The sequence below is a fragment of the Rossellomorea orangium genome (assembly GCF_019334305.1).
Classification (GTDB): domain Bacteria; phylum Bacillota; class Bacilli; order Bacillales; family Bacillaceae_B; genus Rossellomorea.
The window spans coordinates 230687-341110 of sequence record NZ_JAHWGH010000014.1; the positions used below are offsets into that span (position 1 = coordinate 230687).

Here is a 110424-nt window from a genome sequence, read left to right on the forward strand (position 1 = left end):
GTGCATCCTGGAATCGTTTTTAAGATGCCAGATTAAAACTAGCAATTACATATCACACAATTTTTCTTCTCCAGTCATCATATCCCTCACTTTATACTTTTTCTTCCTTACCTCTTCTTCCCCAATAACAATCACATTCCTGACACCTTCTCTATTCGCTTTTTCCAGAAGCTTACCTAATTTCCTTCTGCTCATTTCAAGTTCCACCGTCTTACCACTTCTTCTTAAATCAGCCGCAATCCGCAAAGCCTCCTTTTCGGTACCAAGGGGGATGATGTAATAGTCAATGCCTGAAGTATGATTCGCGTTTTGCCGGGAAGAGGTGATCGCTGCATATATGACATCCAGACCAAAGGAGATACCGACTGTCGAAATTGCTTCATCTGTACCAAGAAGCCCGCCGATAGCATTATCATACCGTCCGCCGCTCCCGATGCTTGAGGTGATGGATCGGTCTGTTAAAAATATTTCGTAGATGGTTCCTGTGTAAATTTCCAGTCCTCTTGCTAAAAAGGGATTGAACACACATTTGTCTGTCATGTCCAGGAAGTCAAGATAGGAGGAGAGTTCCTTTACCTCCTCTAATCCTTCCCTGACATCTGCATTCTCTTTGGAATACGATTCGAAATAATCAAAACTGGCATTGTTTTCATCTGTTAAAAATTGTTCGATGGCGCTTTTGGTTAATTTCGTTATCTGCATTTCTTCAAGCTCTGTCACAACCGATTTGACACCGACCTTTTCAAGTTTATCCAGAATGAGGACTGCCCGATTGATTTTATCCGCCTCCACACCGAACACCTCAAGCATCCCGGTCAGAAGTTTTCGGTTATTGTATTGGATGGTTACATCCATATCGAGCTTTCCGAAGGCATCCAACGCCATCATCATCAGCTCCGCTTCCGCCACCTGTGAATCGACGCCTACAATATCTACATCGCACTGGGTGAACTCCCGGAACCGCCCGGCCTTGATAGGTCCGTCCCTGAACACTTTTCCGATTTCATAGCGCTTGAACGGCATGGGGATGGCCGGGTTCATGGCTGCCACCTTGGCAAAGGGAATCGTCAGGTCATAGCGCAGGGCAAGGTTTCTTTTTCCCCTGTCCGTTAAGGTGTACATCTCCTCCAGGATCTCAGCTCCACCCGCATATTTTGAGGCGAGCAGCTCTGTATAATTCAGGATGGGGGTCTCCAGGGGCTTGCATCCGTATTGGATGAACACATCCTCCAATGTTCTCCTGACTTCCCTTCTAATCACTTCCGCCTCAGGTAAATAATCTTGAGTCCCTTTGACATTTTGATAATCCATCTTTTTCATTTTCATCTTTCTTCTCCTCCTTTTTTGTATAAAAAAAGAACCGCACCTGATATAAGCGAATAACTTAATCAAATGCGATTCTATGAGAAATAACCTTCCTATGTGCGATTGTTTAAAATCGGATAGCAAGGTTACTTGATATGGTGATGGAATTGTGTAAACGAGATCTGTTTGTTGATGAGTGTCATTTTTATCCACCTCTTATTTTTATATACATTATCACAGGAAAAAGATGATTTCAATCATCTACATTTGATAGTATCCATGATGAGAGAAGGGAAAGCTAAACGTTCCCCGTGATTTCTTGGATCAAATTTCTTGGAACGAACCCATTCAAATGCAAGGAAAATTCACCGTTTTTTACGATAGGGTTTCTTAAATTGAAGTGGATATATATTCGTCTTTCATACATAACTTGGCGATATACAGAATTTGTCCCAAATGTTCGGAGAAGTGTGCTGCACATTGATGCAAAATATCTAGATTTGTACGTTCTCTGCCTCTGACTAATTGAGTTTTTAGAAACGAGGCTTCCGACATTTGAGTGATTGTATCGATGACAAATTGGAATTGATTCCGAACCGTCTGTATTAAATCTTCCTTAGAACGATACATAGGCTTGAATTCATCTTCACGATTCCTAACAAATGTTCCATTACAAATTCCCTTGTGGATTCTTTCTTTAATATTGCCATCGATGTGACGAATAAGCGTAGAGACACTATGACCGGTATCTCCGGGCATCCAATTTACTTGTTCATCCGTCAATTGTGAGAGTGCCTTTAAAATTCTGTTTTTTATTTCAGAAAACTTAGTGAGTAACCAGTCTTTTTGAATGAGAATCTCCCCCTTCTCAAAACAACCAAAAATTAGACGTAAATAAAATAGCAAATAGTAAAAGATTGATGCCTGTTTCCATTAATGTATAAATAGACTCTCTGTTGTCACTGAACGCTTTCCTTTCCACAAAGGATTTCCATAAATGTCTCACGATGAAAAAGAAGGCTACGATAAAATAGGGCTGAAGGAACCAGTATTCGCTGTCGAAGTCATTCAGAACATGAAGGACAAACCCGGCTATTAATATCACCAGCGTCAAATACTTTAAAAGCTTATCACCTCTTTCATGTTCCTCATTGACGGTATCGAAAGAAAAGAACTTCCTCCTTTTCACCCCGAGCCGTTTGCTGGCCACACGATGAAACATGATAATGGAAATGGCATACATCGCTATGATGAATAGGACTTTTAGAAAAAGTGTCGTCATAAATCCCAAGTTCCTCACCCCTTTCTTTAACTATGGTCCTTACCTTGTTAAGGGATGGTACTCCCGATCCAATATACTCATAAACAAATCGGTCTCAAACTTTCCTTCTATTAATGTGCCTTCCCGTTCTATGCCTTCTTTCACAAACCCGCACTTTTCATAGCAGGCAATGGCCCTGTGATTGTATTCCAACACCCTTAAATCAACACGGTGCAACTGGAGTTCTTCAAACGCGAATGACAGCAGAAGCTGAGTGACTTCTGTCCCGAGTCCTTTTCCTAAAACGGAAGAATCGAATATCCCAATGGCGTACCGGGCGCGTTGATTTTCCTCATTGACGGTCAGTCTTGCCTGGCCGATGCAGTGACCGAGGTATTCTATACACCAGTTGTATTTGGTGGTTAAAATCTTTTCCACAAATGCTCGGGCTTCTTCCATTGTAAAGGGTTGCAGATTTCTGGTATCACCACCGTACATGCGGACAATTTCCTTATGACGTCCGCAACTAAACCGGTCCAAGATGTCACTTTCTTTCGGCTGTCTCAGAAGAACCTGTCTCCCTCTAATAAAAGGGGATTGATTCACACCACCGCCGTTCAATACTTCGAATCCCTCAAAGTAAAACCTTGCTTTATGGATGGCCACTCTTCATCAATGATCGAGTAAACGACGGCATTTCTGACATAGCCCCCTGCCAGGATTCTTTCTTTTCTCAGGACCCCCTCTTTCACAGCACCCATTCTTTCAATGGCTTTCTGGGACCGGAGATTTCGTTCATCTGTTTTAAGCTGAACCCGCATCATCCCAAGTACTTCAAAACAGTATTGGAGAATCAGATACTTACAGTTGGAATTCACGAAGGACCTCTGATGATCTTTGTTGTACCAGGTAGATCCGAGTTCACATGACTTTTGTCTAAGGTTGATTTCGAACAATCTGGTCGACCCGATGATTTTGTTTTGTTCCTTCAACACCACGGCAAAAGGCAAGGCAGTCTGTTGGTCACGCAACTTGACGGCGGCGGTCACCCATTGTTCCATTTCTTCGAGGGTTGTGATTTCCAGCAGCATATAACGCCAGATCTCCGGGTCATTCGCTTCCAGCAGAGCCTTGGAGTGCTTGACCTCCAGGGGAATCAATTTTATTTTCTCGTTTTCTACTATCGGCGGGGAATGAAATAGATTGTTTTTCATATGTCCTCCTACTTTCCCTGATTCATTTTACGAGGTCCGTCCCTCTCTCTAACTGAAATTCGTCGATTATTTTCTCAGCAACCTCTTCCGGACTCATGTTTGTATTATTAATCTTCATATAATTCTGTCTTTCTATTTCCCCTTCAACCGAATTGAGGCGGAGTTTCTCAAGGGAAGCGAGCAATCGTTTTTCGGAGTCTTCGATGTTTCGTTTTGAAGGTTTATGCTGCAGGCGGTTCGGGGTCGTGTTTCTTTGCAGCCTTACTTCTAAGTCGGACTCCAGTTCAACGAAATAGACTTCTCCTCCGTTGGATTCAAAAATGGTTGTGACCTTATCAACCCATTTCCAGTCCTCTTCTTCGTTGAATGCCCACATGAAGGTGAAGATCATTCCGTACTGATCTGTTTTAGCAAATGACTGGAAAATCTCTTCTCTCATCATGCCGCATATTCTCCACATTTCTTCTGAGAATCCAAAGAAAGGCTGAAGCAATTCGATGGTCATATGGTTATGAAATAGCTTTAGTTCTGTTCTCTTTTCTAACTCCTGCCCCACCGTCATTTTCCCGACGGCCTGGGGTCCGAATAGTAAAACGAGTTTCATTGAAATCCCCCCTCTTTTGCTGCTTTCTTTCTATAAATTCTTCTTCGCCATCTCGATGTTCTCAGAATGTATATTCTTCATTCCTTCAAAAAAAGCATACCGCTCCCGGCAAAAGGCTTCGACGTGTTCACTACCCTGTAGAAGGTTGTCTACATAATACGTCGATTCCTCCATTCTTCGTTCCACTTCTGCAGGGTCCTCCGTCACGGAACCGTGACCTGGTACATGAACGTGGACCGTATGATTTCGGAGGATGGATTCAGCCTTCTTCAATGTTTTCTTATAATCTATGTAACTGCTGAATATAAACGGGAACTCGACATCAGATAAATAGTCTCCTGATAAAAAGATTCCCATGGGCTCTACAACCGTGAAGAGACCATCGTGAGTGTGGCCTGGTGCTTTGTAAAACGTGAGTGAAAGATCACCCAGCTCGAGCTTTTCACCATCGCGGGCTATTGGGTAATCCACATGAGGATAATGGGGCTCGTAGTCTCTTTTCATGTAATATCGCTGATCGAACTGATGAATCTTTTGAACGATTTCGTTTTTATGTTCATGATTTTTGAGTTCTTCCGTTGCGATTACCTTCGCTTCCGGGAAAGCACCGGATCCGATGATGTGATCAAAATCGCTGTGCGTGTAGATGATATAAAGTTGCCTGTTCCCTAACTCCCTATCCACATACTCCCGGATTGCCTGCACTTCATGCGGCAGCCAATTAGGGTCGGTCAGAATCATCACGGCGTCGTTCTCAACAATGACCGATGTGGTTTGATATAAGGAACTCTGAAAAACGGTCAAATGGTCGTTTTTGTAATGAATCATGGGTAGCCTCCTAGTTGTTCTTCAATCTTTTGGTTATCATCCTGATCTGTCCACGATGATTTAATTCATCTTTAAACACGTGGGACCATTTGGAGACCAGTTTTCCGATTTCTGATGTGAATCCCTCTTTCTCGTTAATAAAAAATAAATCCTGTGTTTTCATGACTTCCTCCTTGTATTGCTTATTATTCCATCTCACTTCCATACTTCTCTGGCAGCAGTTGCATCACATTACACTTCACTAACTCACCCCTATAGGAAAGGATGACATCGGTTTGTGTCCCGTAATCACTGATTAACTCCCTGCACATACCACATGGGGCGACCACCCAGCATTTCTCGATATCTTCGTGTGGATGGGGGTGGGCGACGGCAACAATGGTTTCAAATTCGTGGTCCCCTTCAGAGATGGATTTCCCGATGGCCATCGCTTCCCCGCAGACGGTGATTCTGCCGACGTTCGCTTCTACATGAACGGCAGCGTAAACCTCTCCGGTTGTGGCTCTGACCGCGGAACCAATATGATGCCGACCGTACCGATAATTCTTTTCGATCACTCTTTCTGCTTCTTTGATCAGTTCATAGTCCCGTTCTTCTAATGGTCTTACTTCTAACATTCTGCTCTCTCCTTTGGTTTTTGAGGTCCACAAAGATCTTCTCCACTACTTCGTCCTGCGACAGCTCGTCTGTCAAAACCACTTCCCCGTCCACACCTAAGTAGTCGTTTGGGTTCCACCAGGAACGGAGAGATTCTTCCCCGAATTCTGTTTTTTTCGCACGTCCATTATGGCGACGGACGGTCTCTTGAAACGATAAATCATAGTAATATGTTTGGGCATTTCCGTGATAAAAGCTGATCAGCTGCTTCAGCATGTCACCGTAACGCTGTTGAGAAAAGATCCCCTCTACAATGACCACTTCGCATTTCCCTTTACCGTATTCAGCAATCTGCCTGATCAATTCCAATGACAGATTACCGTCACGATCCTGTACCTTCAGCATGTCGCGTCTGACGACATCTTGTGATACCAGCAGGGTGCCCCGGCCAAAATGTTGTTGAAGACGTTTGGCCGTCGTGGTTTTTCCACTGCCCGAGTTTCCACGGATGATGATTAGCGTAGATTCCATAGTTCCTCCCTGGCGTTTATAGCTTTATATTATGTATGTCCAATAGATCCTTTAATGCCGGCCTTTCATTCCCATCCCTGCCCATTACATGCCCCGCTGTAATCAATGAATTCAAGACCGCTTCTTCCGTCGCTTCGCCGATCGCCCGGAAGGCAAGGTCGATCTCTTCTTCATGAATCATAGGGACGGACATGCATTGGGACGTCTGATCATGAGGGATCTTCGTTGCGGTCGAAAAGCCGATGACCACTTCACCGCTTCCGGTTGTGATGATGGATCCAGTCCGGGATAGTCCGGTGATCGACCTCTTGATGATCCGGTTGAGCTGTCTTTCTGATACTGGGAGGTCCGTCCCTGCAATGATGATGACGGAACCTTTGTCACGTTCCTCACGTGATTCCAGAATAGCTTCTTTCAGTTCTTCCCCGACTGCTCTGCCGTTTATGGTCAGGTCGCTCAGAATCCCGAAGTTCGTTAAGACGAGCACTCCCATTGTGTAGGTACCGTGATTCATCTTCATGATCCTTGAAGCCGTTCCGATCCCGCCTTTCAAGGAATAACAGAGCATGCCGGTACCGGCTCCGACTGCTCCCTCTTCCACTTTGACAGAAGTGTGTTCAAGTGCTTGGCGGACATGATCCTTCGTCACGAACCGGGCTCTAATATCGTTTAAAAACATATCATTGCATTCACACACCACGGGATTGACGGTTCCCGTCGTCCTCCCGATCTCCGGATTCTGTTCAAGCATGTAATCGATGAGAGCATCGGCAGCTGTTCCGATACTTAATGTGTTCGTTAATAGAATGGGAGATTCCAAGGTTCCGAGTTCAGTGATCTGGATCGTACCCATCGTTTTGCCGAATCCATTAATGACATGACTAGAAGCAATCAGTTTTTCTTTAAATATATTGCCTTGATGAGGCTGGATGCTCGTGACGCCAGTCTGCATGTCACCCTTGCTGAGTGTGGCATGACCGACCGTGACGCCTTCTACATCTGTGATTGAGTTGAGCTGGCCCGTTTCCATTTTGCCGATTCTTACTCCGTAGTCCCGGATCCTCTTTTGTCGAGAAGTATGCATGACGCCCTCCTTTACGCGAATATTCCGAAAAATTCAGTTGTATAAAACAGGACCAATGTGACTGTCAGAAAGGTCAATTGTGAAAGGGTGAATTTATAATCATTTGGATTCTCTGCATGTCTTTTTTCAAAGACAGCCCTTACTGTCTCGGAAACCAGGACAAAACCGAATAGTAACATGTACGATTCCAAGTACCATACTTTATTCTCTGGCCCCAGATTGAAAGTATTATAGAAACCGCAAACGACGATAAGGATCACAAATGTAATCCGAATCACCCAATCCATTTTTTTATGACGGTCATTCAAATGGTTATACGAGAACCTCTTCTTCCTCTTGACGTTCAGTATCCTTCTCATTCCTATGTTAAATAGGAAGATGAGCAGAGCATAGATTGATAGGAATAGGAAACTCTTTAGTAAAAAATGGTCCATTCTACAGTTTCCTCCCTTGTACGAATTTAGAAGATTGAGCGGTTCACTACCAATTATTCCAAAATATTCTTATAAACTCAATCCTTTCGGTATAAATCGTTGGGTGACATTGCTCGCAGCCCAAGCAGGCTACCAATTTCCACGCGTACCCTACACTCTTAATCCATAAAAAAAGAAAACGGCGCTGACCGTTTTCTCTTACGTTTCCAATAAAGGAATGAGCTTTATTTCCTTAGTTGAAAACTCAAAGGAAATAAAATGAAAAACAGGATCATGACCCCACCCAAAGGAATAAAAAAACAGATAATGCTTACTATCCGTAATGCGATATAATGACCGGCTTTCATGAAGCTGAATCTGCGATTGAGCAGATGAAAACCTGCGTGGATGATAAAACATATAAGCAAAAAGAAGAGGAACATCCCGATCGACTCCATCAAGAAGACCGGCAGAGTACTGTCCCCGCTATCGATATACATGCCGGTGACGGTCACAAAAGCGAGTGCAATCAGGAAGAATGGGACGGTGAATAGGATAAGCATCTTCATTGTGTAAAGTGTTTCTTGCATGGCGACTCCCCTTATCATTCTCTAAAAATATAATCCGCCCTGCCGATTGGATGATCATGAAGAAGGTAATAATCTTCAGCCTTCCAATATCTTCGTTCGTACTTTGCGATTCTCTCCTGCACATCCCCTAGATAGACATCCCGTCCTATGACTCTCTTTACCCGTGTTTCTGGGGGACAGTCAATGAATATCACATAGTCAAAGAAATCACGCCACTCTTTCCGCTGCAGGAAGACGCCTTCGATCAGAATGATGGTGTCTTTCGTATAGTGAAATTTCTTCTGTACAATCGTGTCCGTGGAAGAATCATAGAAAGGTAATAGGATGTCAACGTTATGATGCAGCTTTTGAAACAAGTCAGATGTAAGGGATGCGATGTCCCATTGAAGGGCGTAATATTCATACCATTCTTCGTTCCCCGTCCCGTACCGGTGGCTCTTTCCCACAATGTGGTCGTCCAGATGGAGAATGGATGTGCCGTACTTGATTTCTCTTTTTAACGCTTCCGCGAAGGTTGATTTACCAGCCCCTCCCAGTCCGTCAATTCCCACGATGAATGGCCTGTGTTGTGAACATCTTTCATGGTATCGGGTCAGAAGTGTCTCCATCATTACACCAAACACCTCAATCATTCGATTCCAACACTTGCCCGCTATATGTCCCATGCTTCTCTATCAGTCCTTTTTCGAACTCCTCACACCACTGCTTGATTTCTTCAATATCATCCGTCTCAAATACCTTTTGATCCCAAGACATATTTGTATGCCGATCCTTGTCTGCCCGGTATTCATCGAATAAAATATAATAAGGTTCTTTCCCTTTCGTGAAGTTAGAGTATTTTCTGATTTCATCCCATTCTTCATCAAACACTTCTTTGTATCGGTTGACCCTGCACAGGATCTGTCCGGGATGTAGGAAAGGATAACGCTCTGAAATCCCCCACAAAGGTTGATCTGCTTTCATGAATTCTTCTTCATTTTCTTCTTCCATTACGACGTAGGTGTATATGTCATACCTGTTTTCCTCCAATGGTTCCGGCTTATATGCTCTGATCATCAAGAAAACTACCAGTATAAGTATGACACCAATGATTAAATAAACCATGTCATCCTCCCTTTTTATATGTATTTCGCAAATGCACCACATGATTGGGATTCGACTCCCACTGTTCCATAAGCTCTAGCTGCTTCATCTTTAGATCGCCATACGGTTCTTCCCTTACATCGACCTCCCGGAGTTTCCGTTCAAAGATGCCTGCTGCGTTGATTTTTTTATAACCTCCAAATCCTTCACCATCATTCAGTAACCACACCACTCGTTTAATATTGGCAAAGAGAATACCGCCTGTGCACATTAGGCACGGCTCCAGCGTTGTGTAGATCGTGAATGTCTCTCGCTGAACCTTTGCCTTAAATATGGATGAGCCGGCATTTCGAATGGCATCCATCTCCGCATGAGCCGTTGCATCCTGTTGAGAATGGACACGATTTCTCCCTGTTGAGATGATATTCTGATGTTCATCGACAAGGACTGCTCCGACCGGATAGGTCTGTTCGTTTAATGCTATTTTGGCCTCTTCAAGGGCCATCTCAAGAAAATATCGATCGTTGGTCATTTCATCCCCTCCACCTGCCAATTATTTCAAAATACATAAAGAAACACAATCTTGAAATCTATTCTTCTTGCATAAAAAAAGCCAGCCCCTACACATTAATGTGTAGAGACTGACCTCTTTGTCCTCTATCTTATTCTTCAGAATCGTGATCTTCCCGGTCTTCATCTTGCTTCTCATCATGGTCCTTATGATGACCATCTTTCATGTCCACACCAGGAATGCCGGAGATATAGCCGACTCCGCCTGTTTCCATGATGCCAAGCGTATCTTTCATAGCTTTCTCTAATTCTGTTTTATCAACGGCTGTGATTTCTTTCTCATCAAGATCTGCGCCTGGATGTTGATAATTGCTTAGGACATAATTTGAGTCCTTCATTGAATCTACAGCTCTTAATCCCGTTGCTTCTGCTCCTACTGGAACAGAAAGTATCCTGGAAAGCTTTTTCGTTTGTACATCGTACGCCCACACGAAGTTGTTCGTGTGCATGTCGCTGTCTTCTCCGATGAAGAGGGTATTCAGGTCTTCTGAGAAGCTCAGGTTGTCAGGGTTTGCTACTAAATCCGGGTTGGCCGTGTTCCCAAGTGCATCCGGAGAAGCAAGGTCCTCTCCTAATACAAATCCGTTCATGCTGGCAGGAACATAGTCACTGTCTATCTTCTCATCGTCACGATCTGTTTGACCTTCTTGAAGATTCAGTTCATACGTGACACCTGATTCAATCTTAGGAAGTTGAATGTCGTCCTGAACGGCTCCAGCCTGCTTTTCCATGCTTCCTTCTTGATAAGAGATGGCCATGTACGCTTTATGAGCTTCAGCGTTGACGGCAAGTCCCTCCATTTTGTTAAATTCTGAAGTCGCACCAAGGATGGCTCCGTAACGGCGTGGTTCTAAGAATGCTGCCGCTTTTTCCATGCCTGGTTTCACTTTCAGATATTCAACAGAATCATGTGAGTTCGTCTTAACAGCCGTAAACCCTTCAGTTGGTTCTTCCGTTGTTTCGAATAGATCGCTGAATGTCACTCCACCGTCGATCATGTCTTTAATTTCTTTATCGGTTCCGTGCCCAAGCTTGATCCAGTTTAAGTCACCAGATCCGCCTTTCTCAGTACCGGTTTGATTGAACTTAGCCGCATATAGAGTTCCTGCTGAGAAATCTTTTTCTTTATCGGCTACATACATGAACATCATCGTATTGCCGCCGTCGTCACCGAAAATGGCCGTCTTGTTATCCGGAAGGACTTGCATCATTTCGTGCGAGAAACGACCGGTGCTGTAATGTTTGACGACGGATGGTTTTCCATCATGTGAGACGGAGATTTCCGGGATCCAGCCGTAATTGTAAGGATTTGCTTTAGATTCATCATGGAAGTAATAATTCGCAAAGTTGCTGACTTCTTTATAGGCATCAGAATCTTTGTTTTCAAACTCTCTTGCGTCCGGCTCATATTCCTCTGAACCGAGGTGCGTGCCCCAATCGGTTGTGGATCCGTTACATGGGTTCCATAGTCCGTCTACGCTCGAGAAATCAATCTTATGGGCTTCTTTCACAGAAAGCTTGCCCGTTTTTTTATCATGGTCAAGCTCTGACAATGTCATCGATGCAGGAAGACCAGAAATCTTCTCACCTGCGTTATTTTGTGAATCATATTCAAAGTGGGAAACCATGAATGACTTATTCCCTTTCTTCAGAAAGCTGTTGGAATCCGGCGCATCTGAAATGAAATAAGATGGACTGGATGGAACGCTTTTGTCCATGATCGGATCACCGTTCACGTCGATCGGTGTACCGGCTGGAATCATTTCTCCCTTATTGTCGACGATTTTATCTTTTGATAGGTAGAGTTGATCATAGTTAAGCGGCAGTTCTTTCACTGTCCCGTCTTTATATGTCACTTTGACTGTTGCTGTTGTATAGGTTTTTACCATATTTTTAATATTGTCAGGAGCTTTCATGGAAGAGAATTCAACACTCTCGATTTTCTTGTGTGAATCTTTCTTTTCACCGTTGTGCCCGTTCTCTTGAGCCATGGCTGTTAAGGATGAAGATGCTAGTAACGCCATCGATAGTCCGATTGATAGTCTTTTTTTCATCTTAAAAAAACCTCCTACTGTATTTGCTACAACTCTAGTTAAACATTGAATGTTTAAGTCAGTATGAATACAAGTGGGATAAGTTTAAATCTATGTAAATATTCATTTACGTTACGATATCAATTCTATGTGGTTATGTTAAGGAAGCAAACTCCAATGCATTTCCATCAAGATCAATCACATGAAATACTGATCTGCTTATGTCTCTTTTTACATGAAACTGCCGCACCTCAAGCATCCGGTAATAAAGAAAGATACGGGAAGCGTCACCCTGTTTGATTGCCGCTGACAACTTCTGAACAATCTCGCGGTTGGAGAATGCGGGAACCGGGGTATCCTCCGTTACGGATGTCAGCTTTTTTCTGGAACGATGAAGAGCGGTTTTGATCGATTCATCGCTGACTCTCAGCATGGCGGCGATTTCCTTTGTCTTATATTGAAATACATCTTTCAGGGTTATGAGCATCGCCTGTTGCAGGGGAAGTGCAGAAAGCAGAATCTCAATCAAAGCGTCAAATTCGGTAGGGTCGCTCACTTCCCGAATATCTTCATGATGAGAAAGAAATTCCTTCTTCTTTCTTTTCTCATCGATAAAAAGGTTTTTGGCCACTTTGTATAGAAAAGAGAAAGTGAACTCCCGATCAGGATCGGCCTTTTTCAAATGGTAGATTTTCAGCAACGTTTCCTGTAAAAGATCTTCTGCCTGCCAATGTGAGCCTGATAGTTTCAAGCAATAACGATACAGTTTATTCACCGTTTGTTCCAACTCTTCAAAAATAATGTGAATCACCCCACCATTTTTTGTAACTTTTTCTTCATTATATTCGTTATACATAGGAATTTCATTTATAAGGAGAGGATACGATGTTTAAAATTGGAAGTGTTTTTGTCCCTGTGACGAATCTTGAGAAATCATCCGCCTGGTATGAGGAGCATCTAGGCGTGAAGAAAATTGGTTCATGGGACGGGGGTGCAGGTTATTACCTCCCCAACGGTTCTACCCAATTCGGGTTGATTCAAGTTGAAACCCCTCAGCCGACGGAGTTTGTCATTAAAGGGAAGCAGAAGAACAGCTATTTCAATTTTGTTGTAGAGGATGTGGTTGCCGTTCATGAAGAATTGAACGGCAAAGGTTTGGTGACGACGGATATTGACGACTTCGGGGGGATGCGTTTCTTCGACTTCTTTGATCCTGACGGGAATCCGTTCAGTGTGGTGAGCGAGGTGGAAGGTTCTCCTTTTCACTCGGATAACGTGAAAAAGCTTCAGGAAATGAATCGCTGAAGAAAAAAGGTGACCGGGATCCCGGTCACCTTTTCATGATTCAACGGCCATTTCAAGGGCGTCGAATGGCTCTTTTTCTTTGGATGTGATCGTATAGACGGTCTTTCCTTCCTGCCATTTCACGACCGTTTCGGGATGTTCCTTGAATCCGTTGATCGTGATCAGGCCTTTGTCGTCAGGCGCGGGTAAGTAATTTTTCTCTAAATAGTCCACTACTTTCCTCGCCATGTCTTCTGCCCCGTCATATCCATCAATGCGATAGTGCGGATCTGTCGGGAAGTTGACTTTAATCAGCCAGCGGCCTTCATTCCAGTAAAGATACTCGTGGCCGGCTGCCCCTTCCTGGAGTCCTTTGATACCGTGACCAAGATCGATGTTCGTCTGATCGACCTTCTCGTATCCTTCGATTTGAGCAGCCGCTTCTCCAAGTGAATCATATTGCTGCTCTTGAATATCCTCATTTTCACTGTTCGTATCACTTTCCGCTTTTCCACTGCTGTCTCCGCCATCTTCCTTGCTGCCATCATCGGCGTTCATATCCTCACCGGTATTGTCCACTGAATTGTTTTCATCCTTCGTATCCGTTTGGTTTTCGTCCATGGACTGATTGGTTTCGTTCTGATCTGATGCAGTCCCGTCCCCGCTGCAGGCCGTAAAGAGTAAAACATTGCCCAGAAGGAGAGCTGCCGTAGTTGATTTGAAAGACATGTCTGCACCACCTTTTAACGTATGTATACCACATGAAAAAGAATTTATTCAATAAATCTTGGAAAAAGTGTTATCACTTGGTGAAAGAAGGGTATGGACCTATGAATATAAAATGAGGTGTGTTTTCATGAAGATGTCAAAGCTTGATTTAATGACCTGTTTACTATCAAGGGACCAGCATTCTTTCAAGAAATTTTATCAGGATTATGAAAGGTTTATGTTCCGGACAGGCTATCGGGTGACAGGATGCAGCACGACTACGGAACAATTGATCTTGATGGTCGTAAGGAATATATGGGATCAACCCTCTGTCATTTCCAAATCCTCTGACCGATACTTATCGGTTATTTTGCAGAAGTTGATAGTAAATCACGACTGACCCTGTCCTTTTAGTGGGAATCATTCAGCATTCACATGGGTAATTTTCTTTATTTCATGTAATTCTTCTTCTTTGACTTCACTCATTAAAAGAGCTTTAAAATCTTTAAACAACGTATGTAACTCTGTCTCTTCATCCAATAGCTCCATGCTATTCCGATACACATCTTCATCCTTATACCGAGATATTTCCAGCCATTTGGTTTCATCCTTCGTATCGTTTAGAAAGATCGTTTCAAATTCCACATACCGACCGTACAATTCCCCTGCCCTTTCCTGGATCTTCATGAATTCCTCTGTTTTGTCTTTTGGGATATGATAATGATAGATTTTGACGAACATGGGGTCCCTCCATAATGATCGTTTCAGGTGTTAGTTGTAGAAGAATGCTCCTTTGCCATCTTATATTCCTGCACTGACCGGGCGAGCATAATTCCCATCCCTCCTATTAAGTAAAGGGGCTGCCAGTCAAATGAATCTTCAATGACAACATTCTTGATCAGGATAAAACAGCCATACATAATCCAAAAGCCTGTAAAGCAGGTGGCAAACAACCAGAATTTCGGATACACTTTTTCTTTTGTCATTTTTTCGCCTCCTTTCATTCCATTTTATCAATATGTATATCTTCATCCCTCAAAGCACCCTGACTCACATATCGGATCAATTTAGCGGATTCATTCCTGACACGTTTGATCCCTATCTCACTTTGAAACCAGTTATCGACATTGGTATTGTCATCTTCTGCCGGACACAAAGTGAACGATATCCATTCAGGCATATACGTTTGAAGCGTCAGGTGAAGCCTTCTCATATGGTATGAAGTCGTCACGACAAGGAGCCTCTGTATATTGTGCAAATGAAATTCCCTGTCAAGGACAAGAAGGGATGCAAGTACGTTCTCAAGGGTATGCACCGAAAGACTTTCTGTTAAAATGTCCTGTTCCGGAACCCCTAATGAGACCGCTTCTGCCTTTAATTCCTCAGCTTCGGTAAACTCACTTCCGTTCCACTTCACACCTCCGGAAAACAGGATCTTACCCGCCCTTCCCTGTTTGTAAAGCTCCACCGCTTTCGGCAATCGGTACTGTAATGCCTTGCTGCTGCCCACCACGAAGATACAATCCCCACTCTTGTGATCGTCTTCAATATTAGAGAATAATAGATGTCCCATCTGTTCATGTGTAAGTCTTTCCATGCTCATTGTCGAAATGTACATACTCAAATACTCACCATGACGGAATAAAAGAACAATAAAACCGATATTATTCCAATTGCATACAGGGACAACTTCTTCAGACGATCGCTTTCAAACGTCTTATTTAACAAGTAGAAAAAGCCGACCACCCAAATCCCATCCAGAAAAAAAGTCGAAATGATGTTCCTGAACACATTAAACATAAAAAACAAGTCCATTGACTACGCCCCTTTTCTCTCTTTCTTCCTTGTGTTAAGCGTAAGAATCAGCCCCGTAAATCCTGCTGTAAAAGAAGGTGGCAGACTCCATACTAAATATCCCCATTGTCCCGTATACATGGATACGATAAGAAACAGAATGGGAAAACCGACTAGAACGATGAGTGATACAATTAGAGCAAACCGATTTCCATTTTTCATCGTGAACCTCCCTTTATATCTACTTTCCTCCCTTAACTTTAACATAATTTTCCTACAGATAGACACCGAAGTGTTTCCATAAAAAAGAGGTCCTTTTCTTTATGAAAGAAAAGCACCCGCTTCTTTACCTTTTAAATAAAAGGAATAAAATAAGAAAAATGATCAGGAAGAGAAACAGGAGATACCCCATCCCCATGCTGTATACGAAGTACACCCTCACATGGAGGATGATTCGGAAGATGTGAAAGATCAGGATGCAAAAGAGCAACAGGATGACGATATTGACCTGCCTGTCTCGATTTCGATACATAGCCATCAGCTCCCATCAAAGAGCCCCTGGTACAAGTAAGAACTCGTACCATATGTCTTTCTATATACCTATTTACCTTTAAACCTCATTATTCATGAAACAAATGATTAGGATGGATCGATGGCGTCCAGTTCCTTATTCAGGTGAGAAAGCTCCTGTTCCAGTTCATCTAATTTCTTTTGTTGTATGTCCGTGTTTCTTCCGAAGGTTTCAAGCTTCTCAAGGTCCCCCTGGATGCGGATATAATCGAGTTTCACTTCGTTTATTTTGTACTCAAGCTCTGTTTTGGTCATGGTGATTCCTCTCTTTCAATATATCGTGGTATCTCTATTATTTTCTACACAATCAGATCATTAAGTCAAAGGAATATCCAATCACAATAAACGTCATAAAGGTAGTCAGCTCCAATAGTGTCATCATGTATTCTTTCTCATCCGCCCTCCACTGCATATAGGCATCAAATGAAAAGATGACCATGATGATGAGAGCATTTTCAATAGGAGAAGCGAAGAACACAACGCTGACAAAGAAAATGGCCCAGAGAATTTTCTTTCCCCACTTATGGAAATCATTCACTTCCTGTGCCTCGGACCGTTTTTCAATCTGCAATCGTTTCCTGGTGCTTTTTTCGATAATATAATAAATCAATAGGAATGTAGCAAAATACAAGATGAATTGGAAAATGTCATTATGAATGATGTTCATGTTCTAACGCCACTCTCTCTTTGAGGGTCTTTGGATGCTGAAGGTTATAGCTCAATCTCAAACCAATAATAGCTTAATAACATAACACTTACGACCATTATAAGGGTAAAGTGCCCTGGTTTCCCCTTCTTTGTGCCTCCAAAATAAAAATAAAGTGCTCCCAGCAAGAAGACGATATATAACATTACTTTTATTAAGAAATCCACCTTCCACCACTGGTCCTTTCCTGCAAAACTAATAAGAATTTATCGCTATGATTCCCAACAACACAACTAACCCTATTCGGTAAAATGCTTTTTCTTTCTTCGTCGCACCCATTTTGTCATCTGCAAATTTGAAATACGATATAAGTAAAAGAGATCCGAACATCATAAACCCGTATCCAACATGATCCTTTGCAAAGGAAAGGTTCCTAAAGATCGCCAATCCGATGAGCAGGAGCCCTGAATAACCCAGTATGAGATGAATATGCTTTCTGGCTTCTTCTTCCTTCATGTTAAAGTCCCCTTTTCAATACCTATTGCCTATTGGGCTCTTCTTTATTGCCCACGATCCAGGACAGTGCTAACACGGCCCCTGTTACGACGATCGGTGTGAGTAGATTCATAAAGTCCCCTCCTATCCTTTCTTTATTGAGTATGATTCACAGAATGCCTCTTCTCGAAAGGTTGAATCCAAGATATCCTCCAACTTCTCCGTTGTCTCATCCACAAACCGGGTCACTTCATCCGGGGTTAAATAGTCGAATGGATAATCCGGTTCCAAGGCGAAGGCATAGGAATCACTATAATAAAACTCCGAGATCCGCTTGATTTGTCTGGTAATCTGATTTTCCGGAAAGATGTCCAGGTAATCTGGGAAACTCCCGATATGCTGAAAAACCCGATGAAAAATCGTATCCGTGTTTTCCTGTAAATACACAAAGTCCGCACCATACCAGTTCCCTTTTACCTTTTTCGTGTATTCCGGCGTTCCAAGTATCGTTTGATATACCGGTTCTTTCTTCTTTTCCCGATGCATCCTGCTCCACTCTACATCGGTCACGAGATGAAGGTAGTAACCTAAATAAAAGGAGGCTCGGGGATCGGTGAAATCATCTTCCTCATGTATGTATTTATTCAAAAACAGATCCGGGTTTATACTCCCATCATCCTTAAAATGAGTGGCGATTTTATCAGGATAGAAGATTCCTGTATCTGGATCAGGCAGCCCGCAATCCGGTCCGATATTCCCCACGACAAACTCTTTCTCTGCTACCTGTAATCCTTTATTCAGCAGATTCTCTGCGATTCTAAAATGTACCATCCATGTGGCCATTACGCTCAGCTCCTTATTTTTCTGATAATCAAATACACGATAAATCCAACCAAATATAAACCGCTCAGCAGCCAAATATAGGTGAACGGGTTGGTCTTAAGAGCGATGAGCAACACATCCACCGGGTAAATATCACTGCAGTATTGAACATCCTGAGGGGTGAAAATGAACATCGGTTTACACTCAGACTGCGACAAATAAGCAATCTTGCTCGTGATGAAGATAGAATAAACGTATGAAATAAGAAAAATTGGAATTGACAGCACCCAGAGAATCCACCATTTTTTCATCGTACCCCTCCTTACTCTTTACTCCCGAACATATACACATTGGTTGTGGCCGATACGTTATTGATAATACTCAAAGCGAAGATCGTACCGAGTACAGAACTCCCCCCATAACTGAGCATCGGAAGCGGTATCCCGGTGATTGGGACCAGTCCGATGACCATCCCCACATTTTCAAATATATGAAAGGTCAGCATGGAAATGACGCCGGCACCGATGAGGATTTCATATTGACCTTTATTCCGTAATACGATGGTAATGATTTTATAGATCAACACGAAATACAGGCACAGGACGATGGACGATCCGATAAACCCGAATTCCTCCCCTATCACCGTGAAGATGAAATCGGAGTGGGCTTCAGGGACGGCCACCTGTCCATCATTGAAACCTTTTCCCGTCATCTTGCCTGATCCTGATGCAAGGATGGATAATCTTAATTGATAGCCTATCCCCTGGCCGTTTCCGAATGGATCCAACCACGAGTAGATTCGATCCAGCTGATACTGACCCATGAACGATAACAATACTCCCGGGCGGTACATGAACAGCCACACCAGTGAAGCGATGCTTGATACCCCTAAGAATGATAAGAGCAAGAGGATATATTTATTGATTCCTGATATAAAAATCATTCCGATCATGATACACATGATGACCATCCCTGTTCCTGCATCGGGCTGCTTCAGGATGAACGCCAAAGGGATGAAGGTGACGGTCACGACTTTAATCAATAAGAAAGAATCAGAAGACAGCGACCTCTCTTCAACCTTTTCATTGTGGCGGGAAATGACATGGGCCAAGAAGAGAATGAGAAAGACCTTCATGAATTCCGAAGGCTGCAAGGAACCGAAGCCGGGGATCGAAAACCATGCCTTCGTTCCTTTAATGATTGGCGCAATGCTCGATGGGGCTACCATCAGGAAGGCCAGCAGCAAAACGCCAAATCCGTATAAATAGGGTGACAGTCTCCTCAATTGCTCAAAATCAAAGTAATACACGATGGAGGTCAACAGTGCTCCGCCAATGAACCAGATACTTTGCTTCATGGCGAAATTGTCTTCGTAAGGTAAATATTTTTGCGCGCTGTAGATCGACACGCAGCTGATGATCATGAACACAAACACAAGAAACATTAAATCCAGATCGAACTTCTTCCATTTACTCGTTTCCATAGCCCCGCCTTTCTAAAGAACATTCTTCTATAATAGACGATTATAGCCGGAGAGAAGTTTCACAAATATCCCCCCCTTTTCCATTTTCATGAAAATACTGAAAGAATTGTTGAAATATCACGAATAATTTGAAATAATTGGAATTGCTCCATTCCAGAAGGATGACTTTTTCACCAGAAAAGAGGATACGTGATGTTAAAGAAGATTCCCTTTCGGAGGATACGCTGGCCCGGTTGGGTAGTGTTGGCAGCCATCGGTTTATCGTTCCTGTATGGCATGACGCAGCTGGTCGAGGCCATTCGGTTCGAGCCTGAATCCAACAGACCGTCTCCTCTGACCATCGACTTTAAGACCGATAATGAGAATACGGATACATACACTATGTCCATCAAGATTCCGGTTATGGAAGATCAACACATAAAGAAACCCATCCAAGGTTGGATCAATGATGAGAAGAGAGCCTTTTTGCAAGAAGTAAAGGAGAATAAGAGTCAGTTTGGTAGCGGCTCCAGAGCCCATCTTGTCATTCAGGCAGACAGCAGAAAATCTGCAGGTGATACCATTCACATCCTCCTACACTCCTATCAGCTGGTTGATGACGTCCGGGGAGAGGAGCATGTAAAGACGTTCACGATTAATACTGCTGAAAAAAAGATCGTCACTCTACCTGACATCATGGATACAAGTGAAGAGGCCGTCAATATGATACAAAAACGTCTCAAAGGACATCCGGGAGATAAAGTACAGAAGGCATTTCAGAACCCGGCATCATGGAACTGGACCCTCAACAATGAGGCACTCACCCTGTACTTTAATGGTATCGATGAAGCGGGTCCAACCGAAGTGCAAATTCCGATTCATGTGATCCTTCCTTATCTGAAAGAAAAGACAGCAGGTGCTTTGAAAGTGGCCGGGACATCGGTTGAACCCGGAGAAAAATATGTCGCCCTCACCTTTGATGACGGGCCGGACCCGGACGTCACACCACGGATTCTTAAGGTATTGAAAGACCATGACGTCCATGCCACGTTTTTCATGCTAGGCAGTCAGGCTGAGAAGTACCCGGATATCGCGAAGGAAGTGGCAAAAGCCGGACATGAAATCGGTAATCACTCTGATCATCATAAAGACTTGACCAAAATCAGGAAAGAGGAAATGACGCAGGAGGTTCTTGCCTCAAGCAGGAAAATCATGAACGCGACGGGCCAGCTTCCCACCGTTCTTCGTCCGCCTTATGGGGCGATCAATAATGAAGTAGAGACGCTTGCCCACGATAACGGTTCGTCCCTCGTCCTCTGGTCCGTCGATTCACTTGATTGGAAAAACAAGAATGTAAATGCCATTCATTCCACGGTGCAGAAAGAAATGGCTCCTGGGGCCATCATTCTCCTGCATGATGTTCATTCCACCACGGCCGATGCACTCCCAGGATTATTGACCATGCTTGAAAAGGAAGGGTATGAATTCCTCACTGTCTCACAGCTCCAGTCGAAGCTGGCTGTGGAAACCGCTAGCCCTTTTTATGGGAATATGAAAAAGGGATGAAGCCCACTAGAGCTTCATCCCCATCCCTTATTCGTCATTCATTCCCTTACCGTCCAGAATATGCTGCACATACTTCTCAACCCTCGACTCCCGGGTCTTCGACTGTTTCGCTTTGGAGATATAAAGGATATAGGCACGCTGACGTCCCGGAGTCAGTGCTTCAAAAGCTATTTTCAACTCGGGCATTTCCTCGAATTTTTGCTGAAGTTCAAGTGGTGTCACGTATTCTTCCGTCTTTTTCAGTTCCACTTGAAGCCCTGCTTTTTCCACCTCGATCGCTTCCTGTATATACGCTTCCAGGATCGGTTTCATTTCAATGATCTCTTCCGCACTCGTGAAGCGTATTTGCCGGGCTGACTGTACATTCTCCGTCTGTTGAATGAGAATACGTTGAGGATCCTTGAGCAGTGCACCTTTGTGAAACAGCAAAGCACAGTAGTCTTTAAATCCATGCATCAACACGATGTTTTTCCCATCTAACGTGTAACAAGGATGCATCCATTTGATTTCTTCTTCCAGCTCTTCAAAGGAAAGAAGGATGCTTCTCAGCCTTTCATATTCTTCCTGCCACTGCTTCGCTTTTTTTATAAATCCATCCACTTTGCGATTTGGCTTGATCAACATACAACACCCCTTTCTTCTATTTTCGCCAAAAGCCCGTGAATTCAGCTTTTTCCTGAATATTATAGGTGATCATATCTTCAAGCAGCTTATAATCGACGGAATCTTTCCATGGAATGCGGAATAATCCTTTCGTGGCACTGTATCCGGCTTCTTTGATCCGATTGGCAAAGTGCACCATTGTGACTTCTTCTGGTGCAACGCTCGCATGATGCTTCGCAGTGGAAATTCCGATGATAAAGGTGCCGTGATCCGTGAACATCGGGGTGTTCCACTTGATTGCGGGTTCCAATTGGGGGAATGTCTCCTGCACCCACGTCAGAATTTCCTCCATCCGATGGCGGTGATCAGGTTGATCAATCCCTTCTAAATAGCTCGAAAAGACGTCCATATGATATCCTCCTTATTTATGCTTTTCTTCGTAAAATGGTGATAAAGCCGTCCAGTATATCATGTGAAATCGTGAATCCTTTTCTCTGATAGAATGCCAGGGCATCATCATTCCCATTCGAGGTGAATACAAAATAATCCTCGACATTTTTAAACCCTGCCAACCACTCCATCGACATAGTGTACAGTTTCGATCCGATCCCAAATTGTCGATACCCTTCTTTTATGTAGAACTGCGAGAGACACCCTACGTTCTCTTTTTTGACAGTCGTAAGATCGAAAAACGTGGCAAAGTCATTCGAATAGGCTTCCTTTGGTGAGATGTTCGTATACACATAGGCGATGATCTCGTTCTTTTTTTCGGTATCTTTGACGACCACCAGATAATTATGTACGGCATTATTTATAGACGGCAGCATGCGCGTGTCAAAATTCATGCTGTCAAACCGTTCCGGTGCAATGGTTGCTTTCGACTTTTGGAAAGCCATCAGTTCATTGCACAGTTCCCGGCAGGATTCAGCCTGTTCTTCAGGGATGACTTCGTATATGAGTTCCACCTCTGCATTCCCTCCTTTTACACGATCCATTTACTATATTATTTTCTCTTCCCCCTTCCTGTTTCCCTTTAAAAAGGGGTGTCAAATTTCAAGTAACGATCCTTACTGTTTATACTTATCCAACTTTAAAACATTCTTCACATAAAAACGTACCTTCATTATTCAAATAAGCTTTTATTTCTGTCATACCTTTTCTTTCGGGGTATCGCATCTTTATGTAGACAACGTCATTTCCTTTTATTTCTCGTTCACATGTTGCACATTTTGGTTTATTTCCGAACATTTTCATCCTCCTTTATCTAATGGTGAAGCTTCAATACCTTATCGACTATTTTGTGAGTTACAACATAACTACCTGTTTACCCTTAATATAGTAGATTATTTCAAACCCCTATCGTTTACTCAAGCTTTATCTATACTAATAAGTTCCACGATGGGCCTTGGTTTACTTTCATTCCATAAAAAAATCGATAAGGAAACAGATTCCTTATCGATTTTTTTATTATGGCTGACGTGGGTAAGCCCTTGCCAATCTTTTGTTATTCCCCTGTTTCTGCAAAACGGTGGATTCTCTCGCCTACCTCATCACGAACGCGTTGGAAGAATGCCCATTTCTCTTCATCTGTTCCTTCCGCCTTCGCAGGGTCATCGAATCCCCAATGTACACGTTTCACTTGAGGAGGTGTCACCGGGCACTTATCCGCTGCGTCACCGCACAGTGTCACGACTAAGTCAGCGTTATTCAGAATTTCCGGGTCGATGATATCAGATGTTTGGTTCGTGATATCGATATCGACTTCTTTCATTGCTTTCACCGCATTTGGGTTCAAGCCGTGTGCTTCAATCCCTGCACTGTAGACATTCCACTCGTCACCCAGGTGTTTTTTCGCCCAGCCTTCTGCCATTTGGCTTCGGCATGAATTACCTGTACATAGGAAATAGATAGTTTTCTTTGACATGTTGAATCTCTCCTTTAGTGTTTGTTAGATGATTAATAACCAGAAATAAAGTCCGACCAGTGTGATGAATAGGGTTGGGATGGTCAGGATGATCCCTGTTTTAAAGTACGTCCCCCAGGAGATTTTCACTCCTTTTAAAGAAAGGACGTGTAGCCATAATAATGTTGCCAATGATCCTATTGGGGTGATCTTCGGTCCAAGATCCGAGCCGATGACGTTAGCATAGATCAACGCTTCACGCGTGACACCCGTCGTATCCGTACCGGCAATCGCCAGTGCATCGATCATCACCGTCGGCATATTGTTCATGACGGACGATAGGATCGCCGCGATGAAGCCCATTCCGACTGTGGCAGCGAATAACCCTTGATCAGCCGTCATTTGGATGACATCCGCTAACACATTAGTCAGCCCTACATTCCGCAGGCCATATACCACAACGTACATGCCGATCGAGAAGAACACGATCGCCCACGGAGCCCCTTTGATAACGGTTTTCGTATTGACCGCTGCACTTCTTCTGGCCATGGCCAAGAAGAAGATGGCCACGATCCCTGCAATGATGGAAACCGGCAGACCGATGAATTCACTAGCGAAATAGCCGACAAGTAGGACTGAGAGCACCAACCAGGAAAGGCGGAACATCTTGATGTCCTGTATGGCATCCACAGGTTTCTTCAATTGAGAGACATCATAATTCTTTGGAATGCTCTTTCTGAAAAAGAGATACAGAACCAAGATGCTTGCTCCTAATGAAAACAGATTCGGCACGATCATCCGCGAAGCAAACTCCACAAACCCGATTCCGAAGAAGTCAGCGGAAACGATGTTCACCAAGTTACTGACCACCAAAGGCAGGGACGTGGTGTCGGCAATGAATCCACTCGCTATGATAAATGGAAACACGAGCTTCTCACTGAAATTCAGGTTCCGTACCATCGCAAGGACGATTGGTGTCAGGATCAGCGCCGCTCCATCGTTGGCGAAAAGAGCCGCCACTACTGCACCAAGGAGTGACACATAAACGAACATCCTCACGCCGTTACCTTTTGCCGCCCTTGCCATGTGCAAGGCAGCCCATTCGAAAAATCCGATCTCATCCAGGATGAGAGAAATAATAATAATCGCAATAAATGCTAATGTCGCATTCCAGACGATGCCTGTCACATCCACAACATCATTGAAATCGACAACCCCCGCGATCAGCGCAAGCATGGCCCCGCCGATTGCGGACCATCCGATAGAAAGACCTTTGGGCTGCCAAATGACAAGCACGAGGGTGATGAGAAAAATCACAGATGCTAATATAGTCATAATTCCTTTTTAACCTCCTATTATTCACAAGAAATGCGTAAGCCCTGCTCCTCCAATTTCTTCAATTTGAAGTCCTGATTCGGCAGGTGGTCCAGGAGGCTTTGGATCATCGGGAAGTATTCACTCTCACGGTTAAGGGAGTAAATGATCCATTGACCACGGCGCTTCTCCCTTACAATCCCCACATCCTTTAATTTTCTGACATGTTGACTGATGGCAGGCTGACTTGCTTGAAAGATTTCTACGAATTCACATACACAACAGTCGTTTGTGTCTAATATTTTGATCATGGTTAACCGGGTTTTATCCCCTAATAACTTTAAAATCGTTGCGGCTTTGTCTATATCAGCCATCCACTCGCCTCCTTATATTAATGTATGCTTATATAATAGTTCACTTATATATAGATTACAAGACGTTTCTGTATTATTCTAAGGAAAAGGGGTGGCGAGATGAAAAAGGGATATATAGATAAGATGCGAAAGGAAGATTGGGGGCGTGTAGCCGACATTTATCGGGAGGGCATCGGAACGGGGAATGCAACCTTTCAAAAGGACGTCCCTTCCTGGGAAGAGTGGGATGCCAATCATTTACAAACAGGGCGGATCGTTGTGCGGTCAGAGGATTCAATATTAGGCTGGGCTGCCATGAGTCCTGTCTCTAGCCGAAGTGTATACAGAGGGGTGGCTGAGGTGAGCGTGTATGTTTCGACTTTGCATATGGGAAAAGGCTTCGGGAGCCTCCTCCTCGGTGCTTTAATTGAAGCAAGTGAACAACACGGGTATTGGACCCTTCAATCGGGGATATTCCCGGAAAACCGTGCAAGTATAAAACTTCATGAAAAACATGGCTTTCGAATTATTGGTTATCGTGAGAAGATCGGGAAGATGGATGGCGTTTGGAGGAATACGGTTTTGTTAGAGAGAAGAAGTAAAATTGTCGGATTAGAATGAAAAACCCGGGGACTGAGCCACCGGGATAGGGTTTTGGAGTTGGCCATATTTTTCAATAATGACTCCATTACCCCATGACATCTTTCAATCTCTTATTATGCTTTTGTAGTATCCACCATAACATGAACAGAATAGCAAAGATGGTTAAAAATAGGATTGGCGGCCAGTATATGGTTAATAAGGTCGGCCCGTAATAGGTCAATTGATGGTATCTCTCAATCGTATCCTCATAGGATTCTTTATATTCATATTGAACCACCCAATCATCATCTGCCATGACGACATTCCCCAAATCATATTCGCTAGGAATGATCTCGGCTTTATTTGAAATGATCCCTTCACTGTCGATGACCACTTCTGCCTTTTGATATTCAATCGGGTAGATATTCGTTGGTTCCTTTTTCACCGCGGAGGATTCAGACAGCCACCCTCGCAAACTCTCTGCTTTAAATACCGCAAGATACTGAAGGTGGTCACCATACTTTTTGAAGACTTTTTGGAGTGGATCCACTGCTTCATTAGTTGAATGAAGAACATGGAATACCTCATCCATAATCATATCTTTCTCCATATCTACTTTCGAAAGATCGTTCAACACTTCATTGTTGTCGTTCATGACCATGATCGAGTTACCTAAAAGGAAAACGCCAATAATCAAGGATATAATAGCGGAAAAGAAAACAGTACGGGTCAGTTTCACTTGTGCACGAAAAAATTGAGATATCTTTAGAAACGGCTTCTTGGCATCTATTCTCTCCATGGCATCGTCTTCCTCTATGAACTCCCCACTTTTCATACTATTGTATACTCTCCTGCACCCGTCGCATGAAGTGAGATGTCCTTCAACGAATTCTCTGCTGTCTTCGCTGCATAAATCATCAATATATGAAGGTAATAAATCTTGTACGATATGGCAACGCTTATTCATTTACGTCACTGCTCCTTTCCTTAAGTTTCAACTTTGCACGGTAGAATGTCACCCGTGCCCAGTTCTCCGTTCTCCGTTGGATCTCACCTATTTCACGAAAACTCAGTCCAGCCAGCATCCTCAGCAATAGCACCTCTTTATATGGTTCATCAAGGGCGTGGATGCATCTATAGAGAGCAACTTTTTCTTCAGACTGCAGGACTTCTGTTTCGGGAGAATGATGCATGGGATCGTCATGACTATAAGCCTCCTGTTGCTTCTTCTTTTTATCAACATACTTATAATAGGAATGCTTGGCGATCTGACATAGCCAAACAGACATCTTGCACTCTCCATTGAACCTATCAATGGACCTTACCGCCTGGTAGAAAGTCTCTTGCGTCAACTCTTCCGCCACATCCGGATCGCGGCAGAGAACCATTACATATCGAAATATATCATCCGCGTACTTATAATAAATCTCTTCCAATTCCCCCAATGCTTTTCCCCCTTTCGCCTATATATCTGAAATTGAGCGTATTCGTTACATATCAGTTGAAATTTTATGAAAAGGTGTAAACAGGGGCATCAGCCATAAGAAAGGAGCCTGGGTTATCAGGCTCCTTTTCTTATAAAATAATCTGCCTCTACCTAATGAGGAACATTCAAGGCTCAATCAAATCCGTGTCCGGAGGGATGTACCCCAGCTTTCTGCCTATTTTTACAATTTGTCCTTTATGGTGAAATTCATGTGTGGCAGTATGTGTATATAGCCATAAGGCAGATATCTCGGCACTCTCTCCTTCCTCAAAGGATACGTGTATGGTATGATCCCATTTCCCTTTAAACGCCTGTAAAAATTCATGAACCAGGGAATCTGTCATCTTGAAAATTTCACGCATTTCTTGTACATTCCCAGCAGATTCTGAAGTGATTTTAGGAAGGGATTGACCAAGGCCCCGACTGCCCAGCCATACACGATAGCAATCAGCTACATGGGCATGCAGGCTGCGAATGGAATCCCCGCCAAACTCGTCTACTTTTTTCACATAATCCGATGGAGATAAGGTCTCGCAATAAAGAAATAGCGTCTCTCTCGTGCGACGAATCCACTCATATTGATTTACGAAAACATCCAATTTCTTAACCTCCATTTCGTCTTAATGAGTATTTACCTATGAAATTTTACGGATTTAACTTTGATTCCACTTTTTCTCAGCGATTTCATATGGAAAAGTTATCCGATATGGGAGATAATTAAGCCGCTTTCCATATTATCGTGCGGGAATAAGACTAATCGTGCCCCATTTGTCATCCCCCCACTATTAAATACCCGGGAGCTTCCTTCTTTACAAAATGCTTCTCAATTAACGATAATACCTCATCATTGCCTGGCAATGACACAGTATCAATGGCTTCTTGAAAAGACAACCATCGATAGTCACTGTGTTCCTCGTTTAAGTTCACTTCCTGATCAGATTCCACGAACCCCACAAAGACGGGTGCTATGTATATGTAATTTTCTTCGATGGAATAGATGCGATCAAACGTGTTGGCAGAGTATAAAGAAAGGTTTGTAATACCTGTCTCTTCTTCCACCTCTCTGTATGCTGCTTCCCAGGCTTTCTCTCCTTCATCGATGCCGCCACCGATATAGCACCAAACATCTTTCAACACAGACTCCGCCCTTTTCAGCAATAATACACTGTATTGATTTTCAACTTTTTTTAAAAGGACGACGGCTATTCCAGTGCATCGAATAGGAATTTCGCTCATGTCATCAGCCCCTTCCTTTCAGACCACAACCGCTGAACACCGACCAATTTCAAACCATTGAAATCCATCCTGTAAATATCCGGCTTGGAAGTACTATGTAAGAAATCCAAATCATATCGGCTGTCGTAAAAGCCCATCATTAATGTCATGATGGCTCCGTGCGTCCCAATCACGATTTTCTTTCCTTTGTATGTATTCAATAATGTGTTCAAGACGTTGATCCCTCTTTTTTGGCATTCGGCATTGGATTCTGCGCCTTTTAGTGCGTAATCCGGATCCTGGAATGATTTCTCAAGGAGCGGGCGAAGTTCCTGATCGGATATCCTGTTGTTCCCTGCTGAAAAAATCCGTTCCTTCAAGGTTTCCTCGATGACCACCGGCTTCCCGATATGCCGGCTTATCCCTTCAACCGTTTGAACGGAACGCAGGTAGGGACTTGACACTACCACGTCGATCTCTTCTGTTTTCAATAAGTCGATTATTCTCCGGGCAGCCCTCATTCCTTTTTCCGTTAGAGGACGCGTTCGTTCATCGCCTGTTTTCGGTGAATCACCGTGTCTTACCATGTAGATGTATGTATTCATGATGTTGTTTCCTCCAAATTCCAAAGCACCTTTCTTTTCAGTTCATCGTATTGATTGTAGTTGGTATCCTGAAAGGCCTCACTCCGATTGGAGGCGACGTCTTGATATTGAATGCTTTCTTTGAATTGGGATGAGGTAAAATCATATCGTTCACGATCAATCATATTGTAGAAATGCCAGCCTGCAGGTAATCGGGTTTTATAGATTTCCCCACCCAGGAGATCGTTAACGACAAGGGAAGTTACTCCGCACTGACCCTCCGCAGGATTATCACTGGTCCATTTAGAACTCGTTTTTAACGACCAGGATTTTTTCAACACTCTTGCTAATTGAGCACTTTCCATATTTCCCTCCCTATAAATCGACGGTCTGAACGACTTCATCCGTACTTTCATCAACCAGTAGGATCTGGTTATATGTGCTCTTCGGATCCTTCTCGAAATACCAAAGAGACACGTCTTCTAACTGATATTCATTTACCACTTTCGGGGATAATGCTTCAAGGTTCAAAATGGTTGCTTTATGATCATCCACTTTGACCTCCAGCTCTTCGGCATTGTTGATTAGGCCATAAATCAGGGTATCCCCATGGCCCTGATACCCTTCCAAACGATCAAAATCTCTATCAGGATCGATCGGTCCCCAGGTAAGCATTCCGCTCTTCCATCCGAAGAGTCCCTTGTGAGCATAAACCGTTCCTAGATTACTATTATTTTTGATAAAAAAGATAATGACTCGTCCCCGAGTTTATAGGCAGGGATCAGTAAAAGTTCGCTGTCCTCTGCAAGAACGGCTTCATGGGGCTCCGCATAAGAGTCCTGATATTCTGCATATGCCCAAAGGCTTGTGATTGCGATCACCACCATCAACCAAGAGACCGTGGCAATAATGATTTTATTTTTCATGTTCAATCCTTTCAAGAGAATCTATTAATCGTGCCTGATTTGAAGAATTCATGCGAGTTTCAAGTTTATCGTGCGGGAATAGAAATAATCATGCGGCTTTTCACATAATCATGCCGGATTGTCGAATTTTCTTTATTTCTTACTCTCCTAAACTCTCACCTGTCAAAATCTCAAACAAACGGGCAGACTCTTTCGTTGGAAGCTGTGCATAATCAAATTCTCCTTGAATGACTTCAAGACTATCCTTTTTCGGACTGATCCACATTTTATAAAGCTCTGGTTTTGCCTCTATATCAGGTTTTTTAAATTCGTAGATGAACTGATAATCCGGAGGCCGAATAAAGTCGACCTGTGCCTCAGTCCAATGAGTGTCAGCAAGAATGGCTCTTACCTCTTCCACCTGTTTCGTGTCTGTGACTTTGGTAAAGTCCTCATACTTATTTTCGTCGCCGATCCTCTTTTCCACTGCGATGTTTTGTTTATCACCTGAGCAGGCTGATAGTAAGAGAATGACTACAATAGTAAGAATAGCCTTGAATCCCCGCTTCAGCATATGGCAGTCTCCCTTCGTTCGACTTCACCTTTTTTATTCACCGTGTCCGTCCCCCATTCACAATTACTTTCGTTCTCCCATGCCACAATGTACTTATTCCATTCCTTCGTTACGGAAACAATCTCAACGGTGCCGCCATGGTGATCCATCACGATGGCTTTCGCCTGTTCTTCCGTCACCTGGGATTCGATATCATTGCAGCCGACCAATAACAGACCTCCAAACAGGATGGCGGCTCGTTTCATCCTTTTTCCTCCCGAGACAATATGGCATCGTATAATTCCACCCTGACATCGGACGGATTTTGATTTTGGTAGACTTCAAGATTCCAGCTGTGAGTGGAACGGGTAAAACCATGATCCCTGATCCATTGGTGCAGTTCTTCATAGCTACTTCTGATCTGGTCATTCGGACCTTGATGGAGGATGGTGGCATATCGGTGTGGGGGGATGGTCAAGGTCTGCATGTCAGCCGGAATATCGCTAAATTCGCTGACCTGCAGTCCGATCCAGTACCCGTCTTCTTCTGGTATTGACTCTTCGACGATAAATGCGCCAATCTGTTGACTGGGTTCCAGTGCGTTCCGGATTTCTCCTGCTCTCTCTTTTAAACGCTGTGCTGCTTTCGGAATTTCTTCCACATACTTTTCTCCTGGACAAAGAACCCTGAAACCAACCAGCTTCACTTCTCCTACCTCTTTCACGATACTGACCATTATTTCCCCTCCTATATCCACTCTTTCAGGTGATCCTGAATGAATGCGATATCCTTCTGATAATGTTTCACATGACCTTCTTCCACCATCTTCTGAAAAGCGTGGTCGCCTTCCTCGGCTTTTCGATGGATGGTCTTGCATATGGCTTCCAATCGAAGCAAGACCATCTGAAGATCGTCCATTCCAAAATCAAAACCGTATGCTGTAAAGAACCGGTTCACCCTCTGTTTGATTCGCCCGGCATCCCGTGAATAATCGTAGTGAATGGCCTCTCCCGCTTCGGAATATCGTACGCGACTCAAAGGAACACAGGTGTAAAGGGTATACGCAATGTCCCATCTTCTCGGACCGGGACCCGATACATCGAAGTCGATGATCCCGACCGGCTTATTCTTGTTAAAGATAATGTTATACACAGCAAAGTCATTATGGCATAAAACCTCGAAAGGCTGTGGTGTTAGATCGATCGGCTCCCAGTCTTCACTTATCGGAAAGTCACTTACCGCATCATGATACTTGAGGAGCATACCCGCTATTTCTTCAAGGGCAACATCTGACCACATGTATTCTTTTAACGGATAATTTCCCGCTTCTCCTTCTATGAACGATAAGATTTCCCTTCCTTTCTCATCAATACCGCGAAAAGTCGGAGCATGAGGGTATCCTTTCGCTTCTAAATGGTTCAGGAGCTTATGGATTTTCGGGCTCTCTGGCTTAAGCTCCCGACGGACGGTGTCTCCGGAACGGTATACGGTCGAGACGTTACCACCGGCTAATTTTTCTTCGTGTGTCATGTGGACTTCCACCTTTCATCTACCTCATTACTCTCTGTCCCTCTTCTACAGAAGAATATAATGATGATTAATAAGACGTTACGTTTGATAATTCCAATTATTTCAAAATACCAGTCAATTAACAATCCCCATCTAACAAAAAAACCCCCTAATCTAACCAGAGGGCCATTCTCATATTTAAGTGCAGCATTAGTATGATGATTACCTTTCCACGCTTTTCTTCTTAATAAACGGGCTTATAGCCGTTCCGATTGATATGCCAAGAAACGCAGCGATGGCATAAAATCCAATGGCCATACCATCCCAGCCACCGACCCTGAATATACTGAAGAGTATGGTTCCTAGACAAATCACACCCAATACGGCAGACAAACTGAATACGATGAGATTACGGGTATACCTGGCCAACAACACCATCAAGCAGGCTGCAAGAATGAAAAGCACGATAATCGGCAGCCACCCTTCTAACATGAGCATGTCTTCACCTCCTGTATGGAATGCTGATCATCTGGTAAACCACCACAAGAAAAATAGAATGACGGCGATTAAAAAACATAGTAGCGCAAACACATATTTTCTGTCCGTTTTTTTCTTTTCCGAATTTGCAGCGACGATCCCTCCGACCAATGGAATAGAAATGGCCATCCACATCCAGAAACTCATCTAACTCGCTTCCATGTATGAAAGAATCTTTTCTTTTAATCCACCATTACTTGTATAAAGAATATACGTTTTGGAACGGGTCTTGATCACGACTCTGTCAGTGTGCCCGTAAGGTAAACCAATTCTTACGGCCATTTTTTCCTCACCGCTGTATGTATCGTCCATTGAAACCTCTTTTATATTTGAGATAGGAATGTCAATCTGACTTAACTGCCACTTAATATGTAAGTTCCCGTCCTTCCTCGATACCTTCACTTCCATGGTGATCACTCCTTTCTTGATAGTAATAGATACGTTCGATGTCGCAATCGGTTTCAGTTTTTTCCATTTTCATTCTTTCTCTTTCAACCCAAACCTCGGTTTACTGAAATAAGCACCGATCAACAGAAACATCATCGCTATCAGGAATCCAACCGCTTCTTGATGGATTAAAATGGCTACGGGTAAGGATAAGGCTGACAGTATAAAAAAGAATTTCATCAACATCGAATCCCTCCTGGGTAGATAATTCCAATTATATTTGGCGAAATGGTAAATATATGTTATGATGAAGGTCATCTTGAGATTGACTACAATCAAAACCCACTTCATTCGAGGTGGGTTTTCTGTTTATTCCTTTTATTCTCCGGCTGCTTCAACCAGTAACGCACCCCTTTTCCAGCGAGAGGTTCATCCTTGTACCTTGGAATCACATGGAGATGGCAGTGAAAGATAAACTGATTGGACACCTCACCGACATTCCATCCAAGGGTATAGCCATCTGGGGAATATTCCTGATCCAGAAAGTCTTTCGCCTTCTGCAACAACTCATATATATCGTTCCACTCTTTTTCCGTTAACTCGAAAGCGTTTCTATGATGATTCTTCGGGACGATTACGCCGGATCCTTCCAGTACCTCCTGATGCTTGTTATGCTGCAGGAAATAGCAGGATTCGTTCTCAAATACGATGTTTTGATCTTTGTCCTTTTCTGGATGGCAGAATGGACAGCTTTCTTCATAGGTCATGTGTTTTCCCTTTCTTCTTTTACCGAAGTGCCTTGCCAGAGAGGATATGCCAGTGCAGATGCTTGGAGTCCTGATAGTCCCCCATATTCGTGATCACCTTACACGCCCCATGCTCATCTGTAACCATGCGCGCCACTTTTTTGATGACACCCATTAGCTCAACCAATAATTCATTATCCCCTTCTTCCAGTGTAAGCAGCGAGGGAATATGCCTCTTCGGGATTGCCACAATATGGACGGGATAAAACGGCCTCGTATGATGGTAGGCAAGGACATTGTCTGTTTCCATCACCTTTTTCACTTCTGTTTTTCCGCTTAATACCTCATCACAATAGAAATCATTCGTCATATAGCCACTTCCACCTTTCTCGTTTCTCTTTCCAATTATTTCAAACCTCTGCTTCTATGACAATCCTAACTTCCCATTCTGATGCACCCTTTACCCAACTGTTTATTTTTGCAAAAATAACTCATACGAACTCTACACAGTGAAACCCCTTTCATTCCTGGTTCACAGTCCCTATACTAGACTTATAAGATGATCATCTACTAAACAAGAATATAAATATGCAAAATTAACTAGAGGAGGATCCTCATGGTATTGGATAAAAGACGTGCACACTTATTATCCATCATTCAGCATTCACCAGATCCGGTTCCCACAAAGGAACTGGTTGCCAGAATGAACCTGTCCCAAAGGACCATATATTACGACCTTGATCAGATCAACAGCTGGCTAAGGACGGAAGGCTTGGAACCGATCGAAAGTCAGCATGGAAAGGGATTATTCTTGCCTCCTGACTCAAAATCGAAGCTGATGGTTTCGAAGGATCAGAGTTTTGAAGATTGGCAGTATCAATTATCGAAAGAAGAACGCGAAGTCCTGATTAAAGCCTCCATCCTCTTGGAGGAACAGGATGCGTCGATGCAGCGGTTCATGAATCTGACCAGCATGAGCCGGGGGACGATCGCGAAGGTGATTAAAGACATTAAGAAGGAATTTCGTGAAGCCGGTTTGGATCTTTATTACAAGAAGGGATCAGGTTACCGATTGAGTGGTCCCGAGGAGGCAAAGCGAACGATGCTTTCTACGATCCTTGCGACCATCTTCTCCCATCAGGATTGGCAGAATGTCCGGAACGAGGTTCATCGAATGATTCAGCCGGAAGCCGATACGTGGTCACAGGAAACGGAGCAAAGGCGTCTGGTGCGTGAAATCCTATATGAAGCCGAAAAGGAATTGGGATTGACGCTGACGGATGAAATGGTTGAAATCCTGTCGCTTCAGATCCTGATGATCATGAAGCGGATTGAACTGCACAAGTACATTTCGGTGCCTGACGCCGAAAAAGAAGTTTTGAAGCAGACAGAAGCCTACAGGGCCGCCCTTCATATCACCAATAAGCTTGACGTCACGTTTCCCGATGACGAGGTTTGTTTCATCACGATGAACCTGCTTGGATCCAAGGTCCAGCAGGATAACTTCAACCGCTATACGGAGCAGGAAATGTCGGGGCTGAAGGAAGTCGTTCAACGGATGATCCATGATTTCCAGCTTTACTCCTGTGTTGTATTCGATGACAAAAAGGGACTACAGGAAAACTTGATCTCTCATATTAAACCGACGTTTTACCGGCTAAAGTACGGGCTTTCGATCGCGAATGATCTGTCTGACAGCATTCAAACAACGTATCCGGACATCTTTCATCTGACGAAGCGGGTGATGAAACATTTGGAACTGTATGTTGGAAAAACCGTACCCGATGAAGAAGCGGCCTATATTACCCTTCACTTCGGAGGATGGTTGACGAAAGAGAAGAAAAAGGTAGAGACAAAATTCAAAGCCCTTATCGTCTGTGAAAATGGGATTGGGACATCCAATATGCTCAGGACTCAGCTCGAAAATCTGATTGCCGGGCTGAATGTCATCACGACGCTTTCCATGAGGGAATATCGAACCACCAAGTACGAGGCGGATATTATTTTTTCCACCAATTATATAAAAGAAAAAGACATCCCCGTCATCCACGTTCCTGCCATCCTGACGAATCTTGAAAAGGAACGGGTCATGCAGCGGATGAACGAGCTTTTCGACTCGAAACCGACCGAAAAGAACCGGACCGACCTTCTGATGGACGTGATCAAGCGTCACGCGACCGTCCTTGAAGAAACCGCACTGAAAAAAGAACTGGTCCAACTTTTAGAACAAACTACTCCCACGATAAAGGAGCTCAGAAAGCCTATGCTTAATGAATTACTGACCGAACAGACGATACAGCTGAAAGATCGTGTCACAAACTGGGAGGAAGCTATCCGGGTCGCGAGTCAGCCCCTCGTCGACCACCAAGCGATCCGTCCGGACTATGTGGACGCGATGATCACAAACGTGAAGGAACTGGGTCCTTACATTGTCATCGCACCGAATATCGCCATCCCCCATGCCCGTCCGGAGACAGGCGTCGAACAGCTGGGGATGAGCTTCCTGCGACTAGAAGAACCCGTTTATTTTTCCGAAAAAGAAAAACATCGCGCCCAGCTCATCATCGTGCTGGCGGCAATCGATAATCAAACGCACTTGAAAGCACTCGCACAGCTTACTGAATTATTATCGAATGAAGACAACGTGGAGCGGTTGATCGCAGCAAGTGATCTAGAAACCGTCATCGAATTAATCAATCAAACAGTAGAAGTATAAATTTGAGGAGGAAATGAAAATGAAAAAAGTATTAGTCGTATGTGGAAATGGATTAGGTAGCAGCATGATCGTGGAGATGAACGTAAAAGCAGCACTGAAGGATATGGGGAAAGAAGCGGAAGTGTCTCACACGGATCTGACTACAGCCAAAACGGAACAAGCGGACCTGTTCCTGGGTTCAGAAGATATCGTTGAAAGCCTGGAAGACGGCCGCAAAAATGTCGTGAAGTTAAGAAACTTGATGGATAAGAACGAATTGCGTGCAGCGTTGGAACAAAATATCTAGACCACTTTGAACTAGAAAGGAGCGATACACATGATTGATATCATTATGAAGGATATACTCGGTACACCAGCGATCCTTGTCGGTCTATTCGCCTTAATCGGGCTCCTGATTCAACGAAAGAATACAGGGGATGTCGTGTCCGGAACCCTTAAAACGGTCATGGGCTTCGTCATCCTCGGGGCGGGTGCGAATGTACTCGTCCAGTCCCTCGGGCAATTCAGCAGCATGTTCAATCACGCCTTCGAAGTCGACGGTGTCATCCCGAATAACGAAGCCGTCGTCGCCCTGGCACAGGAAAGCTTCGGGACGGAAACCGCGATGATCATGCTGTTCGGTATGGTGGTCAATATTGTGATCGCACGATTCAGTCCTTTTAAATACATCTTTTTAACCGGTCACCATACGATGTTCATGGCCTGCATGATCGCCGTCATCCTGACGACCGGAGGATTCACGGGAGTACCGTTGATCGTTCTAGGTTCGATTATCCTTGGTGCATTGATGGTCCTGTCACCTGCTATGCTTCAGCCATTTACACGGAAAGTCACGGGTTCAGATGATTTTGCCGTCGGTCACTTCGGCTCAATTGGGTACTTGGTGTCAGCGATGGTCGGTAAAGCCGTTGGAAAAGGAAGTAAATCCACAGAAGAAATCAAGGTTCCGAAGTCACTCGGTTTCCTGCGTGATACATCCGTTTCCGTTTCCCTGACGATGGTCATCCTGTTCTTCGTCGTAGCAGGCGCAGCAGGTCCAGCCTTCGTTGAAGGAGAATTAAGCGGTGGGCAGAACTTCCTGGTATTCGCCTTTATGCAGGGAATCACCTTCGCCGTTGGTGTGTACATCATTTTAGCCGGGGTACGCATGCTCCTTGGTGAAATCGTACCTGCCTTCAAAGGAATTGCGGACAAAGTTGTCCCGAATGCCAAACCGGCCCTTGATTGCCCGGCCATCTTCCCGTTTGCCGGGAACGCGGTCATCATCGGATTCCTATTCAGCTTCATCGCCGGTCTTGTCAGCATGTTATTCTTACCTTTACTCGGATTGAAGGTCATCGTTCCGGGACTCGTCCCCCACTTCTTTACAGGGGCAGCAGCCGGAGTGTTCGGTAATGCAACAGGCGGACGCCGGGGCGCGGTCATCGGTTCCATGGCGAACGGGGTCATGATCAGCTTCCTGCCGGCCCTCTTGTTACCGGTACTAAGTTCATTAGGATTCCAGGGAACTACCTTTGGAGATGCAGACTTCGGATTAGTTGGCATCGTGCTTGGAAATCTTGTTAATCTGATTGAATCTAATATGATGGTATTTGTATCGATCATCGTTCTTCTTGCCGTCCTATTCTTTATCAGCTTTAAGTCGAAAGGGACTGGGGAGAAGGAAGAAACGGAAGTAGCTTAAGATGGAAGTAGCCACCCTCCATGTTTGTGGAAGGTGGCTACTTTTTTGTTTAATCTTCCATTACAATACACTTAATACATATCCTTCTGAGTAAAATTCCAAAACGCAACGGCAAGGCAAGCGGCAGTCCATACTGCAAGGACTGTTAATGAAAACGGCAGTGACATCCCTTCAATCGGGGGAGCTTGACCTTCTAAGTAATTGATCAGATCAAAATTCAAGTTCACCAAATACTTTGAGCTCGTCCAGCTAGAACCGATAGAAGATAAGAGGGTGCCTGCAATCAACACAGCCATCATCGCCCCGATACCGGTTGCTGTATTTTTTACAAGTACTGAAATCATCAGGCTTATGGTGGCAACAGTCGCTGTCACGACCCATGCAAGCCCCGCTGACATCAGCAAGTATTCCCACATCGGAAGGGTATGAATGTATGTCGTCGAAAATTCACCTGAAGGAGAAGCTTGAAATCCCGTCAGAATGGGTGCCGTCCAGCCATCATATCCGAGGACAATCCCCGAAATCCCATAGCAGACAACCACCGTAGCTGCTATCAGCATCGATGTATACAGTAAAACCGTCAGCCATTTGGCCATCAGGATCTTCCATCGTTTGATCGGTCGGGATAATAATGTCTTGATGGTCCCATCATTGTATTCCCCACTCACAACATCAGCCATTATGATAATGATGAGTAAAGGCAGGACAAGTGTGAGTCCCTGTGAGAAAAAAATGCGGATGAATGTAGGTGCTCCAGGATAGTTCGGATTAATGTTGTTGTCCAAGTAGTATTGCTTTTGCTTCAAATCCAATTCAAGGAATTGCCTGGCCTCATCCTGGATCCCACTGGATGCCAGCCGGTTTTGCCGATCGACAATCTCCTGCTGCAGCTCCACTCGCCAGTCCAGCGTACCCTGCTTTTCAATCTTCTCTTGTATCTCCCGGTATTGTGCATATGTAAACATAGAGACGAGAATGATTAAAATCGCGATGACAACGGCAAAGCGTTTTTTGGAAGCAATTTTCATGACCTCATTTTGAATCAGACCGATCATATTCGGATTAGACAATATGATCGCCCCCTGTCAAACCAATAAATAAATCCTCCAATGTCTGGACCTTCCTTTCAATGGTCCATACCTCGATTCCAGCCTGTAGTAACGATTCATTCAGGATCGACGTTTTGCTTTCATCCATAAGCGTATGGATCGTATGATCATCGTACAGTTCTGCAGATTGGACATAGGGAGATGCTTTAATGATATCAAGTGCACGAATAGCATCATTGACTCTCCAGTCTACACCTGATGATAATGCATCCACTAAATCACTTACCTTGCCTACCTTCACGATTCTCCCACGACTCATAATCGCCACTCGATCGGCAAGCATTTCGATTTCACTTAAAATATGGCTGGATACAAGAACGGAAAGACCCGTTTCGTCGACCAGTTTCCTGATAAATGTACGAAGATCCTTTATTCCCATTGGATCCAATCCATTTGTAGGTTCATCCAATATAAGTACATCCGGCCTGCCCAACAATGCTTGTGCAATCCCGAGCCTCTGACGCATTCCCAGTGAATAGGTCTGTACCTGGTCATCAATTCGTGCAGTCAGATCAACCAGATCAATGACCTCTTGTATTCGTTCACTATCTACCTTAGGCAACATCCGTGCAAACAGTTGCAGATTTTCCCGACCGGTCAAATACTTATATAACTCTGGATTTTCAACAATTGAACCAAGGCGCTGCATCGCCTGTACAAATTGCTTTCTTACATCAAAATCACAGATTTTTATGACTCCCGATGTTGGCTTGATCAGACCAACGAGCATCCGAATCGTAGTCGTTTTCCCCGCACCATTGGGCCCAAGGAATCCAAATACTTCTCCTGGATATATGTCAAATGATATATTATCTATAATCGTCTTTTTCCCTATTACTTTCGTTACGTTCTTCAATTGAACGGTTGGCTTTATGCTCATATCATCACCCTGCATCTATTCTAACGAACTTTTTTCTCAATTGCTCTTATAAATACTCAGCATGAGTAATAGTTGGTACAATCATATATAGAAGGAGAGATTAAGAGATGAAAAAATGGATGTGGCAACTATTTATCACCCTTTCCCTTGCACTGACCGTCCTATTTGGATATGGATTTGCAAGAGCCTATTCAGATATCGCCAACCCTCCCCAAGAGAAGATCGTAGCAGAATCAGTAGAAGCTCCGGCTACACCTGGAGAAACGTATATTGCACTTGGCGACTCATTGACAAGGGGGGTAGGATCTTCAAAAGGAGAAGGTTTTGTCCCGCTGGTTGGAAATTCACTTAAAGAAACCAATACGGTGGAGCGGTACCAAAACTTAGGTATTCGGGGTGCCAGAATTGAAGATTTACTGGCTCAGCTAGAACAAAAGGATGTCAAGCGATCTCTTAAGGACGCCAAAATCATTTCCATCACAATTGGGGGGAACAATCTCTTTAATTCTGGTGAGATTTTAAACAATTATTCAGAAGCTACCGCCCTTGGCATTCTGGAAACCGAAATTCCTAACTTAGAAAAAACGTTTGAAACCATTCGTGACATAAATAAGGATGCCATCATCCTCTATATGGGGCTATATAATCCCTTTAAGGAATTATCGGACGGGGATTCCTTTGACTCGGTCATCCAAAAATGGAATGAATCCGCCCGCACATTAGGCTTGAAATACGACGTTCAAGTGGTGGATACCTTCAATTTGGTAACGGATGCCGAACGCGATCTTTCAAGTGACAACTTCCACCCAAATGATGCTACTTATCAGCAAATAGCTGATAGCCTCTCACTTGTCATTGAAAAAAACATTATACAATAATATCGAAAAAGCCATGGGGACAGGTACCATGGCTCTTTCCTGCCTCTAGGCTCTTTATCAAATCTGATGCACAATCTCCAATAATCGCTTCGGATCTTCGGAAGAGACCCTCTCTGACAATCTGGCCGCAGCAATGATGGGCGCCCATCGAAATATCTCTTCTTTAAACAAACCACTTTTCTCACAATACAACCGCATATACATATTCGCCAGTTCCTTTGATACCTGAGAATACAGAAGATAGGTGCGATACACGTCAGCCCGTCTATCCCCCGCACTGGAATCCACCCAGTCTATGATGGTTACGTTATTATCTGACAGAATTAAGTTATATAAATGAAAATCACCGTGACAGAGATTTTCTTCAAAGGTCATGGAATTGAGTTTTTTCAGTAAGATGGACTTCATCTGATGACTCAATACAGGTGCCGCTTCTATTTGGCGATGAAGCTTTTCGGACATGGGTTCAATGGAATGAGCTTTGATCTCATGAATGCCCATTTGAATGTCTACTGACATGCCCATATAGTATTCCGCTCTTTCCTTATTGTCAGTGAGGAAAAAGCCTATCGTTTTTCCTTTAATGTGTTCCATGATGATGACCTGTTTTCCGTCTATGTTTGTGACATCATAGATTTCCGGGACAGGCAGTCCACATGAATGGGCATACTGCTGCTTTTTTGCTTCTTTCATGGATTCACCGGCGGGTAAGGAGTCGTTAAAGACTTTGTAGATTTTATTTTCATAGAGATAGATGGTGGCTGTGTTGCCGGTTGCGGTGGGGGTGCCCAGGTTCATTTTGTTTCACCTCATATTTTATAAGCAGCTCCAAAGTATAAATGAAACTGGCTATTTATTGTTTACTTCTTCATGATATCGGCTATTATCTCTGCGAGAACCTCTATTGTCCGATATTCCTCCTCAAGTGTATTTTCTTCTCCTCCAACATTCATCAATACCGATTGTTCCAGTAAGTCTTGGTTGTAAGTGTTTTGTTCGTCAGGATTCTCCTTGGATTTCACTAAAACTCCAGTTGACAATCCAGGCATATTCTTTTCTATTTTTTTATGAAGCAGATTGGCAAATCTTAAATTCTCCTCGAAATTTTTGCTGGATTTAGAAACGATGAACATCATTCTTGCATACTCTTTATTTTCTACAGTAAGAGTTGTCTCAGGTTTCTTTCTTGAATCCCGATGAATGTCCAAAGCCATTTTGACCTTCGTATGATCTTTAAGAACCTCTTGGAATCGTTCTCTAGATACCACATAGGACTGATCAAATGACCATTGTCGTTTGTCTAATACGTCACCTACACTTATTTGTTCATGAATGGTATTGATGCCTCTTTCGTTTAATAATTGATGGAGTCGTTTCCCTACAAGTGTAATATTCGTAGAATCATCGAATGCTTCAGAAGATTGATTGGCAGAAATTTCGGGAATGAACGATTCTTTGTCGTGCGAATGATAGATGTAAATAGACGGCTCCTCTCGCTCCGCAGGTGGTGAAGGTTGATCTGTGACAAGCGCTGCCATATTCTGTTTGACCGTGGCAGTACCGTCAAAAAAGAATAACCAGGATGCAAGAATGGCACACAATGTTATTCCCAGGGATGTAAGAATCCTGTTTTTATACTGTAGCCTGCTGCGCCTTTGGTTTGCAGCCTTCTTCAACACTTGTCCAGTGGCAGAGACAAATTCTTTCCGGGGTTCTAAAGGATATGTTTCTTTGATTAGCTGAATGATTTCCTTTTCATCTCGCATGTCGTAATACCTCCTCCGCCTCAACATTCAACTTCTTTTTCAGCTCTTTTAAAGCCCTGTGGTAACTTACCTTCACCTTGGATTGACTGCACTGAAGAATGTCAGAGGTTTCTTTTACTGAGAATTCATTGATCCCCCTGAGGATGACGATGGATCTGTAGTCAGGTTTCAAGCTTGCAATGGCATCATGTACCGTTGCCTGCAATTCTTTTTCTTCCAATTCCTCACTTGGCTGTTTTCCACCTGAAACCAACCTTTTAAAGAATCCTTCCTTAAAGATGGATACAAATTTCTTCTTACGATAATGATCAATGGCGACGTGTTTGGCAATGGAGAGTATCCACGTTTTTATGGATGATTGATGATTATAACGGGATAAGTGATGGAGCACGCGAATAAAAACTTCCTGTGTTAAATCCTCTGCATCGTTCCTGTTTCCTGAGAAGCAGATCAGGAATTTGTATACGTCCAAATAATGTTCCTGGTAGAGCTTTGAGATGGTGACCTCAAGTTCCTCTGCATCAACCAATCTTCTCCCCCCTTTATGTGTTCATTGATTAATCGAATGAGTGCGTGAAAAGGTTACACTTTTTATATAAAAATAAAAGAACTTCTCTGTGTAAGAAGTTCCTCCCTTATTCTCAAGGCTTATTCCAAAAAAACGTCGTCACCACAAATGGAAGAAGCAAACCGAACACTAATAGGAGACCATTTCCAAACAGCCCAATTTTTCTGTGGATGGTTTTTTCTCCGAACAAAGCGGCCACGAAACCTACCACCGCCATCAAGACAGTAGGCAGTAAGAATGCGTCTTTCCCAAATAGGGATAAAGCATAGAATACTAGACCGATGATAAAGAGAATGAATGAAACCATACTCATTCGTTTTTTCACACGAACCCCTCCTCTTCGCTATTTACATATGTTAGCTTAGAAAAAATCATTCTTCACTCAGCTAACGCCTCTTTTTCTTCATCCTTACAAAATACAAACCGATAAAAAGAAACCCATACAATAGAATCCAACCATACTGCCAATAATAACGATACGGGATGACCGTAACCCCATCGCCTATACTCATCATCGTTAAGGACGTCCCAACAGGAGGATACAACAGGTTCAGCCATCCAACGTCAGGAAATGAGGTGGCTGCCAGCGACAAAATGAGGATACTGAGAACTCCCCACCATGTGTTAAGCGAATGTCCCACCAGCTCCCTTGTAAAAATGGCCGACAATCCAATTGAAAGAAAAGCCAAGCTAAAGTGAGACAGCAAGCCCAATATCACGTGAGAAGGATAAATTTCACTGCCGAAGGCTTGCCATACGATGGGATACAGCACAGAAACGAGACTAAACAAGAATGCCATGATCACACATACGATATACAAGGCCAGGTGGTATTTCCATGGCCTTCTAGCATGGAGCAAGGTAATCTCTTTCTGCGCCGCATCCTCACTGTGAAAAACCGTCACGGTAAACCAGCTCATCATAAAAAACAGGGCCAATGATGTAAATGAATAGCTGTCGTATATGGGATTAGGTGTATATGTATAATTGAGCATCAACGTAAAGATCAAGATCGTCAATGGAGGAATGTACGTAAAAGACCTTAGATAATGGGTAAAATGATAACGTATCAATGCGTTCAATTTCCTTCTCCTGTCCTAGAAGTATTCTTTCAAATGACGAACGGAGGAATGCACCTCCTTGATGGATGCCCCTCTTGTTAGGAGTTCACGCAACACATCATCGACATGAATGGTGTTCACCCTCGTTTCCACTCTCTTGATCCCATTCTCAAGTACACCCACTTTTTCAACCTCAAGGGGAACGGACACTCCTTCAAACTCTTCCTCCCCTATTTCAAAGATCAAAACGGCAGAAGGAATTCTCGTCGATTCACTCCGTTGGATGACCTTTTTATCCTTTATCACAAAAACCTCATCCACTAGATTTTCCAATAGCCGTGTTTCATGACAGCTTAGGATGATACTGATTCCATCATTCTTTACGTTTGCAAGAATATCTTCCATATCACTTTGGGCCACATCGTCCAGCCCAGATAATGGCTCATCGAGAATCAGGACATCCGTTTCTTCCAGCATGGCCTGCATAATGGCGACCTTTTGCTTCATTCCTTTGGAAAAAGTACCAATCCGTATGTTCCAGACATCCTTCATATGAAAGATCTTCATCAAATCATCCACTCTATTTTGTAGGTGCGACTTCTCCATTCCCCTGATGCGTCCCATGTGAATCAAGTATTCTTCCGGAGTAAAAGGGATTGTGGCAGGAGTTCGTTCTGGCACATATCCAATCTTTAGAGAAGGAGCCCCCTTGATCACCTCACCACTGTCAGGGTTCACTATTCCAGCCATCATTCTTAAAAGAGTACTTTTTCCAGATCCATTCTCCCCCACCAATGCAATGATTTGATGAGAAAAAATAGACAAGGATGATTCTTTTATGATGATGGATTTGTCATAGCGTTTAGTCACTGCTTTCAACTTTATAAGCGATTCCATCCCTTTCATCCATCCCCTGCCAACATATTTAAAAGGAATGAGAGAACCAGCCCCGACACCGCTGCCACCAGTCCGTTCAAACCAATTACCGTTAAGCTCATGCCACCCCATCCACCAACGGCCAGACTAAAGATCCAGCATAAAGCAGACAAGAGGACCAGCCCAAAGAATAGCTTCACATTGAAAAAGGAAGGGATTCTACCATACTTCTGCAAAGCCTGTAAGACACAGGCAGCCACAGTCCCGATGATGACCAACATCAACGCGTCTATTGACATTTTGAATGCCTCCCCGTCATTTTTCTGTTTTTATTCTTCCGTTCCAACCCTTACGATATAGGTAGATAAATAGATTCCCAACATAAAGAGGAATAACTCGGTAATGAATAATAACTTACCCGTTTTCTAGTTTGGTTTCTCCCATCGTTCTCGTTTGTAATTCCAATTATTTCAAAATAAGAAGGGATGCACAATCTTTTTTTATCTATTCAGGAAATATATTGTTGGCTCACATAATCCATAACAAGGAGATCTGCGCTACCCTCTAATTTTTAATTTCTCTGTATCGATTCCAGCTTCCTTCAACTTCAAATCCGCCTCATCCTCTATGAGATCCTTGAACACCTGCAATGCATCGTCAAACTCGACATGCTTATCCATCAGAAAGCTCATCCTATGTTCGATTTCAAGCCACGTAGAAATGTCCGCTTCATTATGCTGAATCTGGGCTTCGAGCTTATCCAGAGCGTTGGCCACTTTTGCTTCATACGTTTCTTTCTCTTCGTATTCATGCCATAGTTCGTATAGCTCCTCCCCTAATGCATTTCCCAACATATCTTTTATTCTCTCAATGGATTTCCTCTCATTGAATGCCTTTTGTTCCTTCGCCGCTGGGTCATTCATCGTATCAAATGCCGGGATGTCCCCGGCTTCCGCCTCGACGAGATCGTGGATGATGATCATTTTTAGTAATCTTGCCAAATCCACATTCTGCGTTAAATATGACTCCATCAGCATGGCCATTAGGGAGACTCTCCACGTATGCTCGGCCACGCTTTCTTGTCTGCCGTTCGAGAGCCAGCTGTGCCTCATTTCGGATTTCAGCTTTTCCCCCAGTTTGATGAGTTCCAAGATGTTTATAAGGTCTGTCTTCATTGTTTCATTCTCCTTTTCAGGCTCCTGATCTGTCCCCGGTGATTGATTTCATCTTCTAAGACGTGAAACCAGAGATAGTAATGGTTAAACGGGACACCGTTCGGCCACTCATTTTCTTCAAACAGCCAGTCGTCGTTTCTTTTTCTAAGCTCGGACAGGGTCTTATCCCTTACGGCTGAGAGCTCATCTATATAGAACTGAACGGAATGTCCTTTTATCGTTTTTCCTGCATTCTCACCGAGTTCCAATGCTGTTTTCCATTTCTGCAGCTCTCCTTCGTTGATGTCCCGTTCTTCGAATGAAATGACACCATGCACAAACTCAATAGAAGCAATATGAAGAAGAAGCGATCCGATGGTATTCACATCGCCTTCTGCCTTCTTATCCAAGTCTTCTTCCGTTAGATTCTTTATCTCTTCCAATGTCACAGCCCGGGTATGTTCCAGCATTGAAACGAGTTCCCCCATCGTTTTTGTGTAACCGCCATTATTTTTTATGCGATAATCGATCATTTCCATTCCCCCTAACCAATCTACCTTGCATTTTACCAATTCCCTCCATTTTTAATAGACTGATATTTTGGAGATATGAGTGATATAATGGAATTAAGATACAAAAAAAGAAGCCTATCCAAAGCTCCTTAGTTAAATATCTTGAGATTTCATTTTATTTAATTCCTGCGTCCTTTCCTTTTTCAGATCTTTTCTTCCCCTGAACCATTCTTCCATTAAAAATGCTGAACCCACTATCACAACCAGTAAAGCACTTAATACCTTTACCTGCCCCACTAAAACGAAATAAGTCATGGTGACTACAAAGATTGCAGGTATTAAAAACCCCCAATATACACTATCTCTCTTTGCCAAAAAGTACTGAAACCCAAAAGTAACGACAAGTAATAAAAGTTGAAACCACTCATTCATTTCACTTTTCCTCCATTTCGTTTTTATATTTTTCAATGATCAACTTTGCATCCTCCAAGCTGACCCTTTCTTCTATCGCCAGATGTTTAACAAAGCTGATAAACTCTTCCTTATCATTTCTTTCATTTAGTTCAATTTTTTGAATGAGTCTGTCCAAACGAGTGCGGACTGTTGGATAGGAGACATCATAATTTTTTGCAATGTGCTTTAACGAACCAGAGTTTAATACAAATTTCCTGATAAACTCCACTTCATCTTTTTCCAATGACAAGATCCAATCCGGAACATCTTTTAGATCCATATAAACCCTCCTCTTAACCCATATAATACCAAATTATTTTAATAATGTAAAAGTATTTTTTAATATTATTAAAAATATTATTAAAACAAAACTAAATAATAATTATACAAACGAATCTTTCAAAGTTGAATAAAGTACTGAATAGCATACGAGAGGGAAAATAAAAAAAGAGCTTATCTTAAGCTCCTTCAATCGGCAGGTAAACCGCCACTTCTTCCCGGCCATCCTCCATGGGATGATACGTCTCCACGATGTATGCCTCTGATTTTCGTTGATATCCCTGATATGATATATGTGCAGAAAGGTATTAAGAAATCCCGTCATCATTCAATGATTTTTTCAATCCGCACGTAGCGGTTGGGAGATCAGGTTAAGCGGCATAGCTGACATATAACCGGAAAAATTCCGCTTATTTCGTAATGAATTGTAAAAACCCAGAAATAGACTGAGAAATTCCGCCTATTGTTTCTATTACTACAAAAATGGTGGACTTTTCTGTGCATAGGCGGAAAATCTCCGCTTATTTCTCCCAATACAAGAGAGACTCGGAATATAACCGGAAAATCTCCGCTTATTATTCTTTTTCTCGTTCATCTCAATTATATAAAGATAGCATTCCTAATAAAGAAACTCGCCAAATTTCCAGCGGCGAGTCTTAATCAAACATAATTCCACATTTTTATCGGTGCGCCTCAAAACAGTGATGAGAAGCTCATCTCTTAGGTCCGTCCCTCTATCTTCACCCTCTGCGCTACCAGATACCCGCCTGCCAGCACAAAGAAAATCACCAGCAACCAAACAAACCCGTCGGTAAATCCAGTCCGTTCAACGGCATAGCCGAAGAGTGGGAAGCTGATCATGATCACAAAGCTCTCCATTAAGCCGATCAAGGAAAGAAAAGTCGAGCGTATATTGCTTTTCAAAAAGCTCTGCACAAATGAGCTGAAGATCGGTTCGAACAAACTCAAGAGCTGGGCAAGAATCAGAAACGACAGTAGGATCGCCCAGTCCGTTGCGAAGATGAACAGCACGAAAAAGACAAGAAAAAGTCCTAATCCGTAATATAGGATATTGAAGAACTTGAATCGTTCCTCTACCTTATACGCAATCTTTGCCATCACGACGCCGAGGAGTCCTTCGATGGTGAAGACGGCTCCGACGACGATGGAGGAATAGCCCAGTTCAACAAAGTATTCCTGTCCGTAGAATACCATGATGACCATGACACTACTCGCCAGGATAAAAAGGACAACCGGTGCGTGAATGACCCTGTTATTTCTCCACACATTAACCCCCAGCCGGAATTGATGGACCCACTGGTTGTACCAGCGCCCGCTGATTTCTTCGGTCTTCTCCCGCTCTGGTTCTTTCATGAAAAGAAGAGGAATCACCGCCATGACGTGGGTGACGATCGTGGATCCGTATACCCATTCCCAGCTCACTTCCGCCATGAAGCCGCCTAGGAATTTCGCGAGGCTCAGGGATAGCAGGGAAATCGCCGTCATGCTCCCGATGACCCGCGTATAATCCTTTTCCCGTTTCTCATTTTTCAATGTGTCATAAGCAAAAGCCTGCTCGGCACCCGAATGAAGGGTGACCATGAGCCCCATGGACAGGAACGCCAGGGTGAACATGGAGAAATTCCCGCTCATCAGCATGAACAACCCGTATAGCAGACTGAACACATTCCCGATAACAAGGCTGATCTTCCGCCCGTACAAATCAGCGATCATCCCTGTCGGAACCTCGAACAGCACGATAGCCAAATGGAGCAGGGCCTCAAGGATCCCGATTTCACCTAAGGTCATCCCTTTATCGCCAAGGTAGATGACCCATAGTGCCCGGTCGAAAAACAGTTGAGCAAAAAATAAATAAACATACAGCAGATATATATTGTTTTTTGTTTTCATCATTTCATTTCGTCCTCTCATAACACAAAAATAAATAGGCTCGGACGACATTGGGTTTCAGCTGCTGAAAATCCTCAGAAATTCAGCAGCTGAATAACCACACCTTCCCCTCCAAGCCGCCGGAATTGCACAAAAAAAGCCACAGGGAATCATTCCCCATGGCTCTCGCTATTATAGGAAATCATACACTCGTTCATCACTATGAAAAATCAGCTAAAAAAGGACAGACGTGTCCCGAGGACGGCTGAAATTCCAATAATAGACATCATTAATACACGGTATTTTTTGATGTCTAAAGTGAACGTATGCATGATATTCCCTCCTTTATTGTGTAAGATTCTTTTCTATTATAGCTCCCTTCCTTTTTTTGGACAAGGAAAGATTTTTCATATCACCTGGTAGTACCGTTCATACTAATGGCTTAAGGAGGTGATCGGTTTATGAAAAAGCCAGATCAGTCTGATATGAAATCCATGACATCAGGGACGGACCCACAGCAGGTAAAAAAACAAATTCAAAAAGATGTAGCCGCTGGCCAAGGTGCAATGACTTCACGGGAAGCGGGATCCATGCGGGATTAAGGATGGAAAGGGGCGATGAATGCCGTCCCTTTATCTTCTTTTAAAAAAGGAAATGGTTTAAGGTAGATTGTACGATGCCTATATTTTATAATGAAGTGAAGGAGGTGAGAAAAATGGAAAAGCAGATACTTGAACTATTATTTGATTTAAAAGGTGAAATGAAAGAGTTTCGAAGTGAGCTGCAAACGTTTCAAGCGGATTTACGCAACATAAGTGCTGATTTAAAAGAAACTCAAGCTGATGTCCGCAACATTAGTTCTGACTTGAAAGAAACTCAAGCTGACGTCCGCAACATTAGTTCCGATTTAAAAGAAACTCAAGCTGATGTCCGCAACATTAGTTCTGACTTGAAAGAAACTCAAGCTGATGTCCGCAACATTAGTTCTGACTTGAAAGAAACTCAAGCTGACGTCCGCAACATTAGTTCCGATTTAAAAGAAACTCAAGCTGACGTTCGCAACATTAGTTCCGATTTAAAAGATACTCAAGCTGACGTTCGCAACATTAGTTCCGATTTAAAAGAAACTCAAGCTGATGTTCGCAACATTAGTTCCGATTTAAGGACGACTCAAGATGATGTGAAGGAAATCAAGGAAACCGTCAACCGGATTGAAGCCTCACAAACCGACGATGTCATTGCGATGCTAAAGGTGACGAAGCAAAGCATAGAATCTGAATTTCACTATACGAATACCAGAATGACTGACTTGGATAAGCGGGTCTTCAATCTTGAAAACCGGGTGGAGAGGTAGTGCATATCACCACTTGTCTACTACTCAGTCCCACCAAAATCCCTTCGTCTTCCTCACTATTGTATGCCACTTAATGCTGTTTTCTTTTCCACTCATACGGCTTTTCAGCCCAATGAAATAACAATACAAATAAGAACATAGAGAAACATATTGCACTACTTTCTATCCATCTGACTTCTCCGTTCTTGATCCATTGATAAATGATCGATGTTACGAAATAGATCAGGGGAAATCGGATGCTTTTTTTTAACATGCTCATGCACACCTTTCTTTGTTTTATGAAAAAGGAGACGATCCTATGGATACCATCATTCGACCAGAACAGAAGCAAGAATTCAAAAAAATCCAGGACTTGGTGATAAACGCTTTTTCAAACGCGGAATTCAGCGACCAGCAGGAGTATCTTCTTGTCGAACGGATACGGAGATCAGATGCCTATATTCCTGAATTGTCACTCGTTGCGATCGATTCAGACGACCAGCCGATCGGCCATCTCCTTCTATCCAAAGTGACCATCGTCGATGAGGACCAATCGGTGGAATCATTGGCCCTTGCCCCTGTGTCGGTTGCAACAGATTATCAGAAAAAGGGGATCGGAAGACGTTTGATCACGGAAGCATTATCCCGGGCGAAAGAGATGGGTTATCAATCCGTGATTGTGTTGGGACATGAACACTATTACCCTAAATTCGGGTTTAAACCTGCCAGCTCATGGAATATCAGGGCTCCATTTGATGTGCCTGATAACGTATTCATGGCAACGGAATTGACGGAGAACGGCTTACACGATGTACAAGGTGTCGTACACTATTCCGAGGCATTCTCTTCATGAAGGAAAGTTGTCATTGTGCTACAGCTTTCCCTCTCTCACCCATTTCAAAATGGTGTAACTGCCGTGAACAGAGACCGCGAGCAACAGGATCATCGCTACTAACCATATTCCCAGACGATTGATTTCTTGCAGACCTTCAAAATAGATTGTGATAAAAAGGGCCACCCCTATAAACATGAGGTAACAAAATACATTTGGAATGAGCCATATCAGCCTTCGTTTGGTGATTTTCAATCTGTTCACTCCTTTGCTGATTTCTTCCTGCTTAAAACAAGCCAAATGATGAAAAGTAAAAACACACTCAAAATGACTTTCCCTTTCCAGTTCCACACCAGCACCTGCTGAATCGAATAGGCTTCAATGACCAGAGCCGGCATTTTCCCAATTGTGCTCGCTATGGAATAGTTGATGATCCCGACTTTACTGATGGCAGCGGCCAATGTCACCAGACCGGATGGAATAAAAGGAAAGATCCTGAGGGCAATGATCAGACAAAAAGCTTCTAATCCCTTCGAGTTCTGTAATCGTGTCAGCAACCCGTTGTTTATCTCCTTATTTTGAAATAATCTCTTGATGCCCTTGCGATATAAATAAAAACTGACGATTGCTCCCAGCGCTTCTCCTGCGATTGAAACAGCCAACCCTTTTTCAAATCCGAAAAAAGTAATATTCGCAGCCGTGATCACGACGCTCGGTAAAACCCCTAAAACACTGATGATGATATTGAGTAAAATACTTAATGCGATGGCATAGATGCCTAATGTGTTGAACCATTCTAAGAGGTGTGTTTCCACTCTGCTACGCTCCTTATGATCCTATACTGTCGATCTTTCTGTTTTATGTTCAACCCATGAAACCTTTCGTTACTCCTTGAATAAACCCTTCTATGAAGTTAGGAACCTTGAAAATGAATAGTGCAAGAATAAATCCAATGCCCATTCCTTTAATGGTGAGATTTTTCTTCGAGTTGCCGATAAAGTACACGATTAATCCCATGATCAATACAATCAATGTCAATGTTTCACCTCCAAATGGTACCCTTTATAGTTGATTAAATCCAATGCTCACTACATAATCCGTTCTTTGTCCCCATCCTTGATTTTAAAATGGACCTCCGTTGAGCTGCCCCCATCAACATGATTGGGAATATCCGATAGGTCGAGTATCTCCTCCAGGCTGACTGATTTTTCATCATTCGCTTCGATTGTGACAGTGTAGGGACCGTTTTCATTCATGAGAGAGGTGAATCTCGTCTTGGATCCTGGAAAAAAAGTATCCAGGAATTCAATTTCAAAGGTAACTGGTTCCCCGCTATGATTAGAGATAAGCATATTACATTCCCCTGTAAATTCTTCTTCCTCTATCTTCTCAAAGTCACACGTTCCCTTCCCATCGTATGAAATAGCCCTAATTCCATCCGCCATCGTTTCCTGATAAACCTTTATAAGTCCAAATGGTAATAGAGAATAAACAATTGCAACGATGATCACGGTGCGGATATGGTAGTTTGACAGACCCCTTACAAGTAAAACGATAGCAAAGATAAATAAGAAAGAACCGATGATCGCCAGCACATTGTATCCATCTTGATCTTGTATAGGAAAAGACATGAACGTCATCCGCTCATAAACCATTGGGGCATCCGGAAATGGGAAATAAAGTGACATACAAAGAATCAGGATCAAGCCTGAAGCTATGAGATTTTTTTTATTTTTAATCATGAATTCAACTTCCTTTTTCATTAATCATATGTAATAAACGCAGTTGCGGGAAGGAACAGAACATCTATCCTTTTATATGTTGTTTAAGATCAAAAATACCCATTGTTCCACAAACCAATACGCCCATCCCTAAAAGAACAGTAAGAATCCAATTCTCTCCCCAGCTTGTTATGCACGTTATCAAATTGCAGAATGCAATAGCAAGACTTCCGTATTTCCCACTCCATTTGGCCTGTTCGGAAGATTGATCGGTACTCAAGAAGATTCACTCCCTTTTCTATTGTTTTCCTGATCGGTTTGCGATTTCTCCTCATGTCCTCATCTGATTTCTCATCACATACACGCTGAGGACGATGGCTGAAACTCCTATCAAAATCCCGAATACCGTTCCTGTATAGAGTCCAATAAATTCAAGGGCAAACGGTAGAATCATTGTCATCATACCGACCATCATTATATATAAGCCAAATACCTTCGCAAGTTTCTCTTTGTCCCCTTTGTATGCATCGTCCTGATAACCGGCAATCAGATAGAGTTTTTTCTTTACCCTGATTAAATATCCGAGGTAGGCAATCAGTAGTCCAACGCATATACAAATGATAAAGGGTAGGTACATTGGAAGTTCCTCCTAAATGAGTCTATTAATCTTGCCTTTTACTTTCATTTGTTAAGCACATCACTACCAACACTACCAATTATTTCAAATATACAAACTTTATTCAATCCCTTCCTTATTCATGCCGGTCTCGAATTCATCATGCCAAGATCCCGATAATCGCGCGGAATTTTTCCTATTCATGCCAACTTGTCAAATTTCCATCTTTCTATCTCGCTATTATTAAAATATTAATATCCTAATCGGATTCCGATAGCTATTCAGATCTTGACCCGTGATTTTCCTACCACATCCTTGCTTGGGGAGTAATCGAATGCAAGAATTTTATAGTATGATTAGCTTGGATTATTGTCATTTTCTAACAACACGAGGTGATTTTAATGATACGTTTCTTTACGTATGCCGTTGTATCTTCTTTGATTTTGTCGACCGGTTTTACCACAGGAGTTGCTACACTCGCTGCTGAAAATGACGGAAGTGATGCCATTGAAGATGGAGGCGGCCAAGGTGGCGTCACCTGGCAGGAATTCTCCCGAAGAATGTCGGGGAGTTACACGATCCTCCTATACAGAAGCGAGAATGGCGGGAGGCAGTGGAAAGAAGTCACCTATGACAAGAACGGAACCATTGTGAATTCCGTATACTGGACCTCATAACATGAAAAAGGGTGATGGAGCAGGTATCCACCACCCTATTTTCATCAACGGAAGGACTCCGCCAGCTTGATCATCTCGTCTTTGGAGAGAGTGATGCCGGATCGTGCCGGCATATATGTCATATCATACATGGCATCGCCTTCTATCCATGTCAACATACTCACCTTTAGGGGACCCTCTGATTCAGAATAACTTCCTTGAGAAGAACCGACTTTCACCGGATCCTGGGACAAGGTCGTATCAGTCCCCGGCTCGAGAAGCTGAAATGATATCCTGATCGTCTGTTTTTCCGGTCCCATGAGGGTGACTACTTGCCTGCTTCCAGTTGGTCCATCTCCTGTTTTGGTGCTGACATTTTTCACCTCGAATGGAACCTTGGTGATATACTTGAACTCCCGTCCCAGAACCTCCGGGCGATCGCTTGCTTCATATAACGGGGCGCTCGCGTTACTTCCGAAGATACCCAGTTGTGTTCCACCGAAGTAAACAAAAATCGAAAGGCAGGCGGCGAAAAATAGTACAGACATGATGGGGGCAAATATCGGTTTTTTGGGAAGAGAAAACGACTTGGGCTGCTTGGAATGGATTTCATCCAGGATATTCTCTCGCATCTTATTCGTAAAGCCCCGGCCTTTGAACGTTTCTTCTTTCATCAACCCACGTAAAGATTTCAGTTCATCCATTCTTATACACCTCACTACGTTTGATCGTGGAACCGAGCAATGCCTTGCCTCTTGTCAGCCGGGTTTTCACGGTATTCGTGTTGATGTCGAGGCTCACACCGATCTCAGCTAACTTCATTTCTTCAAAATAATATAAGAAGATGACTTCCCGATATTTAACGGGAAGTGATAAGACGCTCTCGATCAGTGCTGAATTCCGCTCGTTCTCGATCACGGTTTGTTCAGGCGCACCCATTTTCCCTTTGACCATTTCATTGATCTTGTTGGAGATACTGACCATCCTTGTGTCCCACCGCCTTAAGTAATCCTTGCAGTGATTGACGGCCACGCTGATGATCCATGTTTTCAAAGAGGAATCCTCTCTGAAGGTATCCATTTTTCTATAAAACTTGATGAAAATCTCCTGGGTCAGGTCCTCTGCCAGACTGTGTTCCTTTACATACGAATAGACAACATAATAGACATCATTTCCGTACTGTGTCATGGCTTCCTCAAGTAGTCGGTCCTTCTCGGATTTCGTCCGTTGTTCCATTTTAAACATTCACCTGCTTTATGTATCTCTAGTAATAAGACGGTTCTCAAATGAAAAAGGTTTGTTTTTTACAAAATAATCCAAATAAAAATCCCGGCGAGGAGTCCCCGACAGGATGTGTGTCGCTATTGCTCGGTATCATTATGACAAACCATTCCAGATCATACAATCTTTTCTTTCACTTTGTCCCCCGAAAAGGACGCGAGGCTGCCCGCAATCAGGAATTGTGCTGAATAGTAGGTTGACATGATCAGGACATCCGAATAAGGGATAGCGGCCACGAACATGTTCCATGACAGAATCGAGTCAGACAGGACAAATAGAAGGCTACCTGAGATGGCCCACTTGTTTCCGGTCATGATTGCCGACAAGGCCATCAGGGAAATGATCACCATGTATGCCAGGACCGGAATGACAAGAATGTCATCCCCGCCCGTTCGAAGGGCTTTAATGAGCTGACTGCCGATGGTGAAGGAATACAAGGCAATCGGGATCGACGCTGCGAGCCCCCACTTCGTCCTACTTGACACCTTTAAGAAACTGGACAGATAGAACACATGCCCAACCAGAAAAGCACCGAGTCCCGCTACAAACGAAAAGGCAATGAACGCATCCCCGAGCATGCAGAAGAACAGGCCGATAAGGATGAGACGCATGGATGATGCGGATTTGGCAGGTAACTGAAGGAATGCATAGAAAATGATGAGGAACATCGGAATCAGCTTAAAGATGACTTTAACCGGTAAAGGATCTTGCGGAATGATGAATAGATAAAGAGCCCCCATCAAGGCAATGAAAATGGGCAATAAACTTTTTTTCACGAATCGTCACATCCAGTGGTGGAGATTTTTATTGTTCCTTGATATATATACTCGATTCGGTAGGGGAATTCCTTCTATTGTGGCCGCGAGGGACGGGTCTCACAACTTCTCCTCCCGCATTTCTGAAATCCAAAGATGAAACTTTCCATTAAACCATACGTAAATAAAAAACGAGCCATGGGGACAGGTCCCTTGGCACCATGTATCATTGCCAAATCATAAAAACGAGGTGTAAAAGAAGTGAACAAAGTCCAGATCAAAAAAATCCCGTCGGACGTAACCCTATCCGTTGCTGATGAACCCCTGCTTCTTCCAGATACCCTTCAAGAATCCATCGAGTCTTATTGGGAAACGCTTCAATCAGGTGGCAATGCGTTTCACAGGGGTGTAGTCTATTCGATCAAAGGGATGTGCGAAACGGAAGATGAGCTGAGGGTCACGTTGCATAAAACGGATTATGCTCATTTTTCATATACAAAGAATGGGAATATGACAGATCCATATAAATGCAGAGTCATCGTAGCGAACGGTGTGCTCCTTACGAAGGATCATCAGTTCATGTTAGGTGAGATGAATGATTGGACCGCTACTCCAGGACGCATTCAATTCGTTGCCGGGGGCATTGATGAAGAGGACATCCACGGGGGCCGAGTAGACATAGCCGGCACTCTGAAACGGGAAGTGCAGGAAGAAGTCGGCATCGATTTGGATGACCCTCATGTCGTTGTAAGCGTGAAGCCCCGATATATCGTGCATTGGGGAAATATTGCCCTCGTGTATATGATTCAGTTACGGATTGATTCCGCGGAATTTATGAAGCGTTATGAGACATTTATACAGTCTTTAAAAGAGGCTGGCCACAAGCCGGAGTTTGCCTCGATAGTCCAACTTCCTGCAGACCGGTTGGCCGTTTCCGATTTCCTCGAGAGGGATGAAAGGCCGAGGTCGGACTTTTTGACGGTGGTGTTGGAGGAAGAGGTGAAGTAATGGGAACAGGTCCTGTCCAAACAGGACCTCTATTTAAACGTATCATAAGATTCTGGGAATCTACATGATTCTCTAAGTAATCGAGCAATTCCTCCCCGTTCAAGGATAAGTGAATCAGAACGCTCCCCCTTCACTAATGAATCTGGAACAGCCCCATACAATCTCCCCTTATTATAGAATGAGGAAATCAATCGTTTTTTTTACCCTTTTTCAATTTCCTACCAAAAATCCTATGCTATAATCATACAATATTAAGTAAATCCAGGAGCCTCCTTTATGAAAAAAATTGCGACTTTGTTTTTCCTAACCTTTACTTTCACGATGATTTTTGGACCGGTCTTTCCTGTGCTGGCAGCGGCTAATGTCGTTATACCCGATTCCCTGCAAGAATTGGATCTCTCCAACCAACTCGAAGTGTATGTTGATGAGAATCACCTTACCGATAAAGAGATCCTCAGGAAAAGCGGCGAGTTTGTTCCGCTGCCCGCTTTGGATCCTTCCGGGGATATTTCGGACACCGTATATTGGCTGAAAGTGAATCTGGCCAATCCTTCTGGAGAGAAGAGAAATCTTCTCCTCGAAATCAAGAAGCCGCATCTAAGTTCGGTTACATTGTATGCCCTCAAAGGGAATAGACTGCAGGAAGAAGAGACGATGGGATACCGTTATCCCTTTGACAAGAGAGACTATAAGCATCGTAATCTTGTATTCTCAGTGAATCTTGAGGAGAAAACGACCACAACCTATTTTTTAAAAATAGAGACCGATAGTTTCTTCCAAGCACCGGTGTCACTATGGGATCCGATTGCGTTCTCGGAAGCCAACTATATGAATCAATCCATTCACGGGATTTTCTATGGGATCATGTTGGCGATGATTGTGTATAATACGTTCCTGTTCCTTTCACTTAAGGAGAAAAGTTATCTCTATTACATATTGTTTGTTTCCGGATTTACGATGATGCAGGCGATCTGGGATGGTTTCGCCTTTCAGTTTATATGGGGGGACTTTCCGTGGTGGGCACTGAGGTCGAATTCATTCTTCATTATATGGACATCTCTATTCGCCCTTTTGTTCGCAAAGCACTTCCTGCAGCTGAAAGAACATTCGCCGATACTCCATAAAGTGATTTCCTTCTTCAATGTGATGTGTGCTTTATGCCTGGTATTGCCTTTCTTTGTCAATATCGGCACGATGACCATGATCAGCACGTTGATAGCGACGGGATTCGTTCTATTTCTGGTCGGCATCGCCGTGACGGTCAGGCTGAAGACAAGAGAAGCGAAGTTCTATCTCACTGCCTGGTCTCTTCTTTTCATCGGCGTATTACTGAACATCCTGGCGGCATTTCAGCTTCTTCCGTTGACGGACTTTACGCTCTATGCCCCTAAGGTCGGGATTGTCTTTGAAGTATTGGTCCTTTCCCTGGGTCTCGCCGACAGAATCAAGCGAATAAGGAAAGAGAAAGCCTATGAAACAAAGAAGTACTATGTCCACACACTTCTCCAACATGCCGTGAATCGGATGACCGAAATGGAGGATCTTACATCCCTATCTAAAGAAGGACTTCATTGTTTGATGGATATCACCCATTTTGAAAAGGGATTTTATCTGACGAAGGAGAGGACGAGATGGAAGGTACTATCGAAGGTGAACGTAACGGAAAATCTCGAAGATTTCTACATAGATCAGTTTAAGTCATTCCAGAATGGCAGCTCCGGTATCCTGGACGCTTCCACTTTCACCGTACCGGTTTCATCCCGTTCCCACACCGGATGCTTCGTGATCTGGAGCTCTCAGGAAGAAGTGGACCTGTCGATCATGGAAAGCTTCCTTCCCGCATTCATCGAGCAGTTCTCCGCCCTCGTCGCTCAGAAAGAATATCTCGATGAGTTAAAGAAATCAGCCAGGGTGGATGACTTAACAAATCTGTTAAACCGCAAGTACTTTTTGGAGAAGGTAAACGACATGTATACAGGGGCTGAACCCTCATCCCTCTTGCTGATCGACATCGACCACTTTAAAAGCATCAACGATCGGTACGGACACTTAATCGGCGATGAAGCGATCATCTTTGCCACCGACCTCATCAAGAAGGTATTCCATGAAAAGGGAATCGTCGGGCGATTTGGCGGGGAAGAATTTATCGTGTTTTTGAAAAATGTTGAAGAACATGAGGCATTGGAATGGACCCATCAGCTACTGGACGTATTCAGGGAAGAAGGCCTGAAGCTCCGTGATGGCACTTTCATCTACTTGACCATCAGTATCGGTTTCTGCAGCAGTCAGCCGGCAAATCTTCTCTCGATTGACGAAATGATTCAACGAGCCGATGAGCAATTGTATCAAGCGAAACGGAACGGACGGGATCAAGTGGCGGTTTGTTCTTGAATATTTGAGCCGGGGGAACAGGTCCCTTGGCTCTTTTTTTCGTGATTGTGAGTGTCTGTTTTATTGGGATTTGGTCTGTATATGGAGTTGAATGGGAGCATCCATCTAACTTTTGGAAGGAATCGTGCGGGTATTGAAGGGAATCATACGGGATTTGAAAGATTCGCGCGGGTTTCACAATAATCATGCCGGATTGAGGATAATCATGCGAGTTTCCACTATAACCATGCCGGATTGTCGAAAAATCTTTAATCTTACATCAATAAAGACTCGTCCATCATCGACGAGTCTTTTATTCCACAAGCAGTGCCAGTGGGTCAGGTCCCTCTTTATTCTGCTCTCTCTTCACACAGCCGCACAATCTCAATGATGACCCGGGTCGCCTTTTCCATATTATCGACTGAAGCAAACTCATATCGGCTATGGTAATTTTCCCCTCCGGTAAAGAGATTCGGCGTCGGCAGTCCCATAAAGGAAAGAATAGATCCATCGGTCCCGCCACGAATCGGTTTGATATCCGGCGTGATCTCCAAATTCTCCATGGCCTGCTTGGCGAGTTCCACGATTTCAAAGACCGGCTCGATTTTCTCCCTCATATTGAAATACTGGTCGTTGATATCCAGCTGAATATTTTTCTCTCCGTAAATGTCCTGCAGATCCTTGACGATTTCTTCTAACATTCTTTTCCGTCCATTGAAGCTTTCACGATCGAAATCGCGGATTAGGTAATTCACCGCTGCCTCTTCGACCTCACCGTGGATCGAGGTAAGGTGAAAGAATCCATCGTATCCATCTGTCGATTCTGGTGCCTCTTCCACAGGCAGTTTAGAATTCAATTCCATGGCGATTTTGGCCGCGTTCACCATTTTGCCTTTTGCTGTTCCTGGATGGACGTTCCGGCCGAGGATGGTGATCTTCGCTTCTGCGGCATTAAAGCTTTCATACTCCAATTCACCCAACGGGCCACCGTCCACTGTGTATGCGAACTCGGCATTGAACCGTTCCACATCGAACTTATGGGCACCCTTTCCTGTTTCTTCGTCCGGAGTGAAGCCCACGCGGATATCCCCGTGCTTCACTTCAGGATGAGCGATCAAGTATGCCATGGCCGTCATGATCTCGGCAATCCCGGCTTTATTATCCGCACCGAGAAGGGTCGTCCCATCCGTTGTCATGAGGGTGTGCCCTTTATATCCGGAGAGCTGAGGAAAATCCTGTACAGACATTACAATCCCTTGCTCCTTATGTAAGACGATATCCTGACCATCGTATTCTTCCACGAGCTGTGGCTTCACATTTTCCCCAGTAAAGTCTTCTGACGTATCCACATGGGCAAGGAATCCAATGGCAGGGACTTGTTTTTCCGTGTTGGACGGCAATGTCGCCATCACATAGCCATACTTGTCTATTGAAACGTCGGTCATTCCGATTTCCTTCAATTCTTCCACGAGCATATTGGCTAAGACGAGCTGACCAGGTGTAGAAGGCGTTTCCTCCACGCCGTCCCTGGATTCTGTATATACTTTTACGTATCTGGTTAATCGTTTGATTAGTTCTTGTTTCAAGTTCTATTCCCCCTTTTTTATTATCATATCAAATTCGTGCCGGGTGGACAGGTCCGTTGGCTCTTTTTTAATCATAAGTAGAGACTGTAGAGGAAGAATCATACGGGATATGAAATGTGAGAAAATCCATTATCATGAACCCTTTCACCATAATCATGCCGGATTGTCTAATAAAAAAAGAACCCTCCTCATCGACGGGTCCTTTATGTCAATCGTATAAAATATTTCTCCATTTCTCTTTCAGAAATGATCATCCTTCTGGTGAAATCCTGCGTTCTCACCACATACTCCTTGATTCCGATGTATTCTGATTCGACAACCAGATAGAATCCGGTCCCTTTTTTCACGCCTTTAAAATCTCGTTTTAATTGGTATTTCTTCATTTCAGCTCAAGCCACCCCACGGGGTTATTGGCTCTCCTCCACCTGATACGAAGAAGGACGGATCGTCGGGATTTTCTTGATAAAATAATAATGCTTATACAAAGCGAGTCCGATCAGGATGATTCGGACCGCTAGAATGTCCACATACAAGACGGATAGCAGGATAAAGAAATCTGCCGTCAGATTGATTCTGATTTTTTCCTTAAGGGTCATTCCCTTCTTTTCGAGGAAGGCGACCACGTATTTTTTATAGATATAAGTGTTCTGGAACCAGGCTTCCATGCGTTTGGAGCTCTTTGCAAAGCAATAAGCCGACAGTAAGTAAAACGGTCCTCCAGGCAGAACGGGCAGCACCGTGCCGGCAATCCCGAACACTAACGCGATGAAGCCTAGCAGCATGAACAGGATGCTCTTCATTTTTTTCATTGACCCATCTCCCCTACCCTCGCCGGATTTCTTCCTTTCATTGTACTATAAATATACCAGAAAGGTGGAGTTGCTTGTTTAGGAGATTATTGTAAATCCCGTCCCCCGCTTCATAACCATCCATGCCATTCATCAAAATAGGCATTCAAGTTTTGATCAGGGGTCTTTTTCACGATTTCCTCCTTCAGGGTAGTGGCTTGAAGAAAGTTTTTCAGCGTTAGGAATTGAACTTGCTTTTGTCTGTTTTTTTTCATCAGGTAGAAAAAAAGTGAGAGTATCATGGGAGCAGCCCCTTTCATTCCCTAAGGATATGAATCAATGAGCGACGCCATGACACCTTTCACTCTCCGTCTAATGACAAAGGAATAAACGTGTGGAAGACGCCGATGAATTTCAGCTGTTTCCCCTTCATTTCCGTATTAAACGTATTAAACACCAGATAGTCGTTTACTTCTGTACGGTTTTCAATCATTTGCTCCCCGAATAAGGAAAGCCCCATGGACATCATCGGGGACTGTCCCTCCATACGGTCGCTCATGTTCTCCAATAGCCAGGCTGTATAGTCGTCTTGAGACGGTTTGGTCATATACATGATGGCTGATAAGACGAATAAACTACATAAGCATAAAATAATCCATTTTTTCACTTCATCCACCCCTTTTAAACCTTTCTCCATCTGCCCAGTAAGCGATAAAGCACTGGAATAAAGACTAATGTCAGCAGTGTACTGGTGGTCAAACCACCGATTACCGTGATGGCCAGGCCTTTTGAGATGACCCCTGAAGAAGAGTCGGACAAGGCAAGCGGCATCAAGGCCAGGATCGTGGCGAGTGCGGTCATCAAGATCGGACGGAAACGGGCATTACATGCTTCTATTAACGACGCTTCCAGTTTCAACCCTTCTCTTCTGTTACTTTCCACTCGGTCTAACATCACGACGGCATTCGTCACGACGATCCCAATCAGCATAAGCATTCCGATCATGCTGCTCATGGATAAGGTTTCACCCGTCAGCATAAGCGCTCCGAGGGAACCGATCGGGACAAAGATGATGGAGGATAGAATGACCAGTGGTGTGATGATTCCACCGTATGTGATCGTTAAGGTCAAGAACACCAGTCCGACAGCAATCATCATCGCCTGCCCCAAGTCCTGGAATCCCTCTGTCATCATGTCCTGTCCGCCACCGACTTTCCACTCAATATCACTGGGTAAGGATAAGGCTTCCATGTCTTTCTTGATGGCTTCTGTTACGTTCCCGACATCTTCCCCTTCGCTTTCGGCAGATAAAGTGTAGGCCGATTTGGTATCCTTATGTTCGATCGTTGCCGGTATTGCCTTTTCCTTGATCTCGGCAATGTCCGATAGTCGCTGGATTCCTGAAGGAGTCATGATCTCGACTTCATTCAATTCTATTTTGGTCGATACCAGATGATTATAGGAAACCCACACTTCCTCTTCCAATTCAAGACTTCCGACGGGACGTGCGTTCATCTGTTCCTGGACCTGCTGATAGACGGCATGTTCGGTCATGCCCTGCTCCTTGGCTTCCTCTTTCAGCTCCAGAATGATCTTTTTTTGCTGTTGTGCAGCGGTGTTTGAGATATTGGTCAATTGATCGTTTTGCTCCATGAGATTCTCTACTTTATCCGCTGCTTCTATTAAGTGATCGGGATTCTTGCTGTAAAGGGTGATGTCGACGGTTTTACCCGACGGAGGGCCCTCTTGGCGTATTTCCTTCAATCGGATGGTGCTTTCTTGATCGTACTCTTTCATAAGGTCCTTAACGGTCTTTTCGAGTTGGTCTCTCTGTGCTTCCACCGTTTCTCCCTCTGACAGTTGGACAGTGAACGTAGCAATTGAATCACCACCACTCTTCACCTGTAATGGATTGCTGTTAGTTGCCATACCGACGGCTCCCTGAACGTACTCGACCTCTTCGTTTTTCATGAGTACGGCTTCGATGTCCTTCGCGAACTTGTCCGTTTCAGACAATGACGTCGACACGGGAAGCTCGACCTCGATTTCAAGAGCATTGGCCGAACCGCTCGGCAGGAATGACTTATTGATCCCAGGCACCATGGCTAAGGCTCCGACAAGCATCAAGACAGAAACCGTGATGACCACCCATTTATGGGAGAGCGATTTGCGTAATATTCCGTCGTACCCTTTTGCCAGCCATCCTGTTTTCTCTTCCTGCTTTCCTTTCTTTAAAAATGCGAAGGCGAGCACAGGGATGACCATGAATGCCACAAGTAGTGACAGAATGATGGATGTGACCACCGCAATCGAGAATGGTCTGAAAAACTCTCCCACGATCCCGCCTACAAAGGCAAGGGGCAGAAACACGACGACAGTGGCAATGGTGGAAGAGCTGACGGCTCCGATCACTTCTCTTGTCGCATTCAGAATGATGTCCCGTTTCGTATACGATTCTTCCTTTTGGAGCCACTTATAGATGTTCTCAATGACGACGATGCTATCATCCACGATCCGTCCTATGGCCACGGCCATTCCGCCAAGCGTCATGATGTTGAGGGTATAGCCAAGATAATCAAGTACGGCAATCGTCCCTAATATGGATAGGGGGAGCGATAAAATCGCAATGAGTGTCGCCCGGGTATTTCTTAGGAACAATAGGATGATCACGACGGTGAAAAAGGCCCCAAATCCGCCTTCCTTGAGAAGGGAATTCACAGATTTCTCCACTTCTTTACCCTGATTGATAATGGTATAGGAATCATAGTCGAACGTTTTATGAAAACCTTCCCATTCTGTTTTTAGCCCTTCCACCACTTCGGCAGTATTGGCTTCTTGCGTTTTCAACACTTCCACGATAATGGCGGGTTCCCCATTATAGCGGGTAATGGCGTTTGCTTCGTTCACCTTTTTTACTTCTGCGATGTCAGACAGGGCAATCGATTGACCGGATGCCTGTTTAGAGGGTGGAGGAATGGGGATGTTAACCTCTTTTAATTGTTCGATGGTACTCACATGCCCCTCGAGGCTGACAGGAATGCCGTCTCCTCCGTTCTCAAGGTTTCCTACTGGAAGAACCACATTTTCCTTCTCCAAGGCAGCCGCAACGTCCGATGCCTTCAATCCAATCTGACGGCTTTTTTCTTTATCCACTTCCACAAAAATCTTGGTGTCCGTTGTTCCCGAAAGCTTGACATCACTGACGCCTGATACATTCGTTAATGATGGAAGTAATGCTTCGTTCACATCGTTCTGTAACTCCTCCAGATTCTCACCGGACAACGCCATTTTATAGATGGGCTTGGCACTGGCTGAGATCCTTTTGTAGGATAGGTCGACCTCATCCGGCAGATTCATTTTCCCAATCGAAGACTGGATGCTGCTTTCGATTTCATCCATATCCTCTCCAAACTCATAGGTCACCTGAATCATAAAGCTATTTTCTCTCGTGGTGCTCGTTAAGGAATCATACGGTTTGATTCCTTCAATCGCTTTTTCAACCGGTGTCGTTACCGCTTTTTCAATTTCTTCCGATGAGTGATTGAGATAGACCCCCTGTATCAGAAGTGTGGGTGAATCAACATCCGGATAGGTTTCTACCTTGATGGATTGAGTTGATACCAGTCCTGCTGCTACCACCAATACGGCCAAAACGATGATGGCCACGTTTTTCTTCAAACAATAATCAACGAAATTCTTCATCATGATCTCTCCTTTTCGATAGATATCATCGTAGAGGAGAAATGTGACCCCAATATGACCAATGGATTAAATTTGTTTCCATAGAAAAAAGCATGGACGTTAATCCATGCTTTTCGGAAGAGTGATTGTGAAGGTGGTGCCTTGGTTCGCTTTACTCGTAATGTCAACGGTGCCATGGTGAACGTCAATGATTTTTTTCACAATGGAAAGTCCGAGCCCGCTTCCCTGTTTCGAGCTTTCCCTTGCCCGGTCCACCATGAAGAAGCGATCAAAGATGTAGGGCACATCTTCATCAGGCATCCCTATACCTGTATCAGAGAACACAACGATGATCTGATCTTCTTCCTCTTTCAAGGAAACCTTTATTTCTCCACCATGATCCGTATACTTGATACTATTTGTCAGGAGATTATGCCAAACTTGCTCCAGTTGATCTTTATCCGCTGACAGTCCTACAGGTTCTACCGCTTCCAGATCAATGACGATTTCTTTCTCCAGCCACTGCGGTTGATGACTGAGAAACACTTGTCGAATCTGCTGGTCGAGAAGGTACCTCTCCTGCTTCACAGGATGTTCTTTGCTTTCGAGAGCCGATAGCTTCAGCAGGTTGGCACTTAGCTTACCAAGCCGCTCACTTTCACTTTCAATGATGGTCAAGTACTGATCCTGCTGTTCTTTAGGGAAAGAATGATCTTTTAAAGCCCTGGCGAAACCCTTGATGGACATCAACGGGGACTGCAGATCATGGGACACATTTGAAATGAACTCTCGCCGCATCTTCTCGACGCTATGTAATTCCTTATTCATCCGGTTAAAGCTTACGGCAAGCTCACCGATTTCATCTTTTCTCTTCACCGTCACCTGTTCATGAAAGTTCCCATTCGCCACCTTCGACGTGAAGGCCGTCAGCTTCTTAATGGGACGTGCGAAATAAAGGGCGACAAAGAGATAAAGCACACTACCGATTATCAAGACGTTGAACAATACTGTTTTCAGGACTTTTTTCACAAAACCGAGCTTCCCGATGAGAACAGGCTTCAAGAAGAGGGCGTACTTCTTACCCTTTACTTCAAAAGGAAGCCCCACAGATGCATGCTTCAAAAATCTTGGATCCTTATTCGTGATATGGTGAACACCGCCGGCAAGCACTTCTCTCACCTCATCTGGTGTGGCATAGTTTTCATGGTTTGCTTCCCCGTAAAACTTCGCCCTTCCATCTTCTGAATAGAGGGCAATGTTATAACGGATGGACGATACTTTCTCTATGTAATTCTCGACGCTCTCTGGTTCCATCACCCTCGACAATTCAATGATACCCTTACCAGCCACCATCAATTCTTCCTCGACTTCGGCAACGACCCGTTTTTCATACATATTATAAGTGATGAAAAAAGAGGTTGTTATACTGATGAACATGACTGCGAGAAACGTCAACACCATCTTGGAATATATCGTATTAACCATCCTGTCGCGCCCCTAGCCGATAACCGAGCCCCCTGATGGTCGTAATCGACACGTCCGAGCTCTTCCCCTCAAGCTTTTTCCTGATCTTCTTAATGTGAGAGTCGACGGTCCGCTCATTTCCTTCAAAGTCGATCCCCCAAATCTCCTCAATCAGCTGATCCCTGGAGAAAACGAGACCCGGGTTGGACGCAAGCTTGTATAGGATCTGAAACTCTTTTAATGGAAAGTCCATACGCTCATCTCCCAGCATGACTTCCAGGCTCTTGCTGTCGATCGTCAGATTCCCGATCGACACCCGCTTCTCCGTGTGCACCTTATTGCGGCGGAGGAGGGCTTTCACCCGCATGATAAATTCTTTGGCCTCAAAGGGCTTCACAATGTAATCATCCGTCCCGAGCTCGAAACCCTTCACTTTATCCTCGCTCTCCCCCTTCGCCGTCACCATGATGATGGGGAGGTCATAGTCCTCCCGGATCTCCCTGCAAAGATCCCATCCATCCTTCTTCGGCATCATAATATCAACGACCACTAAATGAATCTCTTTCTGCCTGACGAGTTCCATTGCTTCTTCGCCGTCATTGGCTTGTAATACATTGTATCCTTCCATCGTTAAATAAAGATTGATCAGCTCTCTGATATGGGGATCGTCATCCACGATCAGGATGGTGATGAGTGACATAGTATTTACCTCTTTTGATTGGGGATTTCTATTTATTCTTTAACATTGTTTATCTGAATTTCCATTTACTGATATGTATTATAGCAAGATTTTTGATGGGATTAAACTTTGTCATTCTATTATGATTTGCACATGCTCTGCCAATGAGTTTGGGCTCCGAGGGTAACAGAGGTAAATGGTTTTACTGTTAAATACACCTTCAAAATTTGGTTGTTTGCAATCCTCAATTGCTGCAAAAAGAAAGACGCTCCCTTCACCGAAGCGTCTTTCTCTCTCTCCTATATTGATCTCCTCACCCGCTCAAAACGCTCCTCTTTTCCAACAGGGGTGATGTCTACCTTTTCAGGCTTCTGTAGTCTTTTTGAAGAAGATGCTTCTACACTCTGATACCCTTCAAGCATCATTTTAAATGCCAACACCGTCAACGTCAGTAAAAAGATCGGGCAGATCGCGATCCACCAGTACGTCGTAAACAGAAACTGAAAGTTGTTGCCGATGATTCCGGACCATTCATTAGAAAGGGAAACGAAGACCATATTTTGAAAGAGGTCTTCCTTCATCGTACCCCCGCCGAAAAAGATGCCCAGGATTCCGAGGTGAGCGAGAAGGACCAGTACCTGGATCATTTCCCTCAGGAAGATGACCACAAGCTGAGGCTTCAAAAACGGCAGGATATGTTTCATGAGAATATGTCTGCGGTTCCCACCAAGGATTTGGACACTGTCCATGAACTCTTTCTTCAGGATCAAATTGACTTCCTTTGAAATCGTCAGGGAGGTGATCGGAACGGCAGCGAGTGTGAGAACAAGGATTTCGATGATGACCCTGGTTCCAAATCCATAGGTGAATTCGGAATCCGTGCCGTTAAACATTCCATCTTCAAACAGGACCCAATACAGCATCAGGTACGCGATAAGGGTGACTGGATAGTAGTAGAATGCTTCAAGAAACGGACGCACCCGTTCATTCACTCTGGGAAGATATAACTCGGACAACGTTCCCCATACAGATGAGATCACAAATCGCAAAGCGGCTACGAGAAAGGCGACCCCCAGCGTAAATTTTGCTCCGATCAGCAGGATATGAAACATGCTTTCAGCAAGATTATTCGTTCCGAATGGCGGATACTCCCACGGGGAATACGGCGGGCCCTTCACTCCATCTTCCGTAAATCGGAGGTTGGCAATCGGAATGTCATTATCAAAGAACCACCCGTACATCAAGCTCCCCATCAGCATCAGGAAGATGAATAAAAAGCCGGTCATAAAGAGCTTATTTCTCCACAGAGTGATCATCCTCCCACCACCTTCGTTTTCATCTTTTTAACCAGTTCCTCGAACAAAAACAGTGGTATGAACATCATGATGACACTCATGGTGGCAATTTCGTATGTCGGATGATTAATGACGAACCAGGTGAGACCGTATGTATTAAAGAGGATCTCCAGCATGATCAAGTTGGAGAGCATGAACGAAATGATCATTTTCGAATGATTGATCAAACTGACTATGCTGTTGCGGAACACATGCTTCAACAATACGTGCAGACCCGACAACCCCTTTCCTGTCGCAAGCTCCACGTAAGGCTTCATCAATTCCTCTTCGAATATGAGGATCAGCGTCCGGTAAAGAAAGATCGTCGGCAGGACGCTGTACGTTAGAAGCGGAAGTGCATAAGGTCTTTCCGATCCCCCCACCACTTCGAAGACCAATATCCCGGTTTTTTTAAATAGAAACACAAAGAACATTTGGGCCAATACGATGACGAACACATCCGGTACGGACTCGAGGATCGTTGAACTCCGGATTAACAGCTTCCTTTTCTTCAGTGAAAGCTGAAACGTGATCAGGATCAATAGAATGGCGAACCCCAATGAAAGGAGAAAGCCAAGGAACAATATAGATAGTGTGTAAAAGTAAAACTCTAAGAAATCGGGAAATACATCATACTTCGCATTGGGCACGAACGACTTCGCTTGGAAAGTCATCGATGCGGGATGGATGAGGGCATCGATGAGATGGATGAAGTTCTTCCAGAAGGTTGCGAGGCTTAAATGGATGCCGTTTTGGAAGGTGCTGATGAAGGCTCCCAGGGTAATGATGGTCAGGATGATGGATAAAATGCGGATGGTGGTTTTCATTGTGGTCCCTCCTTTGTAAAAAGGGAGTCTGTTCATCACAGACCCCTTATAATAAAATTGTTATTTAAACCATACAGACCATGATTCCTCTCCGGATTGAGCTCCAGTATCGTGTCTCATATATGCCATCAGGTAGCCGCATCTCCTTTCACCATCAGGGCCCCATAAATCAAATTCCTCTATCAATCTCCTGATGAACCAACCGAAAATCAGTCTCCTTCAATGAACCTATTTCCTTTCGGTCATTCATTTCTCTTTTCACAGAAAGAACCTTCACCTCTTCCTCCTCCAACAACCCTTCAAGCCCCCTCGCGATTCCTGTCAGCGCAAGGATCGTCAAGGCAAAGAAGGTCATCGGGATGATGAAAATCCACCAGGCATTGGTCAATTCCACAAAGCTCATGGACATGATGCTTGCCCACTCTTGGACGAAAGGTTTTGGCGGATCACATGCCGGCCCGTAGCATACATCTGTTCCTCCGAAGAACAAGTCGAAGAACCCGAGATGGGCGATGATGAGGAGCACCTGGATCGTGATCTTAGGAAATATGATGAACAGGCGGAGCTTCAGGTGTGGCAGGACATGTTTCCGGAACAGGAAGAAGCGGCTTCCGCCCAGTACCCGTGCGCACGTTACGAACTCTTTATCGAGTATTTCGCGGGTTTCATTGGATAATAGAATCGCCGTAGTTGGCGCCGTGATGACAGCCAGGGTGATCGACTGCCAAACGACCCTCTCGATGAAACTCGTTTCAAACCCCTGTGGAGGTTCCCACAGCAAAGGATATAGGATATTAAAGGCGATGATCGATTGCGGGATGAAGTAGAAGGACGTGAATACCGACTGCGTCCACTTTTTCCCCCGCGATCTTGTAAATCCTCCCGCTACCCCGATGACAAAGGAAAGCACGAAGCTAAGGAGGGAAATGATGATGGCTGCACCAATCGTGTACTGCGCTCCCTCCAATACTTTGTAAAACAGGTCGTCCCCTTCACGGTCCGTCCCGAACGGAAAATTCGTTGAAGGCGGAAACGGCGCGTCGCCGATGATCCTGCCCTCGTCATCATACTGAACGAACGTATTGGGGATTTCCCCATCTGCTACATTGAAAATCAAACTCCACCCGACCAGCACGACAATGAACAGTAAACAGATGGCAATCGTGAAATGATGTCGACTCCACATTTTCATAGACTCATCTCCCTGCCTATTTTTCTCGAAATCACAAACTGCATGATTTTTAATAAGAAATACAACGGTATAAACAGCATGATCGAGGTGATGGCAAAGATAGCCGGAGTGTTATAGGAAAACAAGAATGACGTGACGCCGAATACATTGAAGAGATATTCCAGAATCAATAGATTCGACAGCATCATCCAGACGATCTGCTTGCCGTGGTACGTCAAACTGACCAGTACATTCCTCATCATGTGAATGAACATGATCCGGAATTTCCCGAGACCCTTCCCCTTCGCAAGCTCCACATACGGAAGTCCCTCTTCCTCCTGCAAAAAAGATACCATCGACCCGAGGAAAAAGAACGTCGGTAGTATCGAGAGCGTGATCGCCGGAAACAGGATGACCTGATTTTCCCCGAGGGATGCGATGTCAATCACGAGAATGCCGGTTTGCTTGAAGAACCAGATGACGAGCATCTGCAGGATCCCTATGACAAAAATATCAGGCAGGGACGCGAGATAAAACGAGACTCCCTCTATTCCTTTCCGAATCTTTTTCCCTACTGAAAAATAGAGGATCATCAGAAAGATGGAACTCGTTAGCGCCAATCCCAATGCCAGGAAAAAGATTCTTGCACTGCTCAGGAAGGCTTTAAGAATGATTGGAAATAACGGGCGTTCGACATCCGAGACAGGATTTATGTAGACAAGCTTATGAGGTTCGACCAATTCCCTGCATAGCGTGATGAACTCCTCTCCATAGGTCAGTAGTGAAAACGCCTGATGTTTGAAGAGGCCGGATGTCGCACTCACGAATATGATTCCTACTATGATAAGAACAGCTTCCAGACCGGATTTTTTCATTATGTACCCCTTTTATCTTTCTAATAATTACCAGTATACTAGAGTTGAAAATTCTGTCAATTTAATCTGGGTGCTTGGTGGGATTCAGAGTTCATGCGGGTATTGAGGGGAATCATGCAGGATTTATAAAAATCGTGCGGATATTAGCATAATCGTGCGAGAAGCGTGGAAATCATGCGGGATATCAGATATTCATTCCGCCGTGTCGAATTTCCGGTATAAACAAAAAAGTGATCACTCACTTTTTTATTGACTTTCCCCAAAAAGCGAGTAATATTATTTGTGAGTGATTACTCACTTTTATAAAAGGAGGTCCTTCAGCTTGAACATTTTTAATAACAAATTGGTACTCGCATCCCCACTCATTGCACTCGCCATCATCTTTATTTTTTCCCTGACGCTGTTCCCCTCGGTTCAGCCGCAGCCGAAAAATCTGCCGATTGCCATCGTAAACGAAGATGAGGGTGTGCAAGTGCCGGATCAACCGAAGATGAATATGGGGGAAACCCTCGTTGAAAAGATTCACACCATGTCCAGCACGAAATCGGATGAAGACCCTGCCGTGAAATGGATGAACGTGAAAAGTACAGAAGCCGTCCAGAAGGGATTGGACAATCAGGAATACTATGCAGCACTTGTCATCCCAAAGGATTTCAGTGCGAAGCAGGCTTCCTTACGAACACCGGATCCTACTTCTGCTGAAGTACAGATTTTGATCAATCAAGGGATGAACACCATGGCTTCGACCGCTGCGGGTCAGATCTTGAATGGGGTCGTGGACAATATGAACAATGTGGTCCGCCAACAGATTCTGGACGGATTCGAGAAGCAGGGTGCCACTTTGACACCGAAGCAATTTACCAGTATGGTCACCCCTATCACCAAAACGGTGACGAACGTGAATGAAATCGGGTCGAACAGCGCAAACGGAAACGCCCCTGTTTCCCTGTTCCAGCCGCTTTGGATGGCGAGCATGGCAAGTGCCGCGATCATCTATCTCGCTGTCAGCAAATTACCGGTGCTGAGCCGGAAAGAAAAGCTGGCTTCGAAGTTCATTCAAATCCTGATCGGTGCGGTGGTCGCCCTGATCGTCGGATTCGGCCTGACCCTTCTTGCAGATGGACTGATTGGATTCAATATCCCGGATTTGAGCGATACCGCCTTGTTCCTCAGTCTGACATCGTTCAGCTTCTATCTGATGATTTCAGCGATCCTCTCACTGATCGGGATCAGGGGCATGCCGCTCTTTGTGCTCATGCTATTCTTCGGGGCACCGCTACTCGCCATGGCTCCTGAGATGATGTCCTCGTTTTACCGGGACTGGTTTTACTCCTGGCTGCCGATGAAATTCATGGTGCAGGGATTACGGGAACTCTTCTACTTCGGAGAGGGATTATCGTGGAATTCGGCTGTGTCGTCGCTTGTTTGGATCGGGATTGGTGGAATGCTCGTCATTTTGGCTACTGCGTTCAAGCCTCAAACGTCCGGCAAGAAAACAACACAAATGGAAAATGGTCAGGGCGTGTAGCCTCTGACCATTTTTTAAGGATCAACAGAGTTTTTGTTCACATCACTATGCTTATACGCTTCCCCGATCTTCGTGGCATGTTGCGTTAAGTCTGGAGGCGTCATGCCTGACTTTTTCTCAAGATAGATGGCGATGCCTGCGACGAGAATGACGGGGACCAAAATGAATAGGAAAACCATGAGTGGTCTCTCCTTTCTTCTAATTAGCGTTTCGTTCTTTTTCCAGAAACTCCACCCGCTGTTTTAAATCTTTCACTTCTCTTCTCAATTCTGCGTTCTCGTTTCGTCTTGACCTTTTTGACTCCTTCAATAATGAAAAAAAGCCCCAATAAGCGATAAAAAAAGATAATCCTAGTATTAACAGGACAATCACAATTCCAACGACAGTTTCTAAAATGGTTGATCATCCTTTCTTACCTGTACATCTGGCCACCTATATTTATCACACCACTAAAATGCTTCATAACACTCCCTGCAGTGCTGACCATTCATCTGGCGCTTATTCTTCGCCCCGCATTTTGGACAGGATACAACCTCCGACTGTAGGTCTATTCCTTTACGGTTGTGCATGTGTTGAGTCAGTGCTTTATTGGCTAGAAAGATCGTACCCACGATGGCACAACCGATAGCTCCTAATATGATGATGAGTAAGATTCCATCCATAGGATCCATCCCTTTCTGATTGTTGTTACTTATGTATACGGTTGGAGTTGTAAAAAGTTTCAAATAAAGGGGCATTACCCATAAAGACGGGTGCTCTTCAAAGGTTCATATAAAAACCACCTAAAATAAAAACAAACCAGCAGACATCCCTGCTGGTTCCCTGGTTCATTATAAATCTTTCTGATCCACATTCAACTCAATCAAATTCCCGTCCGGGTCGGCACAGAAAATCTGGGCGAATCCGCTTTTCGATTGAGGCTTCTCTAATACTTCCACATTGTTTTCCTTTAACCATGTGAGAGTCTCATGATAGCTTTCCACTCTTAGGGCAAAATGACCTTCTCGACTGGATAACTGCTTATCCGAGCGGAGAGTCTGAGAAGACGGGTCCACAATCAGGTGAAGCTGCTGTCCTTCTATTTCATACCAGGCGCCCGGGAAACCAAAATCCGGTCTTTCGATTTCCTTCAGGCAAAGTGTCTTTCCATAGAAATCTTTGGCTTTCTCAAGATCCGTCACGTTCAAGCTGACGTGGTGGAGACTTTTGTACTTGATCAACTGCACTCACTTCTTTCATATAGTCTTAACTCCATTCTACAGAACAGAAACCCGTTCAGCGAGGGACGGACCTCTAAAAAACCAGGCAAAAGCGCCAAATCAGTGGGTTTCATGCTCGAAAGAAGGTATAAATCAAGGTCCGTCCCTCCCGCTTAACGCAGTGAGGGACGGACCTCTGTTGTTCTTGCAGGGTTTGATGCTGTCCCTTCTTCCTTTTTGCTGTAGGGCGGGAAGGATAGGATGACGGAGGTTCCTTTGCCCGGTTTGCTCAGGACTTTGATGGTGCCTTTCATGCCTTCGACGAGCTGGTAGACGGTCATCATGCCGAGGCCGGTACCGTTCTTGCCTTTCATGGAGAAGTACGGTTCGCCGAGGCGCATGAGCTGTTCCTTGGTCATGCCGATTCCCGTGTCATTGATGACGATGAATATCTTTCCATTTTCAAGATAGCTGAAAATGCGGAGAGTACCTCCGTTTTCCATCGCTTCCAGGCCGTTCTTCATAACGTTGATGAGGACCTGCTGAAGCTTGTTCGGATCACCCTTGATGGAGTGGTGATGAAGAATATTCGCTTGCAGGGTGATTCCTTTTTTGATGGCTAGGGGCATGATGATTTCCTTCGATCGGTTGATTTCATCCCGAATCGCCACTTCCTCTTCAAGCTCGGGGTGTGGCCTTGCAAAGTTCAAGTATTGATTGATGACTTCCGTCGCACGGTCGATTTCACTGACCGCGACCTCTGAAAGTTCTTTATTGTTGGTAATATTGGATGGATCTTCATTGATCAGCTGAAGGAATCCCCTCACGGTCGTCAATGGATTCCGGACTTCATGACTCATGCTTGCAGCGAGGTGACTGACCACCTGCATCTTCTCATATTTTATCGATTTCAATTGAAGAATATAGATCGTCCGGATGATTTCACATAAGTAGAACACAAAGAACGTAGACCCGGTCAGGACCGCTGAGTAGATTGGGAATGAACTTAGCTCGCCGAAATCAAAGATGACAGACGGCAGCCAAAAGGAAAGAACCGAGTATCCGAAAGACAGAGCCGAATACGTATAGACCCTCGCCTTCAATGCCTTGTTTTCCAATCTAGGGCGCACATACAAAATGATGGCAGTGAATAGGATCGCAATGATCATAGTAATGATCACTCCCGTCCCCATCATCGGCAGCCGGATCGCAACCATCGTAACGGCAAGCCACGGCATGACCTTCCTGCCGCCGTAGATCCCTCCAAGTAAAAAGGGAATACAGCGCAGGTCATATAAAAACCCATCTTCCAACTGAACTGACAACCCCATACTGACGAGCATGAGAAACGAACTGATCAGGTAGATCGAAAAAGATGACATCTGGAGCTTATGTACTTTATTTCTTGATAGATAGTGAAAGTTTAACAGCAATATCACAATCAGAATGACAAGGAGATTAATCAGCAGACCGGTCAATAAATCTAAATGATCCATCGGAATAGCATCCCCACTTTCGATTATTTTTTTAAAATTAAAAAAATAATTCCTCATTCCTTATTATAACTGAATTTGGTTGAATGTGAATCACCATTAGATAGTCCCATCTTTTTTCATAAATCGGCCGGTTCCGATGGAGAGATGAGAGGAAAACACTGAAAAATACCTAGTGAGTCGTGATTCAATAACGAAATTGCTCTTTTATTTTGAACGGAGGGGACTTGTCAATACGGGTAACTTGGGAAAGTTTTGTAGAATTGTAGGGAACCATGGGGACAGGTATCGCCGCTTTTATATAACAAAGGCCAAGGGACCTGTCCCCTTGGCTTTTCACCCCCACATGCTCAAAGGGCTGCTCCCGTCATTTTTAGTTTCATAGGGTTGGTCTGGTTATAGATATCCACAATCTTCCCGTTTTCGCTTCTGAAAGTCACGATGGCAAGAGGTTCTTCGTTGCGTTTTAAAAGCACCCCATAACCGGTATTGATTCTTACGCTTACCATTTGAAGGTCCTTGTAGCTACTATGTTGGACTTGTTGAGAAAGATAGGTAAATAATTGGACAAATGCTTTATAAGGAAGTGGTTTGCGGGCGATGGGCAGTTCCCCTCCGCCTTCTGCATAGTACGTGACATCTTCTGTCAGCAACTTCAGGAAGATCGACGTCTCTCCTGTTTCTAATGCTTTGATAAAAGCTTCGCTCAGTTCATTTTCCACTTCTGTTTCTTCTTCCCGCATTGATCCTTCCTGTACTTTCTGCCTAGACCTGCTAAAGATCTTTCTTACAGCCGGATTGGATTTATGAAGGATTTCCGCAATCTGTTCATAGGGATATTCAAATGCCGACCGTAAGATGTACACCACCCTTTCCACTGGCGAAAGGCGTTCCAGGAGGAACATGAACGAATAGGATAACGTATGCTTCCTGATCAATACATCCAATGGATCCTCGTTTACAGAAAGAGGTTCTGGAAGCCATGTTCCTACACATACTTCCCGTTTTCGTGTGCCTGATTTTAAGACATCAAGGCATCGATTGGTCACGCTTTTACAAAGGAAGGCCTGGATGTTATCCACCCTGTCAAATGTGTCCAGACCTAGATTTCGGGTAAATACATCGTGAACTGCATCACGCGCATCGTTGATGTCACCGAGCATGTGATAGGCGATATGAGTTAGCAGACGCTTGTTCTCTTCATAGATGGTTTCGATCTCACTCATGATAATCTCCTTATCTATTTTTTTATCAGACTGGCTGAATCCCACGTGGATTTTCGAATAAAGAGAGCGAGCCTGTTTCGAATCAACATGCTATACTTCCCCTTTTTCATCCACACTAACGCTCTGTTTTGCCCGAGGCTCACACAGTAAAATTCAACCGGAATACTCTTGTGGACGAGTCTCTTCCCACTTCCGGTCATATCCTTCACCATGATCCTGCTTAATTTTCCCGATTGAAGAACAGCTTCTTTGCACGTCATGCGGTCTATCCTGCCGGTCTTCGCATCTGTAACGAGTGCACAGTCCCCTATCGAATAAACATTTTTCATCCCCTTCACACGGTAAGACTCATCCACCATGATCCTGCCCTTTTCTCGGCTCGCAGTTAATACATTGGATTTCAAACCGGTGGTCCAGATACACAAATCAACCGTTTCTGTTGTTCCATCTGAATAATAAAGCGTTTTTGCCTGATCATCATACTGATTAACCTTGACTCCATGGAGAACATTCACACCCACCTTTGTGAGTTCTTCTTCCAGGTGCGCCGAAACTTTCTTGGGAGCTGAGCTCAACAATCGACGATCCGCATTCACTAAAGTAACCTTGACTGTTCCAGAATCCTTAAGCCAGCCTCCCATTTCCGCAGCTGTTTCAACCCCAGAAATACCGGCTCCCACAACGGCTATGTGAATCGATTTTCCGGCCTTGATCCCCTCTTCAATTCTGGACCTGATTAAATCGGCATTCTTACTTGATTCAAGGGGAATTCCCCCCTGATCCTCCTGATGACGGGATGAACTCCCCATTGCTAGGACAAGTTGATCATACGGGATATTCTCCCTCTTCAATCCATCACGTGTTACGACAATCGCCTGTTCCCTCTCTTTGATTTCTTCCACTTCTCCCTGCACAAACGAAATACCTTCTCCTGTATAAGAAGTAAGGGGTATATGCAAATTGAAGTCCTTATCTGAAATGCGTCTGAACAAAAGGACCTTTCTTAAATGGTATGAATGCTTATCAATGAGCGTCATCCTTATGTCGTGACCCAGTCTATTTCCAAGTTGCTTCTTTAGATGCTCCAGCGTATTAATACCCGCATATCCTCCGCCTACAATCACAATATGTTTCATCTTACATCCCTCCGTATCTACTAATAGAACGATTCAGGGATACGAAATGTGACCAAACGAAAAAAATAAGATTAAAAAGACCATGGAGACAGGTACCCCGGCTCCTAAATAAAAAAAGGCCAAGGGACCTGTCCCCCTGGCCTCAAATCGGCAACCGAATGACAAACTTCGTCCCTTTTCCCTTTTCGCTGAACACATCGATCGTCCCTTCATGCATGAGCACGAGCTGCTTCACGATGGAAAGTCCGATGCCGAATTCGCCGTAAGGGTTGTTTGTCCGTGACAGGTCGGCTTTATAGAAGCGGCGCCAGATCGACTTGATTTCATCCGGGTCCATGCCGATGCCGGTGTCTTCGATTTCAATGAGAGTTTCCTTCTCATCTGAAGAGCCCTTTAACGTGATTGTTCCGCCTGACGTGAATTGGATGCTGTTTTTCGTAATGTTAATGAGGATTTGGATCAATCGGTCGTAGTCGGCATGAATCCTTGCATCGTCATGGGCAAGAATTCTGATGTCATTCCCTTTTTCCTCGGCCTGAAAATCCAGCTGTTCCTTGATGACTTCGAAGACATCAAGGATCGGCAGGGTGACTTTGTTGAGAACCACTTGATTGGAGCGGATTTTTTCATAGTCCAGATTCTCGTTCACGAGTCGGATGAGTCGCTTCGTTTCTTCGCTGACGAGTCCGAAGCTTTTCTCCTTCTGTTCTTCCGGGATCATGTCGTTCCGGATGCCTTCGATGACACCCCGGATTGTCGTGAGCGGCGTTCTCAATTCATGGGACACATCCGCCATGAACTGGCGTCTCCTGCTTTCAAGATTATCGATTTCTTCTTTGGATGCCTGAAGTTTCGTGACCATTTCATTGAAATCTTCAGCGAGATCCCCGATTTCATCGAAGTTGGAGCTTGGGACGTGAACATCGTAATCCCCCGATGACACCTTTGAGGTCCCCTCCCTGATTCGCTGTATCCGCTTCACGTGGAGCTTCGATAAGAACAGGCTGACGAGGACCGAAATGGCCAGCGCCAACAGGACGATATATAACAGATATTGATTGATTTCACTCAGCATTTCCCTTGTGCCGCTGATAGGTGAAATCAGGATCAGTCCGCCAGTCAGTTGATCATTGACGATACGGGGCATGATGACAAGGGAGACCGCCTGATTGAAGCGACCGAAATCTTTTTTCAAAGGTACCGTTTCACCACTTTCAATCTTCTCCCACTCTTCCTTCGAGAGCTCGATCCGCGGGTACACCCCGCCCCTCGAGAAGGAGACTTCCCCCTGTCGATTGAACGTGATCACATCGATGTTCCGGGCATGAAGGAGGTTGCTGTATTCCTCCAGATACAGGGGCCTTCTCGGGCTGGGACGCTCTAAATCCGATAAAATTTTATCCCCATACGTCCTGAGTTCCGTCACCTTATTTTCGTATACAAGATTCTCTACATAATGAGAGAACAGGAGTCCGAGGATCATGAAGGCGATGATGAGGACGCTCGTATGACTGAGGAGCAGCTGATACAGATACCTAAACTTCATCCCCGACCGCCGTCTCGTCGAATTTATAGCCTACGCCCCACACCGTATGCAAATAAGGCTTGTCCTTGCTGCCAATCTTATTCCGTAGCCTCTTGATATGGACATCCACCGTCCGCTCGTCCCCGTAGAAATCATATCCCCATACCCTTTCAAGGAGCTGCTCCCTCGAGAACACCTGACGGGGATGCTGGGAAAGGAAATAAAGGAGTTCAAATTCTTTCGGCGTCAGATTCGTCAGGGGGGCACCGTTCAAATAGACTTCACGGGTTTCCTTGCTGATCCGGAAATCCGATGTGCTGACATCCGTAGTGCCTGAACTGCTTTTCTCCCCTTGATAACGACGGGTCACGGCACGGATCCTCGCCATCAGGGCAAGAGGAGAAAAGGGCTTAGTCACATAATCGTCGGCACCGAGCTCAAGGCCGAGAACCTGATCGGACTCACTGTCCTTCGCCGTCAGCATAATGACCGGAACCTGTGATCCTTCCTCCCTGATCTTCCGGCAAATCGTCACACCGTCCATCCCCGGAAGCATCCAGTCCAGAATCACAAGATCCCACTCGCCTTCCTTAAAACGCTGATACCCGTCAGCACCATCATGGACAAACTCACCCTTTATATCTTCTTTCGTAAAAAACATCTCAAGCATGCTTGTGACACTTTGATTATCCTCTACCACCAGCACATTCATCACCATCGCTCCTTTCCGATCGAACCATGGGGACAGGTACCTTGGCTCATGCGCCACGGTACCTGTCCCCACGGCTCCCTCTCTCTTAAGTATAGTCGTTTTTCCCGCTTCGTTCTACAATGGAAAAACCCCCGCTCATATGGCGGGGATTCCCTGACTTATAAGGCTACGCTTTCAGATTCTGCTGATGTTTCATCGCTTCCGTCAGCATCGTGAAATCCTTGCCCGTGTCCCGGACCGTGATGCCCTTTACCGCCCATGCGGAAAAAGAAGCCTTCTTCCTTATCTTTATTGAAAGGGAAGAAATCCAGTTTCTTCGCTTCATCGGCATGATCGGTCATGATTTCTTCCATCAGTTCCTTCGATGTTTTGCCATCCGTTTCGACTCCCAATTCTTTCGCAGCTTTCAGGATGGACGCTTCCATCACTTCATGACGCAAATCATGTTGATCTTTTCCTTCTGTCTCGATTCCAAGATCCTTCGCCTGCTTCATGAGGGCTGCTTCCCTTACTTCATCGGCAAGTGTTTCAATATCCTTGCCGTCGGTGGCCACCCCAAGTTCTTTCGCCTTTTGCTTCAGCAAGGTTTCCCTCACTTCCTGAGCGAGCTCCTCCTGGTCTTTTCCGTCAGTGGAAATCCCCAATTCCTTTGCTTTCTTGTTCAGTTCAGCCTGACGAATCTCCTCCATGACGGCACGATGATCTTTTCCTTCCGTATCGATCCCTAGTGCCTTCGCTCTTTTCTCGAGCTCGGCATCCATGATTTCCTTGGCAAGTTCACGTGTGTCCTTATCGGCTGTATTGATGCCCAGCTCTTCCGCTTTCGCCTTCAGCTGTTCTTCATCCATATGAAACTTCCCGTGTCCACCGCCATGTCTGCCAAATTCATGTACGCCGACAGCCGCCTGATCATTCGTCTTTGCCGCAGAATCCTCCTCGGCGGCGAAGGCTGGCAGGGAACCGAGAATCCCGACCGCTAATACACCCGTTAACACATACGATACTTTTCTTTTCTTATTCATCTATTTTTCCTCCTTTAATAGGTTGCAGCTGCACTAACAGTATTTCCACCATTTATGACCAAATCATGAACAAACCATGACCGGATTATGAATCTTTTAACAGATTTTCGATTTTATAGTCCTCTTTCTTTTCCTGAAGCCATGTTCCATATTCCGTTTGAAGGGCCTGATCAAAGAGGATATCTTTGATTTCGTCTTTATGATCATCAAGAACCGCTTCTTTCGCTTCCTTCTTGCCCGTCACCTTGATGATGTGGTAACCGAACTCGGTTTTCACCGGCTCACTGATTTCACCTTTTTTCATAGCAAACGCCTTATCATCAAACTCCTGCACCATTTCACCCTTGCCAAAATAACCAAGCTCTCCGCCCGACTCAGCATTCGATGTATCCGTGGAGTACTCTTTCGCAAGCTCGGCAAAATCCCCTCCATCATCCAGCTTCTTCTTCACCTCCTCAGCGGTCTTCTCATCATCCACCAGAATATGACTTGCCTCTACCTGCTCTTCTTGTGCAAACGAATCTTTATTCGCATCAAAATATTCCTTGATCTGATCATCTGTAATTGAGACCCTGTCCTTCAGCAGCTTTTCCGTCAACAAGTACGTCTTAATATTTTCTTTGACGCTATCTAAATTCGATCCACTTGACGCGAGGGCCTCATTGAATGCATCTTCACTGTCATATTGGCCTTTGATGTTCTCAAGTTCCTTATCGATTTCACTATCCTTCACCGTGAGATCTTTCTTCTCACTCTCAAGCTTCACGATCTTTTCGGCGATCAGCGTATCCAACGCCCCATCCCCGTATTGATCCACCAGCGTCGAATACAAATCATCCTTCGTGATCGACTCGCTTCCGACCTTTGCTACTACGTCATCCTTCGAAAAACCGAAAACGGCTAAGAGTGCCCCTACGAGGACAACGCCTCCGATGACGCTCCAAATTGTTATGGTTTGTTTCTTTTTTGTCACGAATTCGTACTCCTTTTTGATTCATGTGTTTTGTAGTTTATTGGGTGTTGGTTTGGTGCCAGGTACATTTCGGACGGTTTGTACCTGGTACATTCGAATCGTTTTGTACCTGGTACAGCCCCATCCATTTGTACCTGGTACATTCGAATCGTTTTGTACCTGGTACAGCCCCATCCATTTGTACCTGGTACACTCGAATCGTTTTGTACCTGGTACAGCCCCATCCATTTGTACCTGGTACATTCGAATCGTTTTGTACCTGGTACAGCCCCATCCATTTGTACCTGGTACACCGCCCCGGTCACCAAGCAAGTCCTTACCCATTCATCATCGCATTACTCGTAAGCGTCAGACTAACCGTCATCTTCTTCCCGTCACGGTAAATCGTCAGGTCGATCTTATCTCCCACTTTCAGGTCACCGTACAGCTGTCTTCTCAAGTCAGCCACATTCTCAACAGCCTTGCCGTTCATTTCAGTAATCGCATCGCCTTCTTTGATCCCGGCGTCAGCAGCTGCTGAGGTCGGATCGATATTCGCGACGACCACACCGGATTCGACTGACTCCGGCAGATTCGGTAAGTAGGAGCGTGGAATATCGGACAGGTTCTTCATCCCGATTCCGATGTACGGACGCTCGACCTTTCCTGTTTCAATGATTTCACTGACAATCGGCATAAAATCCTTACTTGGGATCGCAAATCCTAGTCCTTCTACGCCAGAGTTCGAGATCTTCGCGCTATTGATCCCGATCAGTTCACCCTTGGCGTTCAAGAGGGCACCACCGCTGTTACCAGGATTGATGGCGGCGTCGGTCTGGATGACGTTCAGTTCAGACTCCCCTTCTGATGTCTGCACAGGAATCGTGCGGTCGACGGCACTGACGATTCCTTGTGTCACCGTCCGTGATAGGTCAAGTCCAAGCGGGTTTCCGATGGCGATGACCTGTTCACCGGCGCGCAGGGCGCTGGAGTCACCGACTTCCAACAGGTTGTCTGCATATTTGCCATCAATCTTTACGACAGCGAGATCTGTCAGGGGATCGGCTCCGATCAATTCTCCTTCCGTCTTTTCTCCATCATAAAGGGACACTTCAATTTTGGAAGCCCCTTCGATCACGTGATTGTTCGTGATGATATAAGCACTGTCCCCATCCTTTTTAAAAAGGACGCCGGACCCTGTCCCGGCTGCCGCTTCCTGTGATCCTCCCATGCCATTCTGCTGCTGATAGTTGACGATACCGACGATGGACTCTGAGGCATCCTCCACAATACTCGCTACATCCCCACTGCCCGCAGTGGATACGGTCGTTGGCGTGATCCCTGAATCCGCTGCCGTATCCGTCTGTCCTTCATGAGCTGATTGCTCGATACTGTTCTGGGCCAGGTTCTGGTAGTAATCCGTTTGAGGCAATACGGTCAGCGTCAGGACCGAACCGATGATCCCTGCACCCACCGTATTCAGGAACCCACGCCCTTTCCATGTCTTCTTCGGTTTCGGATTTCTCTGCATGTCCTCTTTCTTTTCAACTTCTTCTGACTCTATATGCTGCATTTCTTCGTTTTGATTGTTATGTTCTAGCATTTCACTACCTCCTAAAATGGTTTTGCTCTGTTCATCTTTGCTGTTACATTCATCTTAGGAGGTAAATATTACGAAACTATTAACAATATGTGTACAGGGTGGGAAGATTTACGAATATAAAAAAAGAACCTTGTGCGTTTTGATCACGTACAAGGTTCTTCTTTTGTAGGATTCAACTATTTGTCTCGGATTCAGCATCCGCAAATATCTCCTCTGGATCCTCAGCAATGAAATACCATAATCCATCTTCTGCAAGCTTTCCTTCACCCGGCAGTTCCGACGACTGGATCTGTTTCATGGCGTGTGAATAGTGGCTGTATAACTCCTTCAAGTCTTTCTCTTGTATATTCCATTGGAGATAGGGAGATACCGTATCGAGCAGCTCGAGGATTTTGCCGTAGTCGTTCTGCTTCAGGAGCTTATCGACGGATGCCTTGATGACTTTCCGCTGACGTTCGTTCCGGCCTTCGTCGCCCATGGGGTCCTGCTTTCTCATTCTGACATAGGCAAGGGCTTCATCAGGGGACAGCGTCAGTTCTCCCTTGGCGAAGTGATATCCATCGAAAGAAAAGTCCAGCTCATTATCGATGGTCAGTTCGCCTACTTCTTCTATCACTTCTTCAAACCCGTTCATATTCACTTTTGCGTAGTAGTCGATCTTGACGTCCAGAAGTTGTTGAACGGTCTGAACGGTGAGACTCGTCCCACCATATGTGTACGTATGATTCAGCTTAGTGCTTTCATCGCGGCCCGGTATGGATACCTTGGTATCCCTCGGCAGGCTGACGACCTTGGTACTGTCAGATTTCGGATCGATTTCCATAACCATCATGACATCCGGCCTTCCTTTATCATCGGGGCGTTCGTCCACCCCCATCAACAGGATGTGGATTTTATCTTCGGGTGCTGTTTCACTTTTTTCTTCTTTAACACGGGGAACGTCAATCGGCTCATACGTCTCATCGAAGAACGCCCCCACCTTTGCAAAAACAAAGAACAGAAGCCCTCCCGATAGGACGGTCAATCCAACCAGGACGGTGATGCCTACTTTCCATTTCTTATTCATTCTTTACAGCTCCTCTTTCGTTAAAATGTTACGGGATTCATTTTTTGTGAGATCGCCTTCATGCTGTATCCCTTTTCTGTCAAGTCGATGAGAAGCTCCTCTAAGTTCTCAAGTGTCACATCTTTCTCATGAAGAAGGATGATTTTCGGTGAGTTTTCATAAGGAAATGCGTTGATCTGTTCCATCACATTCGGCACATATTTTTCGCTTAAGAGCCTCCAATCTTCGCTGTCGATGTTCCAGTCCCACATGTGGAAGCCTGCCTGGTCAACGGCCTCCCTGTAAGCTTGCGTCATATTCGGCACCGATCCATAAGGGACCCTGATCAGATTGCTGTGAATACCGGTGATGGATTCCAGTGTCTCTTGTCCCTTTTTCATTTCACCCACAACCGATTGACTAGATTGATAGAATTTCGCCGCATCATGGGTGACACCGTGCATGCCGACCGCATGTCCTTCTGCCGCCATATCCTTTACGGAATCTTCAAATCTCCTCATATTCGGTTCAAGCATGAAGAATGTCGCCTTGGCATCATAGCGTTCGAGGACATTCAGGATATCTTCTGTATTTTCATTTGGTCCATCATCAAATGTGAGGTAGACCGACTGTTGTTCCACTTGAACGGTTTGTTCTTCCTGAGCTTGTTTATCCTGAAGTGACTCCTCTCCAGGCTGATCGCCCGTCGTTTCCCCTTGTTGAACCGGTTCATCAACCGTCACGGAATCGATTGGTTCATCTTCAGGAACCTCTTCGCTTTCCTCTGCCGCTTCCTCTTTCACTTCATCGGTTTGCTTATTGGCAGGCTGCTGTTCTCCGGTTTCTTTTGCCATGACCTTTTCTAAACGTTCCTGACCTTCATTACTTTTCGCTTCACCTATATCCATCACCCAAATGGTCGATACTAGGATGAAGAGAGCTGACATCAGTGCGAATGTCACCCGCACACTTTTCTTTAATCGTCTTTTCTTTCTTCGCATGCTTTTCACCTTTCCTCCGGCTGTTTTGTTGTACTTTCATCGTAAAAGAAAACAGCTGGGAAAGGGTTACTAGGCGGTTACAATCGGGCTGCGAAATTTGTTACTTTCTTGTTACTTTTGTCGAATGAATTTACACTATACTATTGAAAGCAAGTGCTAGGATGTGAAAAATAGATGAAAAAAATGATCTTTCTCTTAACAGGGATCCTGTTTGTCACAAGCGGCTGTTCCTTATTTCAGTCCAACTCTTCTTTGATGAAGCCTCCGGAGCTTCCTGTCGAACAACAGGAATTGAAGCAGGCCATTCAAAGCTTCGTCCCTCCTCAGGCGGAGTGGCTCTCACCAAACGAAGATAAGACGGCAGACACCATCAAACAGACGGATCTCGATGGAGACGGAGAAGAAGAGTTGATTGTCTTCTATCGTCTTCCTGAAGAAACCTCTCAAATGGAAGGGATCATCCTTGAGAATAAAGAAGGAAAATGGACGAAGATGGCCGGAATCAAAGATATCGGAAGGGAACTGATGAAGGTCGAAGCATCCGATTTGAACGGGGACGGAACGAAGGAGCTCCTGATCGGCTTTTCCTATGCGGCAGAAGCATCTGACTCTGCCCTCGTCATTTATGATCTGGAAGGGAAAAAGCCTGACAAATTGTTCGAGTCCCAATACAGCGCATTCTTCGCGGATGATTACGATGAAAACGGCAAGGCCGAGCTGCTGCTTTCTTCCTTGATACCAAATCAAGAACATACCGTCTCCCTTTATGCATTTTCAAAAGGAAAATCGGAGAAGGTGGATGAACTGGAGCTCGATCCGTATGTCTATCCCTACTATAACTCGGCATCCGGATATGTCACCCCGTCTGTCAAAGGGGCGATATTCGATTCCACTGTAGGGGCCCATTCCTCGACTTCGTTCATCGTCGGTGTGAAAAATAAGAAACTCGTGGAACTCGTCCCAAAAGAATTCAAAGATCAATTATTCAGGGCAACTTCCGCTAACAGCGAAGACAAAAACGGCGACGGCATCCTGGAATTCCCCCTCCTGATCGAGGCGAACCCGGACAAACCGTATGTGGACATGCCATTCATTCATGAATACTATCAATTATCCGATGACGGCCAACCACAATTCACTCTCCGTTCCTATCAGAATTATCCGTATCAGTATGAACTGATGCTGCCGGAAGACTGGCCTGATATCATCATCGAAGCATCCGACGGACGGAGATATGTCAAATTCCTCTCAGAAGACGATGGTTCCCTCCTTTTCGATGTGTATGTCGCGGACAAAGACGATATGGAGTCCCTCGAAGGCTGGAATGTCCTGATGGAAAGCAATCAGTTCGTTTATTTGACGAAATCACCGGCGTCCGAATTCAAGAAGTATGTTCAGTTGTTGTCTTCTTAATAGGGATCACCGGTTTATTTTCAAATGAAATGCAGGTGTTGGAATTGAAGCGAATCATGATCATTGAAGATGAAGAGTCTATCAGAGGCTTCATTGAAATCAATTTAAAACGATATGGATACAGTGTGCTCCAGGCGGATAATGCAGAGTCCGGCCTCGAGCAGCTGAAGAAGGAAGATACGACCGTCGATATCGTCCTTCTCGATGTGATGCTGCCGGGAATGAATGGATTTGAAGCGTGCAAAGAGATCCGGGAATGGAACTCATCCATCGGCATCATCATGTTGACGGCGAAAGTACAGGAAATGGATAAAGTCCATGGCTTGATGAACGGGGCCGACGATTATATTTCGAAGCCCTTCAGTCCGAATGAACTCATCGCCAGGATTGAAGCACTGCTGCGGAGAATCCGTCCTGTTGAACCGGAAAAGCCTGCTCCATCAATCTATTTAGATGAAAGCAGGCGCCTCCTGAAGTTGAAGGGAAAGGACGTCGATTTGTCCCCGGTGGAATATGAATTGATCAGCACCATCCTGAAAGCAAATGGAAAAGCCATCAGCCGCCACGACCTCTTGGACCAGGTGTGGGGGATCAACTATATGGGGGACCCGAAGATCGTCGATGTCAACATCAGGCGGATCCGGCGGAAAATTGAAGAAGACCCTTCCTCCCCCCGGTACTTGTTGACGGTGTGGGGTTACGGATACCGCTGGGATGAATCCGGGGAAGGAAAACATAATGGGAATTAGACGGCGGATACTCATACAGAATCTGACACTGATCACCATGACGATCCTATTGTTTCTAGGAATCGTCGCTTCCGGCATCTATCATTATTATTACAATGGCACGGCTGAAATCCTGCAAAATCATGCACAGAACTCAGCTTCATTCGCGAAGCGCTATAGTCATTTATCTTCCTACAACCTGAGGGAGAACCTGCAGGATCTTCAAAGCAACTTCTCCATCGATCAGGCGGAAACACAAATTTTGAGCGGAAGCGGTCGTGTCCTATCGTCCTCCAGCGGGTTCATTCCGGGGGAAAAACAGGATTATCCCGATGTAAAGGATGCCTTCTCAAAAGGAAAAGGAACCTGGTTCGGCACCAATCCCGCAACAGGAGAACGCATCCTTGCCGTATCGGTTCCACTGGAATCCAGCGATAAAACGATCGGCATCCTCCGCTTCGTCACCTCACTCGAAGCGCTGGATAATAATTTTCAAACGATCCTGATCACACTGTCAGCGATCGGAATCGGGATCCTTGGGATTGTCTTCGTGGTCAGTACCTTTTTCTCACGGATCATCACCGAGCCCGTCATCGAATTGACGAACGTTTCGAACCGTATGGCAGAAGGAGACCTGGAAGCAAGGGTGGACGGGCAGTACAAGGATGAATTCCACACCTTGAGCCAGACATTCAACAATATGGGGAAAGAACTACTCAGGACGGAAAAAATGAAAAACGAATTCATCTCATCCGTTTCCCATGAACTCCGGACCCCCCTCACCTCCATCAAGGGCTGGAGCGAGACATTGCAGACGGGTGACCCTGAGAATGTGGAAGAAACCAAAACGGGACTTTCCATCATCACGAAAGAAACAGACAGACTGATCGACATGGTGGAGGAACTTCTGGACTTCTCACGCTATCAGAACGGAACATTCGAGATCAACCCGTCCCCTTTTGATTTTGACCGGCTTGTGAAGGAAGTCATATTACAGCTAGATAAAAAGCGCAAGCAAAAAGAACAGGAAATCATGTTGATGGAGGATGAGCCTCTCGAACTGGTTGCTGATCAGAACAGAATCCGACAGGTGCTCCTCAACCTGATCGAGAACGCCATCAAATATTCCGGTAAAAACAGCACCATTACGGTTGGATACGAGAAGGGCGAGAATGATCTGAGATTTGAAGTGAATGACGAGGGCGAAGGAATCGAAGAAGAACACTTACGGCATGTCTCCACCCTCTTCTATAAAGCCAACGAGAATACAGATGGCGTCGGACTCGGGCTGGCGATTTGCAAGCAAATCATTGAACATCATGATGGTGAGCTTTATATCAGAAGTAAAAAGCATGAAGGAACGACAGTTGGATTTACGTTGCCGCTTTTGAATAGCAGGCGTGATTGATAGTGTGGAGAGAGGCAGATCCGGTTGGGTCTGTCTTTTTTTGTGGAGTGGCCGGGGGGATGCATGAATATTCGCCAGATGGTCAATTGTTAATATTTGGTTAATCGCTGGATTTTATGTGAAAACGGCTGGATTCCTCCTACTTTCGGCTGGTTTTCCGTCCTAAACGGCTGGATTTTAACAAATTTCGGCCGGATTCCTCGTCGATCGAAGTTAGAAAGCCAGGGTGCCTGTCCCCCCGGCTTCTACTTTAAAAGAAATATCCCCTATCCACCCTCACGAAATGATAATCAATACCTGGTCGTCATCGGTTAATGTTCTTTGTTCTGATGTGACAGTACTGGGTATGAGTTGTTAAACGAGGATTTGAACCTCGAGGGTCACCCCGAAACCCCTGCCAGGATTACAACATACACCTGTTGCGTGGTTTGGTATTCGCCTTATTCATTTCGCTACCAGCTTTCTCTTATTCTAATAGGTCAGTTTTCCAATTTAGCTCCTGTATCTTCATATCAATCAATCGATAGTTCTTGGATAATTCGTCCACAAGCTTTTGGGTTTTCCTGATGTCGATGGTACTGACATGCTTTATTTCCGTTCGGGAGTACCGGTCATGACGGACGTTGGCATGTTCAAGGAGATCACTGTAAATCTGTCTCTCCCTGCCAAGCAGATCGCGTTTTGTGAGGGCATCTGCCAGAGTCAGTCCCTTGTCATACTCCGTAAGCAGGTTTGTTTTGTTGATTTGAATAATCAACTCTTCTAACTGATGTAAGTGTTCCGTTAGATCCTTCATTAATTCCTTGGGCTCTTCACCTGGAAGGTCCCCTTCTTGGACAACAACATTTTGGATGAGTCGATTCCGTAAATGCTCCACCCTCTTTTGGAAATCAGATCGCATTATCAGTGCCTCTGCTAATTTCATCTTTTCACCCCTTTATAAAAATCCTCCAAATACCACGTCGGCACCGGATTCTTCATCCCGTCAAACCAACCGAGCACTTCCTTCGCTTGCTTCTTCATCGTAGCCACTTCCTCTTCCCCGAACATCATCGCCCACGGAATGGACGACAGCATGTTGCTGCTGATGTAAAAGCCCATGAGCCTGAAGAAAGCCTCCGGCGGGCGTCCGCTGAAATAGCCGTCCAGCTGTCCCGTGGCAAAATAAGGGCTCACAGATGCACTGAAGGCAATGCGGTTGAACTCCTCCCACGGATCACCGAAGTCATGGCGATTGAAGTCGATGACGGAGAGTTCGCCTGTTTCTGAAATCACCATATTCCCCACGTGATAATCACCGTGATGAAAGGTTTGCGGACGTCCTACGAGAAGATGCCGGTTTGCCTCTATGTATTCAAGAATGAGGTCGCCAGCATCGATTTTCACAGGACAATCATGATATTGCTGGATCTTTTTGTCGACCTTGCGATTGAATTTCGTTTCCCACTTTTCATGATCGGGTGGTGCTTGCGTGGAGTGAATTTCCCGGAGATAACGACCCGCCTTCAGACCGAGTTCATACTGCACTGTATCCGAAAGCATGGGCAGCACCTCAGCCGCGTCGTCCCCTTCACACCACGTAAATAGCGTATACACTTGATCATCTTCACACACACCGAACTCGAGGGGCTTTGACATCGGGATCCCCGACTCGGCCAGACGCTTCATCGCCTCGAACTCGCTCTTCTTACTTTCATATTCGGAAGCATCCGCCGTCCGGAGCAGCAGCCTTTCACCCGTTTCGGCTTCAACATAATATTTCTTGTCACTGGACCAGCCTTTGGTGATGGGGTCGATTTTTTTAAAATGGTATTCGGTTTTGATATTGAGCATCCTGCACCTCCAGTGAGCATTGGACATATCCTGATAAGTTGTTTCGCACTCCTAATTTTACCAGTATGTATTTTCAGAAGATAGAGATATGTTAAAATAACCCAAGTAATGCATTTTTAACAAGAGATTGGAGCTGTAACAATGAAGAGAAGGAACCTATTCGTCGTGATGACCTTATCCGCAATGTTATTGGTGGGAATGTCCGCCTGTAGTCAATCTTCAGATGAGGATGCCGCCAATCAGCCTGAATCGGATGCTGTTTCCGTAGACTCATCTGGGGATAGTACAACCGCATCGGACGCTAACGGGAAGGATCAATCAAAGGAGACATCCGTTGAAAGTAGTACGCCGGAGCAGGATGATCCCGTCACCAAAGTGGAAGGAAAGCAAACGTATATAGAAAAACTGGATAACATCCAAAAGGAACTGGATGCGATGCCGGATAAAAAAGATTCCGATAAAGGTGTCACCAACGCCATGAAAAACTATTATGGCGTGTCTTATGAGAAGTATGATGATGCCTTGAATGAGATTTATGTCCTGCTGAAGAAAGAGCTGTCTCCTGAAGTCATGGCAGAGTTAAAAACGGAACAATTGCAATGGATTGAGGAGAAAGAAGAAAAAGCGGAGAAAGAAAGATTGAAATATGAAGGCGGCACGTTTGAAAATGTGGCGTGGTATATCTCCTTGTATGAATCCACGAAGGATCGGTGCTATGAGTTGGTGGAGGAATATATGAGAAACTAAAGCACGAGGTGAGTTTCAGGACTTCCCTCTTTTTTTCACCTGAATAGGCTCTCGCACATACACTGCTTGCACGGCAGTCTGTTGAATAGGAGTTGACTAGAATGTTTGTTTACAGAAGCAACGCTCAAACAGTGTATGGCAATCCACCTGGATACTATCCCCATGTACGTCAGTATCCAGGTGGGTATGAAACGGAGATAGATATTCTCAGGAAACAATATGACATGCTGGATCGAAAGATTTATTCTTTAACTCAAAGAGTCGAAAGGATTGAGAGGCACCTTGGGATTCTGCGATAATTCGCTTATTTTATAAAAAGGTGCTTATCAGCAAACGGACATCGGGGAATTGATCCGGGTTCCCCCCTTTTTAATCCGGATTCAAAAGAATGAATCACTTATATGAATGATTAAACCGTATCAGAAATAATGAATCCGTTTTCCCATATATTCAACGTCTGTGTCGAATTTTCTCTACGAAACAGATGTACGAGAACCGGCCCCATGTTCAACAGACCTCTCCTTCTTGATCACAATCACAAACAAACTCGCTACGACACAAAAAAGGCCCGCTAAGAAAAATGCCCACGTGTATGAATCAAAGGCTTGGAAGATCACTCCGCCACCAAAGGCTGCCACGGCGGCACCTGCCTGGTGGGAGGCAAAGATCCATCCGTATACGACCCCACTTTTCTTCACTCCAAATACTTGCCGGGAAATCCCTATGGTCGGCGGAACCGTGGCGATCCAGTCCAATCCGTAGAAAACAGCGAAAATGATCAGTAACGGATAAGACCCTTGCGATAAGGCAATCGGAAGTAACAGAAGCGACGCTCCCCTCAAAGCATAATACCAGAATAATAACCAGCGATTATCAAACCGGTCTGATAACCATCCGGAAAGGGTGGTCCCGACAAGATCAAAAATCCCCATAAATGAAAGAAGCGATGCAGCCGTGACTAAAGGAACACCGTAACTGATACAGTAGGACACAAAATGCGTTCCGATGAGCCCGCTCGTTGAAAGACCGCACACAAAGAAGCTCCCTGCCAACAACCAGAATTCCTTCACTTTTACCGCTTCAAATAATCCTTTGAAAGCAATCGCAATGGGGTTATGCTTCTGTTCATCAACAGTGATTGCTTCTTCGTTTTCAAGACCATAAGGAAGACTTCCCACTTCCTTTGGCGAGTTCTTCATGAATAAAAAAATGATGACTAGCATGATGACACTGAGGATCATAATGAGGGCAATCGCCCATCTCCACGAATATTGATCAATCAGCATGGCGAGGATCGGCAGCAGGATGAGCTGACCCGTTGCCGTACTGGCCGTCAGGATCCCTAATGCAAGACCCCTTCTTTTTTCAAACCATGTGTTCGCGACATAAGGGCTCAGCACGGTTAAAAACAGACCGGATCCCAACCCGATAATGATTCCCCATATGAGGATGAGCTGCCACGAATGCTGCATCAAAAAGGTAAGCAACGTACCCATGAGCAGGGTGGCCATGGATATCAACATGATTTTCTTTAGTCCAAGCACTTCGATGAGCGCGGCCATAAATGGACCTGAGATCCCGTATAGGAATAACCCAACGGCAAAGGCCAGTGAAATGACGGACCGATCCCAGTGAAATTCGTTTTCAAAAGGTTCGATAAACACACCGGATGAGGACCTGACAATTCCGGCTACAATGATCGAGAAAAAAACGACCATCAAGATGATCCAGCTGTAATGAATGCGATTCCGCCCCATGCTTCCTCCCACATCCTTTAAAAAATGATATAATTACTATATTGAACAAAATGAACAATATAATGTTTTTATTATAGTGTACAATATGGTTATTATATTGTATATAGGAGGTATCCGTTTTTGGAAAAAATTCATGGAATCATTTCACATAATCTAAAGAACATACGAGACAAAAGAAAGTTAAGCCTGGATGATCTCTCCAGCCTGACCGGGGTCAGTAAAAGCCTCTTACGTCAAATTGAAAAAGAAGAATCCAACCCGACGATCTCGACCATTTGGAAAATCGCCGACGGGTTGAAAATACCCTTCACATCCTTGATGGAGCGAGAAATCCCCCAAACGGAAATCATCAGGAAATCAGAGATCGAGCCGTTGATCGAGGATAATGGATTGTACCGGTTATTTCCTTACTTTAGCCTTGAGGATCAAAAACCATTTGAAATGTACTCAGTCGAATTAGAGCCTGCCGCCACCCTGGATGCCAAACCGCATCACTCTGGAGCCATTGAATGCATTTCGGTGTTCAGCGGAACCCTTTCGTTGACCGTCAATGAAAAGGAGTATGTGCTGAAAGCGGGTGACTCCATTAAATTCAAGGCAGACACCCCTCATACATATTCAAATCCCGGCAGCGAAATGACGAATTTGAGCATGATCATTTACTATTCAGAATCAAACTAAAAACAGAATGCCGGGTGTGGCATTCTGTTTCTTCTTTTGGGAGAACCGTGGGGACTGGGACAATAATGTTTAGTGCAGGACGAAGAATCCTGCCGATCTCCGCAATCGCCTCTCATTGATTTTCGGCATGACTGTCATTTTTTCTGTTTATGATTGAATGAGGATACCCTTTAAATAATCATTTACAAGGAGCACGAGAACCGTCCCCCTGCCCCCTTTTCAATTCGTATTTCCCGGCTTATACATATACGGATTATGGTTATGCCCCTCATCCTTATCGGTATCGATATCCAACTGGCCTTTCGCATTATAACTGGCAAGGGTGATATCATCCAGTTTATCAAAGGCTATGTTCTGCCTGGTCAGCTCTCTTTTCAGCCACTCTTCATCCAATTTCAAGTATTTCATATTGTGCATGAGGATCTGACCGTTCATAACGAGGGGGATCGGAATGAACGCAGCCCCGGGGAACAGGTTCAAGTCAGACGGCTGTACAGGTCTTGCATACGATTTCGGGATGACACTAACCTTCCCCATATTTTCCATCGTGGCCATTTCAATATCCTTCACCGTGGCATACCCTTTTTCTCTTAAGGTACCTAGAAGCTCATCGGTTGTGATCCTGGCTTTCCGTAAGCCTTTCTCATCAATATCGCCATTGCGTACCAGAACGGTGGGAGTAGTAATCAGGAGCCAGCGCAGCTTATTATTAAGGGTAAGGATCGAGAACAGGATATACACCAATGTAAACACCAGTCCATAGCTTAGGGCTGACGGAATCCCTTTATCCACCAATGGCTCACTCACAATCGTCCCTAATACGACAATAAACAAGAGATCAAAGCTATTCATCTCAGAGACTGCCTTCTTCCCTGCAAACCGGAGCAATATATAGGAAGCAATGAAGATGATGATCGGACTGTAGATATATTCCCAAATATTCATAGATGGTCCCCCTTATATTGATGGCATATCTGTTCGGATAGTGTTCCTCAAGAAATCAAATATATGAAAAAACGAGGTCCGTCCTCTAATAGGGGCGAACCTCGTTTTTTCTTTTTCGGTATTTAAAATATGATTTTTCTATCTCGTTCGTCTTTCAGAATTTCGACTGCTTCCCGGAAGCGTTGGGAGTGGATGATTTCTCTTTCTCTCAGGAAGCGGAGACCGTCATTCAGATCAGGGTCGTCACTCATATTGATAATCCATTGATACGTGGCTCGGGCTTTCTCTTCTGCGGCGATGTCTTCATACAGATCGGCAATCGGATCCCCCTTTGCCTGGATATAGGAGGCCGTGAAGGGGACACCAGCAGCGTTATGATAAAAGATGGCATTATCGTGGTTCACGTAATGAGGATCAAGTCCCGCATCTTTCATTTGCTGCGGTGTCGCGTCTTTGATCAGTTTATAGACCATCGTCGCAATCATCTCTAAATGTGCGAACTCTTCCGTACCGATATCCGTCAGAAGGCCAATGACTTTATCAGGGATCGTGTAGCGTTGGTTAAGGTATCTGAGAGCCGCTGCAAGCTCCCCATCGGCACCGCCGTATTGTTCGATCAGAAATTTAGCCAGTTTCGGATTACAGGTGCTGACCCTAACGGGATATTGTAGTTTCTTCTCATAAACCCACATATTATCTATTCGCTCCTTTGTTCTACATTAAACTTGCCATGGCCACGGGGCGTCTTTCCAGTCCCAGGGATAATTTGAGTAGCTGTAACCAAATCCGGTCAACGGCCCGAACTCCTTCTCGAATTTCTTCTTGATCTGCTTCCTCATCCGGGTATATTCGTTGTACTGCTTAATGGCCTCATAATCCTCCGGATGGGTATCCAAATACAAGGTGAGTTCAACAATGACGAAATCGACGGTCTGAAGTTCTTCCATGATCTCATAATAATGAGCGGGAAGCTGCTTCATGATGAATCACCATCCTTTAATTCATACGGACTGTAATAAGGATCATAGAATGCTTTCCAAAGCGTTCCCGCCTTTAAGGCTTCCTTTGGTGAAAATTGCTCCAGATTTGGAGGTTGAAACCCCATATATAAATTAGGTGGTGTGGAGTACACTTTCTTCTTAATGGGCGGACACGGATCAAAGGGACTAACATACGGATAATACACTTTATAATTTTGATGTTGTTGCAAGAGACTCCCTCCAGTTTTTGGCCATATCTTTTTATAGGTATGAAGGAAGCACGTGAAACATTCATATTCGTTTTTTAATCATAATCGATCGTCAAACGTGCACCCTTATAAGCAGGACCATGAAGAGGAAGATCGATGACAGTCACTGAGTTTATCGTCATGGGTGTCCATTGATCGGAAATGGATTAAAGTCTATAACCCTTCCAACTGAAGGCACTTATACTCTTTACCAATGATTTTCCTGGTAGCCGATTGGCTTTCAAAAAGGGATGAGTACGAGGAGATAGACTGAAGAAAACCAAAAAAACAAGCATTCACCAGTGCTTGTTTCTGTTTTGAAAAAAAATTCCGTTAGATGAAAACCCCCAAATCAAAAGAGCTCAGGGATTTTCTGAAGTCTTGCCAGACTCAGGCATAGCGTCTCCACTCTACATATGAAATATCCCAACCATTCACACCTATTAAAGGAGATACCCTACATAATCTGATTGGCTACGGGAAGAGTAATCAATGTGCTTATTCCAGTTCATGAAAGGCGGGCACAATATGACACTCAGGAGGATGATCATGGGAATTTTAAGTGGTAACCCACAAGAAGAACCGTTGCATTTTGGAGAGGTATTTGGAAGCTGGAGTTATTTGTTAACAGCAAAAGCTGCTGTGGCGGGTTATCAGATGCAGTTAAATCACGCTGGAGATGATGACCTAAAGAAGTTATTGAAAGATTCAGTTGAAGACGGTCAAGAGGAAATCAAGCAGGTGGAGAAACTATTGAAAGAAAATGGGATCGGCCTCCCGCCTACTCCTCCAGAGCCACCCCATGCTTGCCTGGATGATATCCCGACCGGTGCACGCATGCCCGATCCGGCTATTGCCGCTGCTCTTTCTGCGGATATAGCATCAGGCTTAGTTGCATGCAGCACGATTATGGGACAAAGCATCCGTGAAGATGTGGCCATGATGTTCGGGCAATTCCATATGCAAAAAGCCCAAATGGGAGCGAAAGTACTCAAATTGAACAAAGAAAAGGGATGGTTGATCCCTCCGCCCCTTCACAAAAACAAGAATGAACATTGTGAGTAATTTGGTATCTATTTAGGAGAATTCTCAGGTTGTTTAACCATTTAATCAGCCTGAGAATTTTTTTGTTTCACCATGCATTTTATATATAAAGAAGAAGGTCCGTCCTTTGGAACGAACCTTCTTCTTTATGGCTTCAATATCACTTTGATACAGTCATCATCTTTGTCGTTAAATAGTTGATACCCTTTCGCCGCCTCATCAAGTTTCAGTTTGTGGGTGATGATGGAAGTGGAGTCGATTTCCCCTTTGACGATTTGGTCATAAAGGGGCTCCATATAGGCACGAGCGTGAGATTGCCCCATCTTCAGCGTGATATTACGGGCAAAGAAGGCTCCAAGCGGGAACATATTGTAAAGGCCGCCATATACGCCGGTCAGTTGAACAGTTCCACATTTCCGAACGGCTTTTGTGGCAATCTGGATCGGTCCGAGGGTCCCTCCTTGCAACTTTAATTTTTGCTCCATGTATTCAAGTGGGGACTTTTTCCCGTCCATCCCGACACAATCAATGACGACATCGGCGCCACCCTTGGTCAACTCTTTCAGTGTCTCCCCCATGTCATCGTAATGAGTGAAATCAAACGTTTCCGTCTGATTCATCTTCTTGGAGTGGCGGAGGCGGTAATCGAAATAATCCACGGCAATGACTCTTTTCGCCCCCTTTTTCCAGGCAAACTGCTGGGTCATCAATCCTACAGGGCCACAGCCCAGGACTATAACCGTATCTCCTTTTTTAACACCTGCATTTTCCACACTCCAGTAGGCGGTAGGAAGGACATCGGATAACAGAAGAATGTCTTCATCCTCCAGTTCACAATTCTCAGGTACAAGAAAAGGGGTATAGTTCCCAAATGGGACACGCAGATATTCCGCTTGTCCTCCCGGATAATTCCCGAATTTTTCCGAATAGCCAAGGAGACCCCCCGAGTCGTAGTGGGGATTGGAGTTGTCACATTGACTCTCTAGGTGATTGTGACAATACGGGCATGTCCCGCATGCGACGGTAAACGGGATGATGACGCGGTCTCCCTTCTTCACTTTGGTGACATCCTTCCCTACTTCCTCTACGATGCCCATGGGCTCATGACCGATGACATACCCAATCGGCAGCGGGAAGTTACCCTTATACAAATGGAGATCAGATCCGCAAATGGCAGTGGAGGTAATTTTGATGATGACATCCTGTGTGTCTTGAATCCGGGGATCTTCTACTTTCTTAACGGCAATAGTATTCTTTCCTTGGTACGTGACAGCTTTCATGATGATCCTCCTTCAGTTTATTGAAGATGTTTCGGCGGAGGGTTGACGGAGCCACTCTGCTGAATTTCTTTAAAGATATCTTCCCCGCCTGTTTTCTGACTCACCGGCCTCGTCGCCGCCGGGGCAACGTTGAGCATATTGATCAATCGATCTACCTTTGCCTGAAGCTGGTTAAGATCCTGTATGGTCACAGGCTTTGCTTGAGGCATCAATTCCACTCCCACCTGACCATTCGGTTCAAGCGTCGCCCACTTCACATCCGAAATTTTGCTGACTCCCTGCTGTCTTAACTTCATCTCAAGCTGATCGACGGTCATGCGGAGCTTTTTGAAATTCTTTTCCTGTATGGTGCCGTTTTCAATTAAAATCTTAGCTTTTCCGGTAATAAATTGTTCCACTCGATCTGATTTCACCTGGAGATACTCCATGATCATGAGGGTGAAGACAAGGATGAGACCTACACCGATTGTCGTCCAAATGTTCTTCCCGGCAACAGGTTGAATGAGCAATGACCCGATACCGATCATGATAACCGTTTGTGCCAGGGTCATCTGGGAGATTGATTTCCTCCCAGCGATTCTTAATAAAAGTGTTCCAGCCAATACAATAAGGATGGCTTTCCAAATCCAATCAAAATCCATAATAACTTCCGCTCCTTTCCTTTCTTTAATGCGGCATTGCCACTTCATCAAACAATAAAGATCCATTTCCTTCATGTTTGAAAATCTTTTTCGTCTTCTGAATGAATTCAGTCCATGCTACAGGTTTCTTTTTCTTATGAACCTTTAGCAGGACAGGGACCAACAAAGAATTCCCACGTGTCCTTCCGAGGTAGTATAGGGTAGTCTTACCACACACGAATTTCTTACTTTCTCACCTTGTTGTTTCAAATTATCCATCCTTTTAAAAAAGTACTATTTTATAAGTATTGGGTTGCAGGAAGCTAGTTATCCTTATGAATATCTTGAATATGACCCAATAAGTGGCACATTAACCGTGCAAAGCAACCTTACAGCAGGTAACCTGTTTGAGAAAGAAAGAATAATGATCATCTCTATTCCTTACACTAAGGAAAATGGACAAAGAGGTGAAACCGCTCCATGGATCCTACCGAATTGACATCAAACGAATTAATCACCATCATAAGCGCTATCGTACTCGGAACATTGGCAAGACTCATTACCATTAAAGAGGATTTTAGACAATATCCCAGCTATCCGAATGGCTACCTGATTCAGATCATCACGGGATTCGTAGCTGCAGCCCTTGGCGCAGTGGCCATCCCGGCTTTATTAAGTAAAAACTTCGTTGCCGTGACGTTCCTTACCCTTGCCCTCCAGCAGTTCAGGGATGTTCGTAAAATGGAGAAAGAGAGTTTGAGCGACTTGGAGGAAACGGAATTCACCTACCGCGGGAAGGCATACATAGATGGCATTGCCAAAACCTTTGAAGCAAGGAATTACCTTGCTTTCATCGTGGCACTCACCACTTCTCTCACGATTTCCGTTCTTCAAAATGCCCTCAAAGTAGAAAATCTCCCTTTATGTATCGCAGGAGGTGCACTGGTTGGGTTTGGCCTTCTATATTATTTACAGCGGTTCACAAAAGGCAAGACAATCGGGGATATTGCAGAGGTTAAAGAAGGTAAGGTAGCAGTCAAGGATTCTTCCTTATATGTGGATGATATGTACGTCAGCAATCTCCTTGGAACAGATAACGCCGAGAAGCTGTTTACAGAGGAAGGAATGGCCGTCGTCATCTTCCCGAAGGAGAATCACTTCCGGATCAACCTGGATCATTTCGGTCAGCGACAGGCTGCACTGTTTGAAGCATGCCGGGCATTGGGGGTTAAGCGATATCAATTTACGAGGAAGGATTATGAGGATGGGAAAGTCATGATTGCGCTTGTCCCCATTAAGAAGGATATAGATGCCTTCATTGAGGCCGTTAAGAAATGTCCGTTGCTCGAAAGCACGAAAAAATCCCATTCCGTGATGAAAACCAACTTGAAAGGGTGATGAAAGATGGGAAGGGAAGGTTCGATGAAGCCACCTTACGAGATACTCGCTTACTTAACGTCCAACCGCGACAGAGTCATAAACGGGGGACCACTGCTTTTATACAGTTCTGATCTGGATGAATTAAAGCAGATGACGGTTGATATTGCGAAGGGGTTAAAAGCAGACGTGGTTCAGATGACAAATGGTGATTTTCTGGTCATACGGATTTAACAAAGGAAAACACCCGGGTATGCCAATCCCCGGGCATTCTCTACTCCACCACACCCGTCCGGATAATGACGAAATCCGTGTTGACCTTCACTTTGATGTCTTTGAACATATCATGCCACTCATCATCGGTCAGATTGGAATTAATGGCCTTCGTTCGATACTCTTCACCAAATCCAAACACATCGGATGATTTAGACTGTGAGTAAGCAATGAGATCCTCAATTTCTTTTGTGATTTTTTTTCTCAGCTTCTTTTCAATCAACTCTAGATTTTCATTGTTCTTTAAGTCAATGTCCCGGTTGATTTCCTGCAAGCGGGCATTGATATGAATATTCAGGTTGAATGCCAAAGAGTTTTGATCCTTTAGTTCGATCTTGCTTTTACTTTTGATCGTATCCAACGCAATCGCAATGTCAGTTGAAGCAGGAAGGGAAGGCATGAGTGCTTCTTTCTCCCCATTTTTGAAGGTAATTTCGAAGTTCCCCGCTTTAAATCGATCGCTCACCAGTTTTACATAAAAGCTGTCGCTTGGGGATATCCTTCCCACCATCTTATCTCCCTTAAGTATCGCCATGCCCGTGATATTAATCATGTCATCCTCTAATTTTAGTAAAGGCAATAAAGGGTCCACCCCAATCGAATAATAATCATGGAGCGTTTCATGAAGGGTGGGTGAAGGAATGACTTCTCCTTTTATATTTTGCTCTATTTCCTTGTACACATATTGCCCGGCATCAGAGAACTGGGAATATTTATGCTTCAGGAGATCACCTGCGCTCCCCTCCACTATAGCCAAAAAGGTTAAATCACTGATGGAATGATCTCGGGAAAGCGTATCGGCGAGGTTGATCAATCCGTCTTTCGCCAAGTCCTCTCCATATAGGGCCACACGAAGCTGACCTGATGCCAACTTCTTGGGCGATTTCAAATTACTTTCGATCCTCGCTCCTTTGCTTGTGAGGGAACGGCTTGAAATGACATTTGTACTGTCCATGGACTGTGGGTCTGTTTCGAGTATCAATGTCGTCGTATCAATCTTTTCGTCTTCTCCTTTATCATATCCCACCGTCGTGATCATCCCGATTTTCTCAAGCGTACTGGTTTCCGCACAAGAGGAGAGGATGAGAAGGGAGAAGAAGAATGGTGTCACGAGGAAGAATCGCTTCATGATTTCACCTCCTCTTTCCGAAAGATTTTTCTCTTTATCCATACCAATAGGAACAATAAGAGTGGATAACAATAAACAACTATAAAGGCGATTTGGGCAAAATAATTATTCAATTGGTTTATTTGCTGTCTAGTCACAAATATTTGGATGGAACCAAACAAGATAAGAGCTAATCCCCATGTCATTCCCTTTGTCTTTTTCTTTCCAAATATCCGGGCCAATCCTCTGGAAGCTGACCATAAGTACAGCATCAGGTTCGGCAGGATGATGAGCAACCAGAAGGTAATGGCGACATACTCAAATCGTTCGATAAATGGCAGTCGGACGATTTTAAACAGGGAGAGTGACCCCCAAATGGTCCGTTCCAATTGGCCACCGCTAAAGTAGCTGAGTGAAATGATCATCACCGCTACATATAAAAGGGTCGTGTATAGCAGTCCAATCTGCATATACTTTTGAACGTTCCTTTTCTCTTTAATAAAAGGATAAAACGAATAAATGAGTTCAAATCCGATGACGGTGAACGTCATTGAATAAGCACCTTTAAGGATCTCGGTTGCTTTCGCCTCCAGGATGGGAAGGAGGTTTGACCAATGACTGAATTGAACCGGATATCCCAGTAAGCTCAAGAGCCAAAACGACAGGAACACACTGAAGAACGATACGCCGGCAATGATTCGAAATCCTCCGAGTACTCCATAAAGCACCAGCATTAGAATTGTCAGACTGATGAACCAGGTAGGAACTTCTGGAAACACCCATGCCTGCAGCACTTCGATGTAATTTCGTAAAACCACCAGAAAGGCACCCATAGAATATATGACGTAAAGTGCGTTCATGCATGTGCCTAACCATTTTCCGTACACATCTTCCTGGATACCGTATATATCCGAACTTTCATAGTAGTTAAGGGTTTTAACCATTACAAAGCCGACAACACAGGTCACAACACCGGAAAGAATCACCGATATCCAGGCATCATGCCCTGCATCCACATAGATGATCCGTTGAAACCCCTGCACCCCCACACCCAATTGAACCGAATGGATGATGAACATCACCATGAAAGCATTGAGGAGTGATTGTGGCTGTGGATGAACTTGTATCTTCATAGCACCCTCCCTTCTCCTTAGCGGGACTTAATCGTCTACCTTGTATTTATCCGAGTCCATTGGTCTCGCTTGATAAGGACGTTTTGATGTGTATTTAAGCGGCAGCCTGATAATGCTATCCGCCCAATCTTTTATGCGAATAGGATAAAAGGGTGCCAGAAACGGGCTACCAAGGCTTGTTTGCCTTAAGAGATGAATCAGTAAAAAACAGAAGGCAAACATCGTTCCATAAAACCCCCAAAACCCCGCTAAGATGATGATGGGGAAACGAAGAATACGAATGACATTCCCCATCATGAAGCTAGGTGTGGTGAAGGAGGCCAAAGCCCCGAGAGCGACGATGATGATCAAGATGTTACTGGTGAATCCCGCCTGCACCGCTGCCGTCCCGATTACGATACCTCCTACGATACCCATTGTCTGTCCCACTTTCGTCGGCAGCCGAGCCCCTGCCTCCCTCAGCAATTCAATAATGAATTCCAATAACAGTGCCTCAATGATGGGAGGAAAGGGGACCCTTGAACGGGATTCACTTAAGGGAATCAAAAGAGGCTGTGGAATGATTTCATAATGGAATGTCAGAGAGGCAACATAGATGGCTGTAAAGAATACAGAAAGTAACATCGCTATGAACCGAAGCATTCTTAAGAAGGAGGCCACCTGCCACTTTACATTCTGATCCTCCATACTCTGAAAGAACTCAACAAATGATTGGGGAGACCCAATCACAAGGGAACTTCCATCCACAAGAATGACGATCTTCCCATTCAAGAGCCATGAACAGGCCCGGTCCGGGCGCTCCGTTAAGATCAATTGAGGAAATATGCTCAAACCATTATCCTCAATCAATTGCATTAAAAGGGAACTATCCAACACCCCGTCTATCTTGATATTGGAGATTCGTTGGGTGACGGTCTGTACCATTTGTTCCGACGCAACACCTTCTATGTATAACAGTGATACAGCCGTACGTGTTTGCTTTCCCATTGTAATGGACTTATTGCATAGGTTCGGATTCACCAAATATCTCCGGATTAGAGAAATATTCGTAGATAAACTCTCATTGAATCCCAGCTGTGGCCCGATAACAATCGATTCATTTTCAGGCTTCGATAGGGAGCGGCTGTCCCCGGAACGGATATTGACAACCAACACGCTTGAATAGCCCTCAAGATGAATCAATACAGCACCGCTGAGAAGAGCACTAACACACGGATTCACCGTGACATACTGCTCTATATTCCCTACATTGATCTTCTCTTCCAAGAGGTCTGGTGTACACTCGTCGCCGCCCAGCTGACTGATGATGTCACGGTTCAGCATCGATTTATCAATTAACATATCGAAATAGACGAAGCTCACACCTTGCCTTGGACTCATCATGATAAGGTCGGCACTTTCATGAAAGATGTCCTTGATATCTCTCGTAAACGATTCACCAGAGCTTGAGACAGGAATGTCTACCTTTGATTCTGTATCCCCGCTGTTTTCCTCGGGACTTCTTTGTTTCTTGCTGAAAAACATACGTAGCCCCTCCCATGAAGTAGTATTACCATCATGGTCTGATCAGGATTAAAATATACCATTAGGTAGCCTGCAAACCCATTTGATCAATATAAAAGAACCCGGCATGATTATGCCGGGTTTAGCCATTAATTATATTTGTAAATATTTGTAAGGATAATTTCACTTTCCACACACATACTAACAAAAAATGGAATGGAGTGTGAAACCCATGAAGCCCAATAGTCCCCTCGTACTTTGGATGCTGATTGTCAGTACGGTATTATCCTCTTTATTCAGTGCCGTGATGATCAATAAATTGAACAGGATCAACGAGCGACTAAAATAAACCGGCAGGGAATTCGTTGGAGCACGACTCTGATTGATTGTCAGAGTTGCTTCACCTCCCCTCTGGGAAGAAAATTCTAAATGTCGTCCCACCTTTAACCTCACTCTCTACCTTTATTTCCCCCTTCATTCGTTTCACTATTTGATAACAAACCGACAACCCAAGTCCCGTCCCTTTTTCCTTAGTGGAATAATAAGGTCTGCCGATTAACCTGAGCTGCTCCGGAGACATGCCGGATCCATTATCTTGAATCATGACCATCATCCGTCCATCGCGATGACGGGTTGCTGACGCCGTGATTTCCCCATTTTCTTTTATAGCCTCAATGGCATTTTTGAGAAGATTAAGTAAGACCTGCTTTACCTCAATCTTCATCCCTTTGATCATCAAATCATTTTCAATATGCTTATGGATTGAAATGCTGTTCATCACAGCATACGTAGACATGACATCGACGGATTCATTCATCGTATCGGTCAGGCTGAACACCTCGTATTCCTCCGTCTGAGGCTTCGCCAGGGAAAGATACTCATTAATGACGCCCTGGGCATGATCGAGTTCCTGTATGGAAATATCGATGAAGCTCTTTTGTTGCTCTGTCAGTGTCTCTTTTTGCAATAGCTGCATAAACCCTCTTACCGTCGTCATTGGATTTCGGATTTCATGTGCAACAGAGGCTGCAAGCTCACTGACGACGTTGAACTTCTCAGCTTTGATAAGCTCTTTTTTGACCCTGACTTGCTCAAGCCGATTTTCAATCAGGTAGATAGACAAGATCAGCGTCACCCATACAATAGCCGTGGAGCTGACTACAAGGGGAAGCTGCTCCCATTCATTTTTCTGAACCAAATAAAGAGATCGTGTAACTGGCACGAATAAATAAAAAAGCGAAATCAGAATCAGCTTGCTTTTCCAGGTCATACGACGATACCTATACGACAAAGGAATAAGCAGTAAACCATAAATAGCATAATTGACAAGTAAGAAAACCAAGACATGATCCGTAAGGAAGCCGATAATAAGCATGGCGATAAACGTTCCAATCCCCACTCTCTTTCCGCCATAGAGAAAGGCAAGGATGAACGGAATCACTTTGAAATCGTATACATAACCGCTTGAAAACACCAACGGAAAGGCCATCGTAAATAGTAACACAACACTATTCATCATAATAAACGTAAAGGTGAACCCTCTTGTCCCCCTGTCCGATTCATCCATGAACATGTGAGAAACAAGAATAGCAAACAGGATAAATACAACATGTAAAACTAAATGATGGACATTCTCTACCATATGGGATCTCCTTTATGAAAAAAGCAACTTTACCTCTAACCTTCGACACTTTCCTGGGAAATACCTCCCATTTCTTGTGATAATTCGACAATAAGAAGCAAAAGAAGCAAGGGGACGGTTCTGGTGCTTCCTTTGTATAAGAATGCATTCGCCTCAGATTTACAGATTTGATGGGAAATGTTGAAAAATGATACTGGACAGTTCTTGAAAGCTCTAAAGCAGCTATACACTTTCAACCGTGATCCACCACTAGAAAGCGATAGGATTACAAATTATGCAGAATGCGGTCTAATTAGAAGTTTTAGAGAAATGTAAGAATTCAATCCTACCGTTTTGCCGAACCTTCTTCAATTGTGATCATAAAAAAAGTGCCGGATCTCTATGTTGAGATCCGGCACTGATAGACCCTGGAGCAGGAGAATTGTACAAACCATCCCTATGCTCCCTCCTAATTCAATGAAAGCTGTCTCCCCTTCTCACCGAGCAGCATACCTGCTGTCACGATTGCGCACAGTCCTAATGCCACCAGAATCATAAAGACGGTGTGCAGACTTGCCTCTAAGACATGGCCGCTTAACTGATCGCTCAGCCACAGGCCGGAAACCGCAATCCCGATGGACTGTCCGAGGTTCCTCATAAGGTTGAACGTCCCCATGGCAGCTCCGCGCACCTTCCATTCAACAGAGGACTGAACCGCCACTGTGAAGGCCGTGAGGGACAATCCAAATCCAAATCCGATGAAGGCCGTGACAACCATCATCATAGGAACGGGCGTATGTTCAGTCAATAAGACTAATCCCAGACATCCTGCCGTAATGACGGAAATCCCCATAACGGTAATTCTTCCGATGGAGGTTTTGGCCATTAATCTTCCCGACAGCACCGCAGCAAACGGCCAGGTAATCGACATCGTAAGCATCGTCACACCGGACATGGTTGCATTTAAACCGGTGACACCCTGAACCCATAATGGGATATAGAACGTAACGGCTACCAGAATGAAGCCAAGCATAAACCCGGCAATCGTCGAAATCGTAATAAAACGATTTTTAAACAGCGTCAGTGGTAGCATTGGTTCCTCCGCCTTGGATTCAATCCAAAGAAATAAACTGATTCCAATGGCAGCTATAATCAGTAACGTGAGTATTCCTCCTGTCACCTGCTTCTGTTCCTTCAATAACGTTAACGCATACAGAAAAGCGGTTATGCTGACGGCAAACGTGAAGATCCCGCTATAATCTATTCTGTGTTTCTTCTTTTCTATATTTTCCTTTAACGACGTCCATAACAGGAAGAGGGATACAATTCCAAACGGCAGATTCATATAGAAGATCCAGTGCCATGAAATCGTATCGACAATAAAACCGCCTGCGAGGGGACCCGTTATACCGGCGATCCCCCACACGCTGCTCATCCATCCCTGCATTTTGGCCCGCATTTCAAATGTAAACACATCACCGATGATGGTAAACGGAAGGGTAGTGAGCGCCCCTGCTCCAATCCCTTGGATCAAGCGGAACAGAACCAGCTGCTCCATGGATTGCGATAATCCCGAAAGCATGGAACCAGCTAGAAAAATACTCACACCAATGGTAAACATAATCTTCCTTCCGAATAAATCAGCCAGCTTCCCAAAGACAGGCGTACTGATCACAATGGCGAGCAGATAAACAGAGATGACCCAGGTATACAGCTCACTTCCTCCCAGATCCTCAACAATCTTCGGCATCGCTGTACTGACGATCGTTCCTTCAATAGCCGTGAGAAACGTGGCAATTAATAAAGCAAAGACAACAGACTTTTGTTTGGTTTCTTGATTCATTTTGTCCTATCCCTTTCTTCTGCTAAACTTCGGTTTCTTTCTATATTAAATCGGTAAAAAATCTCATTCTTATCTTATCATTTAAATGAGTAAGAGGCAGATGATAGAATTCGAGGGAAGTGCAGAGAAGATATTCTTTTTTAGAAGCAAGAGAACCGTCCCCATGCTTCCGTTGCATAGAATGAAACCACAGGGACAGGTACCTCAGAGTCCGAGATACCTGTCCCTATAATTTTTTCCTGCTACACCATTCCTCCAGCGACATCATTGAAAACTCTTCTTCATCATCTAACCTCAGAGGAGCAATAAACTCCAGGGAATTTCCATCTGGATCCTGAAAATAAAGACAAGCATGGGCCTGTGGATGATTTGGCAGCGCAAGAGGTTGACGATCAGGCGAGAAAGCAAACGCTTCCCTCACCTCTATCCCTCTTTCCTTTAACCACTCCTTCGTAGCGATGATATCTTCCGCTTCAACCCGAAAGGCAATATGCCTAATG

The 110424-nt window shown here is 44.5% G+C and carries 145 protein-coding genes; 24 read left to right on the top strand and 121 right to left on the bottom strand.

Going from position 1 to position 110424, the window contains the following annotated elements; genetic code table 11:
• Positions 1 to 45: 45 nt before the first annotated feature.
• The 18 genes from KYJ26_RS10585 to KYJ26_RS10670 all read right to left on the bottom strand — a co-directional run bounded on the left by KYJ26_RS10585 (position 46) and on the right by KYJ26_RS10670 (position 12924).
• Positions 46 to 1320, bottom strand: a complete 1275-nt coding sequence (locus KYJ26_RS10585) for a histidine--tRNA ligase (RefSeq protein WP_307513906.1) — start codon at positions 1318 to 1320, stop codon at positions 46 to 48.
• A 375-nt stretch (positions 1321 to 1695) separates the two neighbouring features.
• Positions 1696 to 2211, bottom strand: a complete 516-nt coding sequence (locus KYJ26_RS10590; protein WP_257474969.1) for a DUF1572 domain-containing protein — start codon at positions 2209 to 2211, stop codon at positions 1696 to 1698.
• Positions 2174 to 2587 carry a DUF4181 domain-containing protein gene (locus KYJ26_RS10595; RefSeq protein WP_257475012.1) on the bottom strand — a complete coding sequence of 138 codons (414 nt, stop codon included), beginning with the start codon at positions 2585 to 2587 and terminating at the stop codon, positions 2174 to 2176. The genes KYJ26_RS10590 and KYJ26_RS10595 overlap by 38 nt, the downstream gene beginning before the upstream one ends.
• Before the next feature lie 39 nt (positions 2588 to 2626).
• On the bottom strand, positions 2627 to 3232 hold the full coding sequence (locus KYJ26_RS10600) for a GNAT family N-acetyltransferase (RefSeq protein WP_308807558.1): 606 nt from the start codon (positions 3230 to 3232) through the stop codon (positions 2627 to 2629).
• Positions 3184 to 3780, bottom strand: coding sequence for a GNAT family N-acetyltransferase (locus tag KYJ26_RS10605; protein ID WP_219167239.1), 597 nt, complete (start codon positions 3778 to 3780; stop codon positions 3184 to 3186). The genes KYJ26_RS10600 and KYJ26_RS10605 overlap by 49 nt, the downstream gene beginning before the upstream one ends.
• Positions 3781 to 3802: 22 nt before the next feature.
• A complete protein-coding gene (locus tag KYJ26_RS10610) occupies positions 3803 to 4384 on the bottom strand; it encodes a DEAD/DEAH box helicase family protein (protein ID WP_219167240.1) in 582 nt (193 codons plus the stop codon).
• A 30-nt stretch (positions 4385 to 4414) separates the two neighbouring features.
• Entirely contained in the window at positions 4415 to 5212 is a 798-nt protein-coding gene (locus KYJ26_RS10615) for an MBL fold metallo-hydrolase (protein WP_219167241.1), read from the bottom strand.
• A 10-nt stretch (positions 5213 to 5222) separates the two neighbouring features.
• Positions 5223 to 5375, bottom strand: a complete 153-nt coding sequence (locus tag KYJ26_RS10620; RefSeq protein ID WP_219167242.1) for a hypothetical protein — start codon at positions 5373 to 5375, stop codon at positions 5223 to 5225.
• A gap of 22 nt (positions 5376 to 5397) precedes the next feature.
• Positions 5398 to 5829, bottom strand: coding sequence for a cytidine deaminase (locus KYJ26_RS10625; protein WP_219167243.1), 432 nt, complete (start codon positions 5827 to 5829; stop codon positions 5398 to 5400).
• Positions 5792 to 6340, bottom strand: a complete 549-nt coding sequence (locus KYJ26_RS10630; protein ID WP_219167244.1) for a kinase — start codon at positions 6338 to 6340, stop codon at positions 5792 to 5794. The genes KYJ26_RS10625 and KYJ26_RS10630 overlap by 38 nt, the downstream gene beginning before the upstream one ends.
• Positions 6341 to 6356: 16 nt before the next feature.
• Positions 6357 to 7424, bottom strand: a complete 1068-nt coding sequence (locus KYJ26_RS10635) for a DmpA family aminopeptidase (protein ID WP_219167245.1) — start codon at positions 7422 to 7424, stop codon at positions 6357 to 6359.
• 11 nt (positions 7425 to 7435) lie between these two features.
• Positions 7436 to 7858 (bottom strand): DUF4181 domain-containing protein, encoded by a 423-nt coding sequence (locus KYJ26_RS10640; RefSeq protein WP_219167246.1) that lies wholly within the window; start codon positions 7856 to 7858, stop codon positions 7436 to 7438.
• A gap of 224 nt (positions 7859 to 8082) precedes the next feature.
• Positions 8083 to 8427 (bottom strand): hypothetical protein, encoded by a 345-nt coding sequence (locus KYJ26_RS10645; protein ID WP_219167247.1) that lies wholly within the window; start codon positions 8425 to 8427, stop codon positions 8083 to 8085.
• A gap of 14 nt (positions 8428 to 8441) precedes the next feature.
• Entirely contained in the window at positions 8442 to 9038 is a 597-nt protein-coding gene (locus tag KYJ26_RS10650) for a kinase (RefSeq protein ID WP_219167248.1), read from the bottom strand.
• A gap of 13 nt (positions 9039 to 9051) precedes the next feature.
• Positions 9052 to 9531 (bottom strand): hypothetical protein, encoded by a 480-nt coding sequence (locus KYJ26_RS10655; protein ID WP_219167249.1) that lies wholly within the window; start codon positions 9529 to 9531, stop codon positions 9052 to 9054.
• Between the two features lies 1 nt (position 9532).
• The gene (locus KYJ26_RS10660; protein WP_219167250.1) at positions 9533 to 10042 is read right to left on the bottom strand and encodes a nucleoside deaminase; all 510 of its coding nucleotides are present in this window, start codon (positions 10040 to 10042) and stop codon (positions 9533 to 9535) included.
• Positions 10043 to 10172: 130 nt separating this feature from the next.
• A complete protein-coding gene (locus tag KYJ26_RS10665; RefSeq protein ID WP_219167251.1) occupies positions 10173 to 12134 on the bottom strand; it encodes a PhoX family protein in 1962 nt (653 codons plus the stop codon).
• Positions 12135 to 12267: 133 nt separating this feature from the next.
• On the bottom strand, positions 12268 to 12924 hold the full coding sequence (locus KYJ26_RS10670) for an RNA polymerase sigma factor (RefSeq protein ID WP_308807559.1): 657 nt from the start codon (positions 12922 to 12924) through the stop codon (positions 12268 to 12270).
• A gap of 74 nt (positions 12925 to 12998) precedes the next feature.
• Between KYJ26_RS10670 and KYJ26_RS10675 the strand changes: the two genes are divergently transcribed.
• Positions 12999 to 13418, top strand: coding sequence for a VOC family protein (locus tag KYJ26_RS10675; protein WP_219167252.1), 420 nt, complete (start codon positions 12999 to 13001; stop codon positions 13416 to 13418).
• A 33-nt stretch (positions 13419 to 13451) separates the two neighbouring features.
• On the opposite strand, the gene KYJ26_RS10680 is transcribed toward KYJ26_RS10675, so the two are convergent.
• Positions 13452 to 14126, bottom strand: a complete 675-nt coding sequence (locus KYJ26_RS10680; protein ID WP_219167253.1) for a hypothetical protein — start codon at positions 14124 to 14126, stop codon at positions 13452 to 13454.
• A 127-nt stretch (positions 14127 to 14253) separates the two neighbouring features.
• Between KYJ26_RS10680 and KYJ26_RS10685 the strand changes: the two genes are divergently transcribed.
• Positions 14254 to 14505 (top strand): hypothetical protein, encoded by a 252-nt coding sequence (locus tag KYJ26_RS10685; protein ID WP_219167254.1) that lies wholly within the window; start codon positions 14254 to 14256, stop codon positions 14503 to 14505.
• Positions 14506 to 14525: 20 nt separating this feature from the next.
• On the opposite strand, the gene KYJ26_RS10690 is transcribed toward KYJ26_RS10685, so the two are convergent.
• The 12 genes from KYJ26_RS10690 to KYJ26_RS10745 all read right to left on the bottom strand — a co-directional run bounded on the left by KYJ26_RS10690 (position 14526) and on the right by KYJ26_RS10745 (position 19915).
• A complete protein-coding gene (locus KYJ26_RS10690) occupies positions 14526 to 14846 on the bottom strand; it encodes a hypothetical protein (RefSeq protein WP_219167255.1) in 321 nt (106 codons plus the stop codon).
• Positions 14847 to 14869: 23 nt separating this feature from the next.
• Complete coding sequence (locus KYJ26_RS10695; RefSeq protein ID WP_219167256.1) at positions 14870 to 15091, bottom strand: hypothetical protein; 222 nt, start codon at positions 15089 to 15091, stop codon at positions 14870 to 14872.
• Positions 15092 to 15105: 14 nt separating this feature from the next.
• A complete protein-coding gene (locus tag KYJ26_RS10700) occupies positions 15106 to 15723 on the bottom strand; it encodes a YdcF family protein (protein WP_219167257.1) in 618 nt (205 codons plus the stop codon).
• A 2-nt stretch (positions 15724 to 15725) separates the two neighbouring features.
• Positions 15726 to 15920, bottom strand: coding sequence for a hypothetical protein (locus KYJ26_RS10705; RefSeq protein WP_219167258.1), 195 nt, complete (start codon positions 15918 to 15920; stop codon positions 15726 to 15728).
• A gap of 3 nt (positions 15921 to 15923) precedes the next feature.
• Positions 15924 to 16121 carry a hypothetical protein gene (locus KYJ26_RS10710; RefSeq protein WP_219167259.1) on the bottom strand — a complete coding sequence of 66 codons (198 nt, stop codon included), beginning with the start codon at positions 16119 to 16121 and terminating at the stop codon, positions 15924 to 15926.
• A 124-nt stretch (positions 16122 to 16245) separates the two neighbouring features.
• Complete coding sequence (locus KYJ26_RS10715) at positions 16246 to 16431, bottom strand: hypothetical protein (protein ID WP_219167260.1); 186 nt, start codon at positions 16429 to 16431, stop codon at positions 16246 to 16248.
• A gap of 107 nt (positions 16432 to 16538) precedes the next feature.
• Positions 16539 to 16724: an SE1832 family protein gene (locus tag KYJ26_RS10720; protein ID WP_219167261.1), complete on the bottom strand. Its 186-nt coding sequence runs from the start codon at positions 16722 to 16724 to the stop codon at positions 16539 to 16541.
• A 52-nt stretch (positions 16725 to 16776) separates the two neighbouring features.
• Positions 16777 to 17136, bottom strand: coding sequence for a DUF4181 domain-containing protein (locus KYJ26_RS10725; RefSeq protein ID WP_219167262.1), 360 nt, complete (start codon positions 17134 to 17136; stop codon positions 16777 to 16779).
• Between the two features lie 234 nt (positions 17137 to 17370).
• Positions 17371 to 17631 carry a hypothetical protein gene (locus tag KYJ26_RS10730; protein ID WP_219167263.1) on the bottom strand — a complete coding sequence of 87 codons (261 nt, stop codon included), beginning with the start codon at positions 17629 to 17631 and terminating at the stop codon, positions 17371 to 17373.
• A gap of 123 nt (positions 17632 to 17754) precedes the next feature.
• Complete coding sequence (locus tag KYJ26_RS10735) at positions 17755 to 18453, bottom strand: zinc dependent phospholipase C family protein (RefSeq protein ID WP_219167264.1); 699 nt, start codon at positions 18451 to 18453, stop codon at positions 17755 to 17757.
• 5 nt (positions 18454 to 18458) lie between these two features.
• Complete coding sequence (locus KYJ26_RS10740; protein WP_219167265.1) at positions 18459 to 18743, bottom strand: DUF4306 domain-containing protein; 285 nt, start codon at positions 18741 to 18743, stop codon at positions 18459 to 18461.
• Between the two features lie 11 nt (positions 18744 to 18754).
• A complete protein-coding gene (locus KYJ26_RS10745; RefSeq protein WP_219167266.1) occupies positions 18755 to 19915 on the bottom strand; it encodes an FtsW/RodA/SpoVE family cell cycle protein in 1161 nt (386 codons plus the stop codon).
• Positions 19916 to 20107: 192 nt separating this feature from the next.
• Between KYJ26_RS10745 and KYJ26_RS10750 the strand changes: the two genes are divergently transcribed.
• Entirely contained in the window at positions 20108 to 21460 is a 1353-nt protein-coding gene (locus KYJ26_RS10750) for a polysaccharide deacetylase family protein (protein ID WP_219167267.1), read from the top strand.
• Positions 21461 to 21487: 27 nt separating this feature from the next.
• Here the strand turns inward: KYJ26_RS10750 and KYJ26_RS10755 are convergent, their stop codons facing one another.
• The 7 genes from KYJ26_RS10755 to KYJ26_RS10785 form a co-directional block, all read right to left on the bottom strand.
• Positions 21488 to 22084 (bottom strand): YdeI/OmpD-associated family protein, encoded by a 597-nt coding sequence (locus tag KYJ26_RS10755; RefSeq protein ID WP_219167268.1) that lies wholly within the window; start codon positions 22082 to 22084, stop codon positions 21488 to 21490.
• Positions 22085 to 22100: 16 nt separating this feature from the next.
• Entirely contained in the window at positions 22101 to 22472 is a 372-nt protein-coding gene (locus KYJ26_RS10760) for an iron chaperone (RefSeq protein ID WP_219167269.1), read from the bottom strand.
• Between the two features lie 16 nt (positions 22473 to 22488).
• Complete coding sequence (locus KYJ26_RS10765) at positions 22489 to 23028, bottom strand: GNAT family N-acetyltransferase (protein ID WP_219167270.1); 540 nt, start codon at positions 23026 to 23028, stop codon at positions 22489 to 22491.
• Between the two features lie 115 nt (positions 23029 to 23143).
• Entirely contained in the window at positions 23144 to 23311 is a 168-nt protein-coding gene (locus tag KYJ26_RS10770) for a Fe3+ hydroxamate ABC transporter substrate-binding protein (protein WP_219167271.1), read from the bottom strand.
• Between the two features lie 256 nt (positions 23312 to 23567).
• A complete protein-coding gene (gene arsC / locus KYJ26_RS10775; protein ID WP_219167272.1) occupies positions 23568 to 23987 on the bottom strand; it encodes an arsenate reductase (thioredoxin) in 420 nt (139 codons plus the stop codon).
• Positions 23988 to 24011: 24 nt separating this feature from the next.
• Positions 24012 to 25301: an arsenic transporter gene (locus KYJ26_RS10780; protein ID WP_219167273.1), complete on the bottom strand. Its 1290-nt coding sequence runs from the start codon at positions 25299 to 25301 to the stop codon at positions 24012 to 24014.
• A 20-nt stretch (positions 25302 to 25321) separates the two neighbouring features.
• The gene (locus KYJ26_RS10785; RefSeq protein ID WP_219167274.1) at positions 25322 to 25654 is read right to left on the bottom strand and encodes an ArsR/SmtB family transcription factor; all 333 of its coding nucleotides are present in this window, start codon (positions 25652 to 25654) and stop codon (positions 25322 to 25324) included.
• Between the two features lie 99 nt (positions 25655 to 25753).
• Here KYJ26_RS10785 and KYJ26_RS10790 point away from each other — a divergent pair, with 99 nt between their 5' ends.
• Positions 25754 to 26254 (top strand): GNAT family N-acetyltransferase, encoded by a 501-nt coding sequence (locus KYJ26_RS10790; protein ID WP_219167275.1) that lies wholly within the window; start codon positions 25754 to 25756, stop codon positions 26252 to 26254.
• Positions 26255 to 26321: 67 nt separating this feature from the next.
• On the opposite strand, the gene KYJ26_RS10795 is transcribed toward KYJ26_RS10790, so the two are convergent.
• The 18 genes from KYJ26_RS10795 to KYJ26_RS10880 form a co-directional block, all read right to left on the bottom strand.
• Positions 26322 to 27182, bottom strand: a complete 861-nt coding sequence (locus tag KYJ26_RS10795) for a zf-HC2 domain-containing protein (protein WP_219167276.1) — start codon at positions 27180 to 27182, stop codon at positions 26322 to 26324.
• Positions 27175 to 27660, bottom strand: coding sequence for an RNA polymerase sigma factor (locus KYJ26_RS10800; protein WP_219167277.1), 486 nt, complete (start codon positions 27658 to 27660; stop codon positions 27175 to 27177). The genes KYJ26_RS10795 and KYJ26_RS10800 overlap by 8 nt, the downstream gene beginning before the upstream one ends.
• Positions 27661 to 27826: 166 nt before the next feature.
• Positions 27827 to 28300 (bottom strand): DinB family protein, encoded by a 474-nt coding sequence (locus tag KYJ26_RS10805; RefSeq protein WP_219167278.1) that lies wholly within the window; start codon positions 28298 to 28300, stop codon positions 27827 to 27829.
• A gap of 172 nt (positions 28301 to 28472) precedes the next feature.
• Entirely contained in the window at positions 28473 to 28937 is a 465-nt protein-coding gene (locus KYJ26_RS10810; RefSeq protein WP_219167279.1) for an NUDIX hydrolase, read from the bottom strand.
• A complete protein-coding gene (locus KYJ26_RS10815) occupies positions 28934 to 29521 on the bottom strand; it encodes a histidine phosphatase family protein (protein WP_219167280.1) in 588 nt (195 codons plus the stop codon). The genes KYJ26_RS10810 and KYJ26_RS10815 overlap by 4 nt, the downstream gene beginning before the upstream one ends.
• Positions 29518 to 29865: a YunG family protein gene (locus KYJ26_RS10820; RefSeq protein WP_219167281.1), complete on the bottom strand. Its 348-nt coding sequence runs from the start codon at positions 29863 to 29865 to the stop codon at positions 29518 to 29520. Before KYJ26_RS10820 ends, KYJ26_RS10815 begins: the two co-directional genes overlap by 4 nt.
• 10 nt (positions 29866 to 29875) lie before the next feature.
• A complete protein-coding gene (locus tag KYJ26_RS10825; RefSeq protein WP_219167282.1) occupies positions 29876 to 30175 on the bottom strand; it encodes a hypothetical protein in 300 nt (99 codons plus the stop codon).
• A gap of 44 nt (positions 30176 to 30219) precedes the next feature.
• Positions 30220 to 30426 carry a hypothetical protein gene (locus KYJ26_RS10830; RefSeq protein ID WP_219167283.1) on the bottom strand — a complete coding sequence of 69 codons (207 nt, stop codon included), beginning with the start codon at positions 30424 to 30426 and terminating at the stop codon, positions 30220 to 30222.
• A 139-nt stretch (positions 30427 to 30565) separates the two neighbouring features.
• Positions 30566 to 30979: a YhfM domain-containing protein gene (locus tag KYJ26_RS10835; RefSeq protein WP_219167284.1), complete on the bottom strand. Its 414-nt coding sequence runs from the start codon at positions 30977 to 30979 to the stop codon at positions 30566 to 30568.
• Positions 30973 to 31224 (bottom strand): hypothetical protein, encoded by a 252-nt coding sequence (locus KYJ26_RS10840; protein WP_219167285.1) that lies wholly within the window; start codon positions 31222 to 31224, stop codon positions 30973 to 30975. The genes KYJ26_RS10835 and KYJ26_RS10840 overlap by 7 nt, the downstream gene beginning before the upstream one ends.
• Positions 31221 to 31694 carry a GyrI-like domain-containing protein gene (locus KYJ26_RS10845; protein ID WP_219167286.1) on the bottom strand — a complete coding sequence of 158 codons (474 nt, stop codon included), beginning with the start codon at positions 31692 to 31694 and terminating at the stop codon, positions 31221 to 31223. Before KYJ26_RS10845 ends, KYJ26_RS10840 begins: the two co-directional genes overlap by 4 nt.
• Before the next feature lie 11 nt (positions 31695 to 31705).
• Positions 31706 to 32488, bottom strand: coding sequence for a phosphotransferase (locus tag KYJ26_RS10850; RefSeq protein WP_219167287.1), 783 nt, complete (start codon positions 32486 to 32488; stop codon positions 31706 to 31708).
• Positions 32489 to 32689: 201 nt separating this feature from the next.
• Complete coding sequence (locus KYJ26_RS10855) at positions 32690 to 32965, bottom strand: YesK family protein (protein WP_219167288.1); 276 nt, start codon at positions 32963 to 32965, stop codon at positions 32690 to 32692.
• Positions 32966 to 32992: 27 nt separating this feature from the next.
• Positions 32993 to 33151 (bottom strand): hypothetical protein, encoded by a 159-nt coding sequence (locus KYJ26_RS10860; protein WP_219167289.1) that lies wholly within the window; start codon positions 33149 to 33151, stop codon positions 32993 to 32995.
• A complete protein-coding gene (locus KYJ26_RS10865; RefSeq protein ID WP_219167290.1) occupies positions 33152 to 33412 on the bottom strand; it encodes a SunI/YnzG family protein in 261 nt (86 codons plus the stop codon).
• A gap of 69 nt (positions 33413 to 33481) precedes the next feature.
• Entirely contained in the window at positions 33482 to 33637 is a 156-nt protein-coding gene (locus KYJ26_RS10870; protein WP_219167291.1) for a hypothetical protein, read from the bottom strand.
• Between the two features lie 101 nt (positions 33638 to 33738).
• Positions 33739 to 34158, bottom strand: a complete 420-nt coding sequence (locus KYJ26_RS10875; protein ID WP_219167292.1) for an HIT family protein — start codon at positions 34156 to 34158, stop codon at positions 33739 to 33741.
• A gap of 19 nt (positions 34159 to 34177) precedes the next feature.
• The gene (locus KYJ26_RS10880; protein ID WP_219167293.1) at positions 34178 to 34507 is read right to left on the bottom strand and encodes an HIT domain-containing protein; all 330 of its coding nucleotides are present in this window, start codon (positions 34505 to 34507) and stop codon (positions 34178 to 34180) included.
• Between the two features lie 246 nt (positions 34508 to 34753).
• Between KYJ26_RS10880 and KYJ26_RS10885 the strand changes: the two genes are divergently transcribed.
• Genes KYJ26_RS10885 through KYJ26_RS10895 form a run of 3 tightly spaced genes read left to right on the top strand, consistent with a single transcriptional unit; the run spans position 34754 to position 38537 of the window.
• A complete protein-coding gene (locus tag KYJ26_RS10885; protein WP_219167294.1) occupies positions 34754 to 36853 on the top strand; it encodes a BglG family transcription antiterminator in 2100 nt (699 codons plus the stop codon).
• A gap of 19 nt (positions 36854 to 36872) precedes the next feature.
• Positions 36873 to 37139, top strand: a complete 267-nt coding sequence (locus KYJ26_RS10890) for a PTS sugar transporter subunit IIB (RefSeq protein WP_060671682.1) — start codon at positions 36873 to 36875, stop codon at positions 37137 to 37139.
• A gap of 30 nt (positions 37140 to 37169) precedes the next feature.
• On the top strand, positions 37170 to 38537 hold the full coding sequence (locus KYJ26_RS10895; protein WP_219167295.1) for a PTS ascorbate transporter subunit IIC: 1368 nt from the start codon (positions 37170 to 37172) through the stop codon (positions 38535 to 38537).
• A 71-nt stretch (positions 38538 to 38608) separates the two neighbouring features.
• Here the strand turns inward: KYJ26_RS10895 and KYJ26_RS10900 are convergent, their stop codons facing one another.
• Both KYJ26_RS10900 and KYJ26_RS10905 read right to left on the bottom strand, forming a co-directional pair.
• Entirely contained in the window at positions 38609 to 39607 is a 999-nt protein-coding gene (locus KYJ26_RS10900; RefSeq protein ID WP_257474971.1) for an ABC transporter permease, read from the bottom strand.
• On the bottom strand, positions 39600 to 40526 hold the full coding sequence (locus KYJ26_RS10905) for an ABC transporter ATP-binding protein (RefSeq protein WP_219167296.1): 927 nt from the start codon (positions 40524 to 40526) through the stop codon (positions 39600 to 39602). Before KYJ26_RS10905 ends, KYJ26_RS10900 begins: the two co-directional genes overlap by 8 nt.
• A gap of 107 nt (positions 40527 to 40633) precedes the next feature.
• Between KYJ26_RS10905 and KYJ26_RS10910 the strand changes: the two genes are divergently transcribed.
• Positions 40634 to 41404, top strand: coding sequence for an SGNH/GDSL hydrolase family protein (locus KYJ26_RS10910; protein WP_219167297.1), 771 nt, complete (start codon positions 40634 to 40636; stop codon positions 41402 to 41404).
• 57 nt (positions 41405 to 41461) lie between these two features.
• Here KYJ26_RS10910 and KYJ26_RS10915 read toward each other — a convergent pair whose 3' ends face one another.
• The 12 genes from KYJ26_RS10915 to KYJ26_RS10970 form a co-directional block, all read right to left on the bottom strand.
• Positions 41462 to 42202, bottom strand: a complete 741-nt coding sequence (locus tag KYJ26_RS10915) for a phosphotransferase family protein (RefSeq protein WP_219167298.1) — start codon at positions 42200 to 42202, stop codon at positions 41462 to 41464.
• A gap of 62 nt (positions 42203 to 42264) precedes the next feature.
• The gene (spoIIP, locus tag KYJ26_RS10920; protein WP_219167299.1) at positions 42265 to 43170 is read right to left on the bottom strand and encodes a stage II sporulation protein P; all 906 of its coding nucleotides are present in this window, start codon (positions 43168 to 43170) and stop codon (positions 42265 to 42267) included.
• Positions 43160 to 43699 (bottom strand): RNA polymerase sigma factor, encoded by a 540-nt coding sequence (locus KYJ26_RS10925; RefSeq protein WP_219167300.1) that lies wholly within the window; start codon positions 43697 to 43699, stop codon positions 43160 to 43162. Before KYJ26_RS10925 ends, spoIIP begins: the two co-directional genes overlap by 11 nt.
• 112 nt (positions 43700 to 43811) lie before the next feature.
• Positions 43812 to 44063 carry a hypothetical protein gene (locus KYJ26_RS10930; RefSeq protein ID WP_219167301.1) on the bottom strand — a complete coding sequence of 84 codons (252 nt, stop codon included), beginning with the start codon at positions 44061 to 44063 and terminating at the stop codon, positions 43812 to 43814.
• A 61-nt stretch (positions 44064 to 44124) separates the two neighbouring features.
• The gene (locus KYJ26_RS10935; protein WP_219167302.1) at positions 44125 to 44820 is read right to left on the bottom strand and encodes an ABC transporter permease; all 696 of its coding nucleotides are present in this window, start codon (positions 44818 to 44820) and stop codon (positions 44125 to 44127) included.
• 15 nt (positions 44821 to 44835) lie between these two features.
• Positions 44836 to 45696 carry an ABC transporter ATP-binding protein gene (locus KYJ26_RS10940; RefSeq protein ID WP_219167303.1) on the bottom strand — a complete coding sequence of 287 codons (861 nt, stop codon included), beginning with the start codon at positions 45694 to 45696 and terminating at the stop codon, positions 44836 to 44838.
• Between the two features lie 5 nt (positions 45697 to 45701).
• Positions 45702 to 45974 (bottom strand): hypothetical protein, encoded by a 273-nt coding sequence (locus tag KYJ26_RS10945; RefSeq protein WP_219167304.1) that lies wholly within the window; start codon positions 45972 to 45974, stop codon positions 45702 to 45704.
• A 258-nt stretch (positions 45975 to 46232) separates the two neighbouring features.
• Positions 46233 to 46850, bottom strand: a complete 618-nt coding sequence (locus KYJ26_RS10950; protein ID WP_219167305.1) for an HD domain-containing protein — start codon at positions 46848 to 46850, stop codon at positions 46233 to 46235.
• Complete coding sequence (locus KYJ26_RS10955; RefSeq protein ID WP_219167306.1) at positions 46847 to 47362, bottom strand: DinB family protein; 516 nt, start codon at positions 47360 to 47362, stop codon at positions 46847 to 46849. Before KYJ26_RS10955 ends, KYJ26_RS10950 begins: the two co-directional genes overlap by 4 nt.
• 132 nt (positions 47363 to 47494) lie before the next feature.
• On the bottom strand, positions 47495 to 47773 hold the full coding sequence (locus KYJ26_RS10960; protein ID WP_219167307.1) for a hypothetical protein: 279 nt from the start codon (positions 47771 to 47773) through the stop codon (positions 47495 to 47497).
• A 1-nt stretch (position 47774) separates the two neighbouring features.
• A complete protein-coding gene (locus tag KYJ26_RS10965) occupies positions 47775 to 48074 on the bottom strand; it encodes a DUF2089 family protein (RefSeq protein WP_219167308.1) in 300 nt (99 codons plus the stop codon).
• A gap of 719 nt (positions 48075 to 48793) precedes the next feature.
• Positions 48794 to 49987: an MFS transporter gene (locus KYJ26_RS10970; RefSeq protein ID WP_219167309.1), complete on the bottom strand. Its 1194-nt coding sequence runs from the start codon at positions 49985 to 49987 to the stop codon at positions 48794 to 48796.
• 437 nt (positions 49988 to 50424) lie between these two features.
• On the opposite strand from KYJ26_RS10970, the gene KYJ26_RS10975 reads away from it, so the two are divergent.
• Together KYJ26_RS10975 and KYJ26_RS10980 are read left to right on the top strand one after the other, a co-directional pair.
• Complete coding sequence (locus KYJ26_RS10975; protein WP_219167310.1) at positions 50425 to 50565, top strand: hypothetical protein; 141 nt, start codon at positions 50425 to 50427, stop codon at positions 50563 to 50565.
• A 113-nt stretch (positions 50566 to 50678) separates the two neighbouring features.
• Positions 50679 to 51317 (top strand): hypothetical protein, encoded by a 639-nt coding sequence (locus KYJ26_RS10980; protein ID WP_219167311.1) that lies wholly within the window; start codon positions 50679 to 50681, stop codon positions 51315 to 51317.
• A gap of 70 nt (positions 51318 to 51387) precedes the next feature.
• Here KYJ26_RS10980 and KYJ26_RS10985 read toward each other — a convergent pair whose 3' ends face one another.
• Entirely contained in the window at positions 51388 to 51570 is a 183-nt protein-coding gene (locus KYJ26_RS10985; RefSeq protein WP_219167312.1) for a hypothetical protein, read from the bottom strand.
• 45 nt (positions 51571 to 51615) lie between these two features.
• Here KYJ26_RS10985 and KYJ26_RS10990 point away from each other — a divergent pair, with 45 nt between their 5' ends.
• The gene (locus tag KYJ26_RS10990) at positions 51616 to 52149 is read left to right on the top strand and encodes a GNAT family N-acetyltransferase (RefSeq protein ID WP_219167313.1); all 534 of its coding nucleotides are present in this window, start codon (positions 51616 to 51618) and stop codon (positions 52147 to 52149) included.
• An 18-nt stretch (positions 52150 to 52167) separates the two neighbouring features.
• Here the strand turns inward: KYJ26_RS10990 and KYJ26_RS10995 are convergent, their stop codons facing one another.
• The 6 genes from KYJ26_RS10995 to KYJ26_RS11020 form a co-directional block, all read right to left on the bottom strand.
• Positions 52168 to 52383 (bottom strand): hypothetical protein, encoded by a 216-nt coding sequence (locus tag KYJ26_RS10995; RefSeq protein ID WP_219167314.1) that lies wholly within the window; start codon positions 52381 to 52383, stop codon positions 52168 to 52170.
• A 5-nt stretch (positions 52384 to 52388) separates the two neighbouring features.
• Complete coding sequence (locus tag KYJ26_RS11000; RefSeq protein ID WP_219167315.1) at positions 52389 to 52943, bottom strand: TVP38/TMEM64 family protein; 555 nt, start codon at positions 52941 to 52943, stop codon at positions 52389 to 52391.
• A gap of 49 nt (positions 52944 to 52992) precedes the next feature.
• Positions 52993 to 53166, bottom strand: coding sequence for a hypothetical protein (locus KYJ26_RS11005; protein ID WP_219167316.1), 174 nt, complete (start codon positions 53164 to 53166; stop codon positions 52993 to 52995).
• Positions 53167 to 53216: 50 nt separating this feature from the next.
• Complete coding sequence (locus KYJ26_RS11010) at positions 53217 to 53870, bottom strand: hypothetical protein (protein ID WP_219167317.1); 654 nt, start codon at positions 53868 to 53870, stop codon at positions 53217 to 53219.
• Between the two features lie 64 nt (positions 53871 to 53934).
• A complete protein-coding gene (locus KYJ26_RS11015) occupies positions 53935 to 54129 on the bottom strand; it encodes a hypothetical protein (RefSeq protein ID WP_257474972.1) in 195 nt (64 codons plus the stop codon).
• A 51-nt stretch (positions 54130 to 54180) separates the two neighbouring features.
• The gene (locus tag KYJ26_RS11020; protein ID WP_219167318.1) at positions 54181 to 54486 is read right to left on the bottom strand and encodes a DUF3784 domain-containing protein; all 306 of its coding nucleotides are present in this window, start codon (positions 54484 to 54486) and stop codon (positions 54181 to 54183) included.
• Between the two features lie 380 nt (positions 54487 to 54866).
• Here KYJ26_RS11020 and KYJ26_RS11025 point away from each other — a divergent pair, with 380 nt between their 5' ends.
• On the top strand, positions 54867 to 55142 hold the full coding sequence (locus KYJ26_RS11025; RefSeq protein ID WP_219167319.1) for a hypothetical protein: 276 nt from the start codon (positions 54867 to 54869) through the stop codon (positions 55140 to 55142).
• A 44-nt stretch (positions 55143 to 55186) separates the two neighbouring features.
• Here KYJ26_RS11025 and KYJ26_RS11030 read toward each other — a convergent pair whose 3' ends face one another.
• The 3 genes from KYJ26_RS11030 to KYJ26_RS11040 all read right to left on the bottom strand — a co-directional run bounded on the left by KYJ26_RS11030 (position 55187) and on the right by KYJ26_RS11040 (position 57178).
• Positions 55187 to 55825, bottom strand: a complete 639-nt coding sequence (locus tag KYJ26_RS11030) for a DUF4367 domain-containing protein (RefSeq protein WP_219167320.1) — start codon at positions 55823 to 55825, stop codon at positions 55187 to 55189.
• Complete coding sequence (locus tag KYJ26_RS11035) at positions 55818 to 56357, bottom strand: sigma-70 family RNA polymerase sigma factor (RefSeq protein ID WP_219167321.1); 540 nt, start codon at positions 56355 to 56357, stop codon at positions 55818 to 55820. Before KYJ26_RS11035 ends, KYJ26_RS11030 begins: the two co-directional genes overlap by 8 nt.
• A 161-nt stretch (positions 56358 to 56518) precedes the next feature.
• A complete protein-coding gene (locus KYJ26_RS11040) occupies positions 56519 to 57178 on the bottom strand; it encodes a lysoplasmalogenase (protein ID WP_219167322.1) in 660 nt (219 codons plus the stop codon).
• 240 nt (positions 57179 to 57418) lie between these two features.
• On the opposite strand from KYJ26_RS11040, the gene KYJ26_RS11045 reads away from it, so the two are divergent.
• A complete protein-coding gene (locus KYJ26_RS11045) occupies positions 57419 to 58165 on the top strand; it encodes an NUDIX hydrolase (protein ID WP_219167323.1) in 747 nt (248 codons plus the stop codon).
• A gap of 276 nt (positions 58166 to 58441) precedes the next feature.
• Positions 58442 to 60556 (top strand): diguanylate cyclase, encoded by a 2115-nt coding sequence (locus KYJ26_RS11050; protein WP_219167324.1) that lies wholly within the window; start codon positions 58442 to 58444, stop codon positions 60554 to 60556.
• A gap of 329 nt (positions 60557 to 60885) precedes the next feature.
• On the opposite strand, the gene pepT is transcribed toward KYJ26_RS11050, so the two are convergent.
• From pepT to KYJ26_RS11110, 12 genes are all read right to left on the bottom strand, one after another.
• Positions 60886 to 62121 carry a peptidase T gene (gene pepT, locus KYJ26_RS11055; protein WP_219167325.1) on the bottom strand — a complete coding sequence of 412 codons (1236 nt, stop codon included), beginning with the start codon at positions 62119 to 62121 and terminating at the stop codon, positions 60886 to 60888.
• Between the two features lie 203 nt (positions 62122 to 62324).
• On the bottom strand, positions 62325 to 62504 hold the full coding sequence (locus KYJ26_RS11060) for a hypothetical protein (RefSeq protein WP_219167326.1): 180 nt from the start codon (positions 62502 to 62504) through the stop codon (positions 62325 to 62327).
• Between the two features lie 24 nt (positions 62505 to 62528).
• The gene (locus tag KYJ26_RS11065; protein WP_219167327.1) at positions 62529 to 62930 is read right to left on the bottom strand and encodes a YbaN family protein; all 402 of its coding nucleotides are present in this window, start codon (positions 62928 to 62930) and stop codon (positions 62529 to 62531) included.
• 110 nt (positions 62931 to 63040) lie between these two features.
• A complete protein-coding gene (locus tag KYJ26_RS11070; protein ID WP_219167328.1) occupies positions 63041 to 63211 on the bottom strand; it encodes a hypothetical protein in 171 nt (56 codons plus the stop codon).
• Between the two features lie 59 nt (positions 63212 to 63270).
• The gene (locus tag KYJ26_RS11075) at positions 63271 to 63576 is read right to left on the bottom strand and encodes a DUF4359 domain-containing protein (RefSeq protein WP_219167329.1); all 306 of its coding nucleotides are present in this window, start codon (positions 63574 to 63576) and stop codon (positions 63271 to 63273) included.
• Between the two features lie 14 nt (positions 63577 to 63590).
• Positions 63591 to 66614 carry an efflux RND transporter permease subunit gene (locus KYJ26_RS11080; protein WP_257474973.1) on the bottom strand — a complete coding sequence of 1008 codons (3024 nt, stop codon included), beginning with the start codon at positions 66612 to 66614 and terminating at the stop codon, positions 63591 to 63593.
• Between the two features lie 96 nt (positions 66615 to 66710).
• Positions 66711 to 68075, bottom strand: a complete 1365-nt coding sequence (locus tag KYJ26_RS11085) for a sensor histidine kinase (RefSeq protein ID WP_219167330.1) — start codon at positions 68073 to 68075, stop codon at positions 66711 to 66713.
• Positions 68068 to 68754, bottom strand: a complete 687-nt coding sequence (locus KYJ26_RS11090) for a response regulator transcription factor (RefSeq protein WP_219167331.1) — start codon at positions 68752 to 68754, stop codon at positions 68068 to 68070. The genes KYJ26_RS11085 and KYJ26_RS11090 overlap by 8 nt, the downstream gene beginning before the upstream one ends.
• Positions 68755 to 69032: 278 nt before the next feature.
• Entirely contained in the window at positions 69033 to 70049 is a 1017-nt protein-coding gene (locus KYJ26_RS11095) for an ABC transporter permease subunit (RefSeq protein WP_219167332.1), read from the bottom strand.
• Positions 70046 to 70894: an ABC transporter permease subunit gene (locus KYJ26_RS11100; protein ID WP_219167333.1), complete on the bottom strand. Its 849-nt coding sequence runs from the start codon at positions 70892 to 70894 to the stop codon at positions 70046 to 70048. The genes KYJ26_RS11095 and KYJ26_RS11100 overlap by 4 nt, the downstream gene beginning before the upstream one ends.
• Positions 70895 to 71063: 169 nt before the next feature.
• Positions 71064 to 72086: an ABC transporter permease gene (locus KYJ26_RS11105; RefSeq protein ID WP_219167334.1), complete on the bottom strand. Its 1023-nt coding sequence runs from the start codon at positions 72084 to 72086 to the stop codon at positions 71064 to 71066.
• The gene (locus KYJ26_RS11110; RefSeq protein WP_219167335.1) at positions 72083 to 72940 is read right to left on the bottom strand and encodes an ABC transporter permease subunit; all 858 of its coding nucleotides are present in this window, start codon (positions 72938 to 72940) and stop codon (positions 72083 to 72085) included. The genes KYJ26_RS11105 and KYJ26_RS11110 overlap by 4 nt, the downstream gene beginning before the upstream one ends.
• A 328-nt stretch (positions 72941 to 73268) precedes the next feature.
• On the opposite strand from KYJ26_RS11110, the gene KYJ26_RS11115 reads away from it, so the two are divergent.
• Complete coding sequence (locus KYJ26_RS11115) at positions 73269 to 74468, top strand: YhgE/Pip domain-containing protein (RefSeq protein WP_219167843.1); 1200 nt, start codon at positions 73269 to 73271, stop codon at positions 74466 to 74468.
• Between the two features lie 14 nt (positions 74469 to 74482).
• On the opposite strand, the gene KYJ26_RS11120 is transcribed toward KYJ26_RS11115, so the two are convergent.
• The 14 genes from KYJ26_RS11120 to KYJ26_RS11185 all read right to left on the bottom strand — a co-directional run bounded on the left by KYJ26_RS11120 (position 74483) and on the right by KYJ26_RS11185 (position 87382).
• On the bottom strand, positions 74483 to 74647 hold the full coding sequence (locus tag KYJ26_RS11120) for a hypothetical protein (RefSeq protein WP_219167336.1): 165 nt from the start codon (positions 74645 to 74647) through the stop codon (positions 74483 to 74485).
• A gap of 270 nt (positions 74648 to 74917) precedes the next feature.
• Positions 74918 to 75130 carry a hypothetical protein gene (locus tag KYJ26_RS11125; protein ID WP_219167337.1) on the bottom strand — a complete coding sequence of 71 codons (213 nt, stop codon included), beginning with the start codon at positions 75128 to 75130 and terminating at the stop codon, positions 74918 to 74920.
• A gap of 168 nt (positions 75131 to 75298) precedes the next feature.
• Positions 75299 to 75688 carry a VOC family protein gene (locus KYJ26_RS11130; RefSeq protein WP_219167338.1) on the bottom strand — a complete coding sequence of 130 codons (390 nt, stop codon included), beginning with the start codon at positions 75686 to 75688 and terminating at the stop codon, positions 75299 to 75301.
• A 152-nt stretch (positions 75689 to 75840) separates the two neighbouring features.
• Entirely contained in the window at positions 75841 to 77163 is a 1323-nt protein-coding gene (locus KYJ26_RS11135; protein WP_219167339.1) for an ATP-binding protein, read from the bottom strand.
• A gap of 347 nt (positions 77164 to 77510) precedes the next feature.
• A complete protein-coding gene (locus KYJ26_RS11140; protein WP_219167340.1) occupies positions 77511 to 78386 on the bottom strand; it encodes a sigma-70 family RNA polymerase sigma factor in 876 nt (291 codons plus the stop codon).
• Positions 78387 to 78400: 14 nt separating this feature from the next.
• Complete coding sequence (locus KYJ26_RS11145; protein WP_219167341.1) at positions 78401 to 79522, bottom strand: NAD(P)/FAD-dependent oxidoreductase; 1122 nt, start codon at positions 79520 to 79522, stop codon at positions 78401 to 78403.
• Positions 79523 to 79664: 142 nt separating this feature from the next.
• Positions 79665 to 81068, bottom strand: a complete 1404-nt coding sequence (locus KYJ26_RS11150; protein ID WP_219167342.1) for a sensor histidine kinase — start codon at positions 81066 to 81068, stop codon at positions 79665 to 79667.
• Positions 81058 to 81759 (bottom strand): response regulator transcription factor, encoded by a 702-nt coding sequence (locus KYJ26_RS11155; RefSeq protein WP_219167845.1) that lies wholly within the window; start codon positions 81757 to 81759, stop codon positions 81058 to 81060. The genes KYJ26_RS11150 and KYJ26_RS11155 overlap by 11 nt, the downstream gene beginning before the upstream one ends.
• A 158-nt stretch (positions 81760 to 81917) precedes the next feature.
• Positions 81918 to 82781, bottom strand: a complete 864-nt coding sequence (locus tag KYJ26_RS11160; RefSeq protein ID WP_219167343.1) for a hypothetical protein — start codon at positions 82779 to 82781, stop codon at positions 81918 to 81920.
• 85 nt (positions 82782 to 82866) lie between these two features.
• The gene (locus KYJ26_RS24295; RefSeq protein WP_219167344.1) at positions 82867 to 83754 is read right to left on the bottom strand and encodes a peptidylprolyl isomerase; all 888 of its coding nucleotides are present in this window, start codon (positions 83752 to 83754) and stop codon (positions 82867 to 82869) included.
• Positions 83755 to 83775: 21 nt separating this feature from the next.
• The gene (locus KYJ26_RS11170; RefSeq protein WP_219167345.1) at positions 83776 to 84078 is read right to left on the bottom strand and encodes a hypothetical protein; all 303 of its coding nucleotides are present in this window, start codon (positions 84076 to 84078) and stop codon (positions 83776 to 83778) included.
• Entirely contained in the window at positions 84071 to 85336 is a 1266-nt protein-coding gene (locus KYJ26_RS11175) for a S1C family serine protease (protein ID WP_219167346.1), read from the bottom strand. Before KYJ26_RS11175 ends, KYJ26_RS11170 begins: the two co-directional genes overlap by 8 nt.
• Before the next feature lie 172 nt (positions 85337 to 85508).
• The gene (locus KYJ26_RS11180) at positions 85509 to 86402 is read right to left on the bottom strand and encodes an LCP family glycopolymer transferase (protein WP_219167347.1); all 894 of its coding nucleotides are present in this window, start codon (positions 86400 to 86402) and stop codon (positions 85509 to 85511) included.
• A gap of 20 nt (positions 86403 to 86422) precedes the next feature.
• Positions 86423 to 87382, bottom strand: a complete 960-nt coding sequence (locus KYJ26_RS11185) for a polysaccharide deacetylase family protein (RefSeq protein WP_219167348.1) — start codon at positions 87380 to 87382, stop codon at positions 86423 to 86425.
• Positions 87383 to 87556: 174 nt separating this feature from the next.
• Here KYJ26_RS11185 and KYJ26_RS11190 point away from each other — a divergent pair, with 174 nt between their 5' ends.
• The 3 genes from KYJ26_RS11190 to KYJ26_RS11200 are packed head-to-tail and all read left to right on the top strand — an operon-like array spanning position 87557 to position 90931.
• Positions 87557 to 88795: a hypothetical protein gene (locus KYJ26_RS11190; protein ID WP_219167349.1), complete on the top strand. Its 1239-nt coding sequence runs from the start codon at positions 87557 to 87559 to the stop codon at positions 88793 to 88795.
• 44 nt (positions 88796 to 88839) lie between these two features.
• A complete protein-coding gene (locus tag KYJ26_RS11195) occupies positions 88840 to 89544 on the top strand; it encodes a response regulator transcription factor (RefSeq protein WP_219167350.1) in 705 nt (234 codons plus the stop codon).
• Positions 89534 to 90931, top strand: a complete 1398-nt coding sequence (locus KYJ26_RS11200; RefSeq protein ID WP_219167351.1) for a sensor histidine kinase — start codon at positions 89534 to 89536, stop codon at positions 90929 to 90931. The genes KYJ26_RS11195 and KYJ26_RS11200 overlap by 11 nt, the downstream gene beginning before the upstream one ends.
• A gap of 466 nt (positions 90932 to 91397) precedes the next feature.
• On the opposite strand, the gene KYJ26_RS11205 is transcribed toward KYJ26_RS11200, so the two are convergent.
• Together KYJ26_RS11205 and KYJ26_RS11210 are read right to left on the bottom strand one after the other, a co-directional pair.
• Entirely contained in the window at positions 91398 to 91856 is a 459-nt protein-coding gene (locus KYJ26_RS11205) for a DIP1984 family protein (protein WP_219167352.1), read from the bottom strand.
• Complete coding sequence (locus KYJ26_RS11210) at positions 91853 to 92764, bottom strand: phosphotransferase family protein (protein WP_219167353.1); 912 nt, start codon at positions 92762 to 92764, stop codon at positions 91853 to 91855. The genes KYJ26_RS11205 and KYJ26_RS11210 overlap by 4 nt, the downstream gene beginning before the upstream one ends.
• A gap of 141 nt (positions 92765 to 92905) precedes the next feature.
• Between KYJ26_RS11210 and KYJ26_RS11215 the strand changes: the two genes are divergently transcribed.
• Together KYJ26_RS11215 and KYJ26_RS11220 are read left to right on the top strand one after the other, a co-directional pair.
• Positions 92906 to 93511 carry a lysozyme inhibitor LprI family protein gene (locus tag KYJ26_RS11215; protein ID WP_219167354.1) on the top strand — a complete coding sequence of 202 codons (606 nt, stop codon included), beginning with the start codon at positions 92906 to 92908 and terminating at the stop codon, positions 93509 to 93511.
• A gap of 101 nt (positions 93512 to 93612) precedes the next feature.
• Entirely contained in the window at positions 93613 to 93810 is a 198-nt protein-coding gene (locus KYJ26_RS11220) for a hypothetical protein (RefSeq protein WP_219167355.1), read from the top strand.
• Between the two features lie 174 nt (positions 93811 to 93984).
• On the opposite strand, the gene KYJ26_RS11225 is transcribed toward KYJ26_RS11220, so the two are convergent.
• Complete coding sequence (locus tag KYJ26_RS11225; protein ID WP_219167356.1) at positions 93985 to 95268, bottom strand: MFS transporter; 1284 nt, start codon at positions 95266 to 95268, stop codon at positions 93985 to 93987.
• Between the two features lie 120 nt (positions 95269 to 95388).
• Here KYJ26_RS11225 and KYJ26_RS11230 point away from each other — a divergent pair, with 120 nt between their 5' ends.
• On the top strand, positions 95389 to 95949 hold the full coding sequence (locus KYJ26_RS11230; RefSeq protein WP_219167357.1) for a helix-turn-helix domain-containing protein: 561 nt from the start codon (positions 95389 to 95391) through the stop codon (positions 95947 to 95949).
• A gap of 219 nt (positions 95950 to 96168) precedes the next feature.
• Here KYJ26_RS11230 and KYJ26_RS11235 read toward each other — a convergent pair whose 3' ends face one another.
• The 4 genes from KYJ26_RS11235 to KYJ26_RS11250 form a co-directional block, all read right to left on the bottom strand.
• Positions 96169 to 96894, bottom strand: coding sequence for a DUF421 domain-containing protein (locus KYJ26_RS11235; protein WP_219167358.1), 726 nt, complete (start codon positions 96892 to 96894; stop codon positions 96169 to 96171).
• A 122-nt stretch (positions 96895 to 97016) separates the two neighbouring features.
• A complete protein-coding gene (locus KYJ26_RS11240) occupies positions 97017 to 97586 on the bottom strand; it encodes a manganese catalase family protein (RefSeq protein WP_219167359.1) in 570 nt (189 codons plus the stop codon).
• Positions 97587 to 97613: 27 nt separating this feature from the next.
• Positions 97614 to 97874 carry a spore coat protein CotJB gene (locus KYJ26_RS11245; protein WP_219167360.1) on the bottom strand — a complete coding sequence of 87 codons (261 nt, stop codon included), beginning with the start codon at positions 97872 to 97874 and terminating at the stop codon, positions 97614 to 97616.
• Positions 97871 to 98104 carry a spore coat associated protein CotJA gene (locus tag KYJ26_RS11250; protein WP_219167361.1) on the bottom strand — a complete coding sequence of 78 codons (234 nt, stop codon included), beginning with the start codon at positions 98102 to 98104 and terminating at the stop codon, positions 97871 to 97873. The genes KYJ26_RS11245 and KYJ26_RS11250 overlap by 4 nt, the downstream gene beginning before the upstream one ends.
• Before the next feature lie 567 nt (positions 98105 to 98671).
• Here KYJ26_RS11250 and KYJ26_RS11255 point away from each other — a divergent pair.
• Positions 98672 to 99187 carry a DUF3231 family protein gene (locus KYJ26_RS11255; protein WP_219167362.1) on the top strand — a complete coding sequence of 172 codons (516 nt, stop codon included), beginning with the start codon at positions 98672 to 98674 and terminating at the stop codon, positions 99185 to 99187.
• A gap of 125 nt (positions 99188 to 99312) precedes the next feature.
• On the opposite strand, the gene KYJ26_RS11260 is transcribed toward KYJ26_RS11255, so the two are convergent.
• The gene (locus KYJ26_RS11260; protein ID WP_219167363.1) at positions 99313 to 100446 is read right to left on the bottom strand and encodes a zinc-dependent alcohol dehydrogenase; all 1134 of its coding nucleotides are present in this window, start codon (positions 100444 to 100446) and stop codon (positions 99313 to 99315) included.
• Between the two features lie 17 nt (positions 100447 to 100463).
• Entirely contained in the window at positions 100464 to 101087 is a 624-nt protein-coding gene (locus KYJ26_RS11265) for a DUF421 domain-containing protein (RefSeq protein ID WP_219167364.1), read from the bottom strand.
• A 459-nt stretch (positions 101088 to 101546) separates the two neighbouring features.
• Here KYJ26_RS11265 and KYJ26_RS11270 point away from each other — a divergent pair, with 459 nt between their 5' ends.
• Together KYJ26_RS11270 and KYJ26_RS11275 are read left to right on the top strand one after the other, a co-directional pair.
• On the top strand, positions 101547 to 102464 hold the full coding sequence (locus tag KYJ26_RS11270; protein ID WP_219167365.1) for a YIEGIA family protein: 918 nt from the start codon (positions 101547 to 101549) through the stop codon (positions 102462 to 102464).
• Positions 102465 to 102488: 24 nt separating this feature from the next.
• Positions 102489 to 102677, top strand: coding sequence for a capping complex subunit for YIEGIA (locus KYJ26_RS11275; protein WP_257474975.1), 189 nt, complete (start codon positions 102489 to 102491; stop codon positions 102675 to 102677).
• 40 nt (positions 102678 to 102717) lie between these two features.
• Here KYJ26_RS11275 and KYJ26_RS11280 read toward each other — a convergent pair whose 3' ends face one another.
• The 6 genes from KYJ26_RS11280 to KYJ26_RS24215 form a co-directional block, all read right to left on the bottom strand.
• On the bottom strand, positions 102718 to 103845 hold the full coding sequence (locus KYJ26_RS11280; protein WP_219167367.1) for a Ger(x)C family spore germination protein: 1128 nt from the start codon (positions 103843 to 103845) through the stop codon (positions 102718 to 102720).
• Positions 103842 to 104957 carry a GerAB/ArcD/ProY family transporter gene (locus tag KYJ26_RS11285; RefSeq protein WP_219167368.1) on the bottom strand — a complete coding sequence of 372 codons (1116 nt, stop codon included), beginning with the start codon at positions 104955 to 104957 and terminating at the stop codon, positions 103842 to 103844. The genes KYJ26_RS11280 and KYJ26_RS11285 overlap by 4 nt, the downstream gene beginning before the upstream one ends.
• A gap of 27 nt (positions 104958 to 104984) precedes the next feature.
• Positions 104985 to 106481 carry a spore germination protein gene (locus KYJ26_RS11290; RefSeq protein WP_219167369.1) on the bottom strand — a complete coding sequence of 499 codons (1497 nt, stop codon included), beginning with the start codon at positions 106479 to 106481 and terminating at the stop codon, positions 104985 to 104987.
• A 379-nt stretch (positions 106482 to 106860) separates the two neighbouring features.
• Positions 106861 to 108102, bottom strand: coding sequence for an ATP-binding protein (locus KYJ26_RS11295; RefSeq protein WP_219167370.1), 1242 nt, complete (start codon positions 108100 to 108102; stop codon positions 106861 to 106863).
• Between the two features lie 448 nt (positions 108103 to 108550).
• Positions 108551 to 109924: an MDR family MFS transporter gene (locus KYJ26_RS11300; RefSeq protein WP_219167371.1), complete on the bottom strand. Its 1374-nt coding sequence runs from the start codon at positions 109922 to 109924 to the stop codon at positions 108551 to 108553.
• A gap of 226 nt (positions 109925 to 110150) precedes the next feature.
• On the bottom strand, positions 110151 to 110345 hold the full coding sequence (locus KYJ26_RS24215) for a hypothetical protein (RefSeq protein WP_307513835.1): 195 nt from the start codon (positions 110343 to 110345) through the stop codon (positions 110151 to 110153).
• Positions 110346 to 110424 lie beyond the last annotated feature (79 nt).

Bases quoted from the DNA above. Each gene is read 5' to 3' on its own strand.
- KYJ26_RS10585 (WP_307513906.1), bottom strand. From the start codon at position 1,320: ATGAAAAAGATGGATTATCAAAATGTCAAAGGGACTCAAGATTATTTA.
- KYJ26_RS10595 (WP_257475012.1), bottom strand. From the start codon at position 2,587: ATGACGACACTTTTTCTAAAAGTCCTATTCATCATAGCGATGTATGCC.
- KYJ26_RS10605 (WP_219167239.1), bottom strand. From the start codon at position 3,780: ATGAAAAACAATCTATTTCATTCCCCGCCGATAGTAGAAAACGAGAAA.
- KYJ26_RS10610 (WP_219167240.1), bottom strand. From the start codon at position 4,384: ATGAAACTCGTTTTACTATTCGGACCCCAGGCCGTCGGGAAAATGACG.
- KYJ26_RS10615 (WP_219167241.1), bottom strand. From the start codon at position 5,212: ATGATTCATTACAAAAACGACCATTTGACCGTTTTTCAGAGTTCCTTA.
- KYJ26_RS10620 (WP_219167242.1), bottom strand. From the start codon at position 5,375: ATGAAAACACAGGATTTATTTTTTATTAACGAGAAAGAGGGATTCACA.
- KYJ26_RS10625 (WP_219167243.1), bottom strand. From the start codon at position 5,829: ATGTTAGAAGTAAGACCATTAGAAGAACGGGACTATGAACTGATCAAA.
- KYJ26_RS10630 (WP_219167244.1), bottom strand. From the start codon at position 6,340: ATGGAATCTACGCTAATCATCATCCGTGGAAACTCGGGCAGTGGAAAA.
- KYJ26_RS10635 (WP_219167245.1), bottom strand. From the start codon at position 7,424: ATGCATACTTCTCGACAAAAGAGGATCCGGGACTACGGAGTAAGAATC.
- KYJ26_RS10640 (WP_219167246.1), bottom strand. From the start codon at position 7,858: ATGGACCATTTTTTACTAAAGAGTTTCCTATTCCTATCAATCTATGCT.
- KYJ26_RS10645 (WP_219167247.1), bottom strand. From the start codon at position 8,427: ATGCAAGAAACACTTTACACAATGAAGATGCTTATCCTATTCACCGTC.
- KYJ26_RS10650 (WP_219167248.1), bottom strand. From the start codon at position 9,038: ATGATGGAGACACTTCTGACCCGATACCATGAAAGATGTTCACAACAC.
- KYJ26_RS10655 (WP_219167249.1), bottom strand. From the start codon at position 9,531: ATGGTTTATTTAATCATTGGTGTCATACTTATACTGGTAGTTTTCTTG.
- KYJ26_RS10660 (WP_219167250.1), bottom strand. From the start codon at position 10,042: ATGACCAACGATCGATATTTTCTTGAGATGGCCCTTGAAGAGGCCAAA.
- KYJ26_RS10665 (WP_219167251.1), bottom strand. From the start codon at position 12,134: ATGAAAAAAAGACTATCAATCGGACTATCGATGGCGTTACTAGCATCT.
- KYJ26_RS10675 (WP_219167252.1), top strand. From the start codon at position 12,999: ATGTTTAAAATTGGAAGTGTTTTTGTCCCTGTGACGAATCTTGAGAAA.
- KYJ26_RS10680 (WP_219167253.1), bottom strand. From the start codon at position 14,126: ATGTCTTTCAAATCAACTACGGCAGCTCTCCTTCTGGGCAATGTTTTA.
- KYJ26_RS10685 (WP_219167254.1), top strand. From the start codon at position 14,254: ATGAAGATGTCAAAGCTTGATTTAATGACCTGTTTACTATCAAGGGAC.
- KYJ26_RS10690 (WP_219167255.1), bottom strand. From the start codon at position 14,846: ATGTTCGTCAAAATCTATCATTATCATATCCCAAAAGACAAAACAGAG.
- KYJ26_RS10695 (WP_219167256.1), bottom strand. From the start codon at position 15,091: ATGACAAAAGAAAAAGTGTATCCGAAATTCTGGTTGTTTGCCACCTGC.
- KYJ26_RS10700 (WP_219167257.1), bottom strand. From the start codon at position 15,723: ATGTACATTTCGACAATGAGCATGGAAAGACTTACACATGAACAGATG.
- KYJ26_RS10705 (WP_219167258.1), bottom strand. From the start codon at position 15,920: ATGGACTTGTTTTTTATGTTTAATGTGTTCAGGAACATCATTTCGACT.
- KYJ26_RS10710 (WP_219167259.1), bottom strand. From the start codon at position 16,121: ATGAAAAATGGAAATCGGTTTGCTCTAATTGTATCACTCATCGTTCTA.
- KYJ26_RS10715 (WP_219167260.1), bottom strand. From the start codon at position 16,431: ATGTATCGAAATCGAGACAGGCAGGTCAATATCGTCATCCTGTTGCTC.
- KYJ26_RS10720 (WP_219167261.1), bottom strand. From the start codon at position 16,724: ATGACCAAAACAGAGCTTGAGTACAAAATAAACGAAGTGAAACTCGAT.
- KYJ26_RS10725 (WP_219167262.1), bottom strand. From the start codon at position 17,136: ATGAACATCATTCATAATGACATTTTCCAATTCATCTTGTATTTTGCT.
- KYJ26_RS10730 (WP_219167263.1), bottom strand. From the start codon at position 17,631: ATGAAGGAAGAAGAAGCCAGAAAGCATATTCATCTCATACTGGGTTAT.
- KYJ26_RS10735 (WP_219167264.1), bottom strand. From the start codon at position 18,453: ATGGCCACATGGATGGTACATTTTAGAATCGCAGAGAATCTGCTGAAT.
- KYJ26_RS10740 (WP_219167265.1), bottom strand. From the start codon at position 18,743: ATGAAAAAATGGTGGATTCTCTGGGTGCTGTCAATTCCAATTTTTCTT.
- KYJ26_RS10745 (WP_219167266.1), bottom strand. From the start codon at position 19,915: ATGGAAACGAGTAAATGGAAGAAGTTCGATCTGGATTTAATGTTTCTT.
- KYJ26_RS10750 (WP_219167267.1), top strand. From the start codon at position 20,108: ATGTTAAAGAAGATTCCCTTTCGGAGGATACGCTGGCCCGGTTGGGTA.
- KYJ26_RS10755 (WP_219167268.1), bottom strand. From the start codon at position 22,084: ATGTTGATCAAGCCAAATCGCAAAGTGGATGGATTTATAAAAAAAGCG.
- KYJ26_RS10760 (WP_219167269.1), bottom strand. From the start codon at position 22,472: ATGGACGTCTTTTCGAGCTATTTAGAAGGGATTGATCAACCTGATCAC.
- KYJ26_RS10770 (WP_219167271.1), bottom strand. From the start codon at position 23,311: ATGTTCGGAAATAAACCAAAATGTGCAACATGTGAACGAGAAATAAAA.
- arsC (WP_219167272.1), bottom strand. From the start codon at position 23,987: ATGTCAAAGAAAACTATCTATTTCCTATGTACAGGTAATTCATGCCGA.
- KYJ26_RS10780 (WP_219167273.1), bottom strand. From the start codon at position 25,301: ATGACTATATTAGCATCTGTGATTTTTCTCATCACCCTCGTGCTTGTC.
- KYJ26_RS10785 (WP_219167274.1), bottom strand. From the start codon at position 25,654: ATGGCTGATATAGACAAAGCCGCAACGATTTTAAAGTTATTAGGGGAT.
- KYJ26_RS10790 (WP_219167275.1), top strand. From the start codon at position 25,754: ATGAAAAAGGGATATATAGATAAGATGCGAAAGGAAGATTGGGGGCGT.
- KYJ26_RS10795 (WP_219167276.1), bottom strand. From the start codon at position 27,182: ATGAATAAGCGTTGCCATATCGTACAAGATTTATTACCTTCATATATT.
- KYJ26_RS10810 (WP_219167279.1), bottom strand. From the start codon at position 28,937: ATGAGCGAAATTCCTATTCGATGCACTGGAATAGCCGTCGTCCTTTTA.
- KYJ26_RS10815 (WP_219167280.1), bottom strand. From the start codon at position 29,521: ATGAATACATACATCTACATGGTAAGACACGGTGATTCACCGAAAACA.
- KYJ26_RS10820 (WP_219167281.1), bottom strand. From the start codon at position 29,865: ATGGAAAGTGCTCAATTAGCAAGAGTGTTGAAAAAATCCTGGTCGTTA.
- KYJ26_RS10825 (WP_219167282.1), bottom strand. From the start codon at position 30,175: ATGCTTACCTGGGGACCGATCGATCCTGATAGAGATTTTGATCGTTTG.
- KYJ26_RS10830 (WP_219167283.1), bottom strand. From the start codon at position 30,426: ATGAAAAATAAAATCATTATTGCCACGGTCTCTTGGTTGATGGTGGTG.
- KYJ26_RS10835 (WP_219167284.1), bottom strand. From the start codon at position 30,979: ATGCTGAAGCGGGGATTCAAGGCTATTCTTACTATTGTAGTCATTCTC.
- KYJ26_RS10840 (WP_219167285.1), bottom strand. From the start codon at position 31,224: ATGAAACGAGCCGCCATCCTGTTTGGAGGTCTGTTATTGGTCGGCTGC.
- KYJ26_RS10845 (WP_219167286.1), bottom strand. From the start codon at position 31,694: ATGGTCAGTATCGTGAAAGAGGTAGGAGAAGTGAAGCTGGTTGGTTTC.
- KYJ26_RS10850 (WP_219167287.1), bottom strand. From the start codon at position 32,488: ATGACACACGAAGAAAAATTAGCCGGTGGTAACGTCTCGACCGTATAC.
- KYJ26_RS10855 (WP_219167288.1), bottom strand. From the start codon at position 32,965: ATGCTCATGTTAGAAGGGTGGCTGCCGATTATCGTGCTTTTCATTCTT.
- KYJ26_RS10860 (WP_219167289.1), bottom strand. From the start codon at position 33,151: ATGAGTTTCTGGATGTGGATGGCCATTTCTATTCCATTGGTCGGAGGG.
- KYJ26_RS10865 (WP_219167290.1), bottom strand. From the start codon at position 33,412: ATGGAAGTGAAGGTATCGAGGAAGGACGGGAACTTACATATTAAGTGG.
- KYJ26_RS10870 (WP_219167291.1), bottom strand. From the start codon at position 33,637: ATGTTGATGAAATTCTTTTTTATACTGTCAGCCTTATCCTTACCCGTA.
- KYJ26_RS10875 (WP_219167292.1), bottom strand. From the start codon at position 34,158: ATGACCTATGAAGAAAGCTGTCCATTCTGCCATCCAGAAAAGGACAAA.
- KYJ26_RS10880 (WP_219167293.1), bottom strand. From the start codon at position 34,507: ATGACGAATGATTTCTATTGTGATGAGGTATTAAGCGGAAAAACAGAA.
- KYJ26_RS10885 (WP_219167294.1), top strand. From the start codon at position 34,754: ATGGTATTGGATAAAAGACGTGCACACTTATTATCCATCATTCAGCAT.
- KYJ26_RS10890 (WP_060671682.1), top strand. From the start codon at position 36,873: ATGAAAAAAGTATTAGTCGTATGTGGAAATGGATTAGGTAGCAGCATG.
- KYJ26_RS10895 (WP_219167295.1), top strand. From the start codon at position 37,170: ATGATTGATATCATTATGAAGGATATACTCGGTACACCAGCGATCCTT.
- KYJ26_RS10905 (WP_219167296.1), bottom strand. From the start codon at position 40,526: ATGAGCATAAAGCCAACCGTTCAATTGAAGAACGTAACGAAAGTAATA.
- KYJ26_RS10910 (WP_219167297.1), top strand. From the start codon at position 40,634: ATGAAAAAATGGATGTGGCAACTATTTATCACCCTTTCCCTTGCACTG.
- KYJ26_RS10915 (WP_219167298.1), bottom strand. From the start codon at position 42,202: ATGAACCTGGGCACCCCCACCGCAACCGGCAACACAGCCACCATCTAT.
- spoIIP (WP_219167299.1), bottom strand. From the start codon at position 43,170: ATGCGAGATGAAAAGGAAATCATTCAGCTAATCAAAGAAACATATCCT.
- KYJ26_RS10940 (WP_219167303.1), bottom strand. From the start codon at position 45,696: ATGGAATCGCTTATAAAGTTGAAAGCAGTGACTAAACGCTATGACAAA.
- KYJ26_RS10945 (WP_219167304.1), bottom strand. From the start codon at position 45,974: ATGTCAATAGACGCGTTGATGTTGGTCATCATCGGGACTGTGGCTGCC.
- KYJ26_RS10950 (WP_219167305.1), bottom strand. From the start codon at position 46,850: ATGAAGACAGACCTTATAAACATCTTGGAACTCATCAAACTGGGGGAA.
- KYJ26_RS10955 (WP_219167306.1), bottom strand. From the start codon at position 47,362: ATGATCGATTATCGCATAAAAAATAATGGCGGTTACACAAAAACGATG.
- KYJ26_RS10960 (WP_219167307.1), bottom strand. From the start codon at position 47,773: ATGAATGAGTGGTTTCAACTTTTATTACTTGTCGTTACTTTTGGGTTT.
- KYJ26_RS10965 (WP_219167308.1), bottom strand. From the start codon at position 48,074: ATGGATCTAAAAGATGTTCCGGATTGGATCTTGTCATTGGAAAAAGAT.
- KYJ26_RS10970 (WP_219167309.1), bottom strand. From the start codon at position 49,987: ATGATGAAAACAAAAAACAATATATATCTGCTGTATGTTTATTTATTT.
- KYJ26_RS10975 (WP_219167310.1), top strand. From the start codon at position 50,425: ATGAAAAAGCCAGATCAGTCTGATATGAAATCCATGACATCAGGGACG.
- KYJ26_RS10980 (WP_219167311.1), top strand. From the start codon at position 50,679: ATGGAAAAGCAGATACTTGAACTATTATTTGATTTAAAAGGTGAAATG.
- KYJ26_RS10985 (WP_219167312.1), bottom strand. From the start codon at position 51,570: ATGTTAAAAAAAAGCATCCGATTTCCCCTGATCTATTTCGTAACATCG.
- KYJ26_RS10990 (WP_219167313.1), top strand. From the start codon at position 51,616: ATGGATACCATCATTCGACCAGAACAGAAGCAAGAATTCAAAAAAATC.
- KYJ26_RS11010 (WP_219167317.1), bottom strand. From the start codon at position 53,870: ATGATTAAAAATAAAAAAAATCTCATAGCTTCAGGCTTGATCCTGATT.
- KYJ26_RS11020 (WP_219167318.1), bottom strand. From the start codon at position 54,486: ATGTACCTACCCTTTATCATTTGTATATGCGTTGGACTACTGATTGCC.
- KYJ26_RS11025 (WP_219167319.1), top strand. From the start codon at position 54,867: ATGATACGTTTCTTTACGTATGCCGTTGTATCTTCTTTGATTTTGTCG.
- KYJ26_RS11030 (WP_219167320.1), bottom strand. From the start codon at position 55,825: ATGGATGAACTGAAATCTTTACGTGGGTTGATGAAAGAAGAAACGTTC.
- KYJ26_RS11035 (WP_219167321.1), bottom strand. From the start codon at position 56,357: ATGGAACAACGGACGAAATCCGAGAAGGACCGACTACTTGAGGAAGCC.
- KYJ26_RS11050 (WP_219167324.1), top strand. From the start codon at position 58,442: ATGAAAAAAATTGCGACTTTGTTTTTCCTAACCTTTACTTTCACGATG.
- KYJ26_RS11060 (WP_219167326.1), bottom strand. From the start codon at position 62,504: ATGAAGAAATACCAATTAAAACGAGATTTTAAAGGCGTGAAAAAAGGG.
- KYJ26_RS11065 (WP_219167327.1), bottom strand. From the start codon at position 62,930: ATGAAAAAAATGAAGAGCATCCTGTTCATGCTGCTAGGCTTCATCGCG.
- KYJ26_RS11070 (WP_219167328.1), bottom strand. From the start codon at position 63,211: ATGATACTCTCACTTTTTTTCTACCTGATGAAAAAAAACAGACAAAAG.
- KYJ26_RS11080 (WP_257474973.1), bottom strand. From the start codon at position 66,614: ATGATGAAGAATTTCGTTGATTATTGTTTGAAGAAAAACGTGGCCATC.
- KYJ26_RS11085 (WP_219167330.1), bottom strand. From the start codon at position 68,075: ATGGTTAATACGATATATTCCAAGATGGTGTTGACGTTTCTCGCAGTC.
- KYJ26_RS11090 (WP_219167331.1), bottom strand. From the start codon at position 68,754: ATGTCACTCATCACCATCCTGATCGTGGATGACGATCCCCATATCAGA.
- KYJ26_RS11095 (WP_219167332.1), bottom strand. From the start codon at position 70,049: ATGATCACTCTGTGGAGAAATAAGCTCTTTATGACCGGCTTTTTATTC.
- KYJ26_RS11100 (WP_219167333.1), bottom strand. From the start codon at position 70,894: ATGAAAACCACCATCCGCATTTTATCCATCATCCTGACCATCATTACC.
- KYJ26_RS11105 (WP_219167334.1), bottom strand. From the start codon at position 72,086: ATGAAAATGTGGAGTCGACATCATTTCACGATTGCCATCTGTTTACTG.
- KYJ26_RS11110 (WP_219167335.1), bottom strand. From the start codon at position 72,940: ATGAAAAAATCCGGTCTGGAAGCTGTTCTTATCATAGTAGGAATCATA.
- KYJ26_RS11120 (WP_219167336.1), bottom strand. From the start codon at position 74,647: ATGGTTTTCCTATTCATTTTGGTCCCCGTCATTCTCGTCGCAGGCATC.
- KYJ26_RS11125 (WP_219167337.1), bottom strand. From the start codon at position 75,130: ATGGATGGAATCTTACTCATCATCATATTAGGAGCTATCGGTTGTGCC.
- KYJ26_RS11135 (WP_219167339.1), bottom strand. From the start codon at position 77,163: ATGGATCATTTAGATTTATTGACCGGTCTGCTGATTAATCTCCTTGTC.
- KYJ26_RS11140 (WP_219167340.1), bottom strand. From the start codon at position 78,386: ATGAGTGAGATCGAAACCATCTATGAAGAGAACAAGCGTCTGCTAACT.
- KYJ26_RS11145 (WP_219167341.1), bottom strand. From the start codon at position 79,522: ATGAAACATATTGTGATTGTAGGCGGAGGATATGCGGGTATTAATACG.
- KYJ26_RS11150 (WP_219167342.1), bottom strand. From the start codon at position 81,068: ATGAAGTTTAGGTATCTGTATCAGCTGCTCCTCAGTCATACGAGCGTC.
- KYJ26_RS11155 (WP_219167845.1), bottom strand. From the start codon at position 81,759: ATGAATGTGCTGGTGGTAGAGGATAATCAAAGTGTCACAAGCATGCTT.
- KYJ26_RS11160 (WP_219167343.1), bottom strand. From the start codon at position 82,781: ATGAATAAGAAAAGAAAAGTATCGTATGTGTTAACGGGTGTATTAGCG.
- KYJ26_RS11170 (WP_219167345.1), bottom strand. From the start codon at position 84,078: ATGGGTAAGGACTTGCTTGGTGACCGGGGCGGTGTACCAGGTACAAAT.
- KYJ26_RS11175 (WP_219167346.1), bottom strand. From the start codon at position 85,336: ATGCTAGAACATAACAATCAAAACGAAGAAATGCAGCATATAGAGTCA.
- KYJ26_RS11180 (WP_219167347.1), bottom strand. From the start codon at position 86,402: ATGAATAAGAAATGGAAAGTAGGCATCACCGTCCTGGTTGGATTGACC.
- KYJ26_RS11185 (WP_219167348.1), bottom strand. From the start codon at position 87,382: ATGCGAAGAAAGAAAAGACGATTAAAGAAAAGTGTGCGGGTGACATTC.
- KYJ26_RS11190 (WP_219167349.1), top strand. From the start codon at position 87,557: ATGAAAAAAATGATCTTTCTCTTAACAGGGATCCTGTTTGTCACAAGC.
- KYJ26_RS11200 (WP_219167351.1), top strand. From the start codon at position 89,534: ATGGGAATTAGACGGCGGATACTCATACAGAATCTGACACTGATCACC.
- KYJ26_RS11205 (WP_219167352.1), bottom strand. From the start codon at position 91,856: ATGAAATTAGCAGAGGCACTGATAATGCGATCTGATTTCCAAAAGAGG.
- KYJ26_RS11210 (WP_219167353.1), bottom strand. From the start codon at position 92,764: ATGCTCAATATCAAAACCGAATACCATTTTAAAAAAATCGACCCCATC.
- KYJ26_RS11215 (WP_219167354.1), top strand. From the start codon at position 92,906: ATGAAGAGAAGGAACCTATTCGTCGTGATGACCTTATCCGCAATGTTA.
- KYJ26_RS11220 (WP_219167355.1), top strand. From the start codon at position 93,613: ATGTTTGTTTACAGAAGCAACGCTCAAACAGTGTATGGCAATCCACCT.
- KYJ26_RS11225 (WP_219167356.1), bottom strand. From the start codon at position 95,268: ATGGGGCGGAATCGCATTCATTACAGCTGGATCATCTTGATGGTCGTT.
- KYJ26_RS11235 (WP_219167358.1), bottom strand. From the start codon at position 96,894: ATGAATATTTGGGAATATATCTACAGTCCGATCATCATCTTCATTGCT.
- KYJ26_RS11240 (WP_219167359.1), bottom strand. From the start codon at position 97,586: ATGTGGGTTTATGAGAAGAAACTACAATATCCCGTTAGGGTCAGCACC.
- KYJ26_RS11245 (WP_219167360.1), bottom strand. From the start codon at position 97,874: ATGAAGCAGCTTCCCGCTCATTATTATGAGATCATGGAAGAACTTCAG.
- KYJ26_RS11255 (WP_219167362.1), top strand. From the start codon at position 98,672: ATGGGAATTTTAAGTGGTAACCCACAAGAAGAACCGTTGCATTTTGGA.
- KYJ26_RS11260 (WP_219167363.1), bottom strand. From the start codon at position 100,446: ATGAAAGCTGTCACGTACCAAGGAAAGAATACTATTGCCGTTAAGAAA.
- KYJ26_RS11265 (WP_219167364.1), bottom strand. From the start codon at position 101,087: ATGGATTTTGATTGGATTTGGAAAGCCATCCTTATTGTATTGGCTGGA.
- KYJ26_RS11270 (WP_219167365.1), top strand. From the start codon at position 101,547: ATGGATCCTACCGAATTGACATCAAACGAATTAATCACCATCATAAGC.
- KYJ26_RS11275 (WP_257474975.1), top strand. From the start codon at position 102,489: ATGAAGCCACCTTACGAGATACTCGCTTACTTAACGTCCAACCGCGAC.
- KYJ26_RS11280 (WP_219167367.1), bottom strand. From the start codon at position 103,845: ATGAAGCGATTCTTCCTCGTGACACCATTCTTCTTCTCCCTTCTCATC.
- KYJ26_RS11285 (WP_219167368.1), bottom strand. From the start codon at position 104,957: ATGAAGATACAAGTTCATCCACAGCCACAATCACTCCTCAATGCTTTC.
- KYJ26_RS11290 (WP_219167369.1), bottom strand. From the start codon at position 106,481: ATGTTTTTCAGCAAGAAACAAAGAAGTCCCGAGGAAAACAGCGGGGAT.
- KYJ26_RS11295 (WP_219167370.1), bottom strand. From the start codon at position 108,102: ATGGTAGAGAATGTCCATCATTTAGTTTTACATGTTGTATTTATCCTG.
- KYJ26_RS11300 (WP_219167371.1), bottom strand. From the start codon at position 109,924: ATGAATCAAGAAACCAAACAAAAGTCTGTTGTCTTTGCTTTATTAATT.